At 71.0% G+C, this 113,308-nt stretch carries 97 protein-coding genes, 1 tRNA gene and 11 pseudogenes (1 of these 109 cut by a window edge); 53 read left to right on the top strand and 56 right to left on the bottom strand.

Translation table 11 applies throughout. The annotated features are described in order from the left end of the window. A pseudogene (locus PUR53_RS37790) lies at positions 1 to 291 on the top strand (hypothetical protein); the annotation flags it as partial. Between the two features lie 40 nt (positions 292 to 331). Here PUR53_RS37790 and PUR53_RS37795 read toward each other — a convergent pair. From PUR53_RS37795 to PUR53_RS37810, 4 genes are all read right to left on the bottom strand, one after another. Beyond that, positions 332 to 1,234 (bottom strand): hypothetical protein, encoded by a 903-nt coding sequence (locus tag PUR53_RS37795; RefSeq protein WP_329911333.1) that lies wholly within the window; start codon positions 1,232 to 1,234, stop codon positions 332 to 334. A 2-nt stretch (positions 1,235 to 1,236) separates the two neighbouring features. Continuing rightward, entirely contained in the window at positions 1,237 to 3,027 is a 1,791-nt protein-coding gene (locus PUR53_RS37800; protein WP_329911334.1) for a diflavin oxidoreductase, read from the bottom strand. Then, the gene (locus tag PUR53_RS37805; protein WP_329911336.1) at positions 3,024 to 8,546 is read right to left on the bottom strand and encodes a glutamate synthase-related protein; all 5,523 of its coding nucleotides are present in this window, start codon (positions 8,544 to 8,546) and stop codon (positions 3,024 to 3,026) included. Before PUR53_RS37805 ends, PUR53_RS37800 begins: the two co-directional genes overlap by 4 nt. 348 nt (positions 8,547 to 8,894) lie before the next feature. Then, positions 8,895 to 10,277: a hypothetical protein gene (locus tag PUR53_RS37810; protein WP_329902038.1), complete on the bottom strand. Its 1,383-nt coding sequence runs from the start codon at positions 10,275 to 10,277 to the stop codon at positions 8,895 to 8,897. 323 nt (positions 10,278 to 10,600) lie between these two features. On the opposite strand from PUR53_RS37810, the gene PUR53_RS37815 reads away from it, so the two are divergent. The 3 genes from PUR53_RS37815 (at position 10,601) to PUR53_RS37825 (ending at position 13,199) form a co-directional block, all read left to right on the top strand. Continuing rightward, positions 10,601 to 11,317, top strand: a complete 717-nt coding sequence (locus PUR53_RS37815; RefSeq protein ID WP_329902039.1) for a polysaccharide deacetylase family protein — start codon at positions 10,601 to 10,603, stop codon at positions 11,315 to 11,317. A 463-nt stretch (positions 11,318 to 11,780) separates the two neighbouring features. Next, positions 11,781 to 12,869 carry a multiple monosaccharide ABC transporter substrate-binding protein gene (gene chvE, locus PUR53_RS37820; RefSeq protein ID WP_329902040.1) on the top strand — a complete coding sequence of 363 codons (1,089 nt, stop codon included), beginning with the start codon at positions 11,781 to 11,783 and terminating at the stop codon, positions 12,867 to 12,869. A gap of 120 nt (positions 12,870 to 12,989) precedes the next feature. Beyond that, the gene (locus tag PUR53_RS37825) at positions 12,990 to 13,199 is read left to right on the top strand and encodes a DUF4287 domain-containing protein (RefSeq protein ID WP_329902041.1); all 210 of its coding nucleotides are present in this window, start codon (positions 12,990 to 12,992) and stop codon (positions 13,197 to 13,199) included. 28 nt (positions 13,200 to 13,227) lie between these two features. Here PUR53_RS37825 and PUR53_RS37830 read toward each other — a convergent pair whose 3' ends face one another. Then, positions 13,228 to 15,243 carry a sensor histidine kinase gene (locus tag PUR53_RS37830; RefSeq protein WP_329902042.1) on the bottom strand — a complete coding sequence of 672 codons (2,016 nt, stop codon included), beginning with the start codon at positions 15,241 to 15,243 and terminating at the stop codon, positions 13,228 to 13,230. Between the two features lie 116 nt (positions 15,244 to 15,359). On the opposite strand from PUR53_RS37830, the gene PUR53_RS37835 reads away from it, so the two are divergent. Further along, complete coding sequence (locus tag PUR53_RS37835; RefSeq protein WP_329911338.1) at positions 15,360 to 16,577, top strand: CPBP family intramembrane glutamic endopeptidase; 1,218 nt, start codon at positions 15,360 to 15,362, stop codon at positions 16,575 to 16,577. Between the two features lie 15 nt (positions 16,578 to 16,592). Here the strand turns inward: PUR53_RS37835 and PUR53_RS37840 are convergent, their stop codons facing one another. Continuing rightward, complete coding sequence (locus tag PUR53_RS37840) at positions 16,593 to 17,345, bottom strand: SDR family oxidoreductase (RefSeq protein WP_329911340.1); 753 nt, start codon at positions 17,343 to 17,345, stop codon at positions 16,593 to 16,595. 86 nt (positions 17,346 to 17,431) lie between these two features. Here PUR53_RS37840 and PUR53_RS37845 point away from each other — a divergent pair, with 86 nt between their 5' ends. Further along, positions 17,432 to 17,905 carry an RrF2 family transcriptional regulator gene (locus PUR53_RS37845; protein WP_329902045.1) on the top strand — a complete coding sequence of 158 codons (474 nt, stop codon included), beginning with the start codon at positions 17,432 to 17,434 and terminating at the stop codon, positions 17,903 to 17,905. Between the two features lie 89 nt (positions 17,906 to 17,994). Here PUR53_RS37845 and PUR53_RS37850 read toward each other — a convergent pair whose 3' ends face one another. After that, positions 17,995 to 18,840, bottom strand: a complete 846-nt coding sequence (locus tag PUR53_RS37850) for a hypothetical protein (RefSeq protein WP_329911342.1) — start codon at positions 18,838 to 18,840, stop codon at positions 17,995 to 17,997. Positions 18,841 to 19,233: 393 nt separating this feature from the next. Between PUR53_RS37850 and PUR53_RS37855 the strand changes: the two genes are divergently transcribed. From PUR53_RS37855 to PUR53_RS37865, 3 genes are read left to right on the top strand one after another with little or no spacing between them, the layout of a single operon-like run. Next, entirely contained in the window at positions 19,234 to 19,854 is a 621-nt protein-coding gene (locus tag PUR53_RS37855) for a DsbA family protein (protein ID WP_329911343.1), read from the top strand. A 52-nt stretch (positions 19,855 to 19,906) separates the two neighbouring features. Then, a complete protein-coding gene (locus PUR53_RS37860) occupies positions 19,907 to 20,713 on the top strand; it encodes an MBL fold metallo-hydrolase (RefSeq protein WP_329902048.1) in 807 nt (268 codons plus the stop codon). Between the two features lie 5 nt (positions 20,714 to 20,718). Further along, entirely contained in the window at positions 20,719 to 21,135 is a 417-nt protein-coding gene (locus PUR53_RS37865; RefSeq protein ID WP_329911344.1) for a nuclear transport factor 2 family protein, read from the top strand. An 82-nt stretch (positions 21,136 to 21,217) separates the two neighbouring features. Here PUR53_RS37865 and PUR53_RS37870 read toward each other — a convergent pair whose 3' ends face one another. The 9 genes and pseudogenes from PUR53_RS37870 to PUR53_RS37910 all read right to left on the bottom strand — a co-directional run bounded on the left by PUR53_RS37870 (position 21,218) and on the right by PUR53_RS37910 (position 26,906). Further along, a complete protein-coding gene (locus tag PUR53_RS37870) occupies positions 21,218 to 21,949 on the bottom strand; it encodes a hotdog fold domain-containing protein (RefSeq protein WP_329911345.1) in 732 nt (243 codons plus the stop codon). After that, positions 21,946 to 22,440: an endo alpha-1,4 polygalactosaminidase gene (locus PUR53_RS37875; RefSeq protein WP_443080412.1), complete on the bottom strand. Its 495-nt coding sequence runs from the start codon at positions 22,438 to 22,440 to the stop codon at positions 21,946 to 21,948. The genes PUR53_RS37870 and PUR53_RS37875 overlap by 4 nt, the downstream gene beginning before the upstream one ends. A 160-nt stretch (positions 22,441 to 22,600) precedes the next feature. Then, positions 22,601 to 23,155: an FAD-dependent monooxygenase gene (locus PUR53_RS37880; protein ID WP_329911346.1), complete on the bottom strand. Its 555-nt coding sequence runs from the start codon at positions 23,153 to 23,155 to the stop codon at positions 22,601 to 22,603. Between the two features lie 114 nt (positions 23,156 to 23,269). Then, positions 23,270 to 23,490, bottom strand: a pseudogene (locus PUR53_RS37885) (phosphorothioated DNA-binding restriction endonuclease); the annotation flags it as partial. A gap of 67 nt (positions 23,491 to 23,557) precedes the next feature. After that, the gene (locus PUR53_RS37890) at positions 23,558 to 23,956 is read right to left on the bottom strand and encodes a toxin-antitoxin system, toxin component, PIN family protein (protein WP_329902054.1); all 399 of its coding nucleotides are present in this window, start codon (positions 23,954 to 23,956) and stop codon (positions 23,558 to 23,560) included. Continuing rightward, complete coding sequence (locus PUR53_RS37895) at positions 23,946 to 24,644, bottom strand: DUF433 domain-containing protein (protein ID WP_329902055.1); 699 nt, start codon at positions 24,642 to 24,644, stop codon at positions 23,946 to 23,948. The genes PUR53_RS37890 and PUR53_RS37895 overlap by 11 nt, the downstream gene beginning before the upstream one ends. A 43-nt stretch (positions 24,645 to 24,687) precedes the next feature. Further along, positions 24,688 to 25,608 (bottom strand): hypothetical protein, encoded by a 921-nt coding sequence (locus PUR53_RS37900; protein ID WP_329911347.1) that lies wholly within the window; start codon positions 25,606 to 25,608, stop codon positions 24,688 to 24,690. Between the two features lie 283 nt (positions 25,609 to 25,891). Further along, on the bottom strand, positions 25,892 to 26,035 hold the full coding sequence (locus PUR53_RS37905) for a DUF397 domain-containing protein (protein ID WP_319103933.1): 144 nt from the start codon (positions 26,033 to 26,035) through the stop codon (positions 25,892 to 25,894). Continuing rightward, complete coding sequence (locus tag PUR53_RS37910; protein ID WP_329911413.1) at positions 25,989 to 26,906, bottom strand: helix-turn-helix domain-containing protein; 918 nt, start codon at positions 26,904 to 26,906, stop codon at positions 25,989 to 25,991. Before PUR53_RS37910 ends, PUR53_RS37905 begins: the two co-directional genes overlap by 47 nt. A gap of 176 nt (positions 26,907 to 27,082) precedes the next feature. Here PUR53_RS37910 and PUR53_RS37915 point away from each other — a divergent pair, with 176 nt between their 5' ends. Continuing rightward, complete coding sequence (locus tag PUR53_RS37915; protein ID WP_329911350.1) at positions 27,083 to 27,610, top strand: ATP-binding protein; 528 nt, start codon at positions 27,083 to 27,085, stop codon at positions 27,608 to 27,610. Between the two features lie 94 nt (positions 27,611 to 27,704). Here PUR53_RS37915 and PUR53_RS37920 read toward each other — a convergent pair whose 3' ends face one another. Both PUR53_RS37920 and PUR53_RS37925 read right to left on the bottom strand, forming a co-directional pair. Beyond that, entirely contained in the window at positions 27,705 to 28,598 is an 894-nt protein-coding gene (locus PUR53_RS37920; RefSeq protein WP_329902059.1) for a phosphorothioated DNA-binding restriction endonuclease, read from the bottom strand. Positions 28,599 to 28,743: 145 nt separating this feature from the next. Continuing rightward, positions 28,744 to 29,205, bottom strand: a complete 462-nt coding sequence (locus tag PUR53_RS37925; protein ID WP_329911351.1) for a beta/gamma crystallin domain-containing protein — start codon at positions 29,203 to 29,205, stop codon at positions 28,744 to 28,746. Between the two features lie 76 nt (positions 29,206 to 29,281). On the opposite strand from PUR53_RS37925, the gene PUR53_RS37930 reads away from it, so the two are divergent. Beyond that, positions 29,282 to 29,821, top strand: coding sequence for a DUF4232 domain-containing protein (locus PUR53_RS37930; protein ID WP_329902061.1), 540 nt, complete (start codon positions 29,282 to 29,284; stop codon positions 29,819 to 29,821). Between the two features lie 233 nt (positions 29,822 to 30,054). Here the strand turns inward: PUR53_RS37930 and PUR53_RS37935 are convergent, their stop codons facing one another. After that, positions 30,055 to 31,590 carry a fused MFS/spermidine synthase gene (locus PUR53_RS37935; RefSeq protein WP_329911352.1) on the bottom strand — a complete coding sequence of 512 codons (1,536 nt, stop codon included), beginning with the start codon at positions 31,588 to 31,590 and terminating at the stop codon, positions 30,055 to 30,057. A gap of 295 nt (positions 31,591 to 31,885) precedes the next feature. Here PUR53_RS37935 and PUR53_RS37940 point away from each other — a divergent pair, with 295 nt between their 5' ends. The 6 genes from PUR53_RS37940 (at position 31,886) to PUR53_RS37965 (ending at position 40,494) form a co-directional block, all read left to right on the top strand. After that, positions 31,886 to 32,611 (top strand): dienelactone hydrolase family protein, encoded by a 726-nt coding sequence (locus PUR53_RS37940; RefSeq protein ID WP_329911354.1) that lies wholly within the window; start codon positions 31,886 to 31,888, stop codon positions 32,609 to 32,611. Between the two features lie 349 nt (positions 32,612 to 32,960). Continuing rightward, positions 32,961 to 35,759 (top strand): hypothetical protein, encoded by a 2,799-nt coding sequence (locus PUR53_RS37945; protein WP_329911356.1) that lies wholly within the window; start codon positions 32,961 to 32,963, stop codon positions 35,757 to 35,759. 195 nt (positions 35,760 to 35,954) lie between these two features. Continuing rightward, positions 35,955 to 37,313: an MFS transporter gene (locus PUR53_RS37950; RefSeq protein WP_329911358.1), complete on the top strand. Its 1,359-nt coding sequence runs from the start codon at positions 35,955 to 35,957 to the stop codon at positions 37,311 to 37,313. 35 nt (positions 37,314 to 37,348) lie between these two features. Further along, entirely contained in the window at positions 37,349 to 38,008 is a 660-nt protein-coding gene (locus PUR53_RS37955) for a response regulator transcription factor (RefSeq protein ID WP_329902066.1), read from the top strand. 18 nt (positions 38,009 to 38,026) lie between these two features. Further along, on the top strand, positions 38,027 to 39,418 hold the full coding sequence (locus tag PUR53_RS37960; RefSeq protein WP_329911360.1) for a sensor histidine kinase: 1,392 nt from the start codon (positions 38,027 to 38,029) through the stop codon (positions 39,416 to 39,418). After that, a complete protein-coding gene (locus tag PUR53_RS37965) occupies positions 39,415 to 40,494 on the top strand; it encodes a TAXI family TRAP transporter solute-binding subunit (RefSeq protein WP_329902068.1) in 1,080 nt (359 codons plus the stop codon). The genes PUR53_RS37960 and PUR53_RS37965 overlap by 4 nt, the downstream gene beginning before the upstream one ends. A gap of 34 nt (positions 40,495 to 40,528) precedes the next feature. Here PUR53_RS37965 and PUR53_RS37970 read toward each other — a convergent pair whose 3' ends face one another. The 3 genes and pseudogenes from PUR53_RS37970 to PUR53_RS37980 all read right to left on the bottom strand — a co-directional run bounded on the left by PUR53_RS37970 (position 40,529) and on the right by PUR53_RS37980 (position 42,852). Further along, positions 40,529 to 41,056: a MarR family winged helix-turn-helix transcriptional regulator gene (locus PUR53_RS37970; RefSeq protein ID WP_329902069.1), complete on the bottom strand. Its 528-nt coding sequence runs from the start codon at positions 41,054 to 41,056 to the stop codon at positions 40,529 to 40,531. A 140-nt stretch (positions 41,057 to 41,196) separates the two neighbouring features. After that, positions 41,197 to 42,223: pseudogene (locus PUR53_RS37975) on the bottom strand (alkene reductase). A 62-nt stretch (positions 42,224 to 42,285) separates the two neighbouring features. Then, positions 42,286 to 42,852 (bottom strand): TetR/AcrR family transcriptional regulator, encoded by a 567-nt coding sequence (locus PUR53_RS37980; protein WP_329902070.1) that lies wholly within the window; start codon positions 42,850 to 42,852, stop codon positions 42,286 to 42,288. Between the two features lie 101 nt (positions 42,853 to 42,953). Between PUR53_RS37980 and PUR53_RS37985 the strand changes: the two genes are divergently transcribed. Continuing rightward, positions 42,954 to 43,868 carry an alpha/beta fold hydrolase gene (locus PUR53_RS37985; protein WP_329911361.1) on the top strand — a complete coding sequence of 305 codons (915 nt, stop codon included), beginning with the start codon at positions 42,954 to 42,956 and terminating at the stop codon, positions 43,866 to 43,868. Positions 43,869 to 44,014: 146 nt separating this feature from the next. Then, the gene (locus PUR53_RS37990; RefSeq protein WP_329911363.1) at positions 44,015 to 44,752 is read left to right on the top strand and encodes a transglycosylase SLT domain-containing protein; all 738 of its coding nucleotides are present in this window, start codon (positions 44,015 to 44,017) and stop codon (positions 44,750 to 44,752) included. Positions 44,753 to 44,879: 127 nt separating this feature from the next. Here PUR53_RS37990 and PUR53_RS37995 read toward each other — a convergent pair whose 3' ends face one another. From PUR53_RS37995 to PUR53_RS38010, 4 genes are all read right to left on the bottom strand, one after another. Next, a complete protein-coding gene (locus PUR53_RS37995) occupies positions 44,880 to 45,449 on the bottom strand; it encodes a TetR/AcrR family transcriptional regulator (protein ID WP_329911364.1) in 570 nt (189 codons plus the stop codon). Between the two features lie 9 nt (positions 45,450 to 45,458). Beyond that, entirely contained in the window at positions 45,459 to 46,184 is a 726-nt protein-coding gene (locus tag PUR53_RS38000; RefSeq protein ID WP_329911365.1) for a hypothetical protein, read from the bottom strand. A gap of 81 nt (positions 46,185 to 46,265) precedes the next feature. After that, positions 46,266 to 46,835, bottom strand: a complete 570-nt coding sequence (locus PUR53_RS38005) for a TetR/AcrR family transcriptional regulator (protein WP_329911366.1) — start codon at positions 46,833 to 46,835, stop codon at positions 46,266 to 46,268. A gap of 60 nt (positions 46,836 to 46,895) precedes the next feature. Then, on the bottom strand, positions 46,896 to 48,395 hold the full coding sequence (locus tag PUR53_RS38010) for an MFS transporter (RefSeq protein WP_329902076.1): 1,500 nt from the start codon (positions 48,393 to 48,395) through the stop codon (positions 46,896 to 46,898). A gap of 181 nt (positions 48,396 to 48,576) precedes the next feature. Here PUR53_RS38010 and PUR53_RS38015 point away from each other — a divergent pair, with 181 nt between their 5' ends. Together PUR53_RS38015 and PUR53_RS38020 are read left to right on the top strand one after the other, a co-directional pair. Further along, complete coding sequence (locus PUR53_RS38015) at positions 48,577 to 49,278, top strand: SDR family oxidoreductase (RefSeq protein ID WP_329911368.1); 702 nt, start codon at positions 48,577 to 48,579, stop codon at positions 49,276 to 49,278. A 27-nt stretch (positions 49,279 to 49,305) separates the two neighbouring features. After that, on the top strand, positions 49,306 to 50,184 hold the full coding sequence (locus PUR53_RS38020; RefSeq protein ID WP_329911369.1) for an alpha/beta fold hydrolase: 879 nt from the start codon (positions 49,306 to 49,308) through the stop codon (positions 50,182 to 50,184). Positions 50,185 to 50,276: 92 nt separating this feature from the next. Here the strand turns inward: PUR53_RS38020 and PUR53_RS38025 are convergent, their stop codons facing one another. Next, on the bottom strand, positions 50,277 to 50,825 hold the full coding sequence (locus tag PUR53_RS38025; protein WP_329902079.1) for a hemerythrin domain-containing protein: 549 nt from the start codon (positions 50,823 to 50,825) through the stop codon (positions 50,277 to 50,279). Positions 50,826 to 51,138: 313 nt separating this feature from the next. On the opposite strand from PUR53_RS38025, the gene PUR53_RS38030 reads away from it, so the two are divergent. The 3 genes from PUR53_RS38030 (at position 51,139) to PUR53_RS38040 (ending at position 53,976) form a co-directional block, all read left to right on the top strand. After that, positions 51,139 to 51,723 (top strand): TetR/AcrR family transcriptional regulator, encoded by a 585-nt coding sequence (locus tag PUR53_RS38030; protein WP_329902080.1) that lies wholly within the window; start codon positions 51,139 to 51,141, stop codon positions 51,721 to 51,723. 109 nt (positions 51,724 to 51,832) lie between these two features. Then, the gene (locus PUR53_RS38035; RefSeq protein ID WP_329911370.1) at positions 51,833 to 53,173 is read left to right on the top strand and encodes an MFS transporter; all 1,341 of its coding nucleotides are present in this window, start codon (positions 51,833 to 51,835) and stop codon (positions 53,171 to 53,173) included. Between the two features lie 44 nt (positions 53,174 to 53,217). Next, a complete protein-coding gene (locus PUR53_RS38040) occupies positions 53,218 to 53,976 on the top strand; it encodes an SDR family NAD(P)-dependent oxidoreductase (protein ID WP_329911371.1) in 759 nt (252 codons plus the stop codon). 178 nt (positions 53,977 to 54,154) lie between these two features. On the opposite strand, the gene PUR53_RS38045 is transcribed toward PUR53_RS38040, so the two are convergent. Both PUR53_RS38045 and PUR53_RS38050 read right to left on the bottom strand, forming a co-directional pair. Beyond that, positions 54,155 to 54,622, bottom strand: coding sequence for a DUF5990 family protein (locus PUR53_RS38045; protein ID WP_329902083.1), 468 nt, complete (start codon positions 54,620 to 54,622; stop codon positions 54,155 to 54,157). 412 nt (positions 54,623 to 55,034) lie between these two features. Then, positions 55,035 to 55,484, bottom strand: a complete 450-nt coding sequence (locus PUR53_RS38050) for a DUF5707 domain-containing protein (RefSeq protein WP_329902084.1) — start codon at positions 55,482 to 55,484, stop codon at positions 55,035 to 55,037. A gap of 358 nt (positions 55,485 to 55,842) precedes the next feature. Here PUR53_RS38050 and PUR53_RS38055 point away from each other — a divergent pair, with 358 nt between their 5' ends. Further along, complete coding sequence (locus PUR53_RS38055) at positions 55,843 to 56,226, top strand: DUF6221 family protein (RefSeq protein ID WP_329902085.1); 384 nt, start codon at positions 55,843 to 55,845, stop codon at positions 56,224 to 56,226. Positions 56,227 to 56,382: 156 nt separating this feature from the next. Here the strand turns inward: PUR53_RS38055 and PUR53_RS38060 are convergent, their stop codons facing one another. The 6 genes and pseudogenes from PUR53_RS38060 to PUR53_RS38085 all read right to left on the bottom strand — a co-directional run bounded on the left by PUR53_RS38060 (position 56,383) and on the right by PUR53_RS38085 (position 65,869). Next, complete coding sequence (locus PUR53_RS38060) at positions 56,383 to 57,471, bottom strand: ABC transporter ATP-binding protein (protein ID WP_329902086.1); 1,089 nt, start codon at positions 57,469 to 57,471, stop codon at positions 56,383 to 56,385. Between the two features lies 1 nt (position 57,472). Continuing rightward, on the bottom strand, positions 57,473 to 58,996 hold the full coding sequence (locus tag PUR53_RS38065) for an ABC transporter permease (protein WP_329902087.1): 1,524 nt from the start codon (positions 58,994 to 58,996) through the stop codon (positions 57,473 to 57,475). 35 nt (positions 58,997 to 59,031) lie between these two features. After that, positions 59,032 to 60,105, bottom strand: a complete 1,074-nt coding sequence (locus PUR53_RS38070; RefSeq protein WP_329911372.1) for an iron ABC transporter substrate-binding protein — start codon at positions 60,103 to 60,105, stop codon at positions 59,032 to 59,034. A gap of 313 nt (positions 60,106 to 60,418) precedes the next feature. After that, positions 60,419 to 60,788, bottom strand: a pseudogene (locus PUR53_RS38075) (iron chelate uptake ABC transporter family permease subunit); the annotation flags it as partial. An 852-nt stretch (positions 60,789 to 61,640) separates the two neighbouring features. Next, positions 61,641 to 64,853, bottom strand: coding sequence for an FG-GAP-like repeat-containing protein (locus PUR53_RS38080; RefSeq protein WP_329911373.1), 3,213 nt, complete (start codon positions 64,851 to 64,853; stop codon positions 61,641 to 61,643). Positions 64,854 to 65,458: 605 nt separating this feature from the next. Continuing rightward, positions 65,459 to 65,869 (bottom strand): winged helix-turn-helix transcriptional regulator, encoded by a 411-nt coding sequence (locus tag PUR53_RS38085; protein ID WP_329911375.1) that lies wholly within the window; start codon positions 65,867 to 65,869, stop codon positions 65,459 to 65,461. Between the two features lie 164 nt (positions 65,870 to 66,033). Here PUR53_RS38085 and PUR53_RS38090 point away from each other — a divergent pair, with 164 nt between their 5' ends. Together PUR53_RS38090 and PUR53_RS38095 are read left to right on the top strand one after the other, a co-directional pair. Beyond that, positions 66,034 to 66,435 carry a DsbA family oxidoreductase gene (locus PUR53_RS38090; RefSeq protein ID WP_329902092.1) on the top strand — a complete coding sequence of 134 codons (402 nt, stop codon included), beginning with the start codon at positions 66,034 to 66,036 and terminating at the stop codon, positions 66,433 to 66,435. Between the two features lie 86 nt (positions 66,436 to 66,521). Next, entirely contained in the window at positions 66,522 to 67,154 is a 633-nt protein-coding gene (locus PUR53_RS38095) for an NAD(P)-dependent oxidoreductase (protein ID WP_329902093.1), read from the top strand. A gap of 342 nt (positions 67,155 to 67,496) precedes the next feature. Here PUR53_RS38095 and PUR53_RS38100 read toward each other — a convergent pair whose 3' ends face one another. Next, positions 67,497 to 70,148, bottom strand: coding sequence for an RICIN domain-containing protein (locus PUR53_RS38100; RefSeq protein WP_329911376.1), 2,652 nt, complete (start codon positions 70,146 to 70,148; stop codon positions 67,497 to 67,499). 701 nt (positions 70,149 to 70,849) lie between these two features. Here PUR53_RS38100 and PUR53_RS38105 point away from each other — a divergent pair. The 4 genes from PUR53_RS38105 (at position 70,850) to PUR53_RS38120 (ending at position 75,676) form a co-directional block, all read left to right on the top strand. Next, complete coding sequence (locus PUR53_RS38105; protein ID WP_329911377.1) at positions 70,850 to 71,140, top strand: hypothetical protein; 291 nt, start codon at positions 70,850 to 70,852, stop codon at positions 71,138 to 71,140. A 66-nt stretch (positions 71,141 to 71,206) separates the two neighbouring features. After that, complete coding sequence (locus tag PUR53_RS38110; RefSeq protein WP_329911378.1) at positions 71,207 to 71,863, top strand: PadR family transcriptional regulator; 657 nt, start codon at positions 71,207 to 71,209, stop codon at positions 71,861 to 71,863. 211 nt (positions 71,864 to 72,074) lie between these two features. Beyond that, positions 72,075 to 72,812: an ABC transporter ATP-binding protein gene (locus PUR53_RS38115; RefSeq protein WP_329902097.1), complete on the top strand. Its 738-nt coding sequence runs from the start codon at positions 72,075 to 72,077 to the stop codon at positions 72,810 to 72,812. Beyond that, the gene (locus tag PUR53_RS38120) at positions 72,809 to 75,676 is read left to right on the top strand and encodes an FtsX-like permease family protein (RefSeq protein ID WP_329911380.1); all 2,868 of its coding nucleotides are present in this window, start codon (positions 72,809 to 72,811) and stop codon (positions 75,674 to 75,676) included. The genes PUR53_RS38115 and PUR53_RS38120 overlap by 4 nt, the downstream gene beginning before the upstream one ends. 550 nt (positions 75,677 to 76,226) lie before the next feature. Here PUR53_RS38120 and PUR53_RS38125 read toward each other — a convergent pair. From PUR53_RS38125 to PUR53_RS38150, 6 genes are all read right to left on the bottom strand, one after another. Then, a complete protein-coding gene (locus PUR53_RS38125) occupies positions 76,227 to 76,649 on the bottom strand; it encodes a PIN domain nuclease (protein WP_329902099.1) in 423 nt (140 codons plus the stop codon). Continuing rightward, on the bottom strand, positions 76,646 to 76,861 hold the full coding sequence (locus PUR53_RS38130) for a type II toxin-antitoxin system VapB family antitoxin (protein WP_329902100.1): 216 nt from the start codon (positions 76,859 to 76,861) through the stop codon (positions 76,646 to 76,648). Before PUR53_RS38130 ends, PUR53_RS38125 begins: the two co-directional genes overlap by 4 nt. Before the next feature lie 779 nt (positions 76,862 to 77,640). After that, positions 77,641 to 78,105 (bottom strand): DUF5994 family protein, encoded by a 465-nt coding sequence (locus tag PUR53_RS38135; protein WP_443080413.1) that lies wholly within the window; start codon positions 78,103 to 78,105, stop codon positions 77,641 to 77,643. A 54-nt stretch (positions 78,106 to 78,159) separates the two neighbouring features. Continuing rightward, positions 78,160 to 78,432 carry a DUF5994 family protein gene (locus PUR53_RS38140; protein WP_329902140.1) on the bottom strand — a complete coding sequence of 91 codons (273 nt, stop codon included), beginning with the start codon at positions 78,430 to 78,432 and terminating at the stop codon, positions 78,160 to 78,162. A 61-nt stretch (positions 78,433 to 78,493) separates the two neighbouring features. Further along, positions 78,494 to 78,871: a hypothetical protein gene (locus PUR53_RS38145; RefSeq protein WP_329911382.1), complete on the bottom strand. Its 378-nt coding sequence runs from the start codon at positions 78,869 to 78,871 to the stop codon at positions 78,494 to 78,496. Between the two features lie 33 nt (positions 78,872 to 78,904). Continuing rightward, complete coding sequence (locus tag PUR53_RS38150; protein ID WP_329911415.1) at positions 78,905 to 79,207, bottom strand: hypothetical protein; 303 nt, start codon at positions 79,205 to 79,207, stop codon at positions 78,905 to 78,907. Positions 79,208 to 79,758: 551 nt separating this feature from the next. Here PUR53_RS38150 and PUR53_RS38155 point away from each other — a divergent pair. Further along, complete coding sequence (locus PUR53_RS38155) at positions 79,759 to 80,442, top strand: hypothetical protein (RefSeq protein ID WP_329902103.1); 684 nt, start codon at positions 79,759 to 79,761, stop codon at positions 80,440 to 80,442. Positions 80,443 to 80,466: 24 nt separating this feature from the next. Here PUR53_RS38155 and PUR53_RS38160 read toward each other — a convergent pair whose 3' ends face one another. The 4 genes and pseudogenes from PUR53_RS38160 to PUR53_RS38170 all read right to left on the bottom strand — a co-directional run bounded on the left by PUR53_RS38160 (position 80,467) and on the right by PUR53_RS38170 (position 85,205). Continuing rightward, on the bottom strand, positions 80,467 to 82,182 hold the full coding sequence (locus tag PUR53_RS38160) for a SpoIIE family protein phosphatase (RefSeq protein ID WP_329902104.1): 1,716 nt from the start codon (positions 82,180 to 82,182) through the stop codon (positions 80,467 to 80,469). Between the two features lie 393 nt (positions 82,183 to 82,575). Beyond that, a pseudogene (locus tag PUR53_RS48420) lies at positions 82,576 to 82,934 on the bottom strand (phosphorothioated DNA-binding restriction endonuclease); the annotation flags it as partial. Between the two features lie 31 nt (positions 82,935 to 82,965). Then, positions 82,966 to 84,045, bottom strand: coding sequence for a fatty acid desaturase family protein (locus PUR53_RS38165; RefSeq protein WP_329911383.1), 1,080 nt, complete (start codon positions 84,043 to 84,045; stop codon positions 82,966 to 82,968). A gap of 329 nt (positions 84,046 to 84,374) precedes the next feature. Further along, positions 84,375 to 85,205 carry a hypothetical protein gene (locus tag PUR53_RS38170; protein WP_329911385.1) on the bottom strand — a complete coding sequence of 277 codons (831 nt, stop codon included), beginning with the start codon at positions 85,203 to 85,205 and terminating at the stop codon, positions 84,375 to 84,377. Positions 85,206 to 85,336: 131 nt separating this feature from the next. Here PUR53_RS38170 and PUR53_RS38175 point away from each other — a divergent pair, with 131 nt between their 5' ends. The 6 genes from PUR53_RS38175 to PUR53_RS38200 all read left to right on the top strand — a co-directional run bounded on the left by PUR53_RS38175 (position 85,337) and on the right by PUR53_RS38200 (position 88,259). After that, positions 85,337 to 85,804 carry an Asp23/Gls24 family envelope stress response protein gene (locus PUR53_RS38175; RefSeq protein WP_329902107.1) on the top strand — a complete coding sequence of 156 codons (468 nt, stop codon included), beginning with the start codon at positions 85,337 to 85,339 and terminating at the stop codon, positions 85,802 to 85,804. Between the two features lie 38 nt (positions 85,805 to 85,842). Continuing rightward, a complete protein-coding gene (locus PUR53_RS38180; protein WP_045558792.1) occupies positions 85,843 to 86,070 on the top strand; it encodes a hypothetical protein in 228 nt (75 codons plus the stop codon). Next, positions 86,067 to 86,513, top strand: a complete 447-nt coding sequence (locus PUR53_RS38185) for an Asp23/Gls24 family envelope stress response protein (protein ID WP_329911387.1) — start codon at positions 86,067 to 86,069, stop codon at positions 86,511 to 86,513. The genes PUR53_RS38180 and PUR53_RS38185 overlap by 4 nt, the downstream gene beginning before the upstream one ends. Next, positions 86,510 to 87,199 carry a DUF6286 domain-containing protein gene (locus tag PUR53_RS38190; protein ID WP_329902109.1) on the top strand — a complete coding sequence of 230 codons (690 nt, stop codon included), beginning with the start codon at positions 86,510 to 86,512 and terminating at the stop codon, positions 87,197 to 87,199. Before PUR53_RS38185 ends, PUR53_RS38190 begins: the two co-directional genes overlap by 4 nt. A 10-nt stretch (positions 87,200 to 87,209) precedes the next feature. Continuing rightward, complete coding sequence (gene amaP / locus PUR53_RS38195; protein WP_329911388.1) at positions 87,210 to 87,803, top strand: alkaline shock response membrane anchor protein AmaP; 594 nt, start codon at positions 87,210 to 87,212, stop codon at positions 87,801 to 87,803. A 276-nt stretch (positions 87,804 to 88,079) separates the two neighbouring features. After that, positions 88,080 to 88,259, top strand: coding sequence for a hypothetical protein (locus tag PUR53_RS38200; protein ID WP_329911390.1), 180 nt, complete (start codon positions 88,080 to 88,082; stop codon positions 88,257 to 88,259). A 148-nt stretch (positions 88,260 to 88,407) separates the two neighbouring features. Here PUR53_RS38200 and PUR53_RS38205 read toward each other — a convergent pair whose 3' ends face one another. From PUR53_RS38205 to PUR53_RS38220, 4 genes are all read right to left on the bottom strand, one after another. After that, the gene (locus PUR53_RS38205; RefSeq protein ID WP_329902112.1) at positions 88,408 to 89,649 is read right to left on the bottom strand and encodes a PP2C family protein-serine/threonine phosphatase; all 1,242 of its coding nucleotides are present in this window, start codon (positions 89,647 to 89,649) and stop codon (positions 88,408 to 88,410) included. A 1,172-nt stretch (positions 89,650 to 90,821) separates the two neighbouring features. After that, on the bottom strand, positions 90,822 to 92,090 hold the full coding sequence (locus tag PUR53_RS38210) for an ATP-binding protein (protein WP_329911391.1): 1,269 nt from the start codon (positions 92,088 to 92,090) through the stop codon (positions 90,822 to 90,824). Between the two features lie 163 nt (positions 92,091 to 92,253). Continuing rightward, positions 92,254 to 92,772 carry a hypothetical protein gene (locus PUR53_RS38215; RefSeq protein ID WP_329911392.1) on the bottom strand — a complete coding sequence of 173 codons (519 nt, stop codon included), beginning with the start codon at positions 92,770 to 92,772 and terminating at the stop codon, positions 92,254 to 92,256. A gap of 166 nt (positions 92,773 to 92,938) precedes the next feature. Beyond that, the gene (locus PUR53_RS38220; RefSeq protein ID WP_329911393.1) at positions 92,939 to 94,894 is read right to left on the bottom strand and encodes an amino acid transporter; all 1,956 of its coding nucleotides are present in this window, start codon (positions 94,892 to 94,894) and stop codon (positions 92,939 to 92,941) included. 225 nt (positions 94,895 to 95,119) lie between these two features. Here PUR53_RS38220 and PUR53_RS38225 point away from each other — a divergent pair. From PUR53_RS38225 to PUR53_RS38260, 8 genes and pseudogenes are all read left to right on the top strand, one after another. Then, positions 95,120 to 95,418 (top strand): annotated as a pseudogene (locus tag PUR53_RS38225) (amino acid permease); the annotation flags it as partial. Between the two features lie 258 nt (positions 95,419 to 95,676). Continuing rightward, positions 95,677 to 95,766 carry a K(+)-transporting ATPase subunit F gene (gene kdpF, locus PUR53_RS38230; protein ID WP_086749276.1) on the top strand — a complete coding sequence of 30 codons (90 nt, stop codon included), beginning with the start codon at positions 95,677 to 95,679 and terminating at the stop codon, positions 95,764 to 95,766. 32 nt (positions 95,767 to 95,798) lie between these two features. After that, positions 95,799 to 97,463 carry a potassium-transporting ATPase subunit KdpA gene (kdpA, locus tag PUR53_RS38235; protein ID WP_329911416.1) on the top strand — a complete coding sequence of 555 codons (1,665 nt, stop codon included), beginning with the start codon at positions 95,799 to 95,801 and terminating at the stop codon, positions 97,461 to 97,463. Continuing rightward, entirely contained in the window at positions 97,460 to 99,592 is a 2,133-nt protein-coding gene (gene kdpB, locus PUR53_RS38240; protein ID WP_329911394.1) for a potassium-transporting ATPase subunit KdpB, read from the top strand. The genes kdpA and kdpB overlap by 4 nt, the downstream gene beginning before the upstream one ends. Positions 99,593 to 99,597: 5 nt before the next feature. Next, positions 99,598 to 100,269 carry a potassium-transporting ATPase subunit C gene (locus PUR53_RS38245; RefSeq protein ID WP_329911396.1) on the top strand — a complete coding sequence of 224 codons (672 nt, stop codon included), beginning with the start codon at positions 99,598 to 99,600 and terminating at the stop codon, positions 100,267 to 100,269. Between the two features lie 142 nt (positions 100,270 to 100,411). Next, complete coding sequence (locus PUR53_RS38250) at positions 100,412 to 101,095, top strand: response regulator transcription factor (protein WP_329911397.1); 684 nt, start codon at positions 100,412 to 100,414, stop codon at positions 101,093 to 101,095. Between the two features lie 12 nt (positions 101,096 to 101,107). Further along, positions 101,108 to 101,593: pseudogene (locus PUR53_RS38255) on the top strand (histidine kinase); the annotation flags it as partial. Positions 101,594 to 102,000: 407 nt separating this feature from the next. Then, complete coding sequence (locus PUR53_RS38260; RefSeq protein ID WP_329902120.1) at positions 102,001 to 103,167, top strand: magnesium and cobalt transport protein CorA; 1,167 nt, start codon at positions 102,001 to 102,003, stop codon at positions 103,165 to 103,167. A 265-nt stretch (positions 103,168 to 103,432) separates the two neighbouring features. Here the strand turns inward: PUR53_RS38260 and PUR53_RS38265 are convergent, their stop codons facing one another. After that, positions 103,433 to 105,391 carry an amino acid transporter gene (locus PUR53_RS38265; RefSeq protein ID WP_443078342.1) on the bottom strand — a complete coding sequence of 653 codons (1,959 nt, stop codon included), beginning with the start codon at positions 105,389 to 105,391 and terminating at the stop codon, positions 103,433 to 103,435. Positions 105,392 to 105,672: 281 nt separating this feature from the next. Between PUR53_RS38265 and PUR53_RS38270 the strand changes: the two are divergent. After that, positions 105,673 to 106,302 (top strand): annotated as a pseudogene (locus PUR53_RS38270) (tyrosine-type recombinase/integrase); the annotation flags it as partial. Positions 106,303 to 106,979: 677 nt separating this feature from the next. Here PUR53_RS38270 and PUR53_RS38275 read toward each other — a convergent pair. The 3 genes and pseudogenes from PUR53_RS38275 to PUR53_RS38285 all read right to left on the bottom strand — a co-directional run. Then, positions 106,980 to 107,150 carry a hypothetical protein gene (locus PUR53_RS38275; RefSeq protein WP_329902122.1) on the bottom strand — a complete coding sequence of 57 codons (171 nt, stop codon included), beginning with the start codon at positions 107,148 to 107,150 and terminating at the stop codon, positions 106,980 to 106,982. 342 nt (positions 107,151 to 107,492) lie between these two features. Continuing rightward, complete coding sequence (locus tag PUR53_RS38280) at positions 107,493 to 107,849, bottom strand: DUF6086 family protein (RefSeq protein ID WP_329902123.1); 357 nt, start codon at positions 107,847 to 107,849, stop codon at positions 107,493 to 107,495. 517 nt (positions 107,850 to 108,366) lie between these two features. Next, positions 108,367 to 109,014, bottom strand: a pseudogene (locus PUR53_RS38285) (DUF1152 domain-containing protein); the annotation flags it as partial. On the opposite strand from PUR53_RS38285, the pseudogene PUR53_RS38290 reads away from it, so the two are divergent. Further along, positions 109,015 to 109,218 (top strand): annotated as a pseudogene (locus PUR53_RS38290) (hypothetical protein); the annotation flags it as partial. It abuts the pseudogene before it with no gap. A 65-nt stretch (positions 109,219 to 109,283) separates the two neighbouring features. Then, the gene (locus PUR53_RS38295; protein WP_329911399.1) at positions 109,284 to 110,009 is read left to right on the top strand and encodes a GntR family transcriptional regulator; all 726 of its coding nucleotides are present in this window, start codon (positions 109,284 to 109,286) and stop codon (positions 110,007 to 110,009) included. 39 nt (positions 110,010 to 110,048) lie between these two features. Here the strand turns inward: PUR53_RS38295 and PUR53_RS38300 are convergent, their stop codons facing one another. Beyond that, positions 110,049 to 110,297 carry a hypothetical protein gene (locus PUR53_RS38300; RefSeq protein ID WP_329902125.1) on the bottom strand — a complete coding sequence of 83 codons (249 nt, stop codon included), beginning with the start codon at positions 110,295 to 110,297 and terminating at the stop codon, positions 110,049 to 110,051. 327 nt (positions 110,298 to 110,624) lie between these two features. On the opposite strand from PUR53_RS38300, the gene PUR53_RS38305 reads away from it, so the two are divergent. Continuing rightward, a complete protein-coding gene (locus tag PUR53_RS38305; RefSeq protein WP_329911400.1) occupies positions 110,625 to 110,975 on the top strand; it encodes an SCO3933 family regulatory protein in 351 nt (116 codons plus the stop codon). A gap of 5 nt (positions 110,976 to 110,980) precedes the next feature. Next, a pseudogene (locus PUR53_RS38310) lies at positions 110,981 to 111,493 on the top strand (FtsK/SpoIIIE domain-containing protein); the annotation flags it as partial. 187 nt (positions 111,494 to 111,680) lie between these two features. Here the strand turns inward: PUR53_RS38310 and PUR53_RS38315 are convergent. Continuing rightward, positions 111,681 to 111,754, bottom strand: a tRNA-Gly gene (locus PUR53_RS38315). 583 nt (positions 111,755 to 112,337) lie between these two features. Between PUR53_RS38315 and dcd the strand changes: the two genes are divergently transcribed. Continuing rightward, positions 112,338 to 112,913 carry a dCTP deaminase gene (gene dcd / locus PUR53_RS38320; RefSeq protein WP_184905697.1) on the top strand — a complete coding sequence of 192 codons (576 nt, stop codon included), beginning with the start codon at positions 112,338 to 112,340 and terminating at the stop codon, positions 112,911 to 112,913. A 2-nt stretch (positions 112,914 to 112,915) separates the two neighbouring features. Beyond that, on the top strand, positions 112,916 to 113,308 hold the 5' portion of the coding sequence (locus PUR53_RS38325; protein ID WP_329911402.1) for a phosphoribosyltransferase. It continues 126 nt past the right edge of the window; only the first 393 of its 519 coding nucleotides appear in the window; it begins with the start codon at positions 112,916 to 112,918; the stop codon falls past the right edge of the window.

The following is a 113,308-nucleotide window of genomic DNA, read 5'->3' on the forward strand; positions in this document are numbered from 1 at the left end:
AAGCACTACGACGACCTGATCCGCACCTGCGCCGACCGCCTCGAGGCGGCCTCGCCCGACGTCGACGCCGAGGGCCGGGACTACGGCACGCTTCCGGTCGAGGAGGGCGCCCACGTCCGCGGTCTGAACACCGAGACGTCCGGGGGCGCCAACGACGTCGCCCTGATGTCGGTCGGACGGGACGGCAGGACCGTCACCGTCGTCCAGTGGCAGCAGATGGGCGACTTCACCGACGCGCCCGTGGCCGCCTTCAAGAAGACCACGACCACGGCCGTCAACAAGCTGTACTGACCGGGCGGCCGCAGGAAAGGGGCCGGCGAAGCCCGGCCCCTTACGCGTCCGGCAGTGAGGCCGCCAAGTGCTCCCACGCCCCGTGCACCCGTTCCCCCACGATGCCGAACTGGGTGATGAGCGCGACGCAGTCGCCGTTCTCGTCGTCGAGTTCGAGGGACGAGGTGGGGCCGTGGGCGGCTGTGGAGCGGACCAGGTGGCAGGAGTGGACGGCGGGGAGGTCCAGCTCCAGGGAGGCGTTCGCCACCGCCGCGTACACGCGGCCGCCGGCCGTGCGGTCGGTGACGTGGACGGGGCCCGCGCAGGCCTGCATCGCCGAGGGGGCGAAGACCGCCACCCCGATGGGCAGCCCCACCGAGCAGACGTGGTCGAGGACGGACGGGAGGACGGCGACGTCCACCGCGCGGTGTTCGCCCGGGTGGCGGGTGAGCGCCGCGCGCCGGGCCGCCCCGCCGTCCGCCAGGATCGCGTCCAGCTGGGCGAGTTGGTCGCCGGTCTCCCAGGAGGGGGCCTCGGGGCGTTCCCGTACGTCGGCGGCCCCCACCCCCGCCTCGACCGTGCCCGCCAGGCCCGCCAGCAGGCGGTCGCCCTCCGACAGGAGCCGGCCCTCGTGCACCGTACGGCCGGTCGCGTCGAGGAGGCGTACGGAGACCGCGTCCTCGGCGTCGCGGGTGAGCACGGCCGCGTCCACCCCGTCGGCGTCCAGGCGCAGCGTGATCGAGCCCGAGTCCGGGTGGACGGTGAAGGCCTCGCCGCGCAGGCTCGGTACCGCGTAGCTGCCCGCCTGGTCGAGGCGGGCGACCGGGCCGCCGGTGAGTGCCTGGACGTGGCGGAAGAGGGTCAGGCTGCGGGCCAGTTCCGGCATCCGGGGGTCGATCAGGCGTGCGGTGCCGGTGCGCCGGCCGCAGCACGTCTCGAAGCCGCAGCCGTGGTGGTGGGTCATGGTCAGTACACGTCCCGTACGTAGCGCTTCGCCCGGCGGAGAGCGGCCAGGTACTCCGCCGCGTCGTCGTCGCCGCGGCCGCGCTGCTCGGCGATGACGCCCAGCAGGGCCGCCTCGACGTCCTTCGCCATCCGGGAGGCGTCGCCGCAGACGTAGACGTGCGCACCCTCCTCCAGCCACGCGTACAGCTCCCGCGACCGCTCCCGCATCCGCGTCTGGACGTAGACCTTCTCGGCCTGGTCGCGGGAGAAGGCGAGGTCGAGTTCGGTGAGCGTGCCGCGCCGGCGCAACTCCGTCAGCTCGTCCTCGTACACGAAGTCCGTCTCGCGGTGCCGGTCGCCGAAGAACAGCCAGTTGCGGCCGGAGGCGCCCCGCGCGGCCCGCTCGTGCAGGAAGCCGCGGAAGGGGGCGATGCCCGTGCCGGGGCCGATCATGATCATGGGGGAGTCGTCGTCGGAGGGGACGCTGAAAGAGGCGTTCGGCTGGAGGTAGACGCCCACCGTCGCGGCGTCGCCGATCCGGTCCGCCAGGTACGTCGACGCCACACCCCCGTACGTCCGCTGCCCGGAGTCGTAGCGGACCGACGCGACCGTGAGGTGGACGCTGCCGGGGTGTGCCAGCGGGCTCGACGAGATCGAGTACTGGCGGGCCTGCAACGGCCGGAGGAGGGGCAGGAGTTCGGCCAGGGAGGGTGCCTTGGGGCCGGCGTCGCGCAGCAGGTCCAGTACGTCCCGGCCCCAGAGCCAGGAGTCCAGGTCCGAGCGGTCGCCGTGGGCGACGACCGAGGCCAGCTCGCTCGTGGGGGCCCGTTCCACGAGGTCGGCGATCAGTTCCTTCGACGGGGTGCGGATCTCCCGCTCGGCGCGCAGGAGCTCGGCCGTCTCCGCGTCGCCGCCCGCGTCCAGATACGTCAGGAGCTCCCCCACCAGCGTCTCGTCGTTCACCGGTACGACCGCCAGCGCGTCGCCCGCCTCGTAGGTGATGCCGCTGTCGCCGAGGTCGAACTCGTAGTGGCGGATCTCCTTCGCGCTGTGCGGGGCGGACAGGAGCCGGTTCGTGGTGAGTCGGGAGGGGTACGGCGTGCGCTTGTTCCACGGGGAGCGGGGGCGTGCGGGTGCCGCCGATGCCTCCGCCTTCGACACGGGGGCGCCCGTGCCCGCGCCGCCCGTCGCGCCGGTCTCCGCGACCAGGCGCTCCAGTACCGCCGCCGTCCACTCCGCCGCCGGCTCCTCGAAGTCCACGTCGCAGTCGACGCGTTCATGCAGCCGGGTCGCGCCCAGCTGCTCCAGCCGGGTGTCGATGAGCTTCGCCGCCTGGCAGAAGTCGTCGTAGCCCCGGTCGCCGAGCCCGAGGACCGCGTAGCGCACGCCCTCCAGTCGCGGGGCGGTGTCGGACTGTAGCGCCTCCCAGAACAGCCCGGCGTTGTCGGGCATCTCGCCCTCGCCGTACGTGGATGTCACCACGATGACGTGGGACATCGCGGCGAGCGCCTCCGGTGTGACGTCGTCCAGGGCCGCCGTCCGGCCGCCGAGGCCTTGCGTGCGGGCGCCGGCGACGATGTCCTCGGCGACCAGCTCGGCGTTGCCGGTCTGGGTGCCGATCAGGACGTCGATCGTCGCCGCCGGTGCGTCGGAACCCGCGCCCTGCCGGCGTCCGGCGGCCGCGACACCGGCGAGGAACCCGGCGAGCCACGCCTCCTGCTGGGCGGAGAACGGCGCGTCGGCCGGGATGAGGGAGCCGGTCGGGGGGAGGGCCGAGCCGGTCGCGGGCAGGGCCGGGGGCAGGAGGGTCACGCGGTCACCGTCTCGGTCGGGGCCTGCGGGGCGAGGCGCGCGGCGATGTCGTCGAGCGCGGCGTTCGCGAGCAGTTCGTCGAACCGGGCGGCGCGTACGCGGCCCGCGTTCTTCGTGGTCTGGTGGACGATCCAGCCGGAGGTGCTGGGCGCGTCCACGCTGAGGTTGTTGCGCTGCTTCAGGGCGCGCTTGTAGTCGTCGAGCCGCTTGATCGCGATGAGCGTGGCGAGTTCGCCGTCGTCGAAGCGGTCGAGCGTGCCGCGCAGGTACTTCACGACCCGCTGCTTGACGAAGAAGTCCTCGGTGAGGATCAGGTTCCGGACGGCCTCGGCGACCTTCGGGTCGTCCGGGCCGCTCGCGCCGGGCACCCGCTGGAGCGCGAGGTCCTGCGCGACACCGAGCACCGTGTACGACGACAGCAGGGAGAACATGTCGTCGCTGCCCTGGTCGCCGAAGGCCGGGGCCCGGCCGCCGAGGACGGTACGGCGGTCGCGGTAGTCGACCTTGAACGCGCGGAGCTTGTCCGTCGCGATCGACGTCGCCAGCTCGTCCAACAGCTCGTTGCGGGTCGCCGCCGCGAGGATCTCCCCGGCGTCCTGGTAGAGGAGCAGCGCGCGGGGCATCCCGCAGTACACGTGCTCCCGCTCGCTCGCCCAGTTCTCCAGCAGCCGGGCCGCGAGCGGCGAGCCGGTGGCCTCCACGTGCCAGGTCAGCAGCAGCCGTACGGCCTCCTCGTGGAAGGCGCCGTGCGCGGTGTCGGTCACGGGGAAGACGAGGAGCGAGTCGGCGCTCACCCGGCCCGGCAGTTCGCCGGAGGGGTCGTACTGGTAGAGGAACCCGCCGCTCATGCCGTTGCCGAGGCCCTTGCCGAAGCCGCCGAGGTTGAGGACGGTGCCGCCGGTCATGTACTCGCAGCCGAAGTCGCCGACGCCCTCGACGACCGCCGTCGCACCGGAGTTGCGCACGGCGAACCGGTCGCCCGCCTCGCCCTGGACGAAGGTCCGGCCGCCGGTGGCGCCGAACAGGGCGAAGTTGCCGACGAGGACGTTGCCGCCGCGTTCGGTGCTGCCGCCGCCGGGCGCGCGGACGACGATCCGGCCGCCGCTCTGGCTCTTGCCGACACCGTCGTTGGCGGTGCCGGTGTGTTCGAGGGTGATGCCGTCGTTGCAGAAGACGCCGTACGACTGTCCGGCCGAGCCGGTGGTGCGGACGGTCACGGCGCCGTCGACCAGTCGGCGGCGGCCCCGGTCGTCGGTGGTGACGGCGGGGACGTCCGGGAGATCGGACAGCTCGTGGTTGAGGAGGCGTTCCACGTCGATGCCGAGCTGCCCGCCCACCGACTTGTCGCTGTTGCCGAGGCGGATGCCGTCGACGAGCAGGGACGGCTCGCGCCGGTCGAGGAGCGCGGTACGCACCCGCTCGATCAGAGCGTCGTCGGTGCTGAAGTCCTTCTCCAGGTACTCCGGGTTCTCGACGATCTTCTCGGGCACGCGGGCGAGGAGGCGGCGGACGTCGAGGCGGCCGACGCTCGCCGGGTGGTCGAGGAGCTGGAGCAGGTCCGTGCGGCCCCGGGCCTCGCGCAGCGAGCGCAGGCCGAGGCGGGCGAGGATCTGCCGGACGTCGTGCGCGATGTTCAGGAGGTACTGGGCCAGCGCGCGGGGGTCGCCCTCGAAGACCTCCGGGTTGGTGGTGAGGCCGGCCGGGCACTTGACGTTGCAGTTCTTCGCCATGACGCAGCCGAGCATCATCAGCGCGGTCGTGCCGAACTCGAAGCTGTCGCCGCCGAGCAGGGCCGACCTGACGACGTCACCGCCGGTCTGGTGGGCGCCGGAGCAGCGCAGCACGACCTTCTGCCGCAGCCCGTTGGCGACGAGCGCCTGGTGGACCTCGGCGACGCCGATCTCCGCCGAACGCCCGGCGTACTTGAGGCTGGTGACGGCCGCCGCGCCCGTGCCGCCGGTGTTCCCGGCGACGTTGATGACGTCCGCGCCGGCCTTGGCGACGCCGACCGCGATGGTGCCGATGCCCTCGGAGGAGACCAGCTTGACGATGACGCGGACGCGGGCGGCCTTGCAGTCGTGGATGAGCTGGGCGAGGTCCTCGATGGAGTACGTGTCGTGGTGCGGGGGAGGCGAGATCAGCTCGATGCCGGGGGTGCCGCCGCGGGCCGCCGCGATGTCCACGGTGACCTTGGGCGCGGGCAGCTGGCCGCCCTCGCCGGGCTTCGCGCCCTGCCCGATCTTGATCTCCAGCTCCTGGAGCATCGGGTCGGCGAGATAGCCCGCCCAGATGCCGAACCGGCCGGAGGCGAACTGCTTGATGCGGGAGCCCCGGATGGTGCCGTACCGGGTGTGGTGCTCGCCGCCCTCACCGCTGTTCGACAGGGCGCCGACCATGTTGGTGCCGTGCGCGACGGCCTCGTGCGCGGTCGCCACGAGCGCGCCGTGGCTCATCGCGCCGGAGGCGAGCGAGCGGGTGATCTCGTGCGCGGGCTGGACCTCGTCGAGCGGGACGCTGTCGGGGGCGCTGTCGAGGAGGGCGAGGAGGTGGGCGGCGGTGCCGGAGGCGGTGACCGTGACGCCGTCGGCGTCCGCGGCGACGGTCCGTACGTCACCGAGGCGGGCGAGGCCGTCGGCGAGGGCCGTATGACGCTCGGCTGCCTCGGGCCCCGGGGAGGTGAGGCGCAGGTGGACGCCTTCCGCCGTGACCGTCACGGCCATCCCGCGCACCGTGACGCTCGCGTTCCCGTCCGTGGAGAACCGTCCCAGCTCCCGGGCGAAGTCCTCGGCCGTACGCAGGCCCGTGACGTCGGCGGGCAGCGCGAGCACGTCCCGCAGCGCGGCGGGGCGGCGCGAGCGCTCCTCGTGCGTCGTCCGCAGGAAGGCGCGGTAGCCGGGGGTGATCCGGAACGCGTCGATCTCGGCGTCGCTGAGCGCGTCGTAGCCGGTGTTGCGGTACGCGGTGTCGGTGATGCCGAACGCGTCGTCGAGCTGGCCGAGGGTGAGCAGGCGCAGCGCGTCCGAGTCGTCGGCCTTCCCGAACTCCGGCCGCTCCTCGACCATGTCGCCGAAACCGCGCACGGCGGTGACGCCGAAGGAGTGCCCGGCGCCGTCGGACCGTTCCTTGAACAGCCCGAGCAGCGGGATCTGCTGCTCGGTCCCGACCGTGCGGGCCCGCTCGTGCCAGTCCGTGGCGGCCTGCGCGATGCGGGCGAACCCGACGCCGCCGACCGGGGCCTCCATGTGCGGGAAGGCCTGGGCGAAGACGTCGTCGCGGGTGTCGAGGTAGTTGGGCTCGAAGAACTCGCCGCCGATGTAGCTCTCTGCGGTGCACAGGCCGACGCGGCCCATGGTCTTGGCGAGGGACTTCTCGGCCGCCTTGCGGAACTTGGCGAGCGCCCGGTCGGTCTCGGTGATCTCGCCGGCCGGAGCCGCCGCGCTGGGGAACTTCTCCTCGGCGCGCAGCCGCGCGCTCAGACTGTAGACGGCGGAGGCGCCGAAGCCGAGCGCGGTCGCGACGTGGTGCGAGGAGGCCAGCTGGCCGCTCTCCACGACGAGCGAGACACGCAGCCGCAGCCCGGTCTCGATGAGCCGCTGGTTGACGGCCGCGACGGCGAGGATCACCGGCAGCGGGGCGCGCGTGGAGGAGACGGCCCGGTCGGTGAGCAGCGCGATGCCGCCCTGGTCGGCGGCGAACCGCTCGACGTCGTCGCAGAGCCGGTGCAGCGCCGAGCGGAGCGCGTCCGCGTTCGCGGTCTCGTCCCCGGCGACCGGCTCGTAGAGCATGGCGAACCGTTCCAGCGGCACGATCCGCTGGTCCCGCAGCCGCACCATGTCGAGATGCCCGAGCACGGGGGAGGAGACGACGAGCTGGCGGCCGTTGGTGGCGTGGGTGCCGTCGGGCTTCGGGCCGAGCGCGACCCGCATGCTCATGCCGTCGGCCTCGCGGATGCTGTCCAGCGGCGGGTTGGTGACCTGGGCGAACCGCTGCGAGAAGTACTTCGCCATGCCGCCCTCGGTGTCGCTGAGCGCGTTGATGGCGTTGCCGTAGCCCATCGCGGAGATCCGCTCCGAGCCGGTGGCGAGCATCGGGTCGAGCATGAACCGGAAGCTCTCCTGGTTCAGCGCGTACGCCACGTACCGGCCGGCGAGGCTCAGGTCACCGTCGTAGCCGAGCGTGGTGGTGCCCCGGTAGTAGTCGGGGGCGGGCAGGTCGTCGAGGTTCACCCGGGCCGCGTCGAGCAGCTCGCCGTACGGGCGGCGCGCGGCGAGGGCGTCGAGCACGTCACGGGTGCGCAGCACGCGTCCGGCACGGTGGTCGACGACCAGCATCCCGCCGGCCTCGATGCGGCCCCGGTGCACCACCTCGTCGTCGGGGAACGCGACCTGGCCGGCCTCCGAGGCCACCATCAGGTACTCGGCGGTCTCGACCGTGCGCAGCGGGCGCAGTCCGAGCCGGTCGAGGCGGGCGCCGACGACGTCGCCGTCGCTGAAGATGAGGGCGGCGGGGCCGTCGTTCTTCTCCTCGTAGAGGGAGAAGTACTCCAGCATGGCGCGGACGGCGTCGGGCAGGGTGCGGTCGTTCTCCCAGGCCGGCGGCATCAGCGACACGACGGCCTCGACGAGGTCCAGGCCGTCGTCGAACACGCGGCTCTGCAGGGTCTGGTCGAGGCGGCTGGAGTCCGACTGCCCCGGCGGACGCACGATGCTGCGGGTCCGGGCGCGGGCGAGGGCCTCGTCGGAGAGCCGGTTCTTGCGGTCGGTGTTCAGCTCGCCGTTGTGCGCCATCAGCCGGAACGGCTGCGCCATCGTCGGGTGCGGCTCGGTGTTCGTGGAGAACCGGGTGTGGAAGTACAGGGACCGGACGGAGTGGCGGGGGTCGGTGAGGTCGCGGAAGTACCCGACGATCTCACCGGAGTTGAGGCGGCCCTTGAGCACCTGGGTGCGCGCGCTGAGCGAGAGCGGGTACAGCCCGGCGTACGTGTCGGCGTCGGCGTAGGCGACGGCCTCGACGGCGAGCAGCGCGCGGTGGGCGGCCGCGTCGACCTCTTGCCGCTCCCACTCTTCCGGGGCGCGGAACGCCCACTGCACGATGGGCAGTTGGTATTGCTCGGCGGCGGGCCGGGCCACGCTGTGGTCGACGGGCACGTCCCGGACGAGCAGTGTCTCGAAGCCCTCCTCGGCGACGCACCGGCCGACGAGGTCGACCGCGTGGGCGCGGCGGTCCGGGTCGGTCGGCACGAAACAGTTGGCGACGCCGAAGTGACCGGCGCGCAGGTCCTCGCCGGTGAGCGCGGTGAAGAACTCCACCGACAGGTCGACGCTGACGCCCGCGCCGTCGCCGACGCCCTCGGCGGAGGTGCCGCCGCGGTGCGGGATGGCGCGGAGCGCCTCGTCGCCCTTGAGGATGACGTCATGGCTCGGCGTCCCGTCGAGGCGGGTGAGGAAGCCGACGCCGCAGTCGCTGTGGTCGCGGGCGGGGTCGTACAGACCGACGGGCGTGACAGATGCGTGATTCAAGGGCGGGTCCCGTGACGTGTGCGGCTGGGTGTGCCTCCCAGGCCCTCGGGGCACTGGGGGAGGAACGGCCAGGCTGCGTCGGTGAAGCGCTCGCCGCGGGCGGACCGGTGTGACGTCCGGAGCCCTGAGTGGTGCGATTGACCATAGTAAGGCGGGCCTAAGTTCCCGGCAAGGGTGTGCCGTGCACGTATGTGCCGGCCGGGTCCTGCGTGTGCGGGCCGAGTGCCCCCGGGTCCCAGGAGCCCCGGCCCTCGGGAGCCCCGGCGCTCAGAACCCCCGGCCCTCAGGAACCCCGGCGCTCGTGAGGGCCGGTGCCTGAGGGCCGGGCGTTCCTCGGCGGCCGGAGGGTCAGGCCACGTCGAAGAAGTAGTCGTACGTCGCCAGCTGGATGCCGGAGCGGGTCGTCGCGTACACCGAGAGGTAGTGCGAGCCGTTCGTCGGCGGGGCCCACTCGACGCTCGTCCGGCCGGAGGCGTCCGCGGCGACCGTGGTCTCCGGGCCGCTGTCGAAGGAGTACGTGTAGCTCACGACGTTCCTCACCTTCGGCGTGAACGTGAAGGTGCCGGGGACGTCCGCACCGCCGCCCGCGCCGTTCTCGGGGTAGACCTCCGAGGCGACGGTCGGGGTGGTGTCGTAGGCGATGGTCCAGGACGCCGCGTCGCTGACCCAGCCGTTCGCGCTCCGACTGGACACCTGTAGGTGCTCCCCGTGGATGCCGTCCAGGGTGAGCTCCACCTTCGCCGTGCCGTCCGCGGCGGCCGGGACGTCGACGGTCCTGTCCTCCTGGCCGCCGACGGTCCGCACGGTGTAGCCGACGACCGGACTCTTCGCCTGGAGCGCCGCGTCGGGGCGGAGCGTGAACTCGGTCGGCTCGCCGAACTCGGGCGACGGCACGGCCGGGGCGACGGTGGGCGCCGTGGAGCTGACGCGGAACGAGTAGCTGGTGACCGCCGAGCCGTTGTGGGCCCGGTCCAGGCTCCGCACCCAGAGGGTCTTCGAACCGGAGCCGGCGGGCGGCACCAGGCTCAGCGTGGCTGAACCGCCCAGCGCGTCGGCCCGCTTGAAGAAGCGGGTCTCCGCGTACGGGTCGACGGGCCGCGGGATGCCGTACTCGCCGATGGACGTGCCGATGACCGGCAGGTCCGGCTGCCAGGAGAACTCGAATCCCTCGACGTCGTCCACGCCCCGGGCGTCCAGGGTGAAGGTGACGGGCTCGCCGCCCGGATTCCAGCCGTCCTGCGGGTAGTTCGGCGAGGTGATCGTGGGGGCGTTCGCGGGGCGGGTGTTGTCGATGGTGACGTAGCAGGGGGCCGACCAGTCCGATGCCGTGCTCCCGGTCTCCGTCCGGGCCTGCCACGCGTACGTCTGTCCGTCGGCCAGCGCGGTGGCCGGCAGCGTGACGGGGGCCTCGTAGCCGGGGATGTTGCGGTCGCGGGCGAGCGTCGTGACCCGGGTCGGGTCGGACACCGGCCAGGCCTGGTACCGCACGCCCAGCAGGGGGTTTCCGGTGGTGTCGGTGGTCCCGGGGATGCCCTCGACGACGAGACCCTCGCGGGCCCCCACGTGGGTGGGCCGGTCCGCGTCCGTCGAGCAGTGCCGGTAGCCGTTGAACAGCTGGGTGGGTGTGGTGGGCGTTCCGCCGGCCGCGTGCGCGGGCGACGCGCCGGCCAGTGCCAGGCCGAGGGTTCCCAGGGCGGCGAGGACGGTGCGCGATCGCGTGTGTAAGGACATGGTCAAGTGGCCCCTCCCGTTCGGATGTCCGCCCGCCGAATCGACACGCACGCGGTGCCGGTCGCGTGCTGTGGTGCGGGTGGCGAGGGGATCGTATGGGGTGCTGTGGGGCTGCGCATGACAATTACCGGTGCGTCGGAGTCAGGTGGCGCCGAACCGGTACGAAACCCTCCGAATCGCGCGGCCCTTCGCGTACATCCAAGGCCGCGCCGTGTGCGTCTTACAAGGAAGTCCGTTGCCCGCGAGGGAAGTTCAGGGACGTCCGCGTGGCGTCCAGGGGCGTCAGGGCGTTCAGGGGAAGTTCACCGCCACCGGAGGATCCGATGCACCGTCGCCTCGTCATCTCGGCCGTCACCACCGCACTGTGCGCCACCACGCTCGTCGGCACCGCCTCGTCCGCCTCCGCCGCGCCCCAGGCCGTCGACTGCCGCAAGGTGAAGTGCGTCGCCCTGACCTTCGACGACGGGCCGGTCAAGGACACCCAGCGGCTGTTGGGCATCCTGAATGACCGGGACGTCAGAGCGACGTTCTACGCCGTCGGCACGAACGTCCAGAAGTACCCGGCGACGGTGCGCGCCGCCTCACAGGCCGGCCACCAGATAGGCAACCACAGCTGGGACCACGCCAACCTGACCAAGCTCAGCGCCGCGAAGGTCAAGTCGCAGCTCTCCCGCACGGACACCGCGATCAAGCAGGCGACCGGCACGAAGCCCACCACCTTCCGCGCCCCCTACGGCGCCCACAACGCGACCGTCCGCTCGGCCGCCGGGCGACCGCTGGTGCACTGGAGCGTCGACACCCTCGACTGGAAGTACAAGGACGCGGCCCGGCTCGTCAAGTACGTCAACGCCGAGACCAGGCCCGGCGACATCGTCCTCATGCACGACATCCACAGGACGACGGTCGACGCGGTGCCGGGCATCATCAAGGCCCTCAAGGCCCGCGGCTTCCACTTCGTCACGGTCGACCAGCTCTTCGCCCCCACCAAGCTCCCCGTCGGCAAGGTCACCTACCACAACCGCGCCGCCTACCGCCCCTGACCAGCCCCTTCACCGTACGGCAGGAGCACGGCACCGGTGCGCCGCCCCGTCGGCGCACCCCACTCCCGCATCACCGCCGCACCACCAGCCCCACACGTCTCTGCAACCATTCGTGTTCGTTCCGTTGACACCCGGCACATACCCTCCTAATGTCTCGCCAACATTCCGACCATGTGACGAGATTTCGAACGGTTGAAAGGCACGTGCCCGCGTATCACCGGAATCAGCCCCCACGTGGTCGGAGCGCAGTGACGCGGCCCGACCAGCGTGGCGGCACGCCCCGGCCGCGGGGTCGGAACAGCCGGTGTGCGGCGAGCCCCCGACGACCTCGGCGGCCCCGCGCGGTCCACCCGGTCGCCGAGCGGATGCTCCCCGGGACGACCCGACCCGCTCCGCCGCCCTCCCGCAGTCATCCGGCGCGCCGTCACCCTGCCCACGACGACCAGAACGGGAAACGATCACCATGCGCAACCGAAGAGCCGTCCTCGCGGCCCTCGCCGGAGCGACCTCCCTCGCTCTCACCGTGTCGGCCTGCGGCGGCGCGGAGGGCGAGGTCGCTTCCGGGGGCGACACGATCGGTATCGCCATGCCGACCCGGGCCTCGGAGCGCTGGCTGACCGACGGCAAGAGCGTCGTGGAGGACCTGAAGGACAAGGGGTACAAGACCGAACTGGTCTATGGCGACGACGACCCCAAGGCCCAGGTCGCACAGATCGAGAAGCTGGTCGAGCAGGGCGTGGACGCCCTCATCGTCGCAGCCATCGACAACAAGTCGCTGGGCGGCGTGCTCAAGCAGGCCGCCGCCGCGGACATCCCGGTGATCTCCTACGACCGGCTCATCCTCGGCACCAAGGACGTCGACTACTACGTCTCCTTCGACAACGAGCAGGTCGGCCGGCTGCAGGCCCGTCACATCATCGACAAGCTCGGCCTGGAGGACGGCAAGGGCCCGTTCAACATCGAGCTGTTCGCCGGCTCTCCCGACGACAACAACACCAAGTTCTTCTTCGACGGCGCGATGCACCTCCTCCAGCCGTACCTGGACAACAAGCAGTTGGTGGTCCGGTCCGGCGAGACCGACATGGACCAGATCACCACCCTGCGCTGGGACGGGCCGACCGCGCAGAAGCGGATGACCGAGGTCCTCGCCGAGTCGTACCGGACCGAGAAGGTCGACGCGGTCCTGTCGCCGTACGACGGCATCTCCATCGGCGTCATCAACGCCCTGAAGGCGGACGGCTACGGCACCGCCGGGAACCCCCTGCCCGTCATCACGGGCCAGGACGCCGAACTGGCCTCGGTGAAGTCGATCATCGCGGGCGAGCAGTCGCAGACCATCTACAAGGACCTCAGGCAACTCGCCGAGCGGGCCGCGGAAATGGCCGACGACATCCTCAACGGCGACACCCCCGAGCTGAACAACCGGCGCGCCTACAAGAACGGGGTCAAGGCGGTACCCGCGTACCTCCTCCAGCCGATCAGCGTCGACAAGTCCAACTACGAGTACATCCTGCTCGGCAGCGACTACTACACGGCCGAGGACCTGAAGTGACCGCTGTGGCCCGGATCACTTCCGGAGGCCGATGAGTTCTCCCGCCCGCGCCGGTCATGACGGACGAAGAACGACCGAGGCCAGGCAAGGCCGGGCCGGACAGGAAGGGACGCGACCGTCATGACCGCATCTGTGAAGGGCCCCGCCAGTTATTTCCCCTCGATCGAGAAGAAGTACGGCCGTCCGATCGCGGAGTGGAAGGAACTGATCCGGTCGGCGCCGTCGAGCCGGCACATGGAGCTCGTCGCCTGGCTCAAGAGCGAACACGGCCTCGGGCACGGCCACGCCAACGCGCTCGTCGCCCACACGCTCGCCGAACAGGCCGGGTGAACCGGGGGCCGGTGACACCCCGTTCCCGTCAGGGGCCGGTCGTCGCGTTCAGCGGTTCGGTCGGCCCCTTCAGTACGGCCAGGAGCTCGCGCATGGCGGCCAGGCCCGCTCTGGCCTGGTCCGCGGCGCCGTCGAGGTCGTCGCGTTCGGCGTGTGCCACCACCTCGTGCGCGTGGTGCAGCACGGCCTGACGCAGCTCGGCGGCGATCCGCTGCCGTTCGGCGCGCGCCTCGACGACGGCGGACCACACCACCGCCGTCAGATGGCTGTCCTCCCGCCGGGTGACGTACTCGCGACGCCTGCGCACGAACACGCCCACGCCCCACACGCCGGCCGTCACCAGGGCCAGGGGCAGCGTGAGGAGGACGGCGAGGAAGACGTGGAACCAGGGGCCGATGCCCTCCGCCCGGGCCGCGTCGGCGCCGTCCAGCAGGCCCAGCGCGACCGTCGTCGACGCGAGACCGGCGGCGACCAGCCCGATCGCCGGCCAGGTGCGGTCGGCGGGCCCCGCGAAGGCCGCCACCGCGTACAGGGCGACACAGTCCGCGCCTGCCCCCGCCATGGTCAGCGCCCACGCCACGTCCGACGGCAGCACCCCGAACGCCAGGCAGAGCGCCGGGATCCAGGCGGTGGCCAGCACCACGAGGAGCACGGTCCAGGGGGCCCGGCGCCGCCACACCAGCGCCAGCGCGTGGAGGACGGCGGGCGGGCAGGCCGCGGCGGTGGCGCCGGGCCGCTCGATGAGCACGGCGACGACCGGGAGCGCCGTCAGTGCCAGCACGGTCGCCGCGTCGGTCCAACTCCAGCGCGGCGGCGCCGAGTTGACCCCGGCGTTCGACGAGGGTCGCGGCAGCCGTGCCCGCACCGACCACCCGGGAGCGTCCCTCCGGGCCCCCGACACGAGCGTCCCCCCGACCCCCCGCGCCCGATCCCGCATACCGGCGGTCCCGCGCCCGCCGCCGAGGCCTTGCGTGGCCCGCGTCGTGTCGGCGGTGGCGGGGGCCGCGACGGCGGTGCTGGTGCTCGGCGCCCCCGCGGTGGTGGAGGCCGTGGCCGGGGGTGGGGTCGCGTCGTCCTCCACTGCGACGTCCAGGGCGCCGTCGGAGTCCCGGATCACCACACGTACCGTCGCGCCGGGGGCGTAGCGGAGCGTGTTGGTGAGGGCCTCGCGTGCGATGCCGAAGGCGGCCTCGGCCACCGGGCCCGTCAGGCCGGCCGCGCCGGGCGCGATGTCCACGTCGACGCGCTGGCCCAGGCGTACGCACCCCGCCGCGAGTTCGGCGACCCGCTCCGCGAGCGGGCTCTCCTCGTCGGCCGCCGACGTCCACATCACCGCGACGAGCCGCTGCAGCGCGACCACCGTCTCGCGCCCGGCCTCCGCCGCCAACCGCAGGGCGTCGGCGGTCAGTCGGGGGTTGCGGTCACCGACGTGGCGGGCGGCGTTGGCGGTGACCACCACGGAGGTCAGGTGGTGCGCGCTGACGTCGTGCAGTTCACGGGCGAGCCGGTGGCGTTCCGTGGTCGCCGCGGTGACCCGTGCCTCCTCGGCCCGCGCCAACTCCTGTTCGGCGGCCCGCCGTCCGGCGAGCCACCGGCGGCGGCTGCGACCGGCCCCCACGGTGCCCGCGTACACCGCGAGACTCGCCAGGGCCTCACCGCCCACGTCGACCGCCGAGTCGTACAGCAGCAGCGCCCTGACGACGCCCGAGGCGACCAGGACGGACGCGACGAGGACGGCCGTACGGGCGGGACGCCGCACCGCCACCGAGTACAGCGCGACCACACCCGCAACCGCGGCGGCCGGCAACGCCCGGTCCGGCACGACGAACCCGGCGGTCAGCAGAGTGTCGATGACGAGCGCCACGACGACCGGGTGGCGCCGGCGCACCCCGAGGACGACGCAGGCGACCACGGTCACGGCCAGGCCGACGACGAGTGCCGTCGTCTCGACCGTCTGGCCGCGCGAGAGCGCGAGCCCCGGCCAGAGGGACAACTGCGCGACCGCCAACAGCGCGGGCAGCAGCCAGTTCCGTAGGACCCCCATGATGGCGTCGATCATACTTTCGGTTCGCTGTCGGGGCCGTCCCTATCCCAGGTTGGAGACACGGGTCGTGCCCACGGCCGACGTGGGGGCCGCCCACCACGGGAATGCTGAGGGACATGACGACGAGTCACCCCTCCGGCCCCGACGAGCCGCCCCGGGCCGACGCCGGACACCCGGCCCCGCCGGCTCCGTACGGGATCCCGGACCAGTACGGGAATCCAGTTCCCTACGGGAACTCGGCCCCGTACGCGAACCCGGCCCCTTACGCGAACCCGGCCCCTTACGCGAACCCGGCCCCTTACGCGAACCCGTACGGGAACCCGACCCCGTACGGCCCCCCGGCCCCCGCCCTGCCCTGGTATCCGCCCCCGGCCCCCGCACCCCCGCCGCAGCCCCTCCCGTACCACCGGATGGCGGTGGCGGCCGGGGCCCCCGGTTGGTGGCGGTCGCCACTGGGGACCGCCGTGGTGCTCGGCGGCGCGATCCTCGTCGCCGTTGCCGTGTTCGTCGGCGGCGAGATCGCCGGTGCGGTCCTCGACCGTCCCCGCGACACCGACGGCAACGTCGTCTGGGGCGGGACCGGCGACACCGCCCTGACCCTGCTCTCCCTCGCCCTGTGCATCCCGGTGGTGCTGCTGGCCGCGCGCTGGGTGCAGCGCCGCCCGGGCGGCACTGTCTCCTCGGTGACGGGCGCGCTGCGGTGGCGCTGGCTGGGGCTGTGCCTCGCGGTGGCGCTGCCCGTGTCCGCGGCGATCATGGGCCTCTCCCTGCTGCTGCCCGACCCCGAGGGCGGCGGGCCGGAGATGGCCTGGGCCGGGCTGGCCCCGTTCCTGCTCGGCCTCGCGACCGTCTGTCTGCTCGTACCGTTCCAGGCCGCGGCCGAGGAGTACGTGTTCCGGGGCTGGCTGGCCCAGGCGGTCGGAGCCTGGTTCCGCTCACCGTGGGTCGCGGTGGCACCGCAGGCGGTGCTGTTCGCCGCCGCGCACGGCTGGGGGACGCCCTGGGGCTTCGTCGACCTGGTGGTGTTCGGTCTCGTCGCGGGCCTGCTGACCATCCGCACGGGCGGCCTGGAGGCGGCGATCGCCCTGCACGTCCTCAACAACCTCCTCGCCATGGGCTTCATGGCCGCGATCGCCGGAGGCCTCGAAAGCGACGAGACGGCCGCCGACATGGACGGGCTGATGCTGGCCGTCGACGTACCGCTGGTCGTCCTCTACGCGGCGGTCGTCCTGTATCTCGCCCGCCGCCGAGGCGTCAGGACCCGTGGTCTTCACCCCGGGGAGCGCGGGCACCCGCTACCGCGCGCGACGACCGCGCCCGAGACCACCCCGTGACGTTATCGCTGCACGTTATTGCTGCTGTGCGAGCCACTCGTCGAAGGTGGTTGGCGCGATGCGGGCGCCCGCACGGGGCAGGAGTACGTCACCGGCCATTGCCGGGCCGAACAGCGATGACCACGTCGGCACGAGCTTGACCGCGCGGCCGCGCGCGTCGTTGGTGCGCCGGGCCATGTCCACCAGGTCCTGCGGCTCGGGGCCGGCGACCTCGCGGTAACACCCCTGCGGTGCACCCGTGGCGATCTCGGCGAGGATGTCGGCCACGTCCGCGGGTGCGATCGGCTGGACGAGCAGTGGCGCGATGGTGGCGGTGCCGTCCTGCTCGGTCCAGCTCGTCACCATCGCGGCGAAGTCGTGGAACTGGGTGGCCGGAACGATCGTCCACGGCACCGGGCCCTCGGTCACGAGACGCTCCTGCTCGCGCTTGCCGGCGTAGTGCGCGTTGCCCTCGACGTGGTCGATGCCGGCGATCGAGAGCAGAACGTGGTGGCGGACACCGGCCCGTTCCTCGGCGGCGAGCAGCGTCCGGGTGGTGGTGCCGAAGTACGCCACCGCTTCGTCCCGGTCGGTCGCCGTGCAGTTGGTGGCGTCCACGACGGCCTCGACGCCGGTCAGGGCGGCGTCGAGGCCGTCGCCAGTGGTCAGGTCCACGCCGAGTGAGCGGCTGATGCGCACGACGTGGTGTCCGGCCTGTTCCAGGGCGGCGACGGTGAGGGCCCCGATGTTCCCGGTTGCTCCGGCAACGGCGATTCGCATGGTCCGCATGGTGATCTCTCCTCTGTCTCTCGCGCTGCCACCGGACGCTATCTCGGACTAAATGGATCCGCAATATCTGGGATAGGGTGGGGGTCATGAAGCTGCCTGTGAGTACGGAATGGCTGTTGCACTGCGCTACGTCGCTGGCGCAGCTCGACGCGGGGGCCACCGCGTCGGCGGCACAGCTCGCCCAGTACTTCGACCTGCCGGCGGCCTATCTCGCCAAGCAGCTGCAGGCGCTGGTCAAGGCCGGTGTGCTGGCCGCGACGACGGGCCCGCGCGGTGGGTTCCGGCTGGCCCGGCCTGCCTCTGAGGTCACTCTCCTGCAGATCGTCGAGGCGGTCGACGGTGCGTCCTCGCCGTACGAGTGCCGCGAGATCCGCCAGCAGGGACGGGGAGCACTGCCCGCCGAGGAGTGCCAGAACCCCTGCATCCTCGCCGAGAAGATGGCCGAAGCCCACGAAGCCTGGCGGCACAGCCTCGCCGCAACCTCGCTCGCCGAGATCATCGCCGCACTGCCCCCATCGGCCCCATCCCGCACCCGCTTGCGCCTGACCGGGACGCCGTAGCGCGTCCGCCGCCGCATGCGACGCCGTGGAGGTCGCGCAGACAGGCGGCTGGTCAGGCCAGGCGTCGGCGGCGAGGTTGAAACTCAAGCTCAGTGGTCGTCGCGGATGGTGGTCGCGATGCCGTTGCTGATGACGACCTCGGCGCTGACACCCTTCTTGGCGGCGGCCTCCAGCTCCGCCTCGGTGCACTGGGTGCCGCCCTGGCCGCCCTCATCGGTGTTCTCGTCTCCGCAGATGTCGCCGTAGCCCCAGATCTTGGTGTCCTCGGCGACGAAGAACTGCTGTTCGGTGCCCTTCTGGTCGGAGACCGTGTACTTGCCGGGCGCCAGGTAGGAGACGTTGCCGAACCACGTTCCGTCGACCCCCTTGCCCTTGCCGAGGCCCTCGACGACCGTCTCACGGGACCCGGAGCCGGACCCGGAGTCCTGGGCGGTGCGCCGTTCGGTCACCAGGGTTGCCACGCCGTCCTTCATCTTCACGTCGGCGTCGACGGCGCCCTTCTTGGTGGCCGCCTCCAGCTGGTCCAGGGTGCAGGGCGCGTCCACCTTGGCCCCGGCCTCGCCGCAGATCGTGCCGACGCCGTAGACCTCGGTGTCGTCGGCGACCCAGAACTGCTGGTCGCCCTTGCCCGGCACGGACACGATGTACTTGCCCGGGGCGAGATAGGTGACCTCGCCGTTCTCGAACGAGCCGCTGACCCCCTCGGCGTTCTTGGACTTCCCCGAGCCCTGGGAGTTCTGGGATCCCTCTGAGCCCTTTGACCCCTTGGAGTCCGACGACCTCTCCGCGACCGCCGCCGAGCCCGAGCCGCCCGCGCTGGACGAGCCCGACGAACCGGATGCGGTGTCGGTGCCGTTCTGGCACGCCGTCATCAGCAGTCCGGCGGTGAGAGCGGCGGTGACGACGACGGCCTTGCGCAGGTGGCGGTTGATCACGGGAGGTTCCTTCCTGGGTGGGGTGGCGGGGAGTCGACGGCGTTCGTGCTTCCTTCGTCTCCCGCTCTGTGCTGACTATGAGGAGCCGTGGAACCCGCAGGTCACGCCCGTCGCCTCCTCAGGACACCGCCGTAGCGCGGCCGTGACACGGCAACACCTCTGCTGCGCACGGCAGTTGTCGGACGCGCCGCCTTGCGTCACGCGCACGGGCGTGGCCGCGGCCCTGGCGGAGGGCGGAGGGCGGAGGGCGGAGGGCGGAGGGTGGAGGGTGGAGGGCGGAGGGTGATGTGACGGGCGTCACGCACTCCGAGAAATATCTGACGCGTCAGTTACTGTTCTCTCAGGTGAGTCGCTCGCAATCCGGCGGGCGCCACACCCTCGCCGAGGATCTCCATGAAGCTGGTCTATGTCTTCGATGCCTACTGCGGCTGGTCGCACGGGTTCTCCGGCACCCTGAGCGAGGTCGTCGCCCGCCACCCCGAGCTGCCGGTCGAGGTCGTCTCCGGCGGGCTGTTCACCGGGTCGCGCCGGGTGCCGATCCGTCAGTTCGGCTACGTCCAGGGCGCCAACGCCCAGATCGCGGAGGTGACCGGCGCCGAGTTCGGCGAGGCGTACGAGCGGCTCATCGCGGACGGCTCGTTCGTGATGGACTCCGAGGCCGCTGCCCGCGGTCTGGCCGCCCTGCGCGAAGCCGCCCCCGACCGGGCCGCGGAACTGGCCGTCGAACTCCAGCGCGTGTTCTACGTCGACGGCCTCAGCCTCTCCGACCCGGCCACCTACCGGAAGATCGCCGAGGACGCCGGACTGGACGCCGACGCCGTGGTCACCGCGTTCGAGTCGCCCGGGGCGAAGGCGGCGGCGGAGGCCGACTTCCGCCGCGCCGCCGAGCTGCGTGTCGCCGGATTCCCCACGTTCCTGGCCGTCGACGGCGAGGGAGGCGTCACCGAACTGGCGTACGGCCGTGCCACCGCCGACGAGATCGACGAGCGGCTCGGCGCCGCGGCCATCCTCTGAACCACCCCCGCCCCCACCGGGGCCCCGCACACCCCCCGCCAAGGAGCCAACGATGAGCACCCTCTCCTACAAGGTCCTCGACCTCGACTTCCCGGCCGGCAGCAAGAACAAGACCGCCACCCTCGTCACCGGCGAGAACGAGGCCCTGCTCGTGGACGCCGCCTTCACCCGCGCCGACGGCCACCGCCTGGCGGCCGAGATCCTCGACTCCGGCAAGAAGCTGACCACCGTCTTCGTCTCCCACGGCGACCCCGACTTCTACTTCGGCGCCGAAGTGATCGCCGACGCCTTCCCCGACGCGGTCTTCGTCGCCACGCCGCTCGTCATCGACCACATCCACCACTCCTACGAGGGCAAGCTGAAGGCCTGGGCGGCCCTCGGCGCCAACCTGCCGACCCGCCTGGTCGACCTCGAACCGCTCACCGGTGACCTCACCCTGGAAGGCCACCGCTTCGAGCTCAGGGGCGGCCCGGCCGCCCTGCCCGACCGCCACTACCTGTGGCAGGCCGAGTCCCGCGCCCTCCTCGGCGGCGTCCTGCTCTTCCAGCAGGAGCACGTCTGGGTCGCCGACACCCCCACCCCGGGCGACCGCGCTGCCTGGATCGACCTGCTGGACGAGATGGCCGCGCTCGACCCCGAGCTGGTCGTCCCCGGCCACCGTCTGCCCGGCACCCCGGCCGACGCCTCCGCCATCGCCGCGACCCGCGCCTACCTGCTCGCCTTCGAGGAGGAGTTGGACAAGGCCGCCGACGGCGCGTCCCTCACCGAGGCGCTCGTCAAGCGCTACCCGGACAACGGGATGGGGATCGCCGCGCAGATCGGCGCGAAGGTCGCCAAGGGCGAGATGACTTGGGGCTGACGGGGATGACCGCCACCGACTTCGCCACGTCCACCGCCCCCGCGGACGTCGTACGCCGCCAGTACCTAGCCTCCGCGGCGCGTGACCTGGCGGCCCTGCGTGCCACCCTCGCCCCCGACGTGGAGTGGACGGAGATGGCGGGCTTCCCCCTCGCCGGTACCTACCGAACCCCCGACGGGGTCACGTCCAACGTCATGGAGAAGCTCGGCCAGGACTGGGACGACTGGACCGCCCACGACGACACCTATGTCGTCGACGGCGAGAACGTCGTCGTCCTCGCCCGCTACACCGCGACCAACAAGGCCACCGGCAAGCACATCCACGTCCGCGTCGCCCACCACTTCACCGTCCGCGGCGGCCTCATCGTCCGCTTCGAACAGTTCGTCGACACGGCCCTCGTCCGCGAGGCCATGCCGACCTGACCGCATCCGGCCCCGGTCACCCGTGGCCCTGACACCCGCGGTTCCCACACCCGCCGTTCCCCACCCCCGTCCTGACACCGCGTCAGGCCGGGCGGGGGGCCACCCACAGGGCCGAGGAGGTGCCGCAGAGGTCGCCCTCGGCCGTGGCCAGGGCGGCGCCCACGCGGTGCTTCCGGCCCTCCTCCGCGACGATCCACGCGTATGACACCAGCCGCGCGGAGATCGGCACCGGCCGGAGCAGCCGGGCGGTGAGCGAGGCGGTCACCGCGCCCCCGGGCATCGTCCCGAGCTGCCGGCCCGCCGCGTTTCCCGGGCAGTCCAGCGCCCCCCACACCAGCTCCGCCGGCAACATCCCGTCGGCGTCCGCGAGCGCGGGGCCCGGTGTCCACGCCGTGGCCACCAGGTCCCGGCCGGGGACGCCTCCGCAGTGCAGGCGGAGCCCGGTGTCGGGCGTACGGTCGAGCCCGCAGCCGAAGCAGTCCACGGCCCCCGCCGGCGGTGCCGCGCGATAGGCCTCGGCCGCCGCGGACGCCTCCGCCCAGGAGGGGGGTTCGGGTACGCCGAGTGCCGCGAGGTCCGCCTCGTCGGGCACGGCCGCCGCGAGGACCCCGTCCGCGCCGGTCAGCACGGCCCCGCCGTCGGCGGTCCGCGCGAGCCCCACCGGCACGTCGACGGGCGTCGGCCGCCGGAAGTCCACCCGTACGGTCCCGGCCGCCGCCCGCCGGGCCAGCACCCCCGCCACGTACCCGCCGAACGCCACCCCGGGATAGCCCCGCAGCAGGTCGGGCACCGTGATCGTCTCGATGTCGCTCATACCGCCCACTCCACCACACCGCTCCTGACGACCGCCGGAGCGCGCCCCTCCCCGCCCGACCACCACCACACGGCCGGGCCCTTCGCGTGGGCGTGCGCCGACAGCAGCTTCATGAACGCCTTGGCCTGACCGGCCGTGAGGTGGTCCGGGAAGCGGGTGAACGTGTCGTAGTTGTCGGGCTCGACCGCCTGGTACCCCTTGGCCGCGCACCCGTCGATCCAGCCGTTCACCCGGGAGGCGACGCGCTCCCGCTTGGCGGCCGTGCGAATGTCCAGGACCGCCTCCTTCCACTCCTCGTCGCGGACGACCTTCCCGTCGGCGTCGCGCAGCAGCAGGTCGGGGTCCCAGTCGTCCTCCGCGTCCTCCTGCGCCTGGAGGGCGTTGAAGTTGCAGATGTTGTACGCCCCCGGAGCGGCCGGGTCCTCGTAGCTACGGCTGACCCCCGCACGCCGGCCGGCAGGGTGTACGCGCCGCCGATCTGGTAGTCCCACCGCACGTGCTTCGGCGGCAGGGCCACCACGGCGGACCCCGACTTTGACCCCGACCCCGGTGCGGAGGGGGAGGCGGGCGCATCGGCCGACGGGGAGCTGTCGTTCCGGTCCGCCAGGCTCTTCTCCTCCGTCTCCCCGCTCGTCGTCATCACCGTGAAGCTCAGCCCGGTGGCGACCAGGACGGCAGCGAGACCGATGAGAACGCGCAGCCCTCGTCGCACCCGGCCACGTACCGCGCCCGCCACCGGCCGGGCCGCCCGTCCGGCTCGCGCACGGTCACCGAGGGCCGATCCGTGTCGGCGTCGAGGACGTCCACGGCCTCGGTGGCGAAGCGCACCCGGCCGCCGACGGCCAGGAACCGGGTCAACAGGTCGGTGACCAGGAGCTGTTGGGGGTAGACGGTGTGCCGCTCACCACGCCCGAGGCCGCTGTAGTCCAGCCGGAACCGGCCGTCCTCCGTGCGGAACTCGCAGGTGCTGTGGGCCTGCCCGTGCCGCCGCAGCCCCTCGGCCAGCCCGTGCCGCTCCAGGATCCATACGGTGCGGGCGGCCAGGAACCCGGCGCGCGCCCGGGTCTGGACGTGCGCGCGCTCGGCGCGCTCCAGCACGACGCAGTCGATCCCGCTGTCCTGGAGGAGATTGCCGAGCACGAGCCCGGCCGGCCCGGCGCCGAGGACGACCACATCGGCTGCTCTCCGGATCTTCCTATCTGTCACGAGAAGGGATGGTAGGTGCGCGGAAGTTCCCTACCGGACGAAAATCACCTGAACGAGAAGAGCGGAAACCATGACGTGTCGTCAGGCGGCCGTGGCGCTGGCGGAGGACCGCCGTCAGGCGGCCGTGGCGGGGCGCGGGGTGCCGTGGAAGACCTGGCTGAGGTGTCGGTCGAGGTGGCCGGCCGCCACGGGGCGGACGCCCGGCTGCGGGCCGACCAGCGCGTGACTCGCCAGTGCGAGCACAGGCACAGCCCGTTGTCGACGTCGTCGGGTTCGCCCGGCGCCCACCAGCGCACATGGGCGGCCTCCAGTCCCACCCTGGCCACATCGGTACGCTCCTCGTTCGCGCGGTGGCACCGTGACCGACGGCGCACATGTGGCCGACCTTCCTGCGCCATCCCCTCACGGCCAGGTGCGCTCGACACGGTCGTGCCGCACGGCGTAGACCGCCGGCCCGCCCTTCTCGACCGCCCGGTGGATCGAGTTCCGGTGCATGACGAGGCGATCGATCATCTCGGCGCTGCGAAGCTGCTGGTTGTCCAGGTAGAACAGCACAGCCTCGCGTTCCAGGACTGGTCGGATCTCCAGGTCGCGGGTCTTGATCCGTCCGTCCTTCGAGAGCGGAACCCAGGAGCGGTCGAGACCGTGTGTGATCCACTCCTCGTCCGGGATGTCCTGGCCGTCGTCCGGGAAGACGTCCCCGATGCGGTGAACCGTCCACCCGCAGGTTCTCAGGCCCTCCGCCACACGGCGACCGAGATTCCGGTCGAGGAAGAACTCGGGGGAGGACTCAGGCGACAAGGTGCACCACTGCCTGGCAGAGCGCGTCCACCTGCTCAGGCGTCATGTCGTAGTCGTAGGCGATGTCCTCGACGGTTTCCCCGGCCTCCCACAGGTCGGTGATCGCCTGGACCGTGACGCGGTTCGCGGCCACGACAGGGAGCCCGTGGCCGAACCTCGGGTCGATCACTACGGGGACGGAGTCCGGGTACTGCCTCAGCCGCAGGCTGGAGGGGAAGTCCTCGCCCGGCTCCCACGTGAGGTAGCGGAGATAGTCGGAGACCACCTCGTGGATGGGGACCTGGCCGTCGCGGGCTCTGCGGAGATCCCCCCAGCCGTGCTCGATGAAGATGTCCACGCCGTCCGTGGCGATTCTCCTGGAGACGAGGCCATAGGGAGTGTCGAAGGCGTCCCGTACGGCGGCGGCCGCCTCCCTGATCTCGCTCATGCGGAGCCCCAGAGAACGCAGGGAACGCAGGGCATGCGCCTCGGCCACCGCGATGAACGGCACCGAAGGCTGCCCCTTCCGCACCGGCTCCACTTGGTGGACCAGGGGTGCTCCGGCAGCTTTGCCCTTCAGCCACGAGGTGAGGGTCGACTGAGGAATCTGAAGGTAGGAAGCTGTTTCCGTGGGCGTCAGGAGCCCGTCTGTGAACCTGTCGACCATGTCCCACCTCCTCTTGGCGTCAGATTTCGCATCGTGCCACATCAAGCCTCCCACCTGCGGGTGGACCGCACACCCGGCCACCGGCTCAGCCCGTCGCAGGGAGTTGGTCCCGGGACCGGCAGTCCCGGCAGTGGCTGTGTCCCGCGGAGCGGAAGCCTCGGTCGCAGCCGTCGCAGTTCCGCATTTGCAGGAACACCGGGCGTTCTGGGGTTTCGGGACTTCCGGTCGCCGGTGCCGGTGTGGTCAGGGGTGTCTCCTTTAGGCGGTAGGCGAGGATGCCGACAGGCCGGACGAGGAGGTCCTCCGGGAGTCGGGCGGTGAGGTGGTCGGTGATCTGGGTGGGGAGGAGGCCTGCGCCGAACCACCGGGTGACGGCCGGGGCGAGGCGGGCGGCTTCTCGCTCGGACAGGACGAGGCGGGGATCGACCCGGCGGAGCCCGGCGAGCAGGCCGATGGCTCGGGGGTCGGCGTCGGTGAGTGGGGCCGGTGCCTTCTCCGTCTCCACCTCCGTCTGTACGGGCGCCTGTACGGGCGTCTCCACTGCGTCCCGCACGGCCCCGGACGCGGGTGCGGGCGTGGCCGCAGCGGGCCGCTTCCGGGGGCGGCGAGGCTTGGGCGGCCTGGGAGACCCGCCGGGATCCGGGGCGGGTTCGCCGCCGGGTACGTCGTAGAAGTACGTCCGGGTGCGGACCTGGCCGGTGGGCGTTCGCTCGCGGCGGCGTTCCAGGTATCCGGCCGCTTCCAGTTCCCTCAGCGCTCGCGAGATGAGGATCTCGCCCTCGTCGAAGTGTGCGCACAGGGCGGCGATGCTCACGCACGTGCCGTCGGGAAGGGAGGAGATGTACGTCGCGACGCCGACCGTGACCGCGCTGCCGCGTCGCTGGGCGAGGGCGTTGGAGATCACCGTGAAGTCGGCCGTCAGGCGGGTGCGTACGTGGATCACGCCGGAGGTCGGAGCAGCTCCGGCGTCGGCGCACAGGGGCGCGTTAGACTGCGAATCAGCCATCGGGAAGGTTGTGTCTTCCTGGTTGGTCAGGCCCTCGTTCGGGATTGCCGTCCCGGCCGGGGGCCGAAGTCTGTGTGCGGTTGTCGCGGCGAACGTAACCGTCCGCATCCCGCGCCTGCAAGCCGGTCACTCGGACGGGTGATGCGCCCCTCGCGGTCAGGGAGGGTGGGTGGGCGGGTAGTTCTTTCCCCCGGTTCTTTCAGGAGGTCAGCGGCCCGCCGGACCCTCGTGGGCAAGGGCCCGGTGAGCCCGGGAGGCAGACGGTGGCCGGGGCCCGGCTGTCTCAGGGGCGGTGGTGCGGCCCGGCTTTCAACTCGCCTATGAACGCGGCCCAGGAGGCGGCGTGGAAGCACAATGCCGGACCGTACGGGACCTTGCTGTCACGGACCGGGACGACGGCCTCTCGGAACCCGTCGGCCACCTCCACGCAGTCGCCCCCCGCCTGATTGCTGTAGCTGCTCCTGCGCCAAGCGGCGCCGTTCAGATCGAGACGGGAGATTCGAGCCACGGTAGTTGCCCTCCATCGTGGACCGGATCATGTCGATTGACATGACCGGGGGCAGGGCTGCCGCCCGCAGCCGATCGTAAATCACCTTGTAACGGCTGACGTTGGCTGGTTCCTCGATCAATTGGCCATAGTCCGAACCCTCTGTGTAGGCCACTTCTGAGCCGTCCGACAGGGTCAGGATCGTCAGCGAACCGCCCATGGCCTCATGCCCGCCTTGGTCGAAGGGCAGTGCCTGCACAGCGATGTGACGTTCCGTGGCAGCGTCCAGCAGTCGCGCCAACTGCTTCCGCATCACGGCGTGGCCACCGATCGGACGTCTCAGTACCGCCTCGTCCAGGATCACGCACAGCTCCGGCCGGCCGGGTGAACTCAGCCTCTCCTGCCGCCCCATACGGGCTGTGACTCGCTCCTCCAACTGTTCCTCGCCGTCCAACAGAGCGTCCAAGCTGAGAACAGCCCGCGCATAGTCCTCCGTCTGCAACAGACCCGGCACCACATGCGCCGCGTACTGCCGGATGACCACCGCCCGCGCCGAGTACTCCATGAACTTGCGCGACCAGTCGGGGAACGCCTCCCGATACACGTACGGCCACAGGTCCACCAACAAGTCGTCCGCGCCGAGGACCGCGTCCAGCGCCCGCGCCAGCTCCAGCGTCGGCTTCGCTCCGGACGCCCGCTCGATCTGGGTGATCCGCGTGCTCACCACGTGCGTCCGGTCACCGAGTTCGGCCTGCGTCAGTCCGGCCGCCGTGCGGAGCTTGCGCACCCGCGCGCCGAACAGCGCCGCCATCGACGCGCTGGGATCAATTCCGTTGGCCAAAGCGTCACTTCCGTTCCTTACGGACTGAAAAGTAAGGCTGCGTCACCTGTCGAGCGTAGGGCGATCGGACGACTCTTGGACACGGAACGTGACGATTCGCGTACGCCGCGAGATGTCTCAGCTCGACAGACAGGAACGGAACAGCCGTGCTGACAGCAACCACCACCTCGGCAGACGAACCGCGGCGGAGCACCACGCACCTCGCGGCAGAGACCGCGCTCGTCGACGAGGTCGAGCCCGGTGGCCTCCCCGCGATCGCCGAGCGGTTCGTCTCCTCTCCGCGAGGTGCGAGGCTTGCCCGGCACCTCGCCGTCAGGCACATGGAGGAGTGGGGCTACCCGGCGGCGTCCGACGTGTCGTGCAGTGTCGCTCTCGTCGTCGGCGAACTCGCCGCGAACGCCGTACAACACGGCCGAGTCCCCGGACGGGACTTCGGTCTCAGGCTCGTCCTCGACCTGGCGGCAGGGCTGGTTCGTATCGAGGTCGCCGACGCCGCCTCCGCGAAGCGGCCACCCACGGCCCCGCCCTCGTCGTACCCCGAGGGCGAGTCCGGGCGAGGGCTGCTGCTGGTGGACGTCCTGGCCGCGCGCTGGGGATCGGAGCCTCGTCGCCCGGTGGGCAAGACGGTGTGGGCGGAGGTGCCCCTTGAGGCACAGCCGGTGTTGAGGTGGTAGCCGCGTGCCTCCGCCTCTCGCTGCCCGTGCGAGGCAGGCGCGGGCACGCCAACAAGGTGTGTGACAGCGGTGATTCAGGTCGGCGGACGTGCCGTCAGGCGGCCGTGGCGGGGCGTGGTGCGCCGCGGAAGACCTGGCTGAGGTGCCAGTCGAGGTGGCCGGCCGCCACGGGGCGCACGCCCGGCTGCGGGCCGACCAGCGGGCGGCCCGCCAGCGCGAGGACCTGCTCGCGGGCGGCGGCGCTGTGGCCGACGAAGCGCTGGGAGACGAGGACGCGGTGGTCGACGTCGACCCCGAGGACGCCCTTGTCGAAGAGCTTGTGGTGGAGCGAGCACAGGCACAGGCCGTTGTCGACGTCGTCCGGTCCGCCCAGCGCCCACCAGCGCACATGGGCGGCTTCCAGGCCGACCGGGACGGGGCCGAGCCTGCCGTCGTAGCCGCAGAAGGCGCACCGGTACTCATAGGCCGTCAGCACCAGTTCGCGCATGCGCCGGTCGCGCTGCCTGCGTGCGGCCGAGAGGTGCACGACCTCTGCCGGCTCCGGTTCCAGGCCGACGGCTTCGCACAACTCGCCGTGCACGGAGGGCGGGAAGTGCCGGTCCAGCAGCAACCGCGTGATCCGGTGCAGCAGTTCCGGCTCGCCGCGCAGCGCGGCACCGAGTTCCGGGGCGAGCCGGCCGGTGGCACCCGACTCGCGCAGGTCCCGGATCCCGCTGCCGGGACTGCCGGGGCCGCGATCCGTCCGGACCTCCCACACGCCGTCGCTGACCAGGTGGTGGAACGGGTACGCCGGTGATGTCTTGTGGGGTGGGCCGTACTCGGTCAGCAGGCGCTGGAGGTCCTCCTCGACGGCGCTGTAACGGAGTTCGCCGTCGGGGTCCTGCTGGAAGCGGCCGAGGGCGTGCAGGAGCAGCAACGGCTTGTGCGGAGCGCGCGTTCCGTTCCTGGTCCACTGCCGCAGTCCCGCGATGCGCTCGAGCCAGTCCATGGCGGTGATCGTAGTGAGGCTCGCGGGTCGGGGTGAAGGGGCGGCGACCGGACTGGATCGCCGCCCCGACTGCGCCAGTTGCCGGCGAAACGCCACTTTGGTTTTGCCCTCGGGGGCAATTACCGCCGATTCCGAGGATCTTGAGTCAGGACGCGCTCACCCCGCCGGGGTGATTCGGCCAGGTCATGACGTTCCACTGGTTGATCCCGTTGGCGGGCTGCCACGCCGCGTCGCCGAACCACTGGACGCGGTTGTTTCCGGTCGAGATAGGGGTGATCCAGGAGTCGCCGGGAAGGGGCGCCGTTCCGGCGTTGGCGAAGCACCCGTTGGTGTCGGAGCGGCCGGGCTGATGGTAGGTGACCTGCACGGAGTCGGCGCGACCGCAGCCGACTTCATTGATCGCGAAAGCGTTCGTCGTGGTGACGGCGGTCGGGGAGGCCGTCACGGATTGCGAAGCGGTCGACTGTTGATACGGGTCGGCGGTGAACCGGGTTGCTTGGCTGCGGCAGAGTTCTTTCAGCCTGCCCTTTGGGGCAACTCGGGGGGCGGAAAGGGCATTGGCGCCGACGGTCGCAAAAGACTTCCCGCGCCGCAGAACCTCATCCATGTATCGCGCATCTAGAGGGGCGCAGAAGCGCACCGAGGCGTGCGCCGATTCGTGTTCGAGGGGAATCCGAGATCTCATGAAGAGCAAGCTGACCGCCATGGCCCTCGCGGCGATCGTCGTCACCGGCACCGCCGCTGCCGCCGCTCCCGCCTCCGCCGCCGCGCAGGCCGAGCCGACCCGCTGTCACACCGCGGACCTGAAGGCCGGCTTCGCCATGGGCGGTGACGCGAAGCCCGAGATGCAGCAGACCGAGAAGCAGACCCAGGCGTACATCTGGTTCACCAACAAGAGCGAGCGCACCTGCACGCTCTCCGGGTTCGCCGGGGTCGACATGGTCGGCGCGCAGACGACCGACGGCACGTGGTCGCTGATGCGCTCCGCCCAGAAGCCGCAGAAGCTGACCCTGGAGAAGGGGGACACGGTGGACTTCAGCATCACCCTGCTCCCGGTGGCCGCGTCGACGCCCCGGGCGGAGAAGTTCGTCCCCGCGAAGTTCCTGGTGACCCCGCCGAACGAGACGGACCACTTCACCCTGACGTGGCCCTTCGGCGGCCAGATCCTCAAGCAGGACGCCGCCACCCGCCCGGCCACCTACCTCAACCCGATCGGCCTGTAGCCGACGCGGAAGGAAGGGGGGCGGCTTCGCACTACGAGGCCGCCCCCTCAGCGCTCACGACCGGCACGTCGTCGGTACTCCTGCGCCGACAGCGCCTCCCGGCTGTGCCCGCAGCATGAAACCGCGATGTGACACCTCGTAGGACCAGGGCTGGACGGGCTGCTCGATCTGCCGAAGACGCGTCCCCGTGACGGTCGAATCGGATCGGGCATGCCACTGGAGCTGAGCCCATGTCACCGGCCCCGTCGTGTGCTGGACGGTTGGAGGAGTTGGTCGACGGGGGCGTAGTCGTCGGTGAGGGGGCGGGCGTCGGCGGTCCAGGTCGTGAGGGGGGCGCCGGTGGTGATCCGCCAGCCGGTTCGGCGGGTGTCCAGGGCTTGCTGGGTCGCGCGCAGGTCCAGCGGCCGGTCGGAGGCGAGTACCACCAGGTTGCCGCCGTCGGGAGCGGCCGTCGTGTCGCGGCCGATGTCGGCGGGGTCGCCGACGAGGGCGACGTGCTCGAAGGTCTCGGAGAGGGTGGCCACCTCGGCGCGGGCGAAGGCCAGGTCGCCGTGGTCGATGAGGTTGGCGACGTACAGGCCGTCGGGGTCGAGGACCCGTCGTACGTCGGCCATCGCCTCCACCGTGGTGAGGTGCCACGGCACGCTGACGCCCCCGAAGGCGTCACCGACGACGAGGTCCCGGCTGTCGGCGGGCAGCGCCCGCAGGCCCAGTCGGCCGTCCTCCACGCGTACGTCGATCCCGGCCTCCGCCCGCAGACCGAGCCGCTCACGGTCGATGCGGACGACCCCGCTGTCGATCTCGGACACGAGGCTGCGCGTCCCGGGCCGCGTGGCGGCGAGGTAGCGGGGGAGGGTGAGTCCGCCACCGCCCAGATGGTGGGCGGCGAGCGGCTCCCCCTCGGGAAAGGCCGCGTCGACCGCCGACGCGATGGCGCGCACGTACGTGAACTCAAGGAACGTCGGATCGTCGAGGTCGACGTAGGAGTGCCGCACGCCGTCCAGTACGAGCGTGCGGCCGCCGTCCCGGTCGGGGTCAGCGACGACCCGGGCGCAGTGGTACCGGGTCTCCGCGTCGCAGGCACCGGGCGCGACCGCGGTGCCGAGGCCGCCGGCGAGGACCGCGAGGGTCAGGGCGGGGGTGCCGCCCCACCGGCGCGTACGCCACTCGACCAGCGCCGAGCCGACCACCAACAGGATGCCCAGGCCGATCAGGATGCCGCTCACCGGCAGCCGCGACACGAGGACGAAGCCGGTGAGGACGGTGCCGACGATGGCGCCGACCGTGCCGACGCCGGACAGCCGGCCGACGACCGTCCCGGTCTCGGCGAGGCGGGTGAGACGCAGCTTCGTCACCATCGGCGTCACCGCGGAGAGCAGCGCGCCCGGTACGAGGATGGTCAGCGACGCGATCAACAGCAGCAGCGCCGGTGCCCACTCCGCGGTGGTGCGCAGCACGGCGGGGGTGAGCGCCACGACCGCTCCCGACACCCCGAGCGAGGGGCCGATCAGGCGGCGCGGATCGACCTGGTCGGCGAGGATCCCACCCAGCCACGAGCCGACGGCTATCGCCGTGAGGGCGATGCCGATCACCATGGTGCTGGTCTCCAGGGTGAGGCCGAGATAGGGAGCCAGCAGCCGCAGGGCGACGATCTCGACCACCAGGACCGCCGCCGACGACCCGAACACGAGCGCGGCGGCGGTGCGGGAACCCAGTCCGGGGCCGCCAGGACTGCCCTCGGCGCCGGGTGAGGACGACGATCCGGTCACGGCCGCCATCCTCGCACGCACCGATCGACCGAACAGCATCCGTGGCTGACTGCCCGGCGGCGGCCGTTCGGCGGCCGTCCGGCGTCCGTCCGGCGCTCCGTTCGGCGTCCGCCGCCGCAAAACCGTTGGCGGCAGCCGTACGACCGCTGCTAGCTTCCCGGTGGCCGTGCGAGAGAACGAGGAGGTGGTACCCGTGCACGCAGTATCGACATGGGTGCTCCCCTCCGGGGTCACGGTCGGGCGGTAGGTCGTCGCCCGGGAGCGCCGTTCACGCGCACTCCCGAAAGGCATGACCATGCGCTTCACTTCCGAGCAGCGCCTCGACGACGGCGTCCTCGAACGCGAATTCACCCTCGGCGAGATCCCCGGCACCCTGTGGACACCCGAATCCGCCGCACCGCTCCCGCTGATCCTGATGGCCCACAACAACGGCCTGCCCAAGGCGGACCCCCGGCTGGTCGCCCGCGCCCGGTACACCGCGGCACGCGGCTACGCGGTGGCCACCATCGACGCCGCCGGATGCGGTGACCGTCCCCGGTCCGCCGCCGACGAGCAGGCCCGCGCCGGCCTCCGGCGGGCGATGCGGGCCGGTGAGCCGGTCGACGAGCTCCTCGAGTCCCTCGTCGGCCCGATGGTCGAGAACGCGGTCCCGGACTGGCGCACCACCCTGGACACCCTCCTCCAACTGCCCGGCATCGGCGGCCCCGTCGGGTACTCCGGCGGTTGGGCGGCCCTCGGCATCCGGCTGGCGGCGGTCGACCCGCGCATCGTGGCCGCGGGCTTCCACGCCGGGGGATACGTGCCCCGCGCCCAGCGCGAGGAGGCCCGGCAGGTCACCGTTCCGCTGCTGTTCCTGCTGCAGTGGGACGACGAGGGCAACCCCCGGCAACGGGCCCTGGACCTCTTCGACGCCTTCGGCAGCAAGGAGAAGACCCTGCACGCCAACCTGGGCGGCCACACCGGCACGCCGTGGTTCGAACTGGAAGACAGCTGCCGCTTCTTGGACCGCCACCTGAGGTGAGACCGACCGTACGTCAGCACGGCGGGTCCTGACGTCAGGACCCGCTGTCAGGGAGTTTCCGTCGGCTTCGCGCGCAGGTGGCACCGACGACGAAGCCGGCGAGAGTCTGAAGCGGGGCCGCACGTGGTGAAAGCGCCGCGCGCGGCCCCCGGCACCGCACACCGCGCTCGAATGCACCGCCCACGTCAGCGCGCGCCCAGTCGCCGTTCCGAACGCCCGCAGAGCGCACGCCGGTTGGCGTCCCCGCCCCCCAACTCCCCCTGGCTGCACGTGTCTTGTTGTGCACCAGGGCCGGTACCTGTGCGAATACTGTGCGAAGACGTGACAGGGCGATGAGGAGGAACAAGAAGTGATCCGTGTCTCGCGCGTGACGACCGCCGTCGCGGCGGTCCTCGCGCTGGCGCTGGCGTCGCCGGGGGCGGCGCTCGCGGCGCCGGAACCGGACCCCGGGCGGCCGTCGGCTCCCGCGTCCGCAGGACTTCCCAAGGGCTGGCGGACCACCGGCTCCGGGGAGTCGGCGGAGCTGGTGTGGCGCTCGCCCGAGAAGGTGCCGGTGGGCGACGCCCAGGTCGAGTTCCGCAGTGGGGAACGCCTGTTGGGGACCCCCAGACCCGCCGCGGACGGGCGTACCTTCCGGCTGCCGCTCGACGGCGTGCGCCTCGGCAGCACCGACGACCTGCGGGTCGAGGCCGCGGGGCGTCGGCTGGACGCGGCCGGAGCGAAGGCCGCGGCCCGTGAGCGCCGCGCACTCGACGCCGCGTCGGACGACCCGTCGCCCCTGCCCCGCACGGCGGCCGTGCACAAGGTCGACCCCGGTGTGCCCGGCCCGTTCCGTACGACCAGCGGCGAGTACTCCCTGCCGTCGGTCCACCTGCCCGGCTACGACACCGACGTCGAGATGAAGGCCGTGGTGGTCGCGCCGGAGGACGCCTCGGGCAGCCGCCCGCTGGCGCTGTTCCTCCACGGGCGCCACGTCACCTGCTTCCAGGGCGACGACGTGACCCTCGAATGGCCCTGCCCGGCCGGCCACGAACCGGTCCCGAGCTACCGGGGCTACCAGCACGACCAGCGACTCCTCGCCTCCCAGGGCTATGTGACGGTCTCGATCTCGGCCAATTCGGTCAACGCCCAGGACTGGCAGGCCGACGACGCCGGCGCCCAGGCCCGCTCCTCGCTGATACGGCTGCACCTGGCCCACTGGGCGGACTGGGCCGCCGACCCGTCCACCGCGCCCGACGTCGTACGCCGGGCGCCCCGCGCCGACCTCGGCCGGGTCATGCTGGTGGGCCACTCCCGGGGCGGCGAGGGCGCCGACCGGGCCGCGCTGGACAGCCTCACCCCGCCGCCCGCCGACCGGGACGGCTACCACGGCGAGACCCGCTGGACGATACGCGGAACCGTCCTCATAGGTCCCACGATCTTCGGCCAGAACCCGGCCCCCGACGTGCCGTCCGTGACGATCCTGCCGGGCTGCGACGGAGACGTCATCGACCTCCAGGGCGAGCTCTACGTCGACGGCACCCGAGGCGTCAGCCGCGGCAAGGCCCTGCACAGCGCGGTCTACATGACCGGCGCCAACCACAACTACTTCAACAGCGAGTGGACCCCCGGCCAGGCCACGGCACCGGCCAACGACGACTTCCGGTACGGCGGCGACGAGCACGACCCGCTGTGCTCGCCGGGCACCGCGACCCGGCTCACCGCCGAGCAGCAGCAGAAGGCCGGCTCGACGTACATAGCCGCCGCGGCCAGGCTGTTCGTCGCCGGTGACGACGCGGCCCGCCCGCTGCTCGACGGCTCGCCCGTGCGCGCCGCGTCCGCCGGTCCCGCCCGCGTCCTCACCCACGCCGTCGGCGCCGCCCGCTCGGGGGCGTTCCTGCCCGTGCCCTCCGCCACGGTCGGCGGCGGCCGGCTGTGCGCCCAGGTGGACCCGGACCCCGGCGCCTCCTGCCTCGACCCCGATCTCAGGACCGCTTCCCCGCACTTCGCCCAGTGGCGCGGGGTGACGCCCGGCAAGGAGCCGGACCGGTACGCGCTGGCCATGGACTGGAGCCGCGCCGGCACCGCCACCACGCTCAGCCCCGCCCGCCCGGTCTCCCTGTCCGGCGCGCGGCAGCTGAGCCTGCGCGTGATCGTCCCGCCGAACACCACCGGCACCGAGCTGGACGTCGCCCTGACCGACATCTCCGGCAAGCGGGCGGACCTCGGCCGGGTGACCGTCGACGGCGTGCCGGGCACCTCCCGTACCTCCTCCTACTGGGCGCGCGAGGTCCGCGTGCCGCTGTCCGCCGAGACCCGGGAACGCATCGACCTCGGCCATATCGAGACGCTGCGCCTGACCCCGCGTACCGCGTCCGGGACGGCCTGGCTGATGGACGCCCACGGCTGGCGTCCCGGCACCCCCGTCGTCGAGCCCGCGCGGCTCGCGCGCGTGGACGTCGGGCACCTGAGCGTCGAGGAGGGCGACTCCGGCACCCGCACCTACCAGGTGCCGGTCCAGGTCTCCGGGTCGGGCACCGGCGAGGTCCGGCTGTTCGTGGACGAGCCGGGCGCCGACCGGCCGGTCGCGCGCACGGTGCGGGTCCGGGCGGGCACCCGTGTCGACGTGCCGGTGTCGGTCGAGGGCAACACCCGCTACGGCTCCGACGATCTCCGCCTGGTGGCCGTCAAGTCCGTACGCGGCGCGGTCGTCGGCTCCTACCTGGGCGGCGTCACCGCGCGCAACGACGACCCTCAGCCGGAGGTGACCGTGACCCCGGTCGCCGACCAGGTCACGGAGGGCCGGCCGTTGGTCTGGCGGATCAGCCTCTCCGCGCCGGCCGACGTCGTCACCTGGACGGATCTGGAGCTGCTGCCCGTCTCCGCCGGCATCGAACTGTCCACCACGGACGTCTCCGCGGCGTGGCTGGAGGAGACCTTCAATGCCTCGCCGGATCCGGAGCGACCCCTGTCCGCGCTGTCGGACGTCGCGCTGATCATGTCCGAGGTGCCGGCGGGCAGCCTGAGCATCGACGTGTCCGTACCGACCGTCACCGACGGGCTGAGCGAGGACACGGAGTCGCTGCGCCTGCGCCTGTGGACGTACGCCCCCGACGGAGCGGCGATCGAGGGCCCGCAGTTCACGGGCACGGTCCGCGACGCCGCCTAGCCAGTCCCTCACACCGCACACCTCCATGAGGTGCCGTCGGCTCTCCCGCTCCCTGGGAGGGCCGACGGCGCCACCACGGACGCGGGCGCCGTCACCTCAGCCCTAAGGGACTGTTAGGACTTCGTTCCCGCTGTTGAGCGGGGCCGCTCCGCCGTCGACTCTGTGTGCTCCCGGGCCGCTGACAAGGGAGTTCCGATGGCCACACAGACCACGACCGAGCGGGCGCGCGAGCCGCGCCGCGACGAACGCAGGGTCGTCAGCAACATCATGCGCGGATCGATCGGCAACCTGATCGAGTGGTACGACTGGTACGCGTACACCGCCTTCAGCGTCTACTTCGCCTCCGTCTTCTTCCCTTCCGGCGACCAGACCGCCCAACTGCTGAACACCGCCGCCGTGTTCGCCGTCGGGTTCCTGATGCGGCCGATCGGCGGCTGGATCCTGGGCCGCTACGCCGACCGCCGTGGCCGCCGTGCGGCGCTGACGCTGTCGGTGACGCTCATGGCGGCCGGTTCGCTGATCGTGGCGCTGACCCCGTCGTACGGCTCGATCGGGGTCGCCGCGCCGATCCTCCTGGTGGCCGCGCGGCTGCTGCAGGGACTCTCGGTCGGCGGTGAGTACTCCACCTCGGCCACCTATATGTCCGAGGTGGCCTCGCCGGGCCGCCGCGGCTACTACTCCAGCTTCCAGTACGTCACCCTCATCGCCGGCCAGCTGACGGCGCTCGGCCTGCAGATCGTCCTGCAACAGGTGCTCAGCACCGCGCAGATGGAGGCCTGGGGCTGGCGGATCGCGTTCGTCGTCGGCGCCGCGGGAGCGGTCGTCGTCCTGTGGCTCCGGCGCGGCATGGACGAGTCCGAGAGCTTCGAGCGCGCCGCGGCCGAGGCCGGGGGCGAGGGCGGCAAGCGCCAGGACGGCGAGCCGGCCCGGGGCAGCCTGCGGCTGCTGCTGTCCTACCCGCGGCAGTGCCTGACCGTCGTCGGGCTGACCATGGGCGGCACGCTGTTCTTCTACACGTACACCACGTACCTGCAGAAGTTCATGGTCAACACCAGCGGCATCGCCAAGCCGACGGCGGCCTGGATCAACTTCTTCGCGCTGCTCGTCTTCGTCGTGCTCCAGCCGGTCATGGGTCTGCTCTCCGACCGGGTGGGGCGCCGTCCGATGCTGATCACGTTCGGGGTGCTGGGCGCCGTGGTGGTGGTGCCCTCGCTCACCCTGCTCTCCCGCACCAGCGACCCGGTGTACGCGTTCCTGCTCATGGTCGTACCGCTCGCCGTCAGCTCCCTCTACACCTCGATCAGCGCCATCGTGAAGGCCGAGCTGTTCCCCACCTCGATCCGGGCCCTCGGCGTCGGTCTGCCCTACGCGCTCACCGTGGCCCTGTTCGGCGGGACCGCCGAATACGTCGCCCTCTGGTTCAAGAACGCCGGGCACGAGACCTGGTACTTCTACTACGTCACCGCCTGCGTCCTGATCTCGCTGCTCGTCTACATTCGGATGCGCGAGACGTCGGACGGCTCGCCGCTGGACGAGGAAGTCGCCCGCCCGTAGGGCAGGCAGGTCCTGCGGGACGGAAGGAGGCGACCGTGCACGTACTGCTGGCCGAGGACGACGACGGCGTGGCCGGTGCGCTGGCCGAGGCCCTGTACGAGCACGGTCACCTGCCCACCCGGGTACGGCGCGGCGAGGACGTCCTCGCCCGCCACCGCCAGGCCGACCTGCTCCTCCTCGACCTCGGCCTGCCCGACGTCGACGGCCTGGAGGTGCTGCGCAAGCTGCGCGCGGTGAGCGGCCTGCCGGTGGTGGTCCTCACCGCCCGGGGCGACGAGCGGTCCGTGGTGCGCGGTCTGCGGCTGGGCGCGGACGACTACCTGGTCAAGCCGGTACGGCTGGCCGAACTGCTGGCCCGCATCGACGCGGTCACCCGCCGCGCCGGGCCGTCCGCCGCCCCGGCACCGCGCACGGTCCGCGTCGACGACGTCGAGGTCGACCTCGACGCGCGCCGGGTGACGGTCGGCGGTGCCGAGGTGCGGCTGACCACCAAGGAGTTCGCGGTGCTGGCCGCGCTGGCGGCCCGGGCCGGTACGGCCGTCAGCCGCCAGCAGCTGATGGACGAGGTGTGGGGCGACGCCTACCTCGCCGTGTCCCGCTCGCTCGACGTCCACCTCACCCAGGTCCGGGCCAAACTCGGCCGTCCCGACGTGCTGACCACCATCCGGGGCTTCGGTTACCGGTTCGGCGGCTGAGCGGGCCGGGGCCCTGCCGTGCGTACCCGGGTACTGACCGTCGTCCTGGCCTTCGCGGTGCTCGCGGTGGCCGGATTCGCCGTCCCCCTGCTGGGTGTCACCGCGTCCCAGCGCACCCAGCAGCTCGTCGCCGCCCGCACCGCCGACCTCGACCGCTTCGCCGGACTGGCCGGGCAGGCCGCCGAGAGCGGCGACACCGGCGCGCTGACCGCCGAGGTGACCCGCTACACCGAGCTGTACGGCGAGGCGGTCGTGGTCGTCGACGCCCGCCGCGCCCCGGTGGCGCAGACGGGCGGCATGCGCGCCGCCGACCCCGCCGTCGCCCGCCTGGTCGACGCGGCGCTGCGCAACCAGCGCGTCTCGCCGGGGGGCACGCTGCGCCCCTGGTCGCGCGGCGACCATCTGCTCGCCCGCCCGGTGGGCACCGGCACCCGGGTCTCCGGGGCCGTGGTCCTGCGTGTGTCGGTACGGGCCGCCGCGGACGACATCGCCCTGCGCTGGGCGCTGGTCCTGGCGGGCGCGGGCCTGTTCGCCGTGACCTGTGTGCTGCTCGCCCGCTTCGCCACGCGGTGGGTCGTGCGTCCCCTGCACCGCCTGGACCGGGCGGTCGGCGCGCTGGCGGCGGGGCTGCCCGCCGAGCACGCCCGCGCCGGCGGCCCACCCGAACTGCGCCAGCTGGCCACCGGCTTCAACCGCATGGCCGACGCGGTGACCACCGCGCTGGAACAGCAGCGCCGCCTGGTGGCCGACACCTCGCACCAGCTGCGCAATCCGCTCGCCGCACTGCGTCTGCGCATCGACTCGCTCCAGTCCCGGCTGCCCGCCTCCGCCACCCGCACCTACACCGGCGTCACGGCCGAACTCGCGCGCATGGAGCACCTCCTCGACGACCTGCTCGCCCTCGCGAACGCCGAACACCGCGCCGGCGAACTGTCCGTCATGGACGCGCGGGAGGCCTGCTGCGACGCGACGGCGGTCGCCGCGGCCCAGGCCCAGCTGTGGCGGCCGGTCGCCGAACAGGCCGGAGTCCAACTGGAGTTCACCGCCGGCCCGTCCGTCCTCATGAGCTGCGCGGAGGACGAACTGGCCCAGGTGGCCGACATCCTCCTCGACAACGCGATCAAGTACGCCGGGAGCGGCGCCCACGTCGGGACGCGCTGTTTCACCGAGGGCCCCGACGCCGTGTTCGAGGTACGGGACGACGGGCCGGGCCTCGCCACCGGCGAACTCGCCCAGGCGGGCACCCGCTTCTGGCGCTCGGAGCGCCACCGCGACGTACGCGGCAGCGGCCTCGGCCTGGCGATCGCCGAGCAACTGGTGACCGGCCGCGGCGGCCGCGTCGAGTGCACGGCGGTCGAGCCGCACGGACTGCGGGTGAGGGTCGTACTGCCGAAGGGGGGAGGGGCATGAACGGCGAGGGGGCGTACGGCACGACCGGCGCAGACGCGTACGCCACGACCGGCGAAGGCGCGTACAACGGAAACAGCCCCGCCCCTCGCCCCGCCCGCCGCACCGCCCTGCGCGCGGCACTGGGCGCGGCGGCGTGCACCGGGCTGCTGGCGGGCGCCGCGACGGCCGACGTACGGCACGCGGACCGTGGCCCGGAGGGCGAGCTGAGGATCGCGACCGGCGAGCCCGACGGGTTCTACACGGCGTTCGGCCGACTCCTCGCCGACCAGGTCACGACCGTCTACCCCCGGCTGTCCTGCGAGGTGGTCAACAGCGAGGGCAGCGTGGCCAACGTACGGCTGCTCCAGGCGCGCCGGGCCGAGGTGGCGCTGGCCCTGGCGGACATCGCGTGGGCCGCGTACGGCGGCTCCGCGCCGTTCGCCCGCGGTGTCCCGCTCCGCGCCATCGGCAGGGTCTACGAGAACTACGTACAGCTGGCCGTGCGCGCCGACGCGACCGTCCGCGGCGTCGCCGACCTGGCGGGGCGCACCGTCTCCCTGGGCGCGCCCGGATCCGGCGGCGCGGTGCTCGGCGACCGTCTGCTGCGCGCCGCGGGGCTGACCCCGGGCACCGACGTACAGGTCCGCCACCTGCTGATGCCGCGGGCGGCGCGCGCGATGCGGGACGGCGCCGTCGACGCCCTGCTGGTCGCGGGCGGCGTACCGCTGCCCGTGCTCTCCGGCCTGGAGTCCCGGCCCGGTATCCGCCTCCTGCCGCTGGCCGATCTGCTGCCCCGGCTGCGCACCGGCCCGGGACGGACCGGCTCGGGTCTGGAGGCGGTGACGGTGCCGGCCGGGGCGTACCGGGGAACGCCCGAGGTGGCCACCATCGGGGTGGCCAATCTGCTCCTGTGCCGTCCCGACCTGCCGGTGCCCGTCGCCGCCGCCCTCACCCGGGTACTGGTCCGCCGAGCGACCCGCCTGGTCCCCACGACAGCCCTCGGCACCCAGTTCCTCGACGTCCGCAGCCTGATCTCCACCGGCGTGGTCCCCCTGCACCCCGGGGCGGTCGCCGCCTACCGCGAACTGCACGGCTGAGCACGTCGCGCGGAGCGTCACCGCGTCCTGGTGCTCACCCGGGGGAGGGCGGTTCGGCGTCGCCGGTGTGGAGGGCGAGGTTGGTTTCGAGGCGTTCGAGGACGGCGAGGGTCGCGTCGCGTTCGGTGTCGGTGAGGTCGCCGGTGGAGTAGTCCTCCAGACGGGACCAGAGGTCCTCGACCTGTCGGCGCAGGGCCTGGCTGGCGGCGGTGGGTTCGACCAGGACGGAGCGCCTGTCGCTGGCGGAGCGCACACGGCGTACGAAGCCGGCCTTCTCCAGGCGCTGGATCGTGCGGGTCATGGTGGCGGCGTCGGCGTTGACGTGCCGGGCCAGGTCGGTCTGGCGCATCCGGCCGCGGTCCCACAGCTGCATCATGACCAGCTCCTGGGCTGGGTGCAGACCGACCTCGCGCAGCAGCTGACCGGCGAGCATGCGGTGCAGGCGGGCCACCCGGAAGATCGCATGGCTGATGGGTCCGCGGCGTGCGGCCTCGGGGAGTTCCCCGGTCACGGGGAGGTCCCCGCTCGCGGCGGCCTGGGGCGGCATCGCCTCGGATTCCATGGTGCTTCCTTCTCCTCGAAGTGCGGCAGCCGGCGCCGGGGTCGGCTGTCGCGTGCGGGCCGTCGGCCCGCCCTCCGAGGGCAGGGTATGCGCCGCCCGGGTGGGGGCGGCCCGGCGGGCTCGGGTCCGCCGCCGAACCGTCAGCCGCGGGCCTCCTCCAGCGTGGGGTAGTCGGTGAAGCCCTTCTCGTCGCCGCCGTAGAAGGTCGCGGGGTCGGGTGTGTTGAACGGGCCGCCCCGGGCCAGGCGGGCGGGCAGGTCCGGGTTGGCGAGGAACAGGGCGCCGTAGGCGAGCAGGTCGGCGGTGCCGTTCTCGACGAGTTCCAACGCGGCCGGTCCGGTGGGCTCCTGGCCGGTGAAGGGGTTCAGGATGAAGGTCGTCGGCCATGCCTTGCGCAGCCGGAGCATCAGGTCATGCATGCCGGGGGCCTCCAACTGGTGCAGGTAGGCGAGGTTCAACGGGGCCAGGGCCTCGACCAGGGCGGTGTAGGTGGCCTCCAGGTCGGCGGTGTCGGACTCGTCGATGTCGTTGTAGGGGTTGCCGGGGGAGAGGCGGAAGCCGACCTTGTCGGCGCCGATGGCGTCGGCGACGGCCTCGGCGGTCTCGACGGCGAAGCGGATGCGCTTCTGCGGGCTGCCGCCCCACGCGTCGCTGCGCTGGTTGCTGTTAGGGGGCGAGGAACTGGTGGATGAGGTACCCGTTGGCACCGTGCAGTTCGACGCCGTCGAAGCCGGCCTCGACGGCGTTGCGGGCGGCGGTGGCGTAGTCGGCGATGGTGGCGCGGACCTCGGCGTCGGTCAGTTCCCTCGGGGTGACGAAGTCCTGGGGGCCCTGGTGGGTGTACACCTGTCCGGCTGCCGCGACGGCGGAGGGGCCGACGGGCCGCAGGCCCATCAGCGCGGGGTGGCCGACCCGTCCGGTGTGCATGATCTGCAGGTAGATCACACCACCCCGGGCGTGCACGGCGTCGGTCACCTGGCGCCAGGCGGCGACCTGCTCGGCGGTGTGGATGCCCGGGGTGTCGGGGTAACCCTGGCCGACCCGGGAGGGCTGGACGCCCTCGGTGACGATCAGCCCGGCGGAGGCGCGCTGCGCGTAGTAGTCGGCCATCGCCGGTACGGGGCTATGGCCGGGCCCGTAGGCACGGCTTCGGGTCATCGGGGCCATCACCAGACGGTTGGCCAGACGCTTGCCACCCAGTTCGTGGACATGTCCCTCCCGGGAGCGGTTCAGCCCCGCAGCCCCCGCAGCATCACCCCCAGGTAGCGGCGGCCGGACTCCAGGCGTGCCTGTCGGTCGTCGGCGTGGATGCCGGCGGCGAAGGCGATCCCGCACATGAGCGGCAGCAGGTCGTCCCAGGTGACCGCGGTGCGTACGGCGCCCGCCGCGCGCGTGCGGTCGAGCAGGCGGCCGGCGAGCGAGTCCAGCGTGGCCGTCAGCTCCTCGGTGCGGGGCAGGACGCGTGCCGGTGCCGCGCGCACGATGGTGAGCGACGGGTCGGTCAGCTGCGCCTCCAGCGTGACGTCGAGGAAGCCTGCCAGGGCCGCCCAGGGGTCGTCCTCGGTCAGTGCCCGTTCCGCGTGGCCGACCAGCGCTTCCAGGCCCGGGGCCGCCACGGTCTCCATCAGGGCCTCCGGCGTCGGGAAGTGCCGGTAGACGGTGGCCACTCCCACCCCGGTCAGGCGGGCGACGTCGTTGAGCTGCAGCGGGGTGCCGTCGTCGACGAGTCGCCGGGCCACGTCGACGATGCGCTGCCGGTTGCGGGCAGCGTCCTTGCGCATCGGTGCACTGGTCATGCGTCACAGCATAAACGGATAGCTCATCCGCTTGTGTTACGGTGAAATGGATAGCTCATCCGTTTTAGTGTGGCCGCCCCGCGCCACGAGGAGGGATCACCGTGCCGTTCACCGTCACCGACGTGCCCGAGCTGCCCGCCGGGTTCACCGACACGTTCACCAGCCGCACCGTCGAGACCGGCGAGCTGACCCTGCACGCCGTGGTCGGCGGCGACGGGCCGCCGCTGCTGCTCCTGCCCGGCTGGCCCCAGTTCTGGTACAGCTGGCGGCTGGTCATGCCCGCCCTGGCCGAGCACTTCACCGTCGTCGCCCCCGACCTGCGCGGCATGGGCGCCAGCGACAAGCCCGCCACCGGCTACGACGCCGGCACGCTCGCCGACGACATGGCCGCCCTGATGACCGCGCTGGGCCACGACCGCTTCGCCGTGGTCGGCTACGACCTCGGCATGCTGGTCGGCTACGTCCTGGCCGCCGGCCACCGTGACCGCGTCACCGGCCTGGTCGGTGCCGAGTCGATCCTCCCCGGCCTCTCGCCGTCGCCGCCGCTGCTGTCGGACCCGGCCACCAACGAGTTCCTGTGGCACTTCGCCTTCAACCGGCTGTCCGACATCAACGAGCGCATGGTCGCGGGCCGGGAGGAGATCTACTTCGGCCACACGTTCACCTCGAAGACCGCCACCCCCGGCGCCATCCCGCAACAGGCCATCGACGTCTACGTCGACCAGCTGCGCGACCCGGCCGCCCTGCGCGCCAGCTTCGAGTACTACCGGACCCTCGACACCTCCGCCGAGCACACCGTGCGCCGGCGCGACGAGGGCCCGCTGTCCATCCCGGTCCTGGCGATAGGCGGCCAGTACAGCACCGGCACCATGCCGGAGGAGACCCTGCGCATGGTGGCCACGGACGTCACCGGACTGGTCATCCCCGGAGCCGGCCACTTCCTGCCCGAGGAGGCGCCGAAGGACCTCACCGAGGCGGTGCTGGACTTCCTGCGCCGCCCCGCCGCCGGTAACTGAACGGCGCCGCGGCCCCCGCCCCGGCGGCCCGTCCGGTGCGCCACGCCGCCGGCCCGCTCGCGATCCGTGCCACCGGTGCGGCCGATCGACCGTCTTACTCCAGCGAAGTCCCACTTCTTGATCCGACGAAGCTGGAAGGACAACGTGTGAGCGGGAACTTAGTCCGGGGATTCGCGGTGGCCTCGGCCACCGCGGTCACCACGGTCGGTGCCGTCGCGGGAGTCGGCCAGAGCGGCACCGGCGAGGCGGTGGCCGACGCCGGGACAACGGCGAGCGGCTCGACCCTCCTCGCGGACATACCCCTGGGCAGCGAGGCCCGGATCCAGACGGCCTCCCTGAACCGACAGGCCGACGCGCAGTCCGTCGCCGCGGACAACAGCGCGAGGCAGACCGCGGCGGAGGCGGCCCGAGTGCAGGCCGCCAAGGACGCGATCGCCAAGCAGAAGGAGGCCAAGCGGCAGGAGGCCGAGCGGAAGGAGGCCGAACAGAAAGCTCTGCGGGACGCCAAGGACCGCCAGCAGGAGCAGGAGCAGGAGCAGCAGGCCGGAGGCTCGTCGACGGAGCCCTCCGGTGTCACGCAGCAGTCCTCGTACAGCGTCGCCGACGTCCAGGCCATCGCTCGGCAGATCGTGCCCGGCGGCCAGTTCACGTGCTTCAGCAACATCGTGGACCACGAGTCCGACTGGAACTACAAGGCGGTCAATCCCTCGTCCGGGGCGTACGGCCTCGTCCAGGCCTATCCCGGCTCCAAGATGTCGTCCGCCGGGGCGGACTGGCGGACCAATCCGGCCACGCAGATCAAGTGGGGCCTGAACTACATGAACGAACGCTACGGCAGCCCCTGTGACGCATGGGCGTTCTGGCAGGCCAACGGCTCCTACTGAGCCGACGCGGCCACGCCGTCGAGGCCACCGGCCCCGCGCGGTTCCCCACCGCTCCCCGGTGGGGAACCGCGCGCCTGAAAGGTGCTCGTGTCCGGAAACCGAGGAATCGCTCAGGTCGGGTGGCGCGTCAGCGCACGCCCGCCGCGTCGAGCAGGGTGGTCACCGTGGGTGCGACGAGCCCGGTGAGGGTGTCGGCCTGGATGCCCGCCCGGGCGCTGGCGCCGTCGAAGATCAGGCTGAGCTGCCGGGCCAGCAGATCGGGGTCGCCCGCCCCGCCCTGCTCGGCCTCGGCGCGGAAGAAGGCGGTCAGGTTCGCCTTGATCTGATGAGCGACCCGGCTCGCGGGATGGCTCTGGTCCTTCAGCTCGATCTGCACGGCCAGGTACCGGCAGCCGTGGAACTTGGGACCGCCGGCCTCTGCCTCCACCTGCGAGAAGACGTGCAGGATCCGCTCGCGGGGCGACCGGCCGTCGTCCGCCGCCGGCAGGAGAGTCGCCACGTAGGCGGCGGCGCGCTCCCTCAGGGCTGTTGCCAGGAGGTCGTCCTTGCTCTCGAACAGCTGGTACATGGAGCGCTTCGACACCCCCGCCGCCTTGCACAGCGCGTCGATGCCGATGTTGACGCCGTCCCGGTAGGTGAGCGTGGCCGCCGCCTCCAGCAACCGCTCCCTGGGGCTCAGCTTCACTTCGGTGGTCATACCGCGAGGTTAACCGGAAGCGGACGAGACGCAGACCGACCGGTTTTCAGGACGCACCGGTCTCCCGGGCGGTGGAGGGGGAGCGTTGCGCCGGGGATGCCAGCCGCCGGTGACCTCCTTCACGGGCTTGTGCGGGAAGCGGCGCCGGGCGTACTCGCCCGCGTGGGAGCCCGGCAGGACGTACAGGGTCTCCGTCTTGTCCTGGAGCGGTCGCAGCACGGTGTCCATGAACGACTTGCGGTCATCCAGGTACGGGCCGAGGACGTCCTCGGCGATGGCGCCGACCGGGCAGGCCGCGACGCACAACGTGCAGTCGATACAGGGGTTGTGGCCCAGCGCCTGCCCGTACGCGCTCACCTCCGCGTCCACCACGACGGTCACTGGCGGGAAACCGACGGAGGGATTGAGGGCGCGGTAACCGGCGTCCTGAAGCGCCCGGTTCATCCGGACGGCCATCGCGATCAGGGTGCGGGTGCCGGGCAGCGCGGACCGCGCGTACTCGCGCTCGCCGGCCAGGTCCGGGTGGTCCAGGCCGACCGCGGCGGCGTCGTCGGCGCCGGCCGCCAGACACAGCTCGCGCAGCCATTCCGCGTCGATCACCGGCGGCGGGCCCGCCGTGTCACCGGCCTCGCGCCGGGCGAGTACAGCCCGCACCGAGGGGTGGGCGGCCAGCTTCGCCGGGAGCCTGGGAGGCGGGGTCGTCCGTTGCCCCTCGGCATCGCGCGCGGCAGCCACCCGTACTCCCTGGGGATTCGGGTTCCCGGGACGCCGCCGAGGAGCCGCGCCCCCTCGTCGCCGCGCCCGTCCCGCGGTGCGTCAGCGCACGCCCGCCGCGTCGAGCAGGACGGTCACGGTGGGGGCGAGGAGCCCTGCCGGCGTGTCGGCCCTGATGCCCGCACGGGCGCTGGCGCCGTCGAAGACCAGGATCAGCTGCCGTGCCAGCAGGTCCGGGTCGCCCGCCCCGCCCCGCTCGGCCTCGGCGCGGAAGAAGGCGGTCACCTTCTCCTTGACCCGGCGCGCCACCCCGCTCGCGGGGTGGCCCGGGTCCTTCAGCTCGATCTGCGCGACGAGGTACCGGCAGCCTCGGAAGTCGGGCGCACGCGCCTCCGCTTCCGCCTGTGCGAAGACGTGCAGGACCCGCTCGCGCGGTGGACGGGCGTCGTCCCCGGCGGGAAGGAGTGCCGCCACATAGGCGGAGGCGCGTTCCTCCAGGCTCGCTGTCAGGAGGTCGTCCTTGCTCTCGAACAGCTGGTACATGGAGCGCTTCGACACCCCCGCCGCCTTGCACAGTGCGTCGATGCCGATGTTGACGCCGTCCTGGTAGGTGAGCGTGGCCGTCGCCTCCAGCAGCCGCTCTCGGGGGTTTGACTTCGCCTTGGTGCTCATAGGGCGAGGTTAACTCGATTCCGGGCGATTGGAAACCGATCGGTTTACCGCGTCGGTGTGTCAGTGGGCGATCACGGGCTCGCCCTCCGACTGCGCCAGGGCCGCGTTCGGTATCAGGAGCGCCGAGAGGACGGCGCCGACCACGAAGAACCCGGCGCCCCACGCGAGGGTGGCCGTGTAGCCCTCGACCCCGGCCTGGGCCACGGTCAGGGCGCCCGGCTCGTGCGCGGACAGGTAGTCGGTCGTGGCCGACGAGGCGACGGTGGTCAGGAGCGCCGTGCTGATCGAGCCGCCCACCTGCTGGCCGGTGTTGATCAGCGCCGAGGCGACGCCCGAATCCTCGTGATGGATGCCCGCGGTCGCGCCCTGGAACGCGGTGGTCATCACTCCGCCGAGGCCGAGGCCCAGCAGGATCATGCCGGGCATGATGTCGGCGGCGTAGGAGCTGTCCAGTTCGAGGCGGGTCAGCAGGGCCATACCGGCCGCGGCGACCAGGAAGCTCGCGCTGATCACGATCTTCGGACCGACCCTGGGCAGCAGCAGCGAGGGCGCCGTGGTCGACGCGGCGACGATGCCCCCGACCATCGGCAGGAACGCCAGGCCGGTCTTGATCGGCGAGTAGCCGATGCTGGCCTGCAGGTAGTAGGTCAGGAACAGGAAGATCGAGAACATCCCCATGCCGATGACGAACACCGCCAGGAACGAACCGCCGCGGGTCCGGTCCAGTACGAGTCGCAGCGGCAGCAGCGGATGCGCGGCCCTGGACTCCAGCCATACGAACACCGCGAGCAGCACCGCGCCGACGATCATGGAGCCGAGGGCGACGGGATCGGTCCAACTCGTGGACTCGACGTGCGCGAACCCGTAGACGACGGCGAACAGCGCCGCGCTCACCACGACGGTGCCGGGAATGTCGAGCTTGGGCCGCTCGGTGACCGCGGGCTTGGCCAGCAGCAGCACCGCGCCGACCAGCGCGACGACCGCGAAGACGACGTTCACGTACATCACCCAGCGCCATGACGCCCACTCGGTGAGCACGCCGCCGAGCAGCAGCCCGACCGCGCCGCCCGCACCGGCCAACGCGCTGAAGATGCCGAACGCCTTCGGCCGTTCGGCCGGGTCGGTGAAGGTCACGCTGAGCAGGGAGAGCGCCGCGGGCGCGAGCAGCGCGGCGAAGAGCCCCTGGGCCACTCGTGCCGTGACGAGGATGCCGAAGCTGTCGGCCGCGCCGCCGAGGACGGACGCGCCCGCGAAGCCGATCAGTCCGGTCACGAAGGTGGTGCGCCGGCCGAACAGGTCGCCGAGCCGGCCGCCGAGCAGCAGCAGGCTGCCGAAGGCCAGGGCGTACCCCGTGATGACCCACTGCCGGCTGCCGTCGCTGAAGCCGAGGTCGTGTTGCGCCGCGGGCAGCGCGATGTTCACGACGGTCGCGTCGAGCGTGACCATGAGCTGCGCCGTGCCCAGCACGACCAGCACCCACCAGCGCACGGCATGGGAGCCGCGGCGGCCCGAGTCTGTCTTTCCGGAGGCGGGTGCCCCACGGTCGTAGGTGGTACTCACTGTTCCCCTTGATCGCTGATCATCGTCGGCCGACCACGCATGGCCGAAAACCGATCTGTTTCCATGTAGGTAAACAGATCGGTTTCCATGGCGCAAGCGCGGGGTCTGTCGGGCTTGCGCTCAGAAACTGATCGGTTTACATTGATTGAAACCGATCGGTTTCTCGTTCTTGAGGAGAGTCATGACCGCATTGAAGGGCGCGCACGTCTTCGTCACCGGCGGCAGCCGGGGCATCGGCAAGGCGCTGGTGGAGGAGCTGTACGCGCGTGGTGCCGGCAAGGTCTACGCCACGGCGCGCGACCCGCGCTCCGTGACGCACCCCGACGCCGTCCCGGTGGCGCTGGAGGTCACCGACCCGGCCTCCGTGGCGGCGGCCGCCGCGCAGGCGCAGGATGTCACCGTGCTGATCAACAACGCCGGTGCCTCGGTCGGCGCGTCCTTCCTCGACTCCCCGGTGGACGACGTACGCCGGGAGTTCGAGACCAACTTCTACGGCCCGCTCCTGCTCACCCGGGCCTTCGTACCGGTCATCGAGCGCAACGGCGGCGGTCACCTCCTCAACGTGCACTCGGTGCTGTCCTGGCTGGCCCTCGGCGGCTCCTACAGCGCTTCCAAGGCCGCCCTGTGGTCGCAGACCAACTCCCTGCGCCTGGACCTGCGGCCCCGCGGTATCGACGTCACCGGACTGCATGTCGGATACGTCGACACGGACCTCGCGGCCGGCGTCGACGCGCCCAAGTCCGACCCCCGTGACGTCGCCGCGCTCGCCCTCGACGGCATCGAGACGGGCGCGCACGAGGTGCTCGCCGACGACATCTCACGGCAGGTCAAGGCGGGTCTGGCCGGCGACCTGGCAGCGCTGTACCCCCAACTGGCGCAGTAACCCCCACCCACGCGAGGAGTCGCCGACATGCCCGCCCACGAGCCACGTCCCTCGATCCTCGTCCCGGGGACCACCAGCCACACCATCGCCCCGCGCCGGGGATCCGACGGCCGCGAGGGAACCCTGCGCTACCTCAAGGCGGGCACCGGCGCTCCGCTGGTCCTGCTGCACACCGTGCGCACCCAGGCCGAGCACTTCCGCCACCTCATCCCGCTGATCGCGGACCGGTACACCGTGTACGCCCTCGATCTACCGGGGATGGGCTACTCCGAGATCGTGCCCGGAGCGTCGTACGACGAGCCGGCCATGCGCGCGGGCGTCGAACGCCTCCTGACCGAACTCGACCTGCACGATGTGACGTTGGTCGGCGAGTCCATGGGGGCGGTGCTCGCCCTGACCACCGCGGCCGACCTCCCGGAACGGGTCCGGCGCGTCGTCGCGGTCAACACCTACGACTTCCGCGGCGGAATCGCCCGCTCCGGCCTCCTCGCCCGTGTGGTGATCAGCGGTGTCCTCGCCCCCGGGGTGGGCCCGGTGATCGCCGGGGTGGAGCCCAAGCCGGCGCTCACCAAGATCCTTCAGGGCGGCCTGGGCGACAAGAGCGCGCTGCGGGGGGACTACGTGGACGAGCTCCTCCAGGTGGGCGGGCGCCCCGGCTACCCGACCGTCGCCCGGGGCGTGTACCAAGCCCTGCCCAGTCTGATCGCGGCCCGCGCGCGCTACCCCGAGGTCAAGGCCCCCGTCCACCTCCTCTACGGCGAGAAGGACTGGTCCCGCCCCTCCGACCGGGAGGCCAACAAGCGACTCCTGCCCGCCGCCGACTTCACACAGGTACCGAAGGCCGGCCACTTCATCGCCCTGGAGCGGCCCGAGCTGCTGGCCGACCTGCTGAACGCGACGGCCTGACGACCGCGGTCCTCTGCCGGCACGTCGGGATGGGACCGCACACCGCGCACCTCGCGCCGAAAGCCGCGAGGCGCTCGGTCGCCGTACGACCGTCAGCCGTCCTTGCCCATGGCCTTGCGCACCGCGTCCTTGGTGCGGTCCATGAGGGCGGCGACCGGCCCGAGCATCACGTTCGCCGCGCCCGACTCCACGCCCGGGTGGGGCCGTGTGGGTGCGATGGCCTCGGCGGCCTTGACGGCCTTCGCCATGGAGGCCGGCTTGGCGGCGTCGGCGCTGCGGCGGATGTGGGTGAACTCGTAGCGTTCCTCGGCCCGCGCGTGCTCCTGGAGGTCCCTGCGGAGCTTCAGCAGCATGGGAATGAACTTCGGGTCGTCGGTGTCGACGTCGTCCAGCGCGGCCAGGGTCTCCTTGGCCGCCCGTTCCTCCGCGAGCCGCTCCTCGACCACCTTCTCACCGCCGGGCAGGGAGCGCTGGGCGAGGGGATGGACGACCTCCTCCTCGGCGGTCTCGTCCTCACCGCTGCTCGCCTCGACCTCGTCGAAGAGGGTGCGGATGTCGCCGTGCTGCCGCATCAGCAGCGCCACGACGTCGTTGTCCGCGGCCCGGTCGTCGCCGGCCTGCGGGGTGTCGAGTTCGGTCATGTCGGCTGCCTTGCGCCTGCTTCAGATACGGATCCGGTTCCATCCGCGCCACCCACGCGGTCAGGTCCACCGCGACCAGCTCGCGCCAGCTGCGCAACTGACGGTCCAGCGGGATGCCCCGCAATGGACAACGAGCACCGGCCTGCCTCCGCAGCCCGCGCACGACGGACGACTTCCGGCCACCGCTCACCCCCGCGGCCGCACGGTTCCCCCTGAGCGGCCCATCCGCCCGGGGTGGGCGCCCGCCGGAAGACAAGAGCACTCACGGTAGCTTTATTGACCGATCGTTCTGGATAGGTCTAGGGTCTCCGGTGTGGCCAGGACCAAGGAATTCGATCCGGACGCCGCGCTGCAGTCGGCTCTCGAGCTGTTCTGGCGGCGCGGCTACGAAGCGACGTCGATGGCGGATCTCGTCGCGCACCTCGGCATCGGCCGCGCCAGCATCTACGCGACGTTCGGCAGCAAGCACGACCTGTACCTGAAGGCTCTGGACCGGTACTCCGAGACGCGTGACCCGTTTCTCCTCGCGGAGTTGTCCCAGCCGGGCCCCGCGCTGCCGTCGGTGCGGGCGGTGGTGCGTCGCTTCGCCGCGGAGGCCGCTTCCCCGGAGGGGCGGCTGAACGGCTGTTTCATCACCAACACCGCGGCCGAACTGGCGCCGCACGACGCCGCGGCGGCCCGACGGGTCGAGATCAGCTGGCAGCACGTCGAAACCCTGCTGCACTCCGCGCTGGTGCGGGCTCGGGCCCAGGGCGAGCTGCCCGAGGACCGGGATCCGCGCGCACTGGCCCGCATGCTGCTCGTCCTGCTGCAGGGCGTGCGGATCGTCGGCAAGGCGTCGAACGATCCCGCTCGCGTGCGGGACGCGGCCGAACAGGCGCTGGCCCTGTTGGACTGAATCCGCGCTGGATCCGGTCTGAATCACGCTCCTGGAGCCACCGGGCTCCCTCGCGCATGTCCAAATTCTAGATCGATCGGTCAAATATTGGGGGGAGGTCAGGGAAGGTATGACAGCCACGGGCCACGCCCGCGCGACGCAGCACCGCTACGCCTTCATCCTCCTCGGCGCTCTCCAGACAACGCTGATCTTCACGCTGGCCACGCTCGCCGTACCCCTGCCCCTCATCGGACGCGAATTCGATCTGGAGCGCGCCGACTTGATCCTGCTCAGCGCCGCCTACGGACTGACCTTTGCCGGCCTGCTGCTCTTCGGCGGACGCCTCTCCGACCGCTACGGCGGACGGCGCGCGCTCACCACGGGCCTCGTCCTCTTCGCTTCCGCCTCGGCCGCCGCCCCGCTCGCCACCGGCATCGAAGCACTGCTCGCGGCGCGCTTGGCGCAGGGCGCGGGAGCGGCTCTGGTCGCGCCGGCCGCCATGGCCGTGCTGCGGGCCGTCTTCCCGTCCCCCGACACGTACGGCAGGGCGATGGCCACCTGGGGCGGCCTCTCGGTGCTCGGCGCGACGACGGGCAATCTGGTCTCCGGCGTCATCGCGGCGCTGCTTTCCTGGCGTTGGACTTTCGCCGTACCACTCGTGGTGGCGGTCGCCGCTCTCGCCCTCACGCCCCGGCTGCTGCCGGACACCGCGCCGAGCCGGGACAGGACCCTGGACGTGCCGGGTGCTCTGCTGGCCACCGGCGGGATCACCCTGACCAGCTACGGGCTCGTCGTCACCGACGCCCGCCCCTGGCCGTCGGCCGGCGTACTCGTGCCGCTGCTCGTCGGGACCGCACTGCTCGCCGCCTTCTGGTACGCCGAGCGCCACGCCCGCGACCCGCTGCTGCCGCCCCGCTTCCTGCTCGACCGGCGGCGGGTCCTCGCCCTCACCGCCACCGCGCTCAGCGCCTGCGGAACCGCGATGACCTTCGTCGTCCTCTCGCTCCACTTCCAGCAGGCCCGCGACTGGTCTCCGCTGCGGACCTCGGCCGCCTTCGTGCCGTTCGCCGTCGCGCTCATCGCCTCCGGCCGGGCGGCGGGACCACTCATCGGCCGGTACGGGGCCCGGACCGTCACGGCCGCCGGGCTGGGTGCGGGCGCGGTCGGGCTCGGCCTCCTCGCGCTCACCGGGCTCGACGCGCATACCTCGTACGCGTACGGACTGCTGCCGGGTCTCGTGCTGCTGCCGGCCGGCGCCGCGGCGTCATTCGCGGCAACCGCCGTGCTCGCTGTGCGGGGCGTGCCACAGCGGCAGACCGGGCTCGCGGGCGGCGTGCTGAACAGCGCGATGGAAATCGGCCCGACCGTTCTCTTCGCCGTTCTGCTCACGCTCGGCAGCGACGCCTGGTCCCTGGCGGTGACGGGGGCCGCCCTGACCGTCGTGGCCTTCCTCTGCCACCGCACCAAGTAATCGTCGATCAAGGTCGATCAAGGTCAATCAAGGGAGTCAGTGAAATGAACCGCTTCACGGGCAAGACCGTCCTCGTCACCGGAGGAGGCTCCGGCCTAGGCCGCGCGATCGCGCTCGCCTTCGCCGCCGAGGGCGCGGCAGTGGTCGCTGCGGGACGTACCGCGGCCTCCCTGGACGAGACCGTCCGCCTCATCGAGGCGGGCTACGGCACGGCCGCCGCCGTCACCGTCGATGTGACCGACTCCGGCCGACTGCGGAACCTCGTTCGCGAGAGCGTCACCCGATTCGGCGGACTGGACATCGCGGTCAACAACGCTGGCATCCTCCGAGGCACCGTCCCCGTCGGTGAGGTGAGCGAGGAGGACTGGGACGCGGTACTGCGGACCAATGTCACCGGCGTCTGGCTGGCGATGAAACACCAGATCGCGCACATGAAGGAGAACGGCGGCGGCACCATCGTGAACATCTCCTCCAACCTGGGCGCACACCTGCGGATACCGAACGTCGCCGCGTACATCACCTCGAAGGCGGCCGTCTCCGCGCTGACCCGTGCCGCCGCTCTCGACCACATCCACCAGGGCATCCGTATCAACGCGGTCAGCCCGGGCGCCTCCGCCGCCCCCATGTCGCTGCGCCCCGGCGAGACCGAGGCCGACCGCGCCGAGCGCGTGAAGACGGAGAACCCGCTGGGCCGGGTCGCGGAGGCCGAAGAAGTGGCCGCCGCGGTCCTCTACCTCGCCTCACCCGCGGCCGGCGCGATGGTCGGCACCGACCTGGTCATCGACAGCGGATCATCGGCCTGACGGGTTCCTGAGCCGGTGCGTGGTGGCGAGGCCGCAGGGGCACGGTGGCGGGGTCATGGCCTGGCTCGGCGCCTGCCTTCCGCTTGCGGACGGAAGAACAGGCGGTGCCGAGATGAGCGTGGCGAAGAGTGGAGGAGTTCCGTCTCCATCGCACGTCTCGGGCGGTAAGCAGGCTCTCCTACACGTCGCGTTCGGCGGTCCAGGTGATGTGCGGGGGCTGGACTCGTGCGCAGAGCGGACCGCCGTCCGCGTCGGTCAGGCCGAGGCGTCCGACCAGCAGGCCGTCGCGTGCGGCGGCGGCGAGTACGTCGGCGGGGACGACGTCGAGCAGCAACTTGGCGCGGCGGAACATCGTGAACATGCCCGACTCGTCGACCGTGCCCCACGACAGGTAGATGAACCGGCGGCCCAGCCGGTCCTGCACGTACGGGCCCTTGACCTCGGTGCCGGCCGGCGAGGTGCTCGTGGTGCACTCCAGGGTCCAGGTCGCGGACGGCGCGTCACCGGGCTGCGGTGCGAGGAGCTCGGCCGGACGGTCGCGGCGTTGCACGGCGACGTGGACGTTGCCGTACGCGGGCGCCCTCCCGTCGGCACGGGCCGGACAGGTGAGCCCGGGCAGATCGACGGCGTCGATGCGGATACGCATACCGCCCATCATCCGCCACCACCCGAACAGAGGACAGCCGCCCTCGAGGAGAAGGGGCCCTGAACGACCCTGTGCTCACGCTAGGAATGGATCTACGCCGGCCCCCGGCACCGCGGGACGCAATTCGACCGGCGGACAGTGCCGCGGTACCGGTGACACCCATCCTCACGGCCCACGGGGCGGCCTGAAGGTGAGGGCGCGGGCTCTTGGACGCTCGACACACAACACGTTCAGCGCCCGGCGAAGACCACGTGCCCGGTGGTCGGGGCCGCTCGGGGGCAGCTCACGTGATGCCTGGCCGTGCCCTTCCCGGCCACCCACCGGGAAGAGCGCGCGCGGCGCCAAGTCGCCCATTGCGTACGCGCCTTGTGCGCGGCAGACCGCCTCACTGAACGACGGTTCGCCCGGCGGGTCAGCGCGTGAGGTCGAACGTGGCGGCGCGGGGCACGAACGTCGTGCCCCCGTCCTCGGCCGTCGCCAGTGCCGAGACGTACCAGGTGCCCTTGGCCAGGTCGGCCGCCTCCCGCTGCGTGACCTTCAGCGTGTACGTGCAGCGGGTGGCCTTGTCCGAGATGCTCCGGCACGTGGCGCTCTCCGCCGAGCGCAGCTCCGTCTCGGTCGGGTCGAGCTTCGAACTCGCGGGCCAGGCAAGGACCTTGAGGCCTCGGACGCCAGAGTCGTCGCTCACGTCCACGGTGTAGACGAACGAGCCCGCGCTGCCGCCGGACGGAGCTGTGTAGCGAGCCCCGCCGTGCTCCAGGGTCGGCTCCGTGGGGACCGAGGCCAGAGCGAGGCCACCGGCGGCCACTGCGCCGAGGGCGACGGCGCCGATGAGCGAGGAGAGGACAATGCGCTTGGACATGGGAGATCCCCCTGGATTCGTTGGGTAGTTGGGAAAGCGGCGACCGACCGCGTTCTCGATGTGATCGAGCCTATGAGCGGGGGTACGGCCCTGGCTTCGCGCTTCAGGACGAATGACGCCTCGAACCACAGGTAGAGGCTCTGCAACCTACGGAGGAGACCGGAACCCGCCGCAGCCGGAAGTCGGGCCGCTCACCAACGGCCAAGGCCTTGGGTCGCTGACCTGTTGCGCTGACCTGGACCATGGCTGGGCTGGGGTCTCGTCCACACTCCTTCCGGTGACCGACCGCCAGGACGTCCTCGAGCTGTACGCGCTGGGTGGATGATGTCCCGCAACGCGTACAGACAGAGGGGGAGCAATGAGAAAAGTCGACGAAGCCATGGTGGTGTTCCTGCGGGCCCGGTTTCGTGAGGACGAGACGGCGGCTCGCGCATTGAAGCCCGGCAAGAACGAGGACTTGATCCGACTGCGGGACCGGGTGCTTGCCGATGTCGAGGCGAAGCGCAGGCTCCTGCACTGGGTGCACGAGATCCCGTGGACTGTCGAGGACAAGCCCCGCTCCATCCTGGAGAACGCGGTCATGAGCGGGATCGAGGGCATTCCGCTGCGGCGGCGCAGTCCGGTGGCCTTCACCCTGCTCGCGGCGTATGCCGACCACCCCGACTTCCACCCCGAGTGGAAGTACTTGGTGGACGAGCCTGACGAGGCCGATGTCCGTGCTCAGGGCCGCACCGTCAGATGAGTCCCGCCCGCCAGGAGGCCCTGGAGCGGCTCGGGTTGGAGGGGGAGCCTGGGCGACCGCCGAGCCGCTCACGGATGCCGTCCGCGCCGTCGCGGCAAAGGCCGGGTTGATCGTGGCGGCCTCGGGGCCGACCTTCGGTCAGGGCCGGCCTTCGAACTACCCGTCGACGCCGGATGACCGGGTGTGGCCGCCTGGTCGTTCGACGGGCGGGAAGGCGCGGCCGCTGCCGCGGACGCACAGGCGGACCTGGTCACCGACGGCGGGCGGGAGGGCTGCCGGGTCGAAGACGCGGGCGGCCACCGGCGTGCCGTCGGTCAGACGCAGGGCGAGCATCGCGTCGTGGCCGTAGAAGTCGCGCCGCACCACGGTCGCGGTGATCGCGCCCCTGGTGCCCGGCGAGGCGAGCGTGATCTGCTCGGGCCGTAGCAGCACGAGCGTCGGCCCGGTCGGCGGACCCCCTTCGAGCGGCGTGAGTCCTATCGTGCCCAGCGGGGTGCGAACTCGGTCGCCTTCCGCTACCCCGGGCAACCACACCGCATCGCCGACGAACCCGGCCACCCAGGGGTCGGCCGGTGCTCCGTAGAGGAGTTCCGGAGGGCCGGTCTGGACGATGCGGCCGTCCCGCATGACTCCGACCTCCTCGGCCATCGACAGTGCCTCGGCCTGATCGTGGGTGACGAGGACGGCTGTGGCGCCGTCGGCGCGCAGGGCCTGCCAGACGTCCCGTCTCAGCTCGGCCCGGAGGGCGGCGTCGAGTGCGTTGAACGGTTCGTCGAGGAGCACGATCGGGGGGCGCGGCGCGAGCGCCCGGGCGACCGCGACGCGCTGCTGCTGTCCGCCGGAGAGATGGTGTGGCATCCGGTCCTCGAAGCCTGCCAGCCCCACCAGATCCAGCACGGCAGCCGCCCGGCCGGCCCGTCGGGAGGCCCGGTCGAGCCCGTAGGCGACGTTGGCCAGCACGGACAGGTGGGGGAAGAGCGCGCCTTCCTGGGGCACCACCGCGATCCGCCGCCGCTCCGGCGGCACCGATGCGTCGGGGGTGGCGACGGGGCGGCCGTCGATCCGGATCTCTCCGGCGTCCGGCACCTCGAAGCCCGCGATGCAGCGCAGCAGCGTCGTCTTGCCGGAGCCGGAGGGGCCGAGCACGGCGACGAGCGCCCCGGAGCGGACGGCGAGGTCCACGCCGGACAGCGCCTGGACACGGCCATAGCTCTTGTGGACGCCGATGATGCTCAGTTCCGCCATGTCAGCCACCTGTACGGGTGAGGACGCCCGTGTGGGCCGACAGCCACCACGTCGGTACGGCGGCGATGAGCACCAGAAGGGCGGCGTAGGGCGCGGCGGCCGCGTACGCGGCGACCGACGTGTGCTTCCACAGACCGGTGGCGAGGGTGTCCATTCCGGTGGGGCGCAGCAGCAGTGTGGCGGGCAGCTCCTTCATGCAGGTGAGGAAGACAAGCGCCGCACCGGCGCCGATGCCGGGTGCGGCCAGGGGCAGGGTCACCGTGCGCAGTACGTACGCGCGGCGCCGTCCGAGCGAGCGGGCCACGTCCTCCAGTACGGGTGGGGCCTGGGCCGCGGCGCCGTGGACGGCCGCGACCGCGAGGGGCAGGAACAGGGCCGCGTACGCGAGCGCGAGCAGCCACACACTCTGGTAGAGCGGGTAGGCGACGTTGATGCCGAAGAACACCAGCGACAGTCCGATGACGAGGCCGGGAAGCGCGTGCGAGAGATACGCCAGGCGGTCCAGCGCCACGGCCGGCAGGCCGGGTACGCGGGCGGACAGCAGCCCCACCGGCAGCGCCAGCACCAGGGTCAGGGCGGTGCCCAGCAGGGAGACCCACAGCGAGTTCCCCGCCGCGTCGGCGAGTTCGCCGAGGGACCCCGGCCGCGACACCCCCTCGCCGAACCACCGCACCAGACTCACCGCCGGCACACCGAGCGCCGCGCCGATCGCCGAGGCGAGCCCGAGTACGGCCGGCCCGCGCCACCGGCCCAGGCGCAGGCGCGTCGGCGGCCGTGGCGCCCCGCCGCCGAGGCGGGCGTAGCGGGCCGCGCGCCGTCGGCTGAGCTGCTCGGCCAGAAGAACCAGGGTGGTGAGGGCGACGAGGGCCGTGGCGAGCACGAGCGCCCCGGTGCGGTCGAAGCCGAGGGTGATCAAGGTGAAGACGGCCCGGGTGAGGACGTTCACCCGCAGGATCGAGACAGCGCCGAAGTCGGAGAGCACATACAGCGCGACCAGCAGCGCTCCCGCCGCCACCGCCGGCCGCACCTGGCGCAGCGTCACACCGAGAGTCATGCGCCATGGGCCGCGCCCCAGGGACAGGGCCACCTCCTCCTGCGCCGGATCCACGCCGACCAGCGCGGCCGCGACCGGCAGGTACACGTACGGGTACGAGACCAGCGCGAGCACGAGCGCCGCGGCCCAGAAACCCTCGAAGTCCTCCACAGCGGACACCCAGGCGAAGGCGGCGACGTAGCTGGGAATCGCGAGGGGCAGCGCGGCGAGCACTCCGAACAGCCGCCGGGCCGGCAGGTCGGTGCGGGTGACCAGGAACGCCGCGGCCACACCCAGGACCGTGCAGGCCGAGGTGACGACCGCCGCGAGCGCCAGGCTTCGGCCGATCAGTGCTCCGGTGCGCTCGGTGAGCAGTTCCTCGGTGATCCGGTCCCAGCCCGCTTCACCGGCCCGGATCCCCAGATAGGCCAGCGGGATGAGCGCGACGCCGACGGCGAGCAACGCTCCGCAGGCCAGTGCCGGGCGCGGCACCAGTCGCCGCGCCCGGCGCAGGGAGGTCCGAGTGGTCAGACGAGCCCCGATTCCTTGATCATCCTGATGGTGGTGGCCAGGTCGTCCAGGTCGTTGAGGTCGATGTCCGGCGTGTTCAGCGACGACAGTGAAGGCAGGCCGGGGGCGGCGTCGACGCCGTCGATCAGCGGGTACTCGTACGTCTGCTCGGCGAAGTAGGTCTGGGCCTGGGTGCCCAGCAGGTAGTCGACGAACTCGCGGACGTCGGTATCGTCGTCGGCCTTGTCCAGCACGCCCACACCGGAGATGTTGACCAGGCTGCCGATGTCCTTGTTCGGGAAGAAGTGGTTCCTCGCCTTGAGGGCGTCGACGTCGGTGCCCTCCTCCTTGGCCAGCTCGTACACGTAGTAGTGGTTGACCAGCCCCGAAGCGAGCCGGCCGGAGTCGACGTCGGCGACGATCTGCGAGTTCCCCTCGCGGATCTGAGCGTCGTTGGCCTTCAGTCCTGCGAGGAAGTCCTCGGTCTTCTCGTCGCCGTGCTCCACCCGCATCGCCGTGATGAACGCCTGGAACGAGCCGTTGGTGGGAGCGATGCCCACCTTGCCCTTCCATTCCGGTTCGGTCAGCTCGAACACCGACTCGGGCAGATCGGCTTCGGGGACCTGGTCGGTGTTGTAGGCCATCGTGCGCACCCGGCCCGTCACACCGACCCACTCGCCGTCCTCGTCCCGGTAGGCGGACGGCACCTTGTCCAGCACCTCGTCGGGCAGCTCGGCGAAGAGACCCTTCTCGGCCACGGCCCCCAGGGCCCCGGCGTCCTGGGCGAGGAAGACGTCCGCCGGGCTCCGGCTGCCCTCTTCCTGCAGTTGGGCGGCCATCTGCGCGGTATCGCCGTAGCGCACTTCGACGGTGATGCCGCTGGCTTCCTGGAAGTCCCGCAGCACGGGCTCGACCAGCGACTCGCTACGGCCGCTGTAGACGGTGATCTTCTCGTCCGTACGCGCCCGGGCTTCGGCTGTGCCCGCGGCCTCGGTCTGCGCGGCCTGCTCGGAGCCGCAGGCCGTGACGCCCAGCGCCAACAGGCCGCCGAGAGCCGGTGCCAGCAGGGGCCTCATCGCGGAGATAGTCACGTCCCGCTCCTCCGTCACCGGTCATGTCGGTTCTGGTTAGGTCAGCCTAAACTTGCTTAGTTCAGGCTAACCTCGTACATGACGCATATAGCCACTTTTGCGTGGTGTCGGGGTGGGGTCGACCCGTAAAGCCCCTCAGGGGCGAGCGGCGACACATCGCGCACGTGGACATGGCGGGCGGGCCTCGCGCTCATGGACATGCGCCGGGCGGGCCGTGCTGTGGTGGCCGACGGGCCGAGTCGGTGTGGGCCCGGCGGTCAACCTTCGGGCTGCTCGATGATCTGGGCGAGGGGAGCGGGCTGGGGGACGTACGTCATGCGACCGCCACTGCCTTCTTCCGCCGCACCAGCACGACCAGGAACGGCACCCCGGCCAGCGCGGTCATCACGGCCACCGGCACCTCCGAGGGGCGTACGACGACCCGGCCGAGGACGTCCGCGAGGAGCAGCATCACCGGCCCGAGCAGCGCGGCCATGGGCAGCAGCCAACGATGCTGCGGACCCACGAGGGCGCGGGCGATGTGCGGTACGGCGAGGCCCGTGAAGGCGATGGGGCCCGCCGCCGCGGGCCATGCTCAGCACGAGCAGCAGTCCGACGAGCAGGAAGGGCCAGACCTGTCCCGCGATCGACGCGTCCCGGCCGCTGATGGAACCGACGTCCCACCCCCGTCGGTCAGCCAAGGCCGGCCTGGACCGGCTGGCACGCCGTCCGTTGGCGGAACCCCGTGGGCATCGACTCGCCGATGCGCGCAGCAGCATGGACCGGCCCAGCGGGACGTGGCTGGGAAGCCGTCAGCCTCTGACGGGAGGCTCCCAAAGACCCAGCCGTTGGAGCCGGCGCTGCCTGGCGCGTTCGCCCAAGGCCGTCAGCCCGAAGACTAGGCCGAACGCCACCCCGCCCCCCAGAAGGGGCATGACATCACCGACCGTGTTCACACTGTCGAGGTTGGCGACCCCCAGGAGCGCGGCCGCCGGTGCTGCCGTCCATACGCCCACTGCGACGGGGCGCCGGGCGGCGAACTGCTGCGTGCGGGAAGGCCGTTCCAGCCCCCCAAGGGCCCGGTCCATGGCCCAGAACGCACGCGTGCAGCGCCTCCACACCTGCCTGGTCAGCAGCCGGACGGTCGTCATGACGGCGATCGTAGCGAGATGTACCCCCACCACGGAACACTGCAAATGCAGTGACGGGAGCGGTCGCCTTGCGCAGGCCCGAGCCACGGCGCGGTGCCGTCGCCCTGGTCGACGCCCCACAGGCTCTCCACCGATGCCGGGCCCGTCGCCCTCGATCTCCAGCCGAAGGAGGCGACCGGTCCCAGCCGAGTCCTTATGGGCTTATGCCCTCTTGCCCAGCGCCTGACAGCGCATGGCCGCACCGCTGATGGCCCTGCTTGTCCGTTCTGAAGGGCAAGTCGAGGGCACGGCGTCCGGGGAACCCGCACTGCGGGGCGAGGCCCGGCGGTTCACCGAGCGGCGAACTGCCGGGCCACGCGCCGACGGGCCTTGGCCTGGCAGCGCACACCACGGGGGTAATGCTCCTTATACGACGGCCTTGTACCCCTGCCAGCCTGTCGCGATCTTCACACGGCCGCCGAACGACCCCTTGCTGTCACCACTGTGGCGGAACAGGTTGCCGCTGGTGTCGCGCGAGACGAGGTCCGTCCTGCCGTCGCCGGTGATGTCACCGGCTGCGACGACCGCGTTGTAGGAAGCGCCCCAGTTCGAGAACAGCTTCACGCGGGCCTTGAAAGTACCGCTGCCGGTGCCGTCGTACCGGTACAGGTTGTTCGACTTGTCCTGCACAAGCAGGTCGCCGACGCCGTCGCCGTTCAGATCACCGGCCCCGACGACCTTCTTGTACGCCTTCCAGTCGCCGTACAGCTTCACGCGCGCCGACAGCTTGCCCGTGCTGGTGCCCTTGTACAGGTAGACGGCGCCGGTCGAGGCGTTGCGGGCGATCAGGTCCGGGCGCCCGTCACGGCTCACGTCACCCGGCGAGGTCAGCAGGTCGTACTGGTTCCAGCCGGAGGTGGCGAGTGTGGTGTACGGCGTCGAGGGCGTCGCCGCCTTGCCGCAGCCCGGGCGGTAGGCGCGCAGGGCGCCGCTGCTCAGCCGGACCAGGACGTCGTTGCAGCGGTCGCCGCTGAGGTCGCCGAGCGGCACGAACCTCGCTGTGGTCGGCCAGCCGCCACCGGAGACCTTGCTGCCCAGTGAGCCCGTGCCGGTGCCGCGCTGGATGGTGAGGGTGCCCGAGGAATTGAGGGTGAGGATGTCGCCGATGCCGTCGTTGCCCGCGTAGTCGTGCGGGGCCGCCGCTCCGGCGGTCACGCCGATGGTGCCGGAGAGGGTGAGGGCGGTGCCCTGGCCGTCGGCGGGCTGGGCGGTCAGCGTCCAGGTGTAGGTGCCGTTGGTGACGAGGCGGCCTGCGGAGTCCTTCCCGTCCCAGGCGGCCGTCAGCAGACCGCGGGCGGCGGAGCCGGACACGGTCCGCACAGTGGTGCCGGACGCCTTGTGGCGGACGACCACCTTCCAGGTCGCGGCGGGCCTCGACAGCCACCAGGTGCCGGACCAGCTCGCGGCCCCGGGGGTGACCGTGGAGTCGATGGCCGACAGCGCGGATGCCGGAACGCCGGTGGGCACCAGGTGGACGCGCTGCTCCCGGTCGGCGAAGGCGACGCCGCCGCCGAAGCGGTCGACGGTCCAGGACGTGCCCGCCTTGAGGTTGTCGCGGCCGATGTCGGTCCAGTCGGCGAGTTTGCGGCTCGGCAGGTCCGTGTGACTGCCGCTGGACGGCAGCCCGTTGTGCAGGTCGAGGAGCGTCAGCCCACTGCCCGACCGGGTGCCGGCGACGCGCTCGACGAGGTAGCCGTCACCGAGGAGGATTCTGCCCCCTGGAGCGGTGGCGGTGCGCTTGGCCGTACGGTCGTAGACGCCCGAGCCCTGGCCGTCACCCAAGGTGTCCTCGCAGGTCCAGTACACCCAGCGGCCTACGGCCTGGAGGCTGGTCGGCGTGCAGCCGTCGCGGGTGGTGAAGGACTCCACGGCGGTGCCGGACGGGAGCCGGGTGGCCGTGACCTTGCCGCCGGTGGCCGCGCCGCTCCACAGGGTGTTGCCCCAGACGGCCGCGGCGACCCGGTCGCGCTTGAGCAGCACCCTGCCGGCCGAACCGTCCGCGAACTCGCCGATGTACTGGTAGCCGGAGGATGCGCTGTTGACGACCGCGTACCGCCCGGAGAGGTCCGTGAGCCACGGAGCGTCGTCACCCGTGTCGAGGGTCGGGCCCCAGGTGGTGGCGCCGTTGGAGCGCAGCATGGTCAGGCCGGACTCGGTGGCGTCGCGGCGGCCGTGGCGGCCGGTGCCGTCGGCGAACATCCGGATGCAGTGCGGGGTGTCGGCGGAGCAGTCGCCGTCCGACCCGTTGATCAGACCGTCCACGGTGGCCTTGGTGACGGTCGGGGTGCCGTTCGTACTGAACCAGGTGCTGCGGTAGGCGCCGAGGATCGTGTTCGGCTCGTACAGCGTGCTGTTGTCGGCCCTGCTGAGAATGCCGCTGCCGAGCGAGAGGCCGTGGATCTGCGCCGGCATCGGCTGCACGGTGGTCAGACGGCTGCGGGTGACCGAGCCGTCGGCGGCTCGGGTGATCCGGTACACGCCCCAGTCGAGGTCGCCCCGCTCGACGTACTGCTCGGCGCCCGCAACCAGGACGGAGCCGTCCGGCGCCTGGACGATCCCGTGGCCGGCCGGGTCCATGACCTTGGTCAGGTCGGTCTCCGTGCCGTCGGACGTGAGGGCCCACAGCGGCTGGCCCCGGTACTTGTTGTCACCGGGGGACACCGGTTCGAGGCCGAGCAGTTCGTCGCCGACGATCCCGTACGCGGCCTGGTGGCTCAGGGCGCCCGTGTCGAAGGTACGGGGCGCCCCGGACAGGTCGTCGCGGTCGTACAGGTCTGCCTTGCCGCGCCCGCTGCGCAGCCGCAGCACCGAGTCGGTGCCCAGCTGGAAGCCGGTCACCTCCCAGCCGTTCTCCGGGTCGATCCGGTCGGGCAAGGTGCTGAACACGCCGGTGGCGAGGTCGACGATGCCCCAATGGCTCCAGTCGTCCTCGGCGGTGTCGTAGCGGAGGAGGACGGACCGGGCGTCACCGTCTTCGACGACGAAGTTGCCCGCCCGGTCCGGCAACCCGGTCACGGGCGTCTGCCCGGTCCCGCCCCCGTCCTCGACGCGCCACAGCTGGTAGGCGTTCGGGCCTCCGTTGACGCCGCTGGTGCTGGTGAGGACGGTGCTGCCGAAGGTCCCCTGGTAGGCGTGGTACTCGGGCACCGGCACCACCGTGGAACCGCCCGATGCGCCCGCGGCCTGGAGGAGGGTGACCTGCGCGTCCTCCTTCGAGTAGAGGGCGACGGTGTCGGAACCGTCCCCGTAATAACCGGGCTGGAAGGACGCGGCCTCACGGAAGTAGCCGCTGTCGATGTCGTACTGCACCGGGACGTCCAGCAGCTGTTGGAGCGAGGTCGTGGTGCCGGTGGTGTAGTCCGTCCACAGGAGCCGGTCGTCGCCCTCCTGGGCCCAAAGGAAGCCGCTGGTCCCCGCGTTGAGGATCTGCGTGGCCCTGGGGACGGCACGCGGGGCGGCGGGCAGTACGACCTCTCCCGCAGCGGGAGGCTGCGGTGCGGCTTCCGCCGGCGATGGTAGGGCGGCGAGCGGAAGGCTGAGAGCCAGCGCCGTCGCGAGGACGGCCGCTCCACGTGCCACCGGCGGGCCGAGACGTGATGGGCGTGAGCCAAGAGCCGGTCTGTGTCTGTGTCGGCGTCGGCCGAATCGGGCCACCGTTCCTCCTGAAAGGCAAGAAGGCATGGCGGGGGCGTACGGCAACGCCCTGACATGTTCCCCGGCCCCCCGGCCGCTCCCCCCACGCGCGTGAAGGGGAGCCTAACAGCATGTCCATGACCGGAGCTGACGGTGGAAGGCGCTGCGGGTTCTGCCCCGACTGCCGGCCGCCGCGACACGCGTCCCCAGTGCCAAGTCCTTTACAGCGAGGGCGACTTGACCGGCCGTAGCCTCCGGGTGACGAGAGTCGAACTCGGTGAGCTCGCGGACGCCGTGGTCCGGGGCTTGGCACTCCCTCGGACGCGACCTGCCACGAGCGGTCAGTACAGGGTCGCGGTTCGAGTCAGGTGCAGCTTCGAGGCGTCCTCGATGGCCGCGAAGATGTCGGCGTCGGCTGCCGGCCGACGTCACTACCGAGAGGCGTGACGCCGTCTTGGACCCCATGCCTGGCCGGGCCCTTCTGGCCAGGCATGGTCGTAAGCATCACCCCGCGGCAAACCGGGCGCGGTCGTGCATGATCGCCGCAGCCGTCAGGATCCGGCGGCTGCGGCGCCGTCGCGGTGGGCACGGATCTCGTCGTGGTGGTCGGCGGCCCAGCCGATCAAGGGCATGACGATGGCGTGCAGGCCGCGGCCCAGCGAGGTGAGGGCGTACTCGACGCGCGGGGGCACCTCGGCGTAGGCGGTGCGGGTGATCAAGCCGTCCTGCTGGAGCTGGCGCAGCGTGAGGCTGAGCATGCGCTGGGAGATGCCGGGGACCTGGCGCTGCAGGTCGGTGTAGCGCAGCGGGCCGGACTCCAGGACGGCGATCAGGAGCAGGCTCCACTTGTCGCCGACGCGGTCCAGGATCTGCCGGATGAACGCCATCTGGTCTGCGGGAATGGCCGCGCACGGCCCGATCGCCGCAGCCGTCACCATGTCGGCCTCGCTGGTCGTCCCCATGACGCACATTCCTCTCCGGCACGCACACCGATGTGCCTTTTGTAGCGCCTTCCATGCTGGTCCATCATGGCGCTACGCACAAGTCGTCGGAATTGGAGCTACGTGATGAAGGTGGACATTTGGTCTGAGGTGACCTGCCCTGGTGCGGCCTGGGCAGCCACCGTGTGGAGCGGGCCGTTCAGCGATTCGAGCATGCCGACGAGGTGGAGGTGGTCCACCACTCGTTCCCGCTCAGCAGCGGCTTCCCCGTGGGGAGGGCCTTCTCCGTGCGTGACGCAGCGCTGCGCAAGCACGGCATGGACGCCGGCCGTGCCGAGGCGTCGGCCCGGCAGATCGAAGCGCTGGCGCACGGTGAGGACCTGAGCCCGTACCGGGTGCTGGACAACCAGGTCGGCAACACCGACCTGGCCCACGAATTCCTCGCCCACGCCTCCGCCCAGGGCAAGAACCCCGAGGCATGGGCCGCGGTCTTCCGCACCTACTTCGGCCAGGCCCAGCCCGTCTTCTCCCGGGCACACGACCAGGCCCGCCGACTGGCCGCAGCCATCGACCAGCACGCCGCCTGACCCGCCCAGCGCGGTACGCGAGGCAACGGTCACCCCCACCGATCCCTCCGAACCAACCCCTCCACGCTGTGAAGGAATGAACCCCTATGCGCGTCACCGTCTTCGGCGGCACCGGCCCCACCGGCCTGCTCCTGATCAACCAGGCCCTGAACGAGGGCCACGAGGTCACCGCCTATGCCCGTACCCCCTCGAAACTGCCCACGCACGAGCGGCTCACCACCGTCCAGGGACAGCTCGACGACGCCGCAGCCATCGCCGGGGCGGTACGCGGCAGCGACGCCGTCCTCAGCACGCTCGGCCCGACCACCAAGAAGGCCGATATCCCGGCGGTGGTCACCGGCTACCGCCACATCGTCGCGGCCATGCACGAACACGGCATCGAGCGGCTCGTGGCGCTGGGCACGCCCAGCATCCCCGACCCGGCCGACGGCAAGGAGTTCAAGGTCGGCCTCACGGTCACCGCCATCAAGAAGTTCGCGCCGGACGCGTACAACGCCTTCGTGACCATCGGCCACATCGTGCGCGAGTCCGGACTGAAGTGGACCATCGTCCGTCTCCCCTTTCTCTCCAACGGCCCGAAGACCGCTTCCATCAACGTCCGCAAGGTCGGCGACAAGGGCGGACTACGTCTCTCGCGGGCCAACGCCGCCGCGTACTGCCTCCAGCAGCTCACCGACTCATCCCAGATCGGCCGTGCGCCGTTCATCACCGACAAGTAGGCACACCGCGGGCCATACAGCGGAACGCGACTGCCGCCTGGCCGCGCCCGGACATTCTGATTTTTCCCCGGGGGGACTTGCCGGTTCGGCCAGGACCTGCTGCGCCAGCAGGGTGTGACTCGGCGCCTTCGGGGCCGCACCACTGGAGTGCCAGTCCGGTGGCAGCGGCGCCGCATCGAAGTCCCGGACGCGGTGCAGGACGGTAAGTCCCTGCAATCCCATGTCGGGCTTCCTCGTCGAGGGGAGTCGTCCGGCGGTCGGGTCGCGGATGCACACCTCTTGAGGCCCCCGCCATGGCGGGGCCGCCGCCGTTGTGGCCGCGGCCCCGCTCGGGTGTGTGGGTCAGGACGGGTCGCCGTACTGGAGGCCGCGTCCGTTGGTGCCGACGTAGACGCGGCCGTAGGTGTCGGGGTCGCCGGTGATGACGCCGACGCTGCCGATGGCGCCCCACTGGTGGGCGTCGTCGTTGACGCGGAGCCAGGTGGCGCCCTTGTCGGTGGAGCGGAAGACTCCGGTGACGTCCTTGACGGTGCCGATCAGGTAGAGGGCCTGGTAGCCGGTGCCCGGTTTGGCCTTGCCGAAGCCGAGGGCGGAGGCAGACTGCACCGTGCTGAGCGTGGTGAAGGTGCGGCCGCCGTCGGTGGAGTGCAGCAGCCCCTTGGCGCTGCCGGCGATCCACAGGTCTCCGGCGATGCCGGGGACGGCCGTGAGGCGGCCGGAGGGCAGGCCGGTGGCGCGGGCGGTGAAGGTCGCGCCGCCGTCGGTGCTGGCGTAGAGCGTGCCGCCGGACAGGGAGTAGAAGGTCCTGGCCGAAGAGCGGTCGGCGACGACCACGGCGTCGTTGCCCAGGCCGCTGACCCTCGACCAGCTCGCTCCCTTGTCGGTCGAGCGGTACGGGGCCTGGCCGGCCTGGGTCCAGACGATGGTGGAGCCGTCCGCCGAGAGTGCGACACGGCCGTCCTGGGCGCCGGCCACCGGCTCTGCCTTGAAGCCGTTCCAGCTGCTGCCGCCGTCGGCGGACCAGGCGCCGTCCTGGTCGCCGCCACGGCCGACGCGGACCATCATCGAGGGCTTGGACTGGGCGAAGTCGATGTCGGTGCTGTTGGTCATCTTCGGGTTGCTCAGCCGCCCGGAGGGCACCTTGGTCAGGTCGTCGTGCCGGAAGCCGCCCTGGTCGCCCATGGAGGTGATGACGGTGGCGCCGCCGGGAGGGGCGATCGCGTCCAGCAGCGAGGTCTCCTCCAGCCCTCGGGCACCCATGCTCCAGTGGCTGGTGCCGCCGCTGTCGGAGGCGCCTGCGTCCTTGCTGCGCAGGATGCCGTTGCCGGTGCCGTACAACACGTGCCCTGAGTTGAAGGGATCGATGGCCAGGGCGGTCATCCAGTGCCCGGTGTGGGTACCGACGTAAGGAGCGGCGGAGGCGTTGCGTACCGACTTGTCGGCCAGTGCCTTCCAGGTCGTACCGCCGTCGGTGCTGCGGTAGATCTCGTCCTCGGGCCACCAGCGGCCAAGGGTGGTGACCATCACCGTGGACGGCTTGCGCGGGTCGACGGCCAGACCGGAGAACCCGTAGGAGCCCTTGGAGGGGGAGATGTTCTTCCACGTCCCGCCGGCCGGCGTGTACTTCCACACCGAGCCCGCCGTCACGCCGTTGGGGCCGAGGTTGTCGGTGTACGTCAGGTACAGCGAGCCGTCACCGGACAGCACGCCGTGCTGCGGCAGCTGGCCGGTGGGCTGACCGGAGACGGCCTGCCAGGTGCTGCCGTCGTCGGTGGAGCGGTACAGGGAGGTGGACCTGTCGCCGACACCGACGTAGATCGTCTTGCTGCCGACCGGTCCGTATGTCACGAAGGAGATGCCCGCGCCGCTGCTCGCCCCGTCCTTGACGGGGAACGAGGAGACCTGGCGCCATGTGACGCCGTGGTCGGTGCTGCGCCACAGGCCGTTCTTGCGGCTGCCGAGGAGCAGGTTGGCGTTGTTCGCGGGGTCGACCACCAGCCGCTCGCCCGCCCCGCGGCCGTCCTCGTTGCCGCCCAGCTTGAAGGGCAGGTCGGTGCGCTTGAAGGTGCGGCCCCGGTCGGTGGAGCGCAGGATCGCGCCGTTGCCCGCCCAGTCGTTGGTGTAGGTGCCCGCCCCGAGGTAGAGCCGCTTGGGGTCGACGGGGTCGGTGGCCAGCGAATCGATGCCCAGCAGGTTCCAGTCCTTCTCGCCGATCCAGTCGGTCAGCGGGATCCACTGCTCGGCCGCGGTGTCCCAGCGGTAGGCGCCACCCATGTCGGTGCGCGCGTACAGCAGGCCCTTCTCCTTCTGGTTGAACACCAGCCCGGTGACGTAACCGCCGCCCACCACCTGGGCGTTCTTCCACACATACGGTCCTGCCGCGGCCGTGGTCTGCCCGCTGTCGGCCCCGGCGGCCGGGGCCTCGGCCACCTTCACCAGCTTCCACTGCTGGTTGGTGGTGCCCCGGCTCGGATACTGGATGACCGCCGCGCCCTGGGCCGTTGATCCCCCGGACACGTCCAGGACCTGGCCGCTCCTGCGGGAGGTGAAGGTGACGGCGTCGGAACCGCTCACGTTGCCGATCCGCCATTCCTGCGAGGTGGCGGAACTGTTGGTCTGCTGCTCGGCGGCGCCCCCCTGCGCGGTGGAATTGCCTGCTATGCCCAGCACTTTGCCGCTGTTGCGGTTCACCAGCTCGTAGTAGCCGTCCCCGCTGGGCTCCAGCTTCCACTGCTGGTTGGCGGTGTTCTGGTCGGTGTATTGCCGGATACGGGTGCCGTCGGCGGTGGAGAAGCTGCTGACGTCCAGCACCTTGCCGCTGCGCACGGAAACCAGCCGGTAGTAGGCAGTGCCGTCGACCGTCGCGGCCTGTGAGTCCTCCTGTGCGTAGAGGAGGTACGGCACGAGGACGGCGGGTACGCCGAGGACCAGACCGGTGGCGGTCCAGCGACGCCTATGACGCCCGCGGCGCCCGCCGTTCGTGGGGTTGTTCATGAGGGGGGTGTTCTCCTTGCGAGCCGTTCACGAGAGAAAGCCGGATCCGGCCACCGGAACTGGCCGGATCCGCTTCCTTGTGGTCACAGGCTCCGCACAGGGTTGCCGCGAGCCGGGAGCTTTTCTCAGGTCATGTCGGGTTCGCTGGGTGTTGGTCGAGTCGCAACCGGCGAGAGGGACTTCGGCAGCCGTCGCCTCCGCGGCGCCCGGGAACGCCAATCAGCCTTGCTTCGAGGGAACAGCGGGGCGCTTGCGGGGGGTGCATGGTGCCTGACCTGGGAAAATTCGTTGTCAGGCGGCAGGTGCGAGGGGTTGGTTGCACCGTTGTTGACTGCGGTTGTCCGCTCTGAAGGGCACGCTACGGGCACGAAGCGGGGATGGGGGCGAGCAGGGCTTCCGGTTGGCCCCCAGCGAGCGGGAGTGGCTCCGCCTCGAACGGCGATCGCTCGCGCCCGGCCACGGCGACGGCCTCCCCCGCACCGCCCGCTCACACCCCGCTCCGAACGGTTCCGCGGCCACGACCGCCGCACCCACCCCACGCCGCACCCACCCCGCCCGATCGCCCGTCCGCCCCGTCGGCGTCGCCCTCCTCCGGATCCGCCCAGCGACTCCGCCTCCCTCGCGGGGCGGTCGGCGGGGAGGGCCGGGAGCGGCCCGGCCGACCGGCCGACCCCTCCGGCTCGCCGTTCTCCACGAGCCCGGTGGAGCCCGCTCGTACTAAAACGGCAACAGAGGAGGAGCCCGCCGAGGAGTCGGACGAGGGGGTCGAGGTGGTACCCGAGACGGACGCCCCGGCCGCCGAGAGCTCGCCTGCGGAGCTGCCGGCGGCTGCTCACCGGACCGGCACCGAGGCCCCCCTCGACCTCTCCGACCGGCGGATTCCCGGGCTCACACTGGGCGTGGGGCTGGCTTTGGTGGGCCTCGGCATCGGCTTCCTCGGGGTGCGGATGCGCCGCCGCCGAGAGGCTCGCGACGGCCCGGGTCCCCCTTGAGTCGGACCTCAGGGGTCCGCCTCAGGACGCTTGTCCACGCGGACTTACTCGGTATACATACTCGGTATGTCCATCCGCCACGGGCTTCTCGCCCTCCTCGAACGCGGCCCTCGCTACGGCTCACAGCTCCGTACGGAGTTCGAGTCCCGTACCGGCTCCACCTGGCCGCTCAACGTGGGTCAGGTCTATACGACGCTCAGCCGGCTCGAACGCGACGGCATGGTCGTGCAGGACGGCGAGGACGAGGCCGGCCACGCGCTCTACGCGATCACCGACAGCGGTCGCGTCGAACTGCGCAGCTGGTTCGAGAACCCCGTCGACCGCACCAGCCCGGCCCGTGACGAGCTGGCCATCAAGCTGGCCATGGCCGTCGGGGCGCCCGGGGTCGACATCCGTGACGTCATCCAGTCCCAGCGCCGGCACACCGTGAAGGCCATGCAGGACTACACCCGGCTGAAGGCGCAGGCCCTCACCGCCGTGGAGAAGAACGGGGCCCGGGAGCGGGACGACATCGCCTGGCTCCTCGTCCTGGAGCAGCTGATCTTCCAGACCGAGGCCGAGGCGCGCTGGCTCGACCACTGCGAGTCCCGGCTGATCCGTCTCTCGTCGACCGCCCCGTCGGCGGGGCCGGGGCCGGCCTCGCCGGGGGCCGCAGCGGGAGCGGCGGGGATGGGGGCGCGGGCGGGGGCCGGGGCAGAGGAGGCCGCACGCCACCGCCCGTGACGTCCGCCCTTCACAACCGGCCCTGAGCGCCCGAACGACGGATCCACAGGGCCGACCGCGTCCACCGGATCCACCCGACCCACCGGATCCACCCGTACCACCTGAACACTCCAAACACCCGACCAGATCCATACCGTACGCACGGCGCCGCCAACGACCGTCCGTCGCACCGACGTCCGGCCGTTCGCTCGCGTACGCCCGAGGGGGAACCATGTCCACACAGCAGCAGCCCGTGCTGCGTCTGCAGAACCTGACCCGCGTCCACGGCTCCGGCGCCACCGAGGTGCACGCCCTGCGCGGCATCGACCTCGACGTCCACCCGGGTGAACTCGTCGCCGTCATGGGCCCGTCGGGCTCCGGCAAGTCCACCCTGCTCACCATCGCCGGCGGCCTCGACACCCCCACCTCCGGGCAGGTCTTCGTCGAGGGCACCGACATCACCGCCCTCGGCATCAAGGGGCTTGCCGCCCTGCGCCGCCGCAGCATCGGCTACGTCTTCCAGGACTACAACCTCATCCCGGCCCTCACCGCTGCCGAGAACGTGTCCCTGCCCCGCGAGCTGGACGGCATATCGGCCCGCAAGGCCCGCACCGAGGCCCTCGCCGCCCTCGCCGAGATGGACCTCGGCCATCTCGCCGACCGGTTCCCCGACGAGATGTCCGGCGGCCAGCAGCAGCGCGTGGCCATCGCCCGCGCCCTCGTCGGCGACCGCCGGCTCGTCCTCGCCGACGAGCCCACCGGCGCCCTCGACTCCGAGACCGGCGAGTCCGTGCTGGCCCTGCTGCGCTCCCGCTGCGACGCCGGAGCCGCCGGCATCATGGTCACCCACGAGCCGCGGTTCGCCGCCTGGGCCGACCGGGTCGTCTTCCTGCGGGACGGCGCCGTCGTCGACCAGACCCTACGCAGCGACGCCGACTCGCTCCTGACCGGCCGGGCGGCCCAGCGGTGACGACCTGGTTCCACTCCTGGCGGGCCGCGGTCCGCATCGCCCGCCGTGACGCCTGGCGTTACAAGGGCCGCAGCTTCCTCGTCCTCGCCATGATCGCGCTGCCGATCCTGGGCGTGAGCGCCCTGGACCTGACCCTGCGCAGCGCCGAACTCACCCCCGCTCAGCAGATGGAGCGCACCCTGGGTGCCGCCGACGCTCGCTTCTCCGATGCCCGAGCGGCCGGCGTGGCCATCCTGCAGGACCCCGCGGGCGAGCAGCACACCCCGGCCGGGGACTACGACTCGCCGGGCAAGTCCTGGCCTGACGGCCCGACCGATGTCACCAAGAGCATTCCGGCCGGTTCGACGGTATTGACCGACAGCAGGGGCAGCGCCAAGCTGACCACCAGGCACGGTCTGCTCCAGGCCGAGGTCCGTGAGCTGGCCGCCGTCGATCCCGTCGCCCGGGGCATCATGCGGCTGCAGGAGGGCCGCTTCCCCGAGAAGAACGACGAGATCGCCGCGACCACCCGGTTCCTGGAGAGCAGCGGGCTGTCCGTCGGTTCCACCCTCACCGCCCGCGGCTTCGACCGCACCTATGTGATCAGCGGCTCGTACGAGCTGCCCAGCGACCTCACGGCACAGCAGGTCAACGCCCTGCCGGGGGCCTTCCTCGCGCCGTACGCCAAGGCGGTCGAGAAGGCCGGACTGCCGAAGCCCGAAGACTCCACCACCTACCTGGTGAAGAAGTCCGGTGGTTTCACGTGGAACACGGTCCAGGCGATCAACGCCAAGGGTGTCCTGGTCACCTCGCGCGCCGTGGCCCTCGACCCGCCCGCCGACTCCGAGGTGCCGCTCTACCAGAAGGAAGGTTGGGCCAACTACGAGAGCAGCGGGGCCGCCGACGCCGCCGCGCTCGCCGCTGTGGGCACGGTCGTCGGCCTGGCGATGCTGGAGATCTGTCTGCTCGCCGGTCCCGCCTTCGCCGTCGGTGCCCGTCGTTCCCGCCGCCAGCTGGGCCTGGTCGGCGCCAACGGCGGTGCCCGCAGCCACATCCGGGCCATCGTGCTGAGCGGCGGCCTCGTCATCGGCGTCGCGGCGGCCCTGGTCGGCACGGTCCTCGCCCTGATCCTGACCTTCGTCCTCCGGCCGTTCCTCGAGGACTACATGGGGCAGCGGTTCGGTGGCTTCACCGTCAAGCCGCTGGAACTGCTCGCCATCGCCGCGCTCGCCGTCCTCACCGGCCTGCTCGCCGCGATCGTCCCGGCCGTCACCGCCTCCCGGCAGACCGTCCTGGCCTCCCTCACCGGCCGTCGCGGCGTGCGCCGCAGCAACCGCGTGCTGCCGCTGATCGGCTTCGGCGCCGTCCTGATCGGCACGGCCATCGCCCTGTACGGCTCGGTCGTCTCCGACCAGTTCGTCCTGGTCGCGGGTGGCTCCGCCATCGCCGAGCTGGGTGTGGTCGCCATGACACCCGCCCTGGTCGGCCTGTTCGGCCGCGCCAGCCGTTGGCTGCCGCTCTCGCCGCGCCTCGCCCTGCGGGACGCCGTCCGCAACCGGGGCCGTACGGCACCCGCTGTCGCCGCCGTCCTGGCCGCCGTCGCGGGCACCGTCGCCGTCTCGACGTACGCCGCGAGCAGCGACGCCCAGAGTCTGGCCGAGTACCGGGCCAGCCTGCCGTACGGGGCCGTCGCCGCGCTCGTCACCGAGGAGGGCGGCCGGGACGTCCCCGAGGTCCGCGACGCCGTGCAGCGGACGCTGCCCGTCGACGTCCGCGCCGATGTGTCCCGGATCGCCGTCGGCAAGCCCGGCTGCGCCCCGTATGACGAGGGCGAGGGCTGTGGCAGGTTCGAGGTCGTCACCCCGCCGGCCAACGAGTGCCCGCTGTGGGTCAGCACCCCCGACGGCTCCGACCCGGCGGAGAAGTACACCAAGGAGCAGCGGCGCGCGCTCGCCAAGGACTGGCGCTGCCTCTCGCCCGACGGCCACGGCATCTACGTCGACGGCGGTCTCCTCATCGCCGACGCCCCGCTCCTGAAGGTCCTCGGCATCGACGACCCGGGCGCGGCCAAGGCCCTCGCCGACGGAAAGCTCCTCAGCTTCCACAAGCCCCAGGTCGACAGGAACGGCACCGTCGGCATCAAGCTGATCACCGACTCGAAGGCCGCCGACCGCGCCGCCGAGCAGAGCAAGCCGGTCCCGGGCGAGCTGAAGTCCTTCCCCGCCTACCAGGTGCCCGGCTCGCCCGACTCCTACGGAGTGCAGAGCGTGCTCAGCCCCGCCGCCGCCAAGGCCGCCGGACTGACCACCGTCCCCCTCGGCGCCTTCTTCAGCACCGACCGGATGCCCAGCACCGAGGAGCGGCAGAAGCTCGACGCCGAGATCGCCAAGCTCGGCAGCAACGTCGAGCTGACCGTGGAGCGGGGCTGGGTCGACGAGAACGGGCTCGTCCTGCTCGCGCTGACCGTCTTCGCCGGCCTGGTCACCATCGGTGCGGCCGGCATCGCCACCGGTCTCGCCCAGGCCGACGCGGAGGCCGATCTCAAGACGCTCGCCGCGGTCGGAGCGCCGCCCCGGGTGCGCCGCATGCTCAGCGGCTTCCAGTGCGGTGTGGTCGCCGCGATGGGGGTGGTCCTCGGCTCGGCGGCCGGTGTCCTGCCCGCGGTCGGGCTGCGGCTCACCGAGGAGCGCGAGCAGATGCGCTTCTACCAGGAGGCTCTCGACAACGGCTGGGGCGGCGCCGGTGACGCCCCGCCGTACGTGCCGATCATCGTCCCCTGGGAGACGCTCGCCGCCCTCCTGGTGGCCGTGCCCCTCGGCGCCGCCCTGCTGGCCGCGCTGGTGACCCGCTCGCGTGGGGCGCTGGCCCGCCGCGCCGCGCACTGAGCCTCCGTCGCCGGACCCTGCCCCTGGACGAGGGTGAAGCACCCTCGTCCAGGGGCAGGAGGTAGTCCCCGTCCGAAGGGATGCTGCTCGAAGCTGGCCAGCGCTTTCCGGGCCATCTCTACCTCTGGGCGCGACGGTCGTTGCGCGGGGCTCAGGCGGAGGAAGCATCCACCCACTTTGCCAACGGGCAGAGACGCCCGATTCTGTGGTCAGGCTGGTGTGGGAGGCAGATGGAGTGGGGGCGCTCCTCAGCACCAGAGTCGTGGGGGCCGTGACTCCGACCTGTGCAGATGCCCTCTCCCTGGGGTGATCGTGGGGATCGGGTCGCACCGCTGCTGACCGTGGTTGTCCGCTCTTATGGGCACGCTGTGGGCACGGACGGCGAAGACCGTTCGGCAGAGTGCGTGGGCGGACTGACCATGCGATCGGTCAGGTTCGGTCCGGCGTGCGGGCGGGGGCGCCTTCGCACGTGTACAGCCCTGTCAGCGCAGCTCGATTCCAGCGAGAGGATGAGTTGGGCTCGTGCAGAGCAGTCGGCGTTCGGCCTCTTTCATTTGCCCGCTTCGGGGCCGTACCACTGGAGTGCCTGGCCGGTGACAGAGGCGATGCACTCGAAGTCTCGGTCACGGTGCAGGAGGGTCAGCCCCTGCAGTTCGGCCGTGGCGGCCACCACGAGGTCGACGGCTCCGGCGCTGCGGTGCTGTCCGCGTTGGGTGAGGATTTCCTGGACCTGCCATGCACGGTCGTAGGCGCGGTCGTCGACCGGCACCCAGCCGAAGAGCAGGCGCATGTCCTCGATGCCTTGGGTACGGTCGGCGGCCGAGCGCGCGCTGTAGAAGAACTCCAACTCGGTGATGGGACACGTGGCGATGAGCCCTGCGGCTGCCGCCTGGTCCCATCCGTATTGCTCGGCGTCGCCGCGTAGTAGGCGGGCGAGGGCGCTGGTGTCGATCAGGAATTGCGCGGCGTTCACCGGCGGTAGTTCCTCTTGTCCTCGAAGAGGTCCAGGTCAAAGGCGCCCTCCTCGGCAGCCGCCCGCAGGCGGGTAAGCGCCAGAGCACGCCGCCGGTTCTCCAACACCTCGCGCAGCGCGGTGTTCACTGTCTCCTTCTTCGTGCTTGTGCCCAGGGCCTTGGCCACGTCCGCGACCAGTTGGTCGTCGAGGTCGATCACAGTCCTCGTCATCGACTGCACCTCCTTAGATATAAACTCTGCCGCAGATTGTATCTCTATTGATGCTCTATTGATGCGCTTCGTGAAGTACGGGATTCGCTACCTGGGCAGCCGACGTCCGGGGCCATTCGGGACTCACGCCAAGCGTGGTTGTCAGTGCCCGCTCCTACAGTGCGTAGCACTCCGACGACGAGCGGCAGCGCGACTTGGCGGCCGCCTTGACGAGATGGTGCGCGCCGAGCGGGCGAAGAACCACACGGGCGACTCCGCGCACCACCAGGAGGAGGCCACCGGGACCTAGCGGGTCCTTATGGCGCGGTTGTGGTGCGCCACCCGCTCACCGGTCTAGACAAAAAGGAACCCCCGGGTCACTGACCTGGGGTTTCGCGTGGAGCGGGTGACGAGAATCGAACTCGCGCTCTCAGCTTGGGAAGCGACGGCGTTTGCGGGGGTGCATGGTGTCTGACCTGCGTCTACGCGGTTTGAATTCTCCGTGCCGTCAGCCCGGATCGCACCGTAATCGACCGTGGTTCTCCGTTCTTACGGGCACGCCAAGGGCGCGACGCGACATCCGGCAGACGGGTTTGCGGGCCGCGGGGAACCGTTCCTCTCCGCTAGCGCGCCGACGACGCACGGGCCGGCCGTGGGTGCCTTCGCTCATGCGTATCCGGAGAGTCGTCCAGGAGAAGCTGTCGGCGGGTGTGTCAGGCGAGCGCCGCTGACCGGGCCCTGCCGACATGCGTAGGCAGGACAAGGCCACCTTGACGGTCTGTTGCCGCATCTGAGCTGAGTCAAAGGCTGGTGTCGATCAGGATCTGCTGGGCCTGCTTGGGGTTGCCGGATCGGACCGCTTCGGTGATCGCGGCCCGCGCCGCCTCGGGGGGCGTGTCCGGTGGGACCACGAGCAGGGAGAAGTGGTCCTGGTCCCCTCGGGTCACGAGCGCGGTGTCGTCGCCCACGGAGAAGACGTCGATGTGCACCACACGGTCGTCGACGGTCATCCGCGTCGGTATGTCGTCCCAGGCCGCGGAGTCCAGGCCGATCCGTGTGATCGGTCCGAGGCGCTCGGTCAGTGCGCTGATCAGACCGGGCAGTTCGGTGGTGAGATTCCTGGAGCGGGGCCACCACGCACCGTCGAGGATGTTCCGGCGTTCGTGAGTCGTGGTGAGCCGCAGGAGTGCCGTTCCGGGACGCATGGATTCGTGCACACCGTCCGCCAGAACTCCTGCCGGAGGCGCAGAGTCGGGATCGGGCATCGTGCTCACCTGCCTGTTCGGGGCCCTCCTCGCGTCCACGCTACTCCTGCCGGGTCAGGCGCGGTCGCCGAGCGCGGCGGCAATGATCGGCTCGGCCGCCTCCTCGGTGGTGCCGGGCGGCACGACCAGCAGGTCCCAGCGGCCGTGGCCGGGGGCGAGCAGGACAACGGTGTCCGGGACGTGCATGGCAACCGTCTTCCGTAGCCGTACGACCTGGTTGGCGACGAGCATCCGGCCAGGAGCCGCGGACCAGGCCGCTCCGTTCAGGCGGGCCGGGGCGCGGTCGTCGGCCCTGGGCGGTGGGCCTGGGCCGGTGGGCGGGTTCATGGTCACGGTTCCTGTCCTCGGGCGGCCGTCGTACGACGGCCGGTGCTGCGGTGGGCCGGGGTCAGCCCGGCTCGTCGGTGTGGGCGCGCCGTGCCTGGGTGTGGCTGGTGGTCAGCCAGGGCGACTCGGCGGAGGGCTCGTCGGCGACGTGCCCGGTGTCGACGGTGAGATGGAGCAGGGTGTCGCGCCCCTCGGCGCCCGCGGGGTAACTGCGCGGCTCGTCGCAGCGGAAGTGCCGGCGCAGCAGCTGCGCCACCCGTTGGGCGATGTCGGGGCCGGCGGCGATGATGCGGACCTCCGCGAGTCCGCCTACGGGGGGATCGCCGTCTCCGCCCACGGGGATATCACCGTCCGCGGTCTCGTGCGCCGGCGGATCTTCACCTGTGCCGTGGGTGCTGCCGGGGCCGGGGCCGGGGCTGCGGCGGGGCGACGCGTGCATGGATGCGACCTCTGTCCTGTGGGGCACTCGGCCTCAACGCCCTGCGAGATTCGGCTTGTTGTGCGTGGTCCGGTCCCGGTGGCGGCGCGGTCGGAAGCGTCCCCGGCCGCCGTCGCTATGGTCACGACGCTCGTGCGCGGCGGACGGGGCGGAGTGCGGTGGGGGCGGTGCGGTGTTGTCGGCGGCGCGGTCGCCGGCGGCCGGGCGGCCGGGAAGGAAACGGCTGTAGGAGTGCGAGGCGATCCTCTCGCCGTGTGCGGAGTTGAGCCGGTGGATCACGTACGCTCCGCCGGCGATGAGCACGAGGAACGCGGCGATGGTGAGGACGATGTCCATGGCGGTCACGGCCTGACGGATAGTCGAACGGGAGAAGCGCTCGGGAGAAGCGGACCCGCCGTTCCACGGAGGCGTGAAGTCCGTGGCGCAGTGGTGCCCGTGGTGCCGGTGGTGCCCGTGGTGCCGGTGGTGCTGGTGGTGAAGAGCAGCAGCACGGCTCTGCGCGGGTCGGGCTCTGGCCACGCGTCGGCGGCGGGGAACGTGTCGAAGGCCGAGGCCATCGTGTTGACCTGTCTCCGGAAACCGCCGCGCTGTGCGGGGCTTCCGGCGAAGTGTCTCGCCGAGGACGAGACCGGCGCGGAAGCCGGTGTGCGACATGCCCTCGGTACGTCCACCGTACTCCCGCGTGCCCCGTCCGACGGGGAGCGGACGGACCGCCGTACCCACCTCGGCGTTCCAGGCCGCCGTCGGTCCACAAGGGGGGCCGCGGCCCCGGGAGTACGGTTGAAGACACCGAGGGCACGTCGCACACCGGCTCCGACACCGGTGCCGCTCTCGGCGACCGACGACGCCGGGCCGGATCCGCGCGTGCCCGGGGCAGGGCTTGCCTCATGATCGTGAACGTGCCGGTTCCGCCGACGACCACGGAGCTCCTTGGGCGGCCCGCCGCCCCGGACCGGCGCAGTACGGGTACGGGGAAGCCCAGCCCGTCAAGGCCGGAACGAGGCTCCTCGCCCCGAGAGGGGCAACGTGTCCGTCCGCTGTCCCGGCTTCAGATCGAGGACCATCTGCAGGAGCTGGGCGATCTGTACGCGGAGACGTCCGGCGGTGGCCCCTGGGCGTGGAACCAGGCCCGCGGCGACTTCCTGCGGCGGCTGGCGGCCGACGTACGGCGACCGGGATTCGAGTTGCTGGTCGCGGAGACCACCGCGCTGACGGGATGCGCCTACGGTTTCCCCGTGCGCGGCGACGGTCCGTGGTGGGAGGGCTTCGACGGATACCTACCGGGGAGGCTGCTCCGGCTCGCCGCCTCCGGACGCCTCTTCGTGATCTCCGGGATCCACGTCCCGTCCCGCGTACGCAGGCAGAACCAGGACCGTGCCTGGAACCTCGCCCGGCGCCTGCAGAAACGGCTGCTCACCGACCACGGTGCCGCCGTCGGCGTCACGCTGGTGAACCGTTCCGACCACAGGACCGTCGACGCGTTGCGGTCCTGGGGGTGGCGGTACATCGAAGGCGACACACCTCGGGCGGCCCCACTCGGCCCGTTCCGCGTCCTGGTCCTCGAGACCTGAGCAGCACGTCCCGGGCCGCGGCGGTCACGGCGACGGCAGGCGCAGGGCGAGGAGGGCCACGTCGTCGGTGCTGCCGGGCGGCATGCGAGCGGGCAGCTGGTCGCACAGGGTGTCCAGCGGTTCGTGGGCGAGGTCGAGGGCGTGGCGGCGCAGACGGGCGAGGCCGGTGTCCAGGTCGCTGCCCGGGATCTCGATCAGGCCGTCGGTGTAGAGCAGCAGGGTGGAACCCGGCGGCAGGGACTGCGCGGCGCTCGGCCGGCTGCCGCCGGTGCCCGGAGGAGCACCGAGGAGGAGTCCCTGTCCCGCTTCGAGGTACTGCGCCTGTCCGTCCACCGTCAGCAGGAGAGGCGGCGGATGCCCCGCGCTGGTCCACCGCAGCGTCCACGGACCGGCGTGCGGATCGCCTTCGAGTAGGCCGAGGACGAGGGTGGCCATGGGGACGCTGGTGATGGCGGGCATGGCGTCGTCGAGGCGGTCGACGACGGCGCCGGGCGGGCCGCTGTGGTCCCAGGCCAGTGAGCGCAGGATGCCGTGCAGTTGCGCCATGCCGGCCGCCGCGGTCAGGTCGTGGCCCACGACGTCGCCGATGACCAGCGCGAGTGTGCCGTCCTTCCGCTCGAACGCGTCGTACCAGTCGCCACCGACCTGGGAGCCGGCCGGGGCGGGCTGGTAGCGGGCGGCCAGCCGCAGCCGGCCGGGTTGCGGCAGCGGGGCGAGCAGGTTGCGCTGCATGGCCTCGGCGACGGCGCGCTGGCGGCCGAAGCGGCGGGCGTTGTCGATGACCAGGCCGACCCGGCGGCCGATGTCGCTCACCACTGTCAGGTCGTCGGCGTCGAAGGGGTGCGCCGGGTCCGTGCGCACCAGCGTCAGGGCGCCGGTGACCTGCCGCCCGGAGCCCAGCGGTACCGTGACGGCGGACGCCGCGCCGGCGGCCCGCAGGAAGCCGCTGTGGACGGCGGCCAGGGCAGAGGCGGTCGGTGCGGCCACGTCCGCCTCGCGCTGCAGGACGGGATCACCGCCGTTCAGCACCTGGACCAGAGGGGAGCGGTCCTCCTCCCCGGCCTCGGGAAGGCGCTCGCGCCAGTCCTCCTGCGCGGTGTCCCGGCCCTCGGGACCCGTCACCGCCACACGGTGGACCTGGCCGGAACCGGCCCGGAGGTCCACCGCCGCCCAGTCGGCGAGGCGGGGAACCAGCAGACGGCCCAGCCGGGCGAGGGCCTCATCGGTCTCCAGCGTCTGACCGAGCACGTCGGTGATCTCCGCGACCAGCGTCAGCCGCTCGTTGAGGTCCTCCAGAGCACGTGTATAGGCCGCACGCTCCCGACGCGCGCTGCGGTCGCCGGCGGTGTCGGTGACCAGCACGGTCATGCCCATGAAGGCGCCGTCGACCGTCAGGGGAGAAGCGGACCAGGAGATCGCGACCAGGCGACCGTCACCGCGCAGACAGATGTCGCCCTCTCCGCGTGCCTCGGCCCTCGCGGCCACGGCCCGCAGCAGCGGGCACCGCTCCCGGGGGATCGTGCCGCCGCCCGCGTCCCGGTGCAGCAGGTCGTGTGCGTCCTCTCCGCGCATCGCCGCAGCGGAGCGGCCCAGTAGCCGCTCGGCTGTCAGGTTGGCCGCGAGGATACGTCCGGCCGGATCCGTCACGATCAGGGCTGTACCCAGCTGCTCGACGACCTGCCGCCAGAAGCCCGGCTCGGCCGCCGACCACCACCGCCCCTCGTCTCCCACATCCTCCACAACGCCGCCCCTCCAGTCATGGAAACCCTCGCCGAAGACCGCGGGGGCATCGGCAGACCGACACACCGGTCGATCGATGGCTCCCCGACTTGGCTCGATCAACTCGGCGACCTTGCCTCCGGCCCATGGTGTACCACGGGTACGGGTAGCGGTCGTCGCCGAGCCGGTCGGCGGCGTACGGCGGCCTTCGGCGTACGACCTGCTCCGGCGCGGGCGGTGCCGGTCAAGGCGCGGCGCCCGGCCTCGGCCGGAAGGGCCATGCGTTCCCATGGCGCGACGCGCCGCTCCCGCAGCACGGGCCTCGGAGGCCACGAGCCCAGATGACCGTGTGCCCTCATTGCTCCTGAGTGACAACGAGGAGGGGGGTTCGCCCTCGCTCGACGCGTTGTCGACTTCGTCGAGGAGTTTGTGGTGCGGTGAGCACAGGCGCGGACCGTTGTCGACATCGGCCGGGCCGCGAAGGCCCACCAGCGCACGTGCGCGGCTTCCAAGCCGACCGGCACCGCGCCGATCTTGCCCCCGTAGTCGCAGCAGGCCACTGGTACTCGTAGGCGGTCAGCACCGGCTCTCGCATCCGCTGGTCCCGCTGCCTCCGTGCCGTCGAGGGGTGTTGGACCCCCTGGCAGTAACCGTGCGATCCGGGTGAGCAGTTGGCGGTCGCGTCGCAGCGCTGACCCCGGTTCGGGTGCGAGCTGTCCGGCGACCCCCTCTTCCCGGAGCTCCCGGAGCTCGGAGCCCGAGCCCGGAGCTCGGAGCCCGAGCCCGGAGCTTGGTGCCAGTCCGCTACACGTCACTGCCGCCAATGGCTGCCGCACGCTCCTGGGCCGGGACGTGGGCGTGCCGGAGCGGTGCTCCGGCCTGATGGAGACTGGCGAGGGCCAGGCGGTAGGAGGTGAGCAGCCCGGTCTCCACGTAGTCCAGACCCAGTTCCTGGCAGTGGCGCCGCACGACGGTCCGGGCCTTGCGCAGGTTGGGGCTGGGCATGCTGGGGAACAGGTGGTGCTCGATCTGATGGTTCAGCCCGCCCAGTGCGATGTCCGTGAACAGGCCGCCACGCACGTTGCGTGAGGTGAGCACTTGGCGGCGCAGGAAGTCCGGGCGGTCCTCGCCTGTCAGGATCGGCATGCCCTTGTGGTTGGGCGCGAAGAGGGAGCCCAGGTAGATGCCGAACAGGCCTTGGTGGACGGCGAGGAAGGCGATCGCCATGCCGGGCGGCAGCAGCCACAGCAGGACGGTCAGGTAGAGCGCGAAGTGCGTGAACAGCAGGGTGCCGTCGAGAGTTCGGTGTTTGAGCGAGCGGTTGGCCAGCGCCTTCACGCTCGACACGTGCAGGTTGAACCCCTCCAGGGTGAGGAGCGGAAAGAACAGGAACGCCTGCCAGCGGCCGATCAAACGGGGGAGCCCCTTGGCGGCCCGGGCCTGATCCTGGGACCAGACCAGCAGGTCGGGGGCGAGGTCGGGGTCGAGTCCCTCATGGTTGGGGTTGGCGTGGTGGCGGGTGTGCTTGTCCTGCCACCAGCCGTAGCTCATCCCGACGCCGGCGCCGGCGATCCGCCCGGATGCTTCGCTGGCCCGGCGTCGGCGGAACACCTGACGGTGGGCCGCGTCATGGGCGAGCAGGGCGACCTGGCCGAAGACCACGGCCAGGAATGCGGCGACCGCCAGGGTCCACCAACTGGCGCCGACGAGTGCGACGGCGGCCCACCCACTGACGTAGAGCGCGGCCACCCCGGTGATCCGCAGTGCGTAATAGCCGGGACGGCGCCCCATCAGGCCGGCATCAGCGATCTTTCGCGACAGTCGGGCGAAGTCGCTGCCCGGCGTCTTCGGGAGAAGGGGGCGAACCGTCGTATTGCTGCTCATGATGAGACTCTCTCCGAAGGAGGCAGCGGCTCGGCGCCGCCTGGGAGCCGCTGAGACCGGGCCGCAGCTGGGTATGCGCTTCCTCCGCAGCGGGAAGCGCAGCGCACGACCGCGGAGCGAGGAGGACGTTTGCTTCGTCAAGCCGACGGCCGTGCAAACCTCCTGTCTGGCTGCGAGTGCCCTGCCGGGCAGGTCTTACACCGTGACGGGGCAGGGCTTCCACAGCGAGCGTGCGGGCACCTTCATGGCGAACGACGTCGGCCGGTGATGCGCGTCCGTGGAGCGGGGTGGGCAGACCGGGGCTGACGCCATTCGTGGTCGAGACACCGTCACCTTGGCACCGGCGGCCCTTGACGCCCGGGCGGCCAGGCCGCGGTTTCTGTGATGAGGACGGCGGCGGTGACCGAGCCCGTGGTGCCAGTGGCGCTGGTGATGACCGCGTCGGCTACGGCGTCCCGGACGGCGCGGGCCACTGCCAACGGATGGTGTCCGGGGGCGACCGCGAGTTGGATCTCGACGTGCCGGCCGGGTGGATCGTCATGGTCCACCATCTTGACCGGGCTGCTACCCGGCACGGCGGCGAGGCGGGCGACGCCCGGAACACCCGTCACGACGTCCGCGAGCTCCCCGGCGGGCCCCCGCATGGATCCTGTTCCGGTCACCGGGGGCGAGCTTCGCGTGGCTGTGGCTGTGGCAGTGGCTGCGGCTTTCGGCGCCGGACTCATGGGATCCGCTGTGGTCCGCGACTTCACGACTGTCTCCGGCCCCTCAAGGAGACCCGTTACCCGCAGGTCGGCTGTCACGGTGACCAGGCCGAGCCGTTCGGAGGCCCAGTTGAGCAGTGCGCTCCTCAGCTGGTCGGCGGTGTGAGGCAGCGGCTCCCCGAGTGATGCCGCGAAGGTGGCCTCGATCCTGAGCGGGCCGGGCGGTAGCGCGCTGGCCGGCGGACGGACGGCCGGCTCGGACACGGGCTCGTGCGGTGCCGACCCGATGCGCAGGGTCTCCAGCCGGACACCGGGAATTTCGTCGGCCGCGCGCCCGAGGTCCCGGACGGCCGCTTGCTCGGTGATCCATGTCCCGTCGTCGGGCCCGCCCAGCGGGAGCAGTCTGCCCAGGGCGAGCTGATGCCGTACTGCCTGCGTCCACGCCTCGATGGCCACCGTCCCCTCGCCCTCCTCTTTGGACGAATCTTTGGACGAAAATCGTTCGAAATGCACTAATTAGAAATGTACTAGAATGACCCTAATCGTACACGTGAGTGCTGTGTGAGCCTCATGAGGGAGGAATCCCGATGACTGAGAACACCGGCGTAAGGCAGGGCGGTGCGCCCGGTTCGCGTGGCCTGGGCGGTGCGCCCGGTGCGCCCGGTTCGCGCGGCCGGACGACCATCGCCGACGTGGTGGTGGAGAAGATCGCCGGAATGGCGGCACGGGACGTGCCCGGCGTCCATGCCCTGGGCAGTGGATTCGCGCGCTCGATGGGATCCGTGCGGGAGCGCATGCCTGGCTCCGACAGCGGCAAATCCGTCACGCGAGGGGTCAGTGTCGAGGTCGGAGAACTGCAGGCGGCCATCGATCTGGAGGTCGTCGTCGACTACGGCGTCTCGATCACGGACGTGGCCGGTGCGGTGCGGGAGAGCGTGATCTCCGCGGTGGAGCGGATGGCGGGTCGGGAAGTCGTGGAAGTCAACCTCATGGTCAGCGACGTGAAGCTGCCGGACGACGAGGACGAAGGGGAAGAGCGGCAGCGGATCCAGTAGCCGGGGCGGAGCAGCCCGCTGGAGTGAAGGAGCGCGTGATGAGCAGGGCCGTGGTGGGCTTGATGGCCGGAATGGCGCTGGGTTTCGCCGCGTATTTCGGTGACTTCTGGGCTTTCGTGCTGGTGCTGGGACTGGGTGTCCTCGGTCTCGTGGTCGGGCGGTTCATGGAAGGTGATCTCGAGCCGGGCGACTTCGTCCGCCGCCGGGACCGGCAGGAGCGGATCCGCGACGACCGGCGACGCACTCGGGGAGACTGGCGGCAGTGACCGGTGAAGCAGATCGGCGTACGGGCGTCCCCCGCGGGGAGCGCGGCGCGATCACCGTCGCCGACCGGGTCGTCGCGAAGATCGCTTCCCGGGCGGCGCGTGAGGCGCTGACCCGGTTCACCGAGTCGACCGGCCACGTACCACCCGGACGCCGGCCGCCACACGTGAACACATCCGTGCGGCGGGCACCGGAGCGGAACACCGGAGGACGAGACGCCGAACCCGCCGCCGTACGGCAGGCGGTGCTCGGCGAGGCGCGGGTGCGCATCACCGTCGAGCTCGGCTATCCGTCCGACATCGGGGCGCAGTGCGCCGCGGTGCGCCGGGAGGTCACCGAACGGCTCAGCACGTGGGCCGGCATGGAGGTGTCCGAACTCGTGGTGTCGGTCGAGAGGCTGCACTCGGTGCACACGCGGCACACGGGCCAGGGGAGGGTGAGATGAGTGCGAAAACCTGGCGGCAGCTGACCCGCGACAGCGCCCCTCCCGCCGACTCCGGACCGGCGGCTCCGTCTGCCGAGGGCACCCCGGGGACGGACCCGGATGCGACGGCGGCGAAGGACGAATCAGGTCGGCCGACGCGCCGTTTCTGGTCGCCACGGCGGATTCCCGCGGCTCTGGTGGCCCTGCTGTCGGCCGCGGCCACGGGACTGCTCCTGTACGACGTGGTCTCGGTGCGGGCAGGCCGAAGTGCGATGCGCTGGCGGCGGCGGCTCGCCGAGGAGCTGGCCACACGGCCGCTGGACGACACCTGGATGATCGTCGGGGCCGCAGGGGCGATGGCCCTCGGCCTGTGGCTTTTCCTGCTGGCGGTGACGCCGGGTCTGCGCAGGCTGCTGCCCATGCGGCAGCCCACCGGTGCCCCCGGGACAGAGGAGGTCCGCGCCGGACTCGACCGCCGTGCGGCCGCCCTGGTTCTGCGCGACCGGGCCATGCAGGTACCCGGTGTCCAGTCGGCACGGGTCACTGTCGGCCGCCGGAAGGTCAAAGCCCTGGCGCGGGCACATTTCCGCGATCTTGAGGAGGTCCGCACCGACCTGGACGCCACGCTGGGGGAAAGCGTGACGTCCTTGCGTCTCGCCCGGCGACCCAAGGTGACCGTGCGCGTCCGGCGCCCCAAGAAGGACTGAGGCGATCTCGATGCTCAAGACAGTGAACCGGGTATTGCTGGGGCTGCTCGGCCTCGGACTGTTCGCTCTGGGCGGCGGCGTACTACTGGGCGGCCTGGATCTGCAGCGGCACTGGGATTTCGGCGTGCCGGGCTGGTGGCCCTTCCGCGGGCCGGGCGATGTGGTGCTGGGCACCGAGGGACGCACCCGGTGGCGGGAGGAAGGCTGGTGGTGGCCGACCGTCATCGCGGTGCTCGCCGTGCTGCTGGTCCTGCTGCTGTGGTGGCTCCTCGCGCAACGCAGACACCGCCTGGGCCAGGTCCTCGTCGACATCGAAGACGGCCCGGCGGCCCGGCTCGACGGCCGCACGCTGGAGCACGTCATCGAGGAAGAGGCGCAAGCCCTGGACGGGGTCTCACGGGCTCATGTACGGCTGGCGGGCCGACGTACCGCTCCCACCGCACGCGTACGGCTGCTGCTGGAACCTCACGCCGACCCCGCGCGGACTCTGGGGCGACTGAGCCGGGAAACGCTCGCACACGCACGAGACTCGGCCGGCCTGGACCGCCTCCCGTCGAAGGTGCGGCTACGGGAAGCCCGCCACCGCGCCCGACGCGCCGCCTGAGATCCCCTGGGACGACGCCCCGCGGGGGTACCGGCTGCGAGGCGTCCCGGACTCCTGAATCCGACGTCCGGCATGCGGAAGGCCAAACTCGGGGGGCACACCGTCGGCGGACGCCGCCAACTCGTAGCGGCCTTGTACACCGAGGGCCGTCACGTACGACTCCTCGGCCGGCCCACTCCTCGGCCGGCGCGACATCGAGTACGGGATCCGCGTGTCCCGCCGTAGCCGGGAGAACACGCGGATGCCGTACGGTCCCCTCCCAGGAGGCATCCCGCCATGATCGTCTTCCTGACCCTGCTCATCGCCGGAATCGCTCTGGTCGCCATCGGCGCGGCCGTCGATGGCATGCTCTCTCTGATGTCCACCGGCGTACTGCTTCTCATCGCCGATCTGCTCTACCTGGCGGCCCGCTCCATCTGGCGCTCCTCCGGCCCCCGGCCCGCTGACCACTCCTGAATGCCCTGGACCAGTCCGGGCCCCGCCCGTTCCTCACGTCACTGGCGGACCTCGAACAGTTAGGTACGAGCCTGATCGCATGCGCGACCAATGAGTACGAACCCCGGGCAGCGGCAGGCTTCAGTGAGGGAGTCGGTGTGTCGCGGGCTCAGTCGAGGGCAGCCAGATGATCGGCGTCGCCGCCTCGCCACTCGACGAGGAAGATGGTCGCGTCGTCGGTCGTGGCGCCGCCGCGTTCGTGTTTGAGGGCGTGGGAGAGGGCTCGCACCACCGCCCGTACCTGCGTGCGGTCCCGGAGGATCCGGTTGGTCCACTCGATGAGTTGCCCCTCTCCGAACTGTTCCCCGCCGGTGTGGTGCTCCTCGATCAGGCCGTCGGTGAAGCACAGCAACCGGTCGCCGGGTCGCAGCATCCGCTCGCTGACCACCGGCTCCTCACCGCCGAAGCCGACCGGCAACGTGGTCGGGCTCTCCAGCCGGTCCACCACGGCGCGGTCCCGGATCAGGAACGGGGCTGGATGCCCGGCGTTGACCCACTGCAGTCGGCCTGTGGCGATATCGAGGATCATCATCTGCGCGGTGACGAAGTGGTCGGGGCCGAACTGCTCGTTGATGGCCCGGTCCATGAACGCGTACACCTGGGACAGATCGGTATGGGCCCGTCGCGTGTGGCGATAGGCACCGATGGCCACCGTCGCCATGGTCGCCGCGTCCAGCCCGTGGCCCATCGCGTCGATCATGGCCACGTGCAGGATGTCGCCGTTGAGGGCGTAGTCGAAGCTGTCGCCGGCCACGTCGTAGGCGGGCTCCAGGATGCCGGCCACCTCGACCTGCGGAATCGTCATCGACAGCGGGGGCAGCAACGACCACTGGATCTCCGCGGCCACACTCATCGGGGCGCTGCGGCGGGCCTGGAAGAACCGGTCGGTGTAGGCGTCCTTGGTGACGATCATGTCCGCGACCAGACCGGCGAGTCTGCGCAGCAGCCGCCGGTCGTCGTCATCGACGCTGTCCAGGGTGACGGCCATCACCCCGATCTGGTCGCTGCCGTCCAGCAACGGCAGGTACATCCGCACACTGCCGTCCCTCGGCACCTCCACCGTTCTGCGGCTCAGGAACGCCTCGCCGGCGGGGGAGTCCTCGACCGACTCGGGGCCGCCTACCTTCAGTCCTCGGCCCGGCAGCGGCACCAGGAGCACCTGTTCGTAGTCCTGCAGGAGGATGGAGACCTCCCGCCCCCCGACCCTGGCCACCTCTTCCGCGACGAGCGGGGCGATCAGCTCCGGCGGCATCTCGTGGGCCCGGTCCAGCAGCACACCCAGCAGCCGTTCGCCGAATCCCTCCGACCGGTCCACCCCCACCCGGCCCGGCTTGTGCTCACCGTCCGTCATCGCTGTCCGCTTCCCTTCCTCCCGGGGCATCGGGAAGTGGTCGGGGTGGCCGGCCGCGTCCACGCCGGGGTTCGCCGGGCGGCCCACTGCCCCGGCCTCGTCGCACCCCAGTCGGCGCGGGGCGGTGCCGGCCGGAAACGGCGCCGGGTGCCTCCAGCCCCCGACCACGTATCCGGACGTGGTGCCCGCCGCAACGCGCACCCCGCCCCTCTCGGATGTGTCGCAGGCAGCCGAGAACGGCGCGGGACTACGCCGCCGCCCGGCACAGGCTCGCATCGCGGCCGGCCCGACGAGCCGATTACGCCATGGGCAGCATGTCGCCGCCGATGCCGTTCACCACAAGGGGCTTGGGCCGACGGGACATGGGGAGGCCCGCCGGTGAGCGGTCGGGTCCGGGCCACCGGTCTTGACCGAAGGGGCGGACGGCGGCCGTGGGCGGCCGGTCGGTAGCGGCGTCCGGGGGACCCGCTTCCACCGTGCCGATCCTGAGCCCCTCCGGGTCCACGATTCGTCGTCGCGCCAGTCCGACATCGACGGAACAGATCACGCCGTGCTGCGGGTGGCCGCGTCCGCGGTGCTCCAACGACCCCGGCGTATACACACCGGGGTCGCCCTTCCGGGCCGGTCGCACGTGAGAGTGTGCCGACCCGTTTTCATCGTACGCCTGGTGAACATTTCGGACATCCGGTGTTTCGTGGTTCTCGTGCCACAGTGAGCACATCGCAGCCTTCCCCAGGGCCGCTCCCGCACGACCGTGCGGGGGTTCCTGGTTCCGACGTCCGGTCACGGAAGCACCGGCTCGCCAACCATCACTCCGCGCTCGGCGCGACGTTGTCTCACGCGGACCGGTCTCAGTGCCCTACTGACGCCGACGCAGATCACGCCCGTCGAGTGACCGCCGCCTCCGCTGCACAGGAGCGCCCGTTGTGAGAGCTGGTGCTGGGGACTGTGCGCCGTGCGCCGTGGTCCGTCGGAGGATGGAACTTGCGATGTACACACAGCAGATGTTGTACGCGCGAAGAGTTCGGCGCAGTTGCCGTCCAACGTGAGGCCCTCGCCGGACGGACACTCGTCGGTACCGCTGCCGGCAGCGGTCCATCCGGCGGTCTGACACGTCGGCTGCCGACCGAGTCCGGGGGCGCCGAGAAGTCCGCGCTTCCCGGGCGGGGACGTCAGAGGCGGGCGTACTGCTCCGTCTGTTCGGCGAACTCCTGGGCCGCGGTGGCGCTGACCGTGGGCTGTGTGTCGCGGATCGTGTCCAGGTAGTCGTGCGTGGAGGGGAGGACGCGGGTTCCGGTGTCGAAGGTACGCTCGAATCCGGCCTGGGAGACGGTTCGTGCCACATGGGCGATGTCGGCCGGTGTGAAACCTTCGCTGGCGGACGCGAGCGCCTCTCTGTCGGCCTTCGCGCCCGCTCGTGTCAGGTAGCTCTCCCACAGCGCGGTCCTGGCGCGGTGGTCGGGAGGACCGAGCGGCAGTACGTAGTCGAAACGGCCGTGCCGCAGGAACGCGGAGTCGAGCGTGGTCACGTTGTTCGTGGCGCAGACGAGCAGCCGCCCGTCCTGCCTGCGGAACCGGACGATCGCCTTGAGCAGCTCGTTGACGACGCCGACCGCGGTCGCGTCCGCGCCGCTACGGGCGCCGGCGACCTCCTCGACCTCATCGATGAACACCAGGACGTGGTCGAGCCGGGATATCTCGTCGAAGCGCCTGCTCAGCCCGCTCGCCAGGCCGTACTCGGCGGCCAGACGTGCGGGGAACAGCTCGAGGAAGGGCCATCCCAGGCGGCTGGCGATCGCCTGCGCGAAGGTGCTCTTGCCGGTCCCGGGTGGACCGAACAGCATCACCGCGCGCGGCAGCTCCACACCGTGCTCCGCGGCCAGTCCGGGATGGGCCAGTGGCAGGACCAGACGGCGCTCGATGAGCTGCTTCTCCTTCTGCATGCCCGCGACCTTCTGCCACAGTCCGCCGGGCGGCACCTCCGCTCCGAGCGAGGAGAGCATGTCGGCCGCCGGCCGGGGCGCCGGTCTGCGCTTCTCGAAGAGGACCAAGCCCGATCGGGCGCCGAACTCGCAGTTGCGCAGCGCGGTGGCACCGGTCTCCCCCTCGGGCAGGGCGGCGTGTACCGCGCGGACACCGTCGGTGAACAGCCGTCGCTCAAGGGCCGTGATCAGGGCGCTGCCCAGCCCCTGGTGCCGCCAGGCAGGTGTCATGCAGATACGCAGGATCCACGCCCGGTCACCCTCCACCCTGCTCACCGCGGCGCCGACGACCACGTCGTTCGCCGTGGCCACCACAGCGGGGTGGAGGGCCTGGAGGGCCGTCACGGCGTCCGAGAGCGGGAAGAGGGCCGGTTCTTCGGTCGTGCCGCTCTCCACGTCGACACGGAGGACTCCCTCGAGATCGTCCGGGGAGTAGTCCCGGACCCGCCAACCCGTCATGACCAGCTCCGTGTGTTCCGCCGTGTTCCCATCATCGGCCGTAGCGTGGGGTACGCGCGCGGCAAGCCCCGGCCCGGTCGAGCGGGGCCGTACCACTCGATCAGCAGGGATTGAGATGACAATTATTTGTGTCATCTCAGTCGCAGGGTCAGGAGCGGCAGGGTCAGGAGAGGCCGGAGGCCCTCAGGACCGCTCGCGTGGTCTCGTCGTCGATCCGGTGCCCGAGCTGCTCCAGGACGTCCGCGCCTTGGAGGAGCGTGCCGCGTTCGACGGAGCGGCGGACGCCGGTGTCGAGTTCGTGCCACATCAGAGGGTTGGCGGCGAGGACGTCAGGGTCGACTTCCAGGCGGTGGCCGTGGGTGTCGTGCAGGACCAGGCGGGAGGAGACCACCCCGTACTGGCGTGCTGCCACCAAGGAGTCCGTACATACCGTGTGCTCGCGCCAGAGGCCGCTGACCGTCAGCCGGCCCGGGCCCGCGGTCACCCGGGGTGGCAGCAGGACGAGGAGGACGACGGCGGACAGGGTGATCCACAGCAGGGCGCGGGGGAGTGTCAGGCTTCCCGCGTCCCAGTCGACCAGCAGGGACATGCCGCAGAACAGCAGGGCGCAGGTCGTCGCGAACCGGGCGCTGCCGCGCCAGTGGCGGTCGCCGGCCGGGCTCGGAGATCTGTTCCGCTGCATGCCGGCGACGCTAGGCGGCCGGACGGGGCCGCGACTGCCGCTGACGGGACTCTGACGGCGTACGGGTGAATCCTGACGGGCTCCTGACGGGCTCCTGACGGGGCTCTGGCGAGATCTTGACGGGGGCTTGAGGGGGCCGAGAGAGGGCTGCGAGGGCGCGCCGGTGTCAGCCGGTGTGGACGCGGGGGCGGCGGGCGCGGTCCGGTTCGGCCTCGCGCAGGACCTCGCGGGTGACCGGGGCGACCTCGCCCTGGCCGAAGAGGAAGAAGCGGAGGAAGTTGGCGAAGGGGTTGCCCTCGGTCCACTCGAAGTAGATGTGCGGGGTGCGGCCCGTGGAGTCGCGGACGTGGAGGAGGAGGGCGGCGAGGGAGTTGGGGACGGAGGAGGACTCCAGGGTCAGGACCCGGTAGCGGTTGTGCAGGACCTCGCCGCGTACGGTCAGGCCCGCCTCGAACTCGGAGGGGTCCGTGACCGTCACCTCGACGAAGACGAAGTCCTCCTGCTCCGGCATGTCGTTGTCGGCCCGGATCTGCTCGATCTTGTCGCGGTACTCGGCCTTGTCGCGCCGGTCGGGCTCGTTGGCGATGAAGCGGATACGGCGGTGGGACATGTCACGGACGAATCGTTCCGCCATGTCGTCCAGCTCGACGCTGGTCACGCGGAGTTCGAAGGCCCGGGCGAGGCGGGAGAGGAGGGAGACGAGGATGATGCCCACGATGAAGCAGGCGCTGATCTTCACGCCGTCGGGGCGTTCGATGACGTTGAGGATGGTGGTGTACAGGAACACCGCCGAGATCACTCCGAAGCCGATCCTCCAGTTCCGCTGGCCGGCCTTGTGCGCCGCTATCGTCACCGCGATCGCCGCCGAGCTGATCAGGACCAGGACGCCCGTTGCGTACGCGCCGCCCTGGGCGTCCACGTCCGCGTCGAAGATCCAGGTGACCAGGAAGCCGACGAGGGTGAAGACGATGACCATGGGGCGGACCGCGCGGGCCCAGTGGGGGGCCATGCCGTAGCGGGGGAGGTAGCGGGGCATCAGGTTGAGCAGGCCCGCCATGGCGGAGGCGCCGGCGAACCAGAGGATGGCGATCGTCGAGACGTCGTAGAGGGTGCCGAAGGCGTTGCCCAGGTACTCGTGGGCCAGGTAGGCGAGGGCGCGGCCGTTGGCGTCGCCGCCGTCCTCGAACTCCTTCTCCGGGATGAGGAGGGTGGTGATGAAGCTGGTGGTGACCAGGAAGACGCTCATGATGACGGCGGCGGCGGTGAGCAGCTTCTTCGTGTCCCGGATACGACCCTTGGGGTTCTCCTCCGTGTCGCCCTCGTCGCCCTGCACATGGGGCATGACGGCGACACCGGTCTCGAAGCCGGAGAGGCCGAGCGCGAGCTTGGGGAAGACGATCAGTGCCACGCCGACCATGACGAAGACGTTGCCGTGTTCGGCGGTCAGCGCGGTCGACCAGTCGGTGATCACGTGGCCCTCGGTGATCACGTGCCACAGGCCGACGGCCACGACGACGACGTTCAGTGCGAGATAGGCGCCCACCAGGGCCACCGCGACGCCGATCGCCTCCAGGAAGCCCTTGAGGAAGACCGCGCCGAGCAGGGCGATCAGGATCAGGGTGATCAGGAGTTGCTGGTCGTGCAAGGCGCTGTTCAGGTGCGGGTTTTCCACCAGGTGAGTCGAGGCGTCAGCGGCGGAGAGCGTGATGGTGATCAGGAAGTCGGTGGCCGCGAAACCCAGCAGGGTCAGGACGAAGAGCTTGCCCTTCCAGAACGTCAGCAGGCGCTCCAGCATGGAGATCGAACCCTGGCCGTGGGGGCTCTCCTCGGCCACGCGGCGGTAGACGGGGAGCGCGCCGGCGAGGGTGACGATCACGAGGACGATGGTCGCCACGGGAGAGAGGAGGCCGGCGGCGAGGGCGGCGATGCCGGGCTGGTAGCCGAGGGTGGAGAAGTAGTCGACGCCGGTCAGGCACATCACGCGCCACCAGGGCTGGCCCTTGTGCGGCGGTTCCGGTGCGGCGTGCGGGCCCCTGTGCCCGCCGGGCTTGCCCATGTCGGACAGGCCCTGAAGCATCCAGGTCCGCAGTCGGCTCGGCGGTGGGTGCTCGGTGGTGGCCATGGGCGTGCTCTCCCGTTGTGCGGCTCAGGGTCGGTTTCGAGCCATCACGGCGGACGGCCGTGGCAGCGTAAGCAGAGCGTGACGTCTGGGCCCATGGGGTGGGTCACGTGAGGGCGTCAAGCTTCCGTTAAGACCCACCGTCGACCGAACCCTGTGCCGCGTAGCGGCACAGCAACCAGTCGAGAAGGCCACAATCCTCGGGCTTCAGCCCGAGGAGCAAGTCAACCCGACCCCGAGGACCGCCCCAGCTGCACGCGCTGGAGCGTGCCTGGGCGGAGTGGGACCCCGGTGTGCCGCTGGTCCGGCTGACGTCCGAGCGCCGCAGCCTGGGCCGCCCCATCGCCGCGTACGTCCGTGAAGTGGCGGCGGAGCCGGCCACGCGGGTCACGGTCCTGATCCCGGAGGCCGAGCCCGAGCGGCTGTGGCAGCGGCTGCTGCAGAACCAGCGGGGCGCGGTCGTCGCCCACGCCGTACGACGCGAGACCGACGCCGTGATCTGCCGGCTGCGGTTCCGTCTGCTGTGAGCGGGATGCTCCGCACCGTCACGTGACCACCGCCATCGATGACGGCCAGGGCCGTATGGATCCCGTCAAAGGTGTGCGGGCCGCCGTATGAGAGCCGTCAACGGCCGACCGGATCCGGCCGGAGTCGCGGTTTCCTCTGACTGTCCGTTCTTCCCGAACCTCACTCCAGGAGTTCGCGATGGCCGATCTGGCCTTCGTCGTCACCACGATCGCCGTGTTCGCGCTGGTGGCCTTCGTCGCCAAGGGGGTGACGAAGCTGTGACCGTCGAGAACATCGTCGGCCTGATCGTGGCCGTCTCCCTGCTGGGCTATCTCGTCCTCGCCCTGATCTTCCCGGAGAGGTTCTGACGATGACATCAGCTGCTGCCGCAGCGGGTGACATGGGCCCCGTACTCGCCGGCGTGCTCCAACTGCTGGCCCTCATCGCGGCGTTGGCGCTCGCCTACGTTCCCCTCGGCACCTACATGGCCAAGGTCTACTCCTCCGACAAGCACTGGCGCGTCGAGCAGTGGATCTACAAGGGCATCGGCGCCAACCCCGACACCGAGATGCGCTGGCCCGCGTACCTGCGCGGCGTGCTCGCCTTCTCGGCGGTCGGTGTCCTGTTCCTGTACCTCCTCCAGCGGCTGCAGGGCGTGCTGCCCGGTTCGCTGGGCTTCTCCTCCATCGACGCGGACCAGGCGTTCAACACCGCCGCGTCCTTCGTCACCAACACCAACTGGCAGTCGTACTACGGCGAACAGGCCATGGGCCACGTCGTGCAGGTCGGCGGGCTGGCCGTGCAGAACTTCGTCTCGGCCGCCGTGGGCATGGCGGTGGCGGTCGCGCTCGTACGTGGCTTTGCGCGCTCCCGCTCCGGTGAGCTGGGGAACTTCTGGTCTGACATGGTGCGCGGGGTGACCCGGATCCTGCTGCCGCTCGCGTTCGTCGCGGCGATCGTGCTGGTCGCGTGCGGGGCGATCCAGAACTTCTCCGGCATCCACGAGGTCGGCCAGTTCATGGGTGGCTCCCAGCAGTGGAACGGCGGCGCGGTCGCCTCGACGGAGGCCATCAAGGAGGTCGGCACGAACGGCGGCGGCGTCTTCAACGCCAACTCCGCCCACCCGTTCGAGAACCCGACCCCCTTCACCAACCTCTTCGAGATCTTCCTGTTGCTGGTGATCCCGTTCGCCCTCACCCGCACGTTCGGTGTCATGGTCGGCTCGGTGAAGCAGGGCTACGCGATCCTCGCCACGATGGCCACCATCTGGCTCGGGTTCACCGCCCTGATGATGTGGACCGAGTTCGCCCACCACGGCCCGGCGTTCGAGATCGCCGGCGGAGCCATGGAGGGCAAGGAGAACCGCTTCGGTGTCGGCGCCTCGTCGATCTTCGCGGTGGCGACCACGCTCACCTCGACCGGCGCGGTGAACTCCTTCCACTCCTCGTTCACCGGTCTCGGCGGCGGGATCACGATGCTCGGCATGCAGCTGGGTGAGATCGCGCCCGGCGGTGTCGGCTCCGGCCTCTACGGCATGCTGATCATGGCGATCATCGCGGTGTTCATCGCGGGTCTGATGGTGGGCCGTACACCGGAGTACCTGGGCAAGAAGATCGGCACCCGCGAGATCAAGTTCGCGGCCTGCTACATCCTCATCACCCCGGCACTGGTGCTCGTCCTCACCGCCGCCGCGATGGCCCTGCCCACCCCGGGCAACTCGATGACCAACTCCGGCGCGCACGGCTTCTCCGAGATCCTCTACGCCTACACGTCCGCCGCCAACAACAACGGCTCGGCCTTCGCCGGGCTGAACGCCGACACGCAGTGGTTCAACAGCACGCTCGGCATCGCGATGCTGCTCGGCAGGTTCCTGCCGATGGTGTTCGTGCTGGCGCTGGCCGGATCGCTTGCCGAGCAGAAGCCGGTCCCGGCCACCGCGGGCACGCTGCGCACCGAAAAGCCGCTGTTCACCGGGTTGTTGGTGGGCGCGATCCTGATCATCACCGGGCTGACGTACTTCCCGGCGCTCGCGCTGGGTCCGCTGGCCGAGGGGCTGGCGTCATGACGACCGACGCAACGAAGCAAGAGGACGCGATGTCCACAGCCACCCCGACCCGGGCGCCGCACAGCGACGTCCCCACCGGGCACAAGCCCGCCGAGGGCCGCGTGGGAGCGGGCCTCTTCGACCCCAAGCAGTTGCTCAAGTCGCTGCCGGACGCCTGCCGCAAGCTCGACCCGCGGGTGATGATCAAGTCGCCCGTGATGTTCGTGGTGCTGGTCGGGTCCGTGCTGACGACGGTCTTCTCCTTCAAGGACCCGACCGACTGGTTCGGCTGGACCATCAGCGCCTGGCTCTGGCTGACCGTGATCTTCGCCAACCTGGCGGAGGCGGTCGCCGAGGGCCGGGGCAAGGCGCAGGCGGACACGCTGCGCAGGGCCAAGACCGACACCGTGGCCCGGCGGCTCGTCGGGGACTCCGAAGAGAGCGTCCCCGGCACCGAGTTGAGGATCGGTGACCTGGTCGTGTGCGAGGCGGGCGACATCATCCCCGGCGACGGTGACGTCGTCGAGGGCGTCGCCTCCGTGGACGAGTCGGCCATCACCGGCGAGTCCGCGCCCGTCATCAGGGAGTCCGGCGGTGACCGCTCGGCCGTCACCGGCGGCACGAAGGTCCTCTCCGACCGCATCGTCATCAAGATCACGACGAAGCCCGGCGAGACCTTCATCGACCGGATGATCAACCTGGTCGAGGGCGCGGCCCGGCAGAAGACGCCGAACGAGATCGCGCTGAACATCCTGCTGGCGTCGCTCACGATCGTGTTCCTGCTGGCGGTGGCGACCCTGCCGCCGTTCGCGGACTACGCGGGCACGCATCTGACGATGGTCGTGCTGGTGGCCCTGCTGGTCTGCCTGATCCCGACGACGATCGGCGCGCTCCTGTCGGCGATCGGCATCGCGGGCATGGACCGGCTGGTCCAGCGCAACGTGCTCGCCATGTCGGGGCGGGCCGTCGAGGCGGCCGGTGACGTCTCGACCCTGCTGCTCGACAAGACCGGCACGATCACGCTCGGCAACCGGCAGGCCGCCGAGTTCGTGCCGGTCGAGGGCACCACCGAGGCCGAGGTCGCGGACGCGGCCCAGCTCTCCTCACTGGCCGACGAGACGCCCGAGGGCCGTTCCATCGTCGTACTGGCGAAGGAGAAGTACGGTCTGCGCGAGCGCGTGCAGGGCGAGCTGTTCGGCGCCGAGTGGATCGCCTTCACCGCCCAGACCCGGATGTCGGGCGTGGACGTCGACGGGCGCAAGATCCGCAAGGGCGCGGCCGGGTCCGTCATCGCCTGGGTGCGGGAGCAGGGCGGCATGGTCGCCGAGGACGCGGGCACCCTCTCCGACCGGATATCCGAGGCCGGTGGCACCCCGCTGCTGGTGGCGGTCGAGGACGCCGAGGGCGCCCGGGTGCTGGGCGTCATCCACCTCAAGGACGTTGTCAAGGAGGGCATGCGGGAGCGGTTCGAGGAGCTGCGCCGCATGGGCATCAGGACCGTCATGATCACGGGCGACAACCCGCTGACGGCCAAGGCGATCGCCGAGGAGGCGGGCGTCGACGACTTCCTCGCCGAGGCCACCCCCGAGGACAAGATGGCCCTCATCAAGCGGGAACAGGCCGGTGGCAAGCTCGTCGCGATGACCGGTGACGGCACGAACGACGCGCCCGCGCTCGCCCAGGCGGACGTCGGCGTCGCGATGAACACCGGTACGTCGGCCGCCAAGGAGGCCGGCAACATGGTCGACCTCGACTCCAACCCGACCAAGCTCATCGAGATCGTCGAGATCGGCAAGCAACTCCTCATCACCCGGGGCGCGTTGACGACGTTCTCCATCGCCAACGACGTCGCCAAGTACTTCGCGATCATCCCGGCGCTGTTCGCGGCCGTCTACCCGGGCCTGGACAAGCTCAACATCATGGGCCTGTCCTCGCCCGACTCCGCGATCCTGTCGGCCGTCATCTTCAACGCGCTGATCATCATCGGGCTGGTGCCGCTCTCCCTGAAGGGCGTGCAGTACCGGCCGGTCAGCGCCGACAAGCTGCTCCGCCGCAACCTCACCGTCTACGGCCTCGGCGGACTGATCGCCCCGTTCATCGGCATCAAGCTCATCGATCTGCTCATCTCCCTCATCCCCGGAATCGGCTGAGCGCCATGAAAAACACGGTCATCAACACCGCCCGGCTGTTCGGAGCGGGCCTGCGCGCCCTCCTCGTACTGACCCTGGTGACGGGCGTCATCTACCCGCTCGTCGTCACCGGCTTCGCCCAGGCGCTGTTCAGCGACAAGGCGAACGGCTCGGAGATCAAGGACGGGACCGGCAAGGTCGTCGGCTCCTCGCTGATCGGGCAGTCGTACAACCTGCCGCTGGAGAAGGGCCAGGAGACCCCGGAGCCCGACCTGAAGTGGTTCCAGGGCCGCCCCCAGAACGGTCTCGGCACCAACAGCGTCAACACCCAGTACAAGCTGATCCTGTCCGGCGCCACCAACCGGTCCGCCGACAACAAGGACCTCATCGACTGGGTGAAGGCCGCCAAGGCCGCCGTCGTCAAGGACAACTCGACCGCCGACCACAAGATCAAGCCCTCCGAGGTGCCCGCCGACGCGGTGACCTCCTCCGGCTCCGGCCTGGACCCGGACATCTCCCCGGCCTACGCCGACCTCCAGGTCCACCGGGTCGCCGAGCGGAACGGCCTCTCCGCCGACCAGGTGCAGAAGCTCGTCGACGACCACACCGAGAGCCGCACCCTCGGCTTCATCGGGGAGCCCCGTGTGAACGTCCTCGAACTCAACATCGCGCTCAAGGGTCTGCTGGCCAAGAGCTGATGGCAGCGCACGCTCCACAGGGGAGTCGGCGGTCCGGGCGGGGAGCCGGGAACCGCCGACTCCCGCCCGCATGAGTGCCGGTCGCACGGCCCCCGGCGTTCATGGCCCGACGTACCGACGTACGACAGGAAGGCGCACACCCATGACACGGGTGCTGGTGGTGGAGGACGACCCGCAGCTCGTTCGGGCCCTCGTCATCAATCTCCAGGCACGTCAGTACGGGGTCGACGCGGCCCCCGACGGTGCCACCGCGCTCCGGCTGGCCGCCGCGCGGCAGCCCGACGTGGTCCTGCTCGACCTCGGGCTGCCCGACATGGACGGGGTCGAGGTCATCAAGGCGCTGCGTGCCCGGACCCGGGTGCCGATCATGGTGCTCTCCGCCCGCCAGGCGTCCGAGGAGAAGGTCGCCGCGCTCGACGTCGGCGCCGACGACTACATCACCAAGCCGTTCAGCATGGACGAGCTCCTCGCCCGGCTCCGGGCCGCCGTCCGCCGCACCGAGGACATCGCGCTCGCGTCCGAGACGACGCTCGTCGAGACGGACGCCTTCACCATCGACCTGCTGGCCAAGAAGGCCGTACGGGACGGTCACGACGTACGCCTCACCCCGACCGAGTGGCATCTGCTGGAGATCCTGGTCACCAACCCGGGACGGCTGATCACACAGAAACACCTCCTCCAGGAGGTCTGGGGCGTCACCCAGGGCAACAGGACCAACTACCTGCGGGTGTACATGGCCCAGCTGCGGCGCAAGCTGGAAACGGACCCCGCCCACCCCCGCTATCTCATCACCGAGCCCGGTATGGGCTACCGCTTCGAAGGCTGACCGAGGGACGACATGGCACGCGGCAAGCTTCGGATCTACCTCGGCGCGGCCCCCGGCGTCGGCAAGACCTACGCCATGCTGTCCGAGGCGCACCGCCGGGTGGAGCGGGGCACCGACTGCGTGGTGGCCTTCGTCGAGCACCACCACCGGCCGCGCACCGAGGTGATGCTGCACGGCCTGGAGCAGATCGCGCGCAGGGAACTGGAGTACCGGAACACGGTCTTCACGGAGATGGACGTGGACGCTGTCCTCGCCCGGCACCCGCACGTGGTGCTCGTGGACGAACTCGCCCACACCAACGTTCCCGGGTCCCGCAACGACAAGCGCTGGCAGGACGTGGAGGAGTTGCTGGCTGCCGGGATCAACGTGATATCGACCGTCAACATCCAGCATCTGGAGTCGCTCGGCGACGTCGTGGAGTCGATCACGGGCGTACGGCAACGGGAGACCGTCCCCGACGAGGCCGTCCGGCGGGCCGACCAGATCGAGCCTCCCGATGGCCCTCGGCGAGTTCCTCGGCCTGGTCGGCCTCCTGCTGAAGGCGTCGGCGGTCCAGGATCAGGACGCTGTACGCGTATGTGCGGTACGGGGCGTTCGCCGAGGACCGTGCGGGCCGCAGCGACCAGGTTCTCCAGGTACGCCCAGGTCCCCGGCCAGGCCCGCGTCTTGGGCCGGCCTCCAGGCTGCGTACGCCCCGTTTGGCGCACATGCCCGGGCAAACCGTTACTGGCGGCGAGATCGCGGCACTCGTCCTGCTGAGCCTGGCAGCCACCGTGCGGGCGGCCTCGGTCGTACCGGAGCGCACCCGCTCTCTCCGGCGGGAGGGGACTGACCCCGAACCGCCGCGTCGCGCGGCAGTGCGACAGCACCTAGGCTCGTTCACGCCGTCCTCTGGAGGTGCGGTCATGTCCGACTGGCGAGCTCGCGCGGCCCGCGGCGGCAAGTGGCCGCTGCGAGCGTCCGGCCACACGGGCCGAGACGGAACCGCCCCGGCCCCCGAGCACTCGATGGACCCACGCGCGGAGTCCGAGCTCCCGCGCGTGCCGCTGGAGCGCAGCCTGGTGGACGCGGCGGTCTACCGCGACGGACACCGCGTCGACGCACCGGCGTCGCTCGCGGAGATCTACGACCACCTTCCCGGTGAGCCGGGCGCGATGGCCTGGATCGGGCTGTACCGGCCGACCCCGGAGCAACTGTGGCAGGCCGCCGACCAGTTCGGACTGCACGAACTGGCCGTGGAGGACGCCATCGTCGCCCACCAGCGGCCCAAGCTGGAGCGCTACGGCGACACCCTCTTCGTCGTCCTGCGCCCGGCCCGCTACCTCGATGACGTCGAGGAGGTCGATTTCGGCGAGATCCACATCTTCGTCGGCCCGGAGTTCGTGCTCACGGTCCGGCACAGCCAGGCCCCGGACCTGGGCGCGGTCCGGCGGCGTCTGGAGGACGACCCTGAGCTGCTGGCGATGGGCCCGGAGGCGGTGCTCTACGCCATCCTCGACGCGGTCGTCGACGGATACGCGCCCGTGGTGGCCGGCCTGCAGAACGACATCGACGAGATCGAGACCGAGGTCTTCGGCGGCGACCCGAAGGTGTCCCGCCGCATCTACGAACTCTCCCGCGAGGTCGTCGACTTCCAGCGGGCAACCCGTCCGCTGCTGACCATCATGCGCGGCCTGGAGGCGGGCTTCGACAAGTACGGCACCAGTGAGGAACTCCAGCGCTACCTGCGCGACGTCGCCGACCACGCCACCACCGTCGCCGAACGCGTCGACGGCTTCCGGCAGATGCTCGGCGACATCCTCACCGTCAACGCCACCCTCGTCTCGCAGGCCCAGAACGAGGAGATGAAGGCCCTGGCCGAGGCGAGCCACGCGCAGAACAACGAAATCAAGAAGATCTCCAGCTGGGCGGCCATCCTCTTCGCACCCACCCTCATCGGCACGGTCTACGGCATGAACTTCGATCACATGCCGGAGCTGCACTGGGTTCTCGGCTACCCCTTCGCCATCATGCTGATGGCCCTGGTCTGCGTCGGCCTGTACGTGGTGTTCAAACGCCGGGACTGGCTATGAACAGCAGGCCCAGTACCGCCGTACGAGAAGGAGCGGGCCATGCGCCGGATCCGGCCGAAGTTGTCGGTCGCCGCCCTTGCGGTCTGGATCGCGTGCCTGTGTCGGCGTTCGCCCGGGTGGCCGAGGGTTCAGGGCCGGTAGATCAGCAGGAAAAGAACGTACCGGGTACGCCGGAGAGACGGCGGTAGGGATCGTCGGAATCCGTCATCACGCCTGCTCCCTTTCGGTCTGCGGTCCGCCGCGTCCCCACGCGGAAGTGACAGGCTCAGCCGCCGACGTGAATCCCGGGGCGGCGGTCGGGGTCGGGTTCGTTGCTGCGGATGATCTCGCGGGTGACCGGGGCGGTGTCACCGCGGCCGAGGAGGAAGTAACGGATCATGTGCACCAGGGGGCTGCCCTCGGCCCAGGCGAAGTAGCAGTGCGGCCGCACACCCGTGGCGTCGCGCAAGGCGAGAAGGACGGCGGCGATGGCGTTGGGGGCGGCTGGCGCCTCGGCACGCAGGATGCGGTAGCCGTCCACCTCCACGCCGTGGACGCTGAGGGTTTCGCTGAAGTCGGACGGATCGACCACGTCGATCTCCAGGAAGAGCACATCGGCGAGGCCCGGCACCGGGTTCGTGCCGCGCTGCTCGCGCTCTTTGGCGCTGTACTCGGCGAAGTCGCCGGCCTGGCGCCGGTTGGCGATGATGTTGATGGACTCGTCGTGGGCGAGGGTGTCGGCGATGAACCGGCGGGCGGTCTCGTCGAAAACGATGCGGTCGGCGCGCAGTTCGGTGGTGCGCGAGACGCGGGAGATCAGCGACACGATGATGATGCCCAGGATGAAGAAGCCGGAGATGGCGATGCCGTCGGGCTTGTCGATGATGTTGGCCATCAGGGCGTAGAGCAGGACCGCGGTGAGCAGGGCGAAGCCGACCGTACTCGCGCGCCGACGACTGCGTGCGACGGAGACGGTCACGGCGAAGGCGCCGGAGACCATCATCGCCAGAATTCCGGTGGCGTAGGCACCGGCCTGCGCATCGACGTCGGCGTCGAAGGCAATGGTGATCACGATGCAGAGGGCGGTGTAGACGATGACGACCGGACGCACCGCGCGCCCCCACTCGGGGGCCATGCCGTAGTCGGGCAGGTAGCGGGGAACGATGTTGATCAACCCGGCCATGGCGGAAGCGCCGGCGAACCACAGGATGAGGATGGTGCTGACGTCGTAGACGGTGCCGAACGCCTCACTGACATGCTCGTGGGCGAGCCAGGCCAACGCCCTGCCGTTGGCGGCACCACCGGGCTCGAACTCCTTCTCCGGGATGAGGACGGTGGTCACGAAGCTGGCGGCCAACAGGTAGACGCTCATGATCACAGCGGCGGTGGTGAGAAGCCGGCGGGTGTTGCGGATCCTCGAGCGCAGCCGCTGCTCGGCGTCGGCACCCTCGGCCGCCACGAGCGGCATCATGCTCACTCCGGTCTCGAAGCCCGACAGGCCCAGCACCAGCAGCGGGAAGGCCAGCAGCGCCGGACCGGCAAGGTCACCGAAGCCGCCTCCACCGTCGACGAGCGCGTCGGTCCAGGCCGACAGCGCGCCGTCCGTCGTGAACACATGGACCAGGCCGACGGCGATGACGACGGCGTTGAGCGCCAGGAACACGGCGACCAACGGGATGGCGACACTGACCGCCTCACTGAACCCGAGCAGGAAGACACCGCCCAGGATCAGCAACAGCGCCACGGTCAGGGCGACCTCGTGGCCGTGGAGCGCGGCGGGGAAGAAGGGGTTCTCCACGACGTGTACGGAGGCGTCCGCCGTGGACAACGTGATGGTGATGATCCACGAGGTGGCCACGAATCCGAGCAGGACCAGCACGAACAGCTTGCCCCACCAGAACGGCAGCAGATCCTCCAGCATGGCGACCGACCCCGCGCCGTGCGGGCTCTCCCTGGCCACCTTCCGGTACATCGGCAGCATTCCCAGCAACGTCAGCGCCACGATCAGCAGTGTCGCCAGAGGCGAGACCGCCCCGGCGGCCAAAGCGGCGATCGCCGGTACGTAGGCCAGACTGGAGAAGTAGTCGACCCCGGTCAGGCACATCACCTTCCACCAGGCGTGCGGCTCGGCATGACTCTCACCGGCTGCCGGCCCGACCGGCTGCACCCGGTGACGCAGCAGCCACTGCGCCGCCTTGCCTGTCGGCTGTTTGCGGCGAGCCGGACTGTCCACCGATTCCGGCATTATCGGCCGGTTGGCACCACTCATGTCCCCCATGTCCTTCCCTGTCTGACCACCGAATCGGGCGCAACAACCACCGTCCCGACGGCACCGCAACGATCACCGAGTATGCGGCCTCCAAGCCTCGCCACCCAGCACCGAGGTACGAATGAGCCAGCCGGCTGCGGAACTTAACGCGAGCCGGGCTACGGCCCGCGCGCGTGGTGCGCTCAGTGGGCGCCGGGTGGATGCCTTTACTACGTACGGCGGCGCACCAACTCTCCCGACGAGACCGAGACTCGTGCATCGAGCGCAACCACTGGCGCGACCTGGACGCCGGAGCCGTGAACTTCGAGAAGCACGCACTCCGTTGGATGGAGGAGCGTGGCCTGGCGCCCACCACGGTCGACCGCTACGACGTCCTGCTGCGCCTGCATCCTGCCGGCCTTCGGCGGCAAGAACCTGCACGCGATCACCCCGCCCTCCGCCCGTACATGGCGGGCCGAGCGTCTGAAGGCGACTGGCGTCACCACGGTCGCGAAGTCGTACCGGCTGTTGAAGGCCATCCTGCAGACGGCGGTCGACGACGACCTCCTGAGCTGCAACCCGTGCCGTATCAAGTTCGCGGGCAAGGAGGAGGCAGACGAACGCCCCACCGCCACCATCGAGCAGGTCTTCGACCTCGCCGACTCCATGGGCCCACGCCGGCGCCTGATGGTCCTGCTCGGCGCCTTCGCCTCCCTCCGCCCGGAGGAACTGGCCGAACCAAGCCGTCACAGCGCCGATCTCGATGAATGTTCCCTACGGATCACGCTCGCTCCCCCGAGTTGACCAACGGCGGGCGCGTCACCGGCGACCCCAGGACCAGGGCGGGCAAACGCACCGTCCACCTCCCCGACTTCCTGCTCCCCGAGCTGCGCCGCCACCTGCGGTGGCCACCGGGACGTAGCCGAGTCCTTATGGTGCGGTTGTGGTGCGCCACCCGCCCACCGGTCTAGACAACGAAGAACCCCCGGGTCTCTGACCTGGGCATATAGATCCTGCTGCGGGGCCTGTCGGGGCAGGATCACACCGCTGTTGACCGCGGTTGACCGGTCTTACGGGCACGCCGTGGGCGCGCAGTCGCTTGATGGAGCAGGCGGGCCGTTTCAGTGGAGGTTGGATCGCGCATGCCCTGCGATGGGGTACCGGCCGGAGGGGGTCCCATTGCAGGCGCACACCGGGAAGGGGGCGCCGTCGGCTCGGAGGCGGAGAGAGCAGTTCTCGGCGGGCGGCTTGTTCGCCGTCCCTGCGCTGACGTCTTCTTCAGCGCCGTCCAGCCTCAGCCCCGCTGCCGACGACGTTCACATGAGGAAGCTGTGCCGGCGGGAGCGTAGCGCCGAGCTTTGGAGGACGACCGCTTCGTCCCGAAGCAACTTGGGTTGGCCCTCGGCCTTGGGCTGGTGTACCTCGCACCTGCGCTGATGGTCCGCTGACGTCCGCGCTCGTCCGCTGTTGTTCGCTGGCGTTGTCACGCAGTCAGACACGCACCCTGTGCGGCTTCCAGTGTCTTCGGTGGTCGGGATCACCGCTCTTTGTGCGCCTCCTGTCCCACCTCTCGATCCGTAGCGGTTCAGAGACTCCGGTAGATCAGCCAACCGCCAAGACCGAGCACCGCCGGGGAGCCCACGAACCAAATGGCCATCCCGGTCCGCCAGAGCTGGCCGTCACTGACCTTGCGGCTCAGGATGCCAAGCACTGGAAGTCCGATGGCGATCACGAGTATGCCGACGAAGAGACCCACGCTGCTGCCCCCGTTGGTCGCTGGTTATAGAAGCGTAGGGGGACACGCGATTCCTGGACCCTCTGTGTACGCGATCCACGTCAGCGAGGCAGCAAACGCGGGCGGTGAAGCCTCAACAGGCCAGTCACCCTTACGCGATCTTGAAAACCGTCGTGGCAGCGATGTCACCGTGGGTTCAAATCCCACACCCACCGCAGGTAAATGGCCCCTGACCAGGTAATCGGTCGGGGGCCGTTCTCCTGTGTGTTGCCCTGCAATCACCGTGGTTCCCCGTCAGTTCCCGGTCGATCGGGCACGGCAGGGGCACAAGAACCATCCGCTCCGTAGCTCTAGCCGCATGTCCTATCCCATGGAACGAGTGAAGACGGCCCTGTCATCCCTGAGGGCCTCCTCGTGCTCGGGCTTCAGTGTGATTGGAGCCTCCGCGTACTCCAGGAGGACGAGCGAGGTGATCAGTAGGTCGCGCGTCAGACCACGCAGCACCGGATTCCCGGCCGAGGAGTATGTGCCGTACAGACCCTGCACGAAAGCCCGGAACGTCGGCAGCTCGATGTCGCAGCTGCCCTGAGGGGTCGGTGTCAGACCGGTCGATAGCTCCAGGAACTCCGCCGCGCCCTGCGCAAGGGAGAGGTACAGCAGTCCGCTGTGGTAGCCCGCGTCCCACAGGATCTCTCCGCCCAGTTCGTAGGGGTAACTCACTCTGCGATCTCCACACTCTGAGGGGACTCCGGGCGTGCTGCCTTGAGTTCCTTCGACCGTATAGCCGAAGCCGCACCGCCCCTCACCACTCACCCCAGCTCCCATCCCGTCCGCCGTCGACCCACACAACGTGGAGCGGGCGTGGTTCATGGCGTTCAGGTGGAGCGCGCCACTGTACGAACGACCTGGACGCCATGGGCCGCGTCTGCTCGGCTCTGCCTGGGTCGATGGTGGACGGGATGGGAGCCCACCACGCACGCCATCCATGGGCCCGCGGTCGGGAACGGCGCCCCCTCCATCCCGGTGCCGGCCGATCCCCCGCCGGAGGCATCGCCTTGACCGTGCGCCGCGCAATGCGCTGATCGACTCATGGCCACCGGTCCTATCCACATGTGGGCGCGCGTCGGCGGCGGCAGCGCCGAGCGGGCCGAAGGCAGGAGCGCGGGCGCGGCCAGAGCCGGGAAGCGCGCCCGGCGGAGCGGAGCGCAGCCGGGGCTTGAACCCGTGAAGAAGGTTGTTACTCAGCAGGGGCTGTGATCCGCCACAAGGGCGCGTCGTACTTCTCCGGACGGCTGTTGATCAGCAGTTGGCGCAGGTCCTCGCGTAGGGAGCCGTTGAAGTTCAGTGCCTCGGTGATGCGGCGGAATGTCGTGTGGGTGACTCCGCGGCTTCGGGCCTCGGCCTCGAACTGATCGAGTTGCGCCAGTGCAGTCTCGGGGTCGAGCTTCGCCGGTGGTTGGTCCTTGAGCCACGTGGCCTTGTTGCGCTCGTAGTCGATCTCTGAGTACCCGCAGATCTCACGGCTGAGTGCTTCGACCTCGTCCAGGGTGGCGGTCGTCGTGATGGCACGGGCCAACTGGCTGCGGCTGAGCGCTTCGTCCAGGTCGGCCTCATGGACGGTCGGCCCTTCGTCGGTGAGAGGGACGGGAAGGCCGGCGTCCCGCATCTCGCATGTGCCGCGTACGCCTCGGGCCGTCGCGGCGAGCATCCCGGTTGCCTCGGAGGGGTGCCACTCCAGGACCGAGCTGATCGGCTCCACATCCTTCGCCGTGAAGGCGTGGACGAGCGGGCCGAGCATGCCGCGCAGGTCATCGGGAGGCAGTTCACCGTCCAGGCCGGGGCCTGTCACCAAGAGGCGGATTGGCGCGTTCACTTGGCAGCATGCGAGGTGCACAATCCTGGGTTCCCGGCGAGTGTGCGCATGCGGCAACCGGACGCCGGCGATGCCCACGGGCGCGGTCTGCTCCTCGTCGACCCCATCGCCGACTCGTGGCACTCCGGTCCCGGCCGCTTCGGTGGGACGGTTGTCTCGTTCACCATGGCCGACGCCTGGTTGCCTGATGAGGTCTTCGGGCCCGTGCTGTTCTGACGGCCCAGTTGTCGCTAGTCTGGTTGACCAGTTGACTTGGCCAATCTCGACAGGCGGCGGCGTTCATGGCGTATGAAGTGGAGGCACCGAAGTACATACGCCTCGCGCAGACGATTCAGCGCCGCATCGAGGACGGCACCTATCCGGCTGGCACTCGGGTGCCCAGTGAGAACCAGTTGGTGCAGTCCTTCGGGATGTCCCGCCCGACCGTCGTGCGGGCGTTGGAACTGCTGAAGCGTGACGGCTGGCTGGAGTCCCGGCAGGGATACGGCACGATCGTCCGCGGATGCCCGGCCGTCGTGGAGCACAAGGATCGCCGGGGGAGTGAAGCGCTCGCACGTGATGAGACGACCTCTGGGCGGCTGGTCGAGGTCGGTCGGGTTCCTGTTCCGGCGCGCGTAGCCTCTGCTCTCGGCTTGTCGAAGCGTGCCAAGGTGCTCGTGCGTCGGTTCCTCGTCGTCGAGGACGGCGAACCCGTCGAGCTGGTCTCGTCATACTTCCCAGCCGGCCTGGTTGAAGGCACAGACTTGGAGGGCGCGCAGCCTCTGAGCGACGGCGCCCGCGCTCACCTTGAGACGCGGAAGAAAGTCCGCTTCGACCATGTGACAGAACGTGTCTCGGCTCGGCTCCCTGAGCGGAGTGAGGCTGAACTTCTGGAGCTGCCGGACGGTGTGCCCGTCCTCAGCGTCCTGGTCGTCGCGTGCGACGCTTCCGGTGAAGCCCTGCAAGTCGCTGATGTGCTGCTGCCCGCTGATCGGCAGGAACTCGAAGACACCTACCGGCTTACCTGAACCGGCGGGCTGCCTGCTGCTGGGCTGCGATGGCCTGTCTCAAGTGCGGCGGCTGGCGAGCCGGTAGACCACGTATGAGAAACCGAGGATGACGTCGACGGCTGCCCACAGACCGATGATGAGTCCCACGCCGATGGTGGTTCCGACGTCGCTCGCGTCCTCGCACAGCTGCAAGGCGTCACCGGTCCGGCCTCGGCACTCTTCGGGTGTGCCGCTGCCGCTCGCGGCGCCCGTGATCACCCAGATCAGAAACAGGATCTGGATGGCTAGGAAGAGCCACAGGAACACGCGGCGTCGCTTTTTCGGCCGGGGTGGCGTCTCTCCCTGGTAGGGGCTGCTTGGCGGGGGGCCTTGCGGTGGCGCGGACCATGCGTTCGGCGGTGGCGCTGACCCTTGAGAGTTGCGGGGGCCCCACGACTGCGGCTCCTGCGCGCGGTGTTGTTCGTCCATGGCGCGCCCTCCTCTGTGCTGCCTGGGTTCATGGTGCGCTCGCGTTGACGATCCCGCTCGTTGGTCGCCAGTAAGCCACTTGACAAGTCAACTTGGCATCTCTAAGCGAGCTTGCTAAGCCAACTTGTCAGGTGGCGAGTTGATCGAATCGAAGGAGCAATCGCTGTGCGTGTGATCCGTGTTGACGCCTCGTCCGCCACGATCATGCTCACCGAAGCGCCGGCGCCGAAGGGGCGCGACCGGCAGACCGGTGAGATTGCCAAGGACGCCGTGAGCGGTGAGGCACTGATGACGGTCGGTGTCGTCTTCATCGACGAGGGTGAGTCGTCCCTGATCCAGGTCACCATCCCCGAGAGCGGGGTGACCGACGGGCTGACGGTCGGTGCTCCCGTCTCGCTGCCGGGGCTCATCGCCCGGCCGTGGGAGAGCGTGTTCAACGGGCAGCAGAGGCATGGCATCGCCTACCGGGCCACCGCCGTGGCTCCGGGTGCCTTCCCGATGGCACAGGCGGGCTGATCGCTGTGGCCGACCGGATGACGCTCGCCGAGTGGGGTGCGCCGCTTGCTGCGATAGGCGGCGGCGCGCTCTACGCCCGGCACGCCCACCCTGCGGCGTACTGGTCCACGGTCGGGCTGCCGCTGTCGGCGGCCCGGCTGCTGGCCTCGTACTCCTCGACCATGGACGCGTGTGGCCTGACGGTCCCGCCGTCCCGTTGGCGGGCGTTGGCGGTCAAGGCGCCCACTCGTCGGGAGGTCCGGCCGGTGCCGCCTCGGCGGGGCATGATCCGGCCCCCCTCGACCGGCCTACGGCTTCGGCTGAGGCTGGCTCCGGGGCAGGAACCTGCGGATGTGGCGGCCTCGGCTGAACGGCTGCGGCATGCCTGGGGCGTTCACGCCGTGTACGTGCGTGACGTGAAGCCTGGGGTCGTGGAATTGCGGCTCGTCGGCTTCGACGTCTTGCGGAACGTGCGGATGCCTCGTCGGACCGGATCCGGGCCGCTTCGGGTGCCTGTGGCTCTGCGCGAGGATGCCACACTTGGCGGCCGGCCTTGACGAGATGGTGCGCGCCGAGCGTGCGAAGAACCACACGGGCGACTCCGCGCACCACAAGGAGGAGGCCACCGGGACGTAGCCGAGTCCTTATGGTGCGGTTGCGGTGCGCTACCCGCCCACCGGTCTAGACAACGAAGAACCCCCGGGTCATTGACCTGGGGGTTTCGCGTGGAGCGGGTGACGAGAATCGAACTCGCGCTCTCAGCTTGGGAAGCTGATGTTCTACCATTAAACTACACCCGCGTAAGACGCCGGTTGGTGCCGGTGTCGGAACGCGTCGTTACTTTACCTCATGTCGGGCCCCGCGCGCTGAAGCCGTGGGGCCCGGGTGCGTTTCGTGGGGCGGGACGGGGCTGCGGGGCGCGGGAGTTGGGGCGTACGGTGGAGGCGCGGAAGAGGGTCCGGGCGGGGCTCGCAACGGTACGGAGTGCCGCCTGGAGGGCCGTCCCGTTCATCCCGTAATGTGGCGCTTCGTCGTCAGGTCGACGTAGGTCGACAGCCAGACGCGGCTCTTGGGGAAGGGACTCTTGGACTTGATGGAGCGCACCGTCGTCCGTTGTGCCGATGGGCACGTGTTCAGCACCGCTTCGTTCCCGATGCAGCAGGCCGAGCGACTCGGCCCCGGTCGGCTCATGCGCTGCCCACGCTGCGCGCGCTTGCGCAGTGTCGTGCCGGTGGCGTTGGAGAAGCGGTAACAGCGGTAACAGCGGTATCAGCGATATCAGTGGTAACGAACGACTACGACCACCCACGGCGGTCGGTCGTCGAGGCGCGCGGAGTCCGTCCTGATGGTGGGCGGCCCGCGCGTCTTGCGTATCCTCGGGGCGTGCTTCTCTCAGACAAGGACATCCGGGCCGAGATCGACGCCGGTCGGGTGCGGATCGATCCGTACGACGAAACCATGGTGCAGCCGTCGAGCATCGACGTGCGTCTCGACCGCTTCTTCCGGGTGTTCGAGAACCACCGGTACCCGCATATCGATCCCTCCATCGAACAGTCGGACCTCACACGGCTCGTCGAACCCGAGGGGGACGAGCCGTTCATCCTCCACCCCGGCGAGTTCGTGCTCGCCAGCACCTACGAGGTCATCTCGCTCCCCGACGACCTCGCCTCGCGGCTGGAGGGGAAGAGCTCCCTCGGCCGGCTCGGGCTCGTCACCCACTCCACCGCCGGGTTCATCGACCCCGGCTTCTCGGGGCACGTGACCCTCGAACTGTCGAACCTCGCCACGCTCCCCATCAAGCTCTGGCCGGGCATGAAGATCGGGCAGTTGTGCATGTTCCGGCTCAGTTCGCCGGCCGAGTTCCCGTACGGCAGTGAGCGCTACGGCTCCCGCTACCAGGGGCAGCGCGGCCCGACCGCCTCCCGGTCCTTCCTCAACTTCCACCGGACGCAGGTGTGAGCATGTCGAGCGCGCCCCCGGTCCGCGAGAACCTCACCTACGAGGCGTTCGGCACCGCCGTACGCGAACTCGCGCAGACCATCGCCGACGACGGGTACGAGCCCGACATCGTGCTCAGCATCGCCCGCGGCGGGGTCTTCGTCGCCGGCGGGCTCGCGTACGCCCTCGACTGCAAGAACATCCACCTCGTGAACGTCGAGTTCTACACCGGCGTCAACACGACCCTCGACATGCCCGTCATGCTCGCCCCCGTGCCCAACGCGATCGACTTCTCCGACAAGAAGGTCCTGATCACGGACGACGTCGCCGATACGGGCAAGACGCTCAAGCTCGTCCACGACTTCTGCCTCGACGCCGTCGCCGAGGTCCGGTCGGCCGTGATCTATGAGAAGTCC

This window comes from Streptomyces sp. SP18BB07 (assembly GCF_036322545.1).
In the GTDB taxonomy this organism is placed as follows: domain Bacteria; phylum Actinomycetota; class Actinomycetes; order Streptomycetales; family Streptomycetaceae; genus Streptomyces; species Streptomyces deccanensis.

Coding starts and splice junctions, on each gene's coding strand:
- PUR53_RS37795 (WP_329911333.1), bottom strand. CDS start 1,234: ATGACCCACCACCACGGCTGCGGCTTCGAGACGTGCTGCGGCCGGCGC.
- PUR53_RS37810 (WP_329902038.1), bottom strand. CDS start 10,277: ATGTCCTTACACACGCGATCGCGCACCGTCCTCGCCGCCCTGGGAACC.
- PUR53_RS37815 (WP_329902039.1), top strand. CDS start 10,601: ATGCACCGTCGCCTCGTCATCTCGGCCGTCACCACCGCACTGTGCGCC.
- chvE (WP_329902040.1), top strand. CDS start 11,781: ATGCGCAACCGAAGAGCCGTCCTCGCGGCCCTCGCCGGAGCGACCTCC.
- PUR53_RS37825 (WP_329902041.1), top strand. CDS start 12,990: ATGACCGCATCTGTGAAGGGCCCCGCCAGTTATTTCCCCTCGATCGAG.
- PUR53_RS37830 (WP_329902042.1), bottom strand. CDS start 15,243: ATGGGGGTCCTACGGAACTGGCTGCTGCCCGCGCTGTTGGCGGTCGCG.
- PUR53_RS37835 (WP_329911338.1), top strand. CDS start 15,360: ATGACGACGAGTCACCCCTCCGGCCCCGACGAGCCGCCCCGGGCCGAC.
- PUR53_RS37840 (WP_329911340.1), bottom strand. CDS start 17,345: ATGCGGACCATGCGAATCGCCGTTGCCGGAGCAACCGGGAACATCGGG.
- PUR53_RS37845 (WP_329902045.1), top strand. CDS start 17,432: ATGAAGCTGCCTGTGAGTACGGAATGGCTGTTGCACTGCGCTACGTCG.
- PUR53_RS37855 (WP_329911343.1), top strand. CDS start 19,234: ATGAAGCTGGTCTATGTCTTCGATGCCTACTGCGGCTGGTCGCACGGG.
- PUR53_RS37860 (WP_329902048.1), top strand. CDS start 19,907: ATGAGCACCCTCTCCTACAAGGTCCTCGACCTCGACTTCCCGGCCGGC.
- PUR53_RS37865 (WP_329911344.1), top strand. CDS start 20,719: ATGACCGCCACCGACTTCGCCACGTCCACCGCCCCCGCGGACGTCGTA.
- PUR53_RS37870 (WP_329911345.1), bottom strand. CDS start 21,949: ATGAGCGACATCGAGACGATCACGGTGCCCGACCTGCTGCGGGGCTAT.
- PUR53_RS37895 (WP_329902055.1), bottom strand. CDS start 24,644: ATGTGGCACGATGCGAAATCTGACGCCAAGAGGAGGTGGGACATGGTC.
- PUR53_RS37900 (WP_329911347.1), bottom strand. CDS start 25,608: ATGGCTGATTCGCAGTCTAACGCGCCCCTGTGCGCCGACGCCGGAGCT.
- PUR53_RS37910 (WP_329911413.1), bottom strand. CDS start 26,906: ATGGCGGCGCTGTTCGGCGCGCGGGTGCGCAAGCTCCGCACGGCGGCC.
- PUR53_RS37920 (WP_329902059.1), bottom strand. CDS start 28,598: ATGGACTGGCTCGAGCGCATCGCGGGACTGCGGCAGTGGACCAGGAAC.
- PUR53_RS37925 (WP_329911351.1), bottom strand. CDS start 29,205: ATGGATGAGGTTCTGCGGCGCGGGAAGTCTTTTGCGACCGTCGGCGCC.
- PUR53_RS37930 (WP_329902061.1), top strand. CDS start 29,282: ATGAAGAGCAAGCTGACCGCCATGGCCCTCGCGGCGATCGTCGTCACC.
- PUR53_RS37940 (WP_329911354.1), top strand. CDS start 31,886: ATGCGCTTCACTTCCGAGCAGCGCCTCGACGACGGCGTCCTCGAACGC.
- PUR53_RS37950 (WP_329911358.1), top strand. CDS start 35,955: ATGGCCACACAGACCACGACCGAGCGGGCGCGCGAGCCGCGCCGCGAC.
- PUR53_RS37965 (WP_329902068.1), top strand. CDS start 39,415: ATGAACGGCGAGGGGGCGTACGGCACGACCGGCGCAGACGCGTACGCC.
- PUR53_RS37970 (WP_329902069.1), bottom strand. CDS start 41,056: ATGGAATCCGAGGCGATGCCGCCCCAGGCCGCCGCGAGCGGGGACCTC.
- PUR53_RS37980 (WP_329902070.1), bottom strand. CDS start 42,852: ATGACCAGTGCACCGATGCGCAAGGACGCTGCCCGCAACCGGCAGCGC.
- PUR53_RS37995 (WP_329911364.1), bottom strand. CDS start 45,449: ATGACCACCGAAGTGAAGCTGAGCCCCAGGGAGCGGTTGCTGGAGGCG.
- PUR53_RS38005 (WP_329911366.1), bottom strand. CDS start 46,835: ATGAGCACCAAGGCGAAGTCAAACCCCCGAGAGCGGCTGCTGGAGGCG.
- PUR53_RS38015 (WP_329911368.1), top strand. CDS start 48,577: ATGACCGCATTGAAGGGCGCGCACGTCTTCGTCACCGGCGGCAGCCGG.
- PUR53_RS38020 (WP_329911369.1), top strand. CDS start 49,306: ATGCCCGCCCACGAGCCACGTCCCTCGATCCTCGTCCCGGGGACCACC.
- PUR53_RS38025 (WP_329902079.1), bottom strand. CDS start 50,825: ATGACCGAACTCGACACCCCGCAGGCCGGCGACGACCGGGCCGCGGAC.
- PUR53_RS38035 (WP_329911370.1), top strand. CDS start 51,833: ATGACAGCCACGGGCCACGCCCGCGCGACGCAGCACCGCTACGCCTTC.
- PUR53_RS38040 (WP_329911371.1), top strand. CDS start 53,218: ATGAACCGCTTCACGGGCAAGACCGTCCTCGTCACCGGAGGAGGCTCC.
- PUR53_RS38045 (WP_329902083.1), bottom strand. CDS start 54,622: ATGCGTATCCGCATCGACGCCGTCGATCTGCCCGGGCTCACCTGTCCG.
- PUR53_RS38050 (WP_329902084.1), bottom strand. CDS start 55,484: ATGTCCAAGCGCATTGTCCTCTCCTCGCTCATCGGCGCCGTCGCCCTC.
- PUR53_RS38055 (WP_329902085.1), top strand. CDS start 55,843: ATGAGAAAAGTCGACGAAGCCATGGTGGTGTTCCTGCGGGCCCGGTTT.
- PUR53_RS38060 (WP_329902086.1), bottom strand. CDS start 57,471: ATGGCGGAACTGAGCATCATCGGCGTCCACAAGAGCTATGGCCGTGTC.
- PUR53_RS38085 (WP_329911375.1), bottom strand. CDS start 65,869: ATGGGGACGACCAGCGAGGCCGACATGGTGACGGCTGCGGCGATCGGG.
- PUR53_RS38095 (WP_329902093.1), top strand. CDS start 66,522: ATGCGCGTCACCGTCTTCGGCGGCACCGGCCCCACCGGCCTGCTCCTG.
- PUR53_RS38100 (WP_329911376.1), bottom strand. CDS start 70,148: ATGAACAACCCCACGAACGGCGGGCGCCGCGGGCGTCATAGGCGTCGC.
- PUR53_RS38110 (WP_329911378.1), top strand. CDS start 71,207: ATGTCCATCCGCCACGGGCTTCTCGCCCTCCTCGAACGCGGCCCTCGC.
- PUR53_RS38115 (WP_329902097.1), top strand. CDS start 72,075: ATGTCCACACAGCAGCAGCCCGTGCTGCGTCTGCAGAACCTGACCCGC.
- PUR53_RS38130 (WP_329902100.1), bottom strand. CDS start 76,861: ATGACGAGGACTGTGATCGACCTCGACGACCAACTGGTCGCGGACGTG.
- PUR53_RS38135 (WP_443080413.1), bottom strand. CDS start 78,105: ATGCCCGATCCCGACTCTGCGCCTCCGGCAGGAGTTCTGGCGGACGGT.
- PUR53_RS38140 (WP_329902140.1), bottom strand. CDS start 78,432: ATGAACCCGCCCACCGGCCCAGGCCCACCGCCCAGGGCCGACGACCGC.
- PUR53_RS38145 (WP_329911382.1), bottom strand. CDS start 78,871: ATGCACGCGTCGCCCCGCCGCAGCCCCGGCCCCGGCCCCGGCAGCACC.
- PUR53_RS38150 (WP_329911415.1), bottom strand. CDS start 79,207: ATGGACATCGTCCTCACCATCGCCGCGTTCCTCGTGCTCATCGCCGGC.
- PUR53_RS38155 (WP_329902103.1), top strand. CDS start 79,759: ATGATCGTGAACGTGCCGGTTCCGCCGACGACCACGGAGCTCCTTGGG.
- PUR53_RS38165 (WP_329911383.1), bottom strand. CDS start 84,045: ATGAGCAGCAATACGACGGTTCGCCCCCTTCTCCCGAAGACGCCGGGC.
- PUR53_RS38175 (WP_329902107.1), top strand. CDS start 85,337: ATGACTGAGAACACCGGCGTAAGGCAGGGCGGTGCGCCCGGTTCGCGT.
- PUR53_RS38180 (WP_045558792.1), top strand. CDS start 85,843: ATGAGCAGGGCCGTGGTGGGCTTGATGGCCGGAATGGCGCTGGGTTTC.
- PUR53_RS38190 (WP_329902109.1), top strand. CDS start 86,510: ATGAGTGCGAAAACCTGGCGGCAGCTGACCCGCGACAGCGCCCCTCCC.
- amaP (WP_329911388.1), top strand. CDS start 87,210: ATGCTCAAGACAGTGAACCGGGTATTGCTGGGGCTGCTCGGCCTCGGA.
- PUR53_RS38200 (WP_329911390.1), top strand. CDS start 88,080: ATGATCGTCTTCCTGACCCTGCTCATCGCCGGAATCGCTCTGGTCGCC.
- PUR53_RS38205 (WP_329902112.1), bottom strand. CDS start 89,649: ATGACGGACGGTGAGCACAAGCCGGGCCGGGTGGGGGTGGACCGGTCG.
- PUR53_RS38210 (WP_329911391.1), bottom strand. CDS start 92,090: ATGACGGGTTGGCGGGTCCGGGACTACTCCCCGGACGATCTCGAGGGA.
- PUR53_RS38215 (WP_329911392.1), bottom strand. CDS start 92,772: ATGCAGCGGAACAGATCTCCGAGCCCGGCCGGCGACCGCCACTGGCGC.
- PUR53_RS38220 (WP_329911393.1), bottom strand. CDS start 94,894: ATGGCCACCACCGAGCACCCACCGCCGAGCCGACTGCGGACCTGGATG.
- kdpA (WP_329911416.1), top strand. CDS start 95,799: ATGGGCCCCGTACTCGCCGGCGTGCTCCAACTGCTGGCCCTCATCGCG.
- kdpB (WP_329911394.1), top strand. CDS start 97,460: ATGACGACCGACGCAACGAAGCAAGAGGACGCGATGTCCACAGCCACC.
- PUR53_RS38245 (WP_329911396.1), top strand. CDS start 99,598: ATGAAAAACACGGTCATCAACACCGCCCGGCTGTTCGGAGCGGGCCTG.
- PUR53_RS38250 (WP_329911397.1), top strand. CDS start 100,412: ATGACACGGGTGCTGGTGGTGGAGGACGACCCGCAGCTCGTTCGGGCC.
- PUR53_RS38260 (WP_329902120.1), top strand. CDS start 102,001: ATGTCCGACTGGCGAGCTCGCGCGGCCCGCGGCGGCAAGTGGCCGCTG.
- PUR53_RS38265 (WP_443078342.1), bottom strand. CDS start 105,391: ATGCCGGAATCGGTGGACAGTCCGGCTCGCCGCAAACAGCCGACAGGC.
- PUR53_RS38295 (WP_329911399.1), top strand. CDS start 109,284: ATGGCGTATGAAGTGGAGGCACCGAAGTACATACGCCTCGCGCAGACG.